A 113745-nucleotide genomic window follows, 5' to 3' on the forward strand; every position below is an offset into this window, starting at 1 on the left:
CGTTGTTCGCCGCGATCGTGGACAGCCGGTCGTGCGCCGTCTCGCTGAGCGGCTTGTCCTCGTCCCAGAGGAAGTACGCGTACGCGCGCTCGCGGCCACGGCCCACCCGGCCGCGCAGCTGGTGCAGCTGGCTGAGCCCGTACTTGTCCGCACGGTCGATGATGATCGTGTTGGCGTTGGAGATGTCCAGGCCCGTCTCGATGATGGTGGTCGAGACGAGCACGTCGAACTTGCGCTCCCAGAAGTCGACCACGACCTGCTCCAGCGCGTGCTCGTTCATCCGGCCGTGCGCGACCGCGATCCGGGCCTCCGGCACGAGCTCGGCCAGCTTGGCGGCCGTCGCCGAGATGGAGCCGACGCGATTGTGCACGAAGAACACCTGGCCCTCGCGCAGCAGCTCGCGCCGGATCGCGGCGGCGACCTGGCGCTCGGAGTACGGCCCGACGAAGGTGAGGATCGGGTGCCGGTCCTCCGGCGGGGTGGCGAGCGTCGACATCTCGCGGATGCCGGTGACCGCCATCTCCAGCGTGCGCGGGATGGGCGTGGCGCTCATCGCCAGGATGTCGACGTTGGTCTTGAGCTTCTTCAGCTGGTCCTTGTGCTCGACGCCGAAGCGCTGCTCCTCGTCGATGATCACGAGGCCGAGGTCCTTGAAGGTGACGCCGTCCGCGAGGATGCGGTGCGTGCCGATCACGACGTCCACCGTGCCGTCGGCCATGCCGCGCAGGGTCTCGCGCGCCTCCTTGTCGGACTGGAACCGGCTGAGCTGGCGCAAGTGGATCGGGAAGCCGGCGAACCGCTCCTGGAACGTCTCGGCGTGCTGCTTGACCAGCAGCGTCGTCGGGACGAGCATCGCGACCTGCTTGCCGTCCTGGACCGCCTTGAACGCCGCCCGGATCGCGATCTCGGTCTTGCCGAAGCCGACGTCGCCCGAGATGAGCCGGTCCATCGGGATCGGCCGCTCCATGTCGGCCTTCACCTCGTCGATGGTCTGGAGTTGGTCGTGGGTCTCCGCGAACGGGAAGGCCTCCTCCAGCTCGCGCTGCCACGGGGTGTCCGGCCCGAAGGCGTGGCCCTTGCTGGCCATCCGCGCCGAGTAGAGCTTGACGAGCTCCACGGCGATGTCGCGCACGGCACGACGGGCCTTGCCCTTGGCCGCCGACCAGTCGCTGCCGCCCATCTTGGACAGCTGCGGGGCCTCGCCGCCGACGTAGCGGGTGAGGAGGTCGAGCTGGTCGGTCGGGACGAACAGCTTGTCGCCAGGGTAGCCGCGCTTGGACGGTGCGTACTCCAGCACCAGGTACTCCCGCTTGGACTTCACCGCGTTGCGGCCGCCGCTGGAGACCTCCCGCTGCGTCAGCTCCACGAACTTGCCGATGCCGTGCGTCTCGTGCACGACGTAGTCCCCGGCTTGAGGGCCAGCGGATCGACGACGTTCTTGCGCCGGGTGGCGAGCTTCTTGACCTGGCGCGACTCGTAGCCGACGGAGCGGCCGTAGAACTCGCTCTCGCCGATCAGCGCGAGCTTCTCCTCCGGGAGCTCGAACCCGTGCTCCACGTTCGCGCGCAGCAGGTAGGCGACGCCGGGCTCCGGGCTCTCCGGGAACGAGTCCACCGGGCGCGCGGGCAGCTCGGCCTCCGACAGCACCTGCGCCGCGCGCTCGACCAGGCCGGCGCCCTCGGCGACGATGGCGACCCGCCAGCCTTCGCGCAGCCGCTGGGCGACGTGCTCGACGGCGCCGGTGACGTTGCCCGCGAAGCTGGGGACGGCCTCCGCGTCGACGCGCACCTGGAGGTACTCCTCGACCTCGCGCTCCAGCACGGGCGCGTCCGCCGCGTCGGCCTGGAAGCCGGAGAATGTCCACCAGGGATGATCCAGCGCGGGCTGCCCCGGCCGGCTGAACTTCACCGAGTCCTTGAGCTTCTGCAGGGTGAGGAAGTCGCCGGCGGCGAGGTCGATCAGGGCCGCGGCGCCCACGGTGGCGGCGCTCCAGGCGGCGGACAGGAACTCGCGGTTGGTCTCGGCGAGGCTCACCGCGCGGGAGGCGACGCGCTCGGGCGACAGCACGGCGACGGCCGCGCCGTCCGGGAGGTAGTGGGTGAGCGGGACGAGCCGGTCCACGAGTGCCGGGGCGAGCGACTCCATGCCCTCCACCGGGATGCCCTCGCCGATCTTGGCGAGCATCGCCGACAGGCTGGGGAACTCGTGCTCCATCTCCCGGGCGCGCTGGCGCACGCGCTCGCTGAGCAGCAGCTCACGGCTCGGCGGGAGGGTCACCGCGGGGATCGGCTCGGGCAGCGAGCGCTGGTCGGCCACCGAGAAGGCCCGGATCTGCTCGACTTCGTCGCCGAAGAAGTCGACGCGGTACGGGTGCTCGGCGGTCGGCGGGAACACGTCGAGGATGCCGCCCCGCACCGCGAACTCGCCGCGTCTGGTGACCATGTCCACGCGCGAGTAGGCGAAGTCGACGAGCCGGAGGGAGAGCGCGCCGAGGTCGAAGCCGCGGCCTCCCGCCGCGAGCTCGATGGTGCCGTAGTCGGTGAGGTTGTCGGCCAGCGGCTGGAGGGCGGCCCGCACCGAGGCGACGAGGACGAACGGGTGGGAGGCCTCGCCCGCCTGACGGGCGGCCGACCAGTCGGCGAGCCGGCGCAGGGCGAGGAGCCGCTTGCCGACGATCTCGGCGCTGGGGCTCAGGCGCTCGTGCGGCAGCGTCTCCCATGCCGGGAACTCCACGATCTCGGCGTCCGGGAGCACGCAGGGCAGCGCGGCGCGCACCGACTCGGACTCGCGGCCGGTCGCCGTGATGACGAGCACCGCCTCGGAGGAGCCCGCCGCGGCGCGCTTGCCGATGAGGCCGGCGAGGAGGGGCACCCGGAGGCCGTCGGTGAGCGAGAAGTCGGCGTCGCGACCCGCATAGGCCAGAGCGTCGGCGTACGTGGAGGCGCGCTGAAGCGCCGCGATCAAGCCCTGCAGTATCACTCGGGAGAGTCTACGCGGGGCTGCCGACAGCGCGATCGGGCACCGCGACGAGCTCACCGCGGTCGCCGAGGGTCGCCCAGCGCGCCGGCTCGACGGTCGCGGCGGCCGCGATCGCACCGGGGAATGACTGGGAGCTCAGCAGGAGGCCGGCGTGCGACGGGCGCAGCGCGTCCGGGGCCGTGAGGACCTCCAGAGCGGCGAACCCGTCCAGGTGCGCGACCCCCGCCTTCACGCAGGCCTCCTTCGCGGTCCACGCCAGCCGGAAGGCGCGCCCCGGGTCCGCGGCCGCAGCCACGACAGAGCGTTCGGGCGGCGTCAACGCGTCGGCGGGATTCACCTCGCCCTCCGCCTCGACATCCACGCCCAGGCGCGACGACGACGTCCCGGCGGCCACCCAGCCGGCGGCGTGCGACCAGCTCACGTGCCGGCCGGCGACCGGGAACGGGAGGCCGTGCTCGCCGCCGCAGACCTCGCAGCGCTGGCGCAGGTCGGCCGGCGCCGCACGAAGCAGGTGCGCGGCGAGCAGGCGGGCGGCAGTGAAGTCGTCCCGGTCCGCCTGGGAGCGCAGCCTCCGGAGCCGGGACTCCGCGGCGTCCCCGAGTGGTGCGGGCGGGACGACGGCCAGCACCTGCCGCGTCGATGCCACGACGACCGTGCTCTGCTCCATCCGCTCAGGCTAGCCGCGTCAGATCGAGCCGCGTCAGATCGAGCCGCGTCAGATCCAGCCGCGTCAGATCCAGCCCTCGAGGGCCTCCATGAACCCGTCGTGGTCGTCGCGGTTGATGACGTGGCCGCTGCCCTTCACCACGCGCACGTCGAAGCCGGTGTCGCGAAGGCGCTCGGCGATGTGCGGCTTCACCAGGTAGGAGTTGTCGGCCAGCATCACCAGCGACGGCACCGCCATGCGCTCGGGCGCGCGCATCACGCTCGGCACGAGCACGGCCGGGATGGCCGCGCGGTCGAACGACTTGAACGTCTCGACCTCGATCGCGACGTCGGCCGGGTCCCAGCGCGGGTTGCGCTTGGCGATGCGCGCGGCGGACTGCCGGGCGAGCGTCTTCAGGAAGGCCGGCGCCAGCATCCGCTGGAACCAGTTGGCGGCCGGGCAGGAGAAGGCGGGGTCGATGTAGACCGCGCGCTCCGGGTGCAGCCGGTCGACGGCGAGGCTCACGGTGAGACCGCCCAGCGAGTGGCCCATCACGAGCTCAGGCGCGTACGGGACGGTGTCGACGATGTCCTCCGCCATCAGCTCGGGGGTGTACTCGTCGGTGCGGGGGCTGTGGCCGTGACCGCGGAGGTCGACGGCGACCACGTGGTAGCCGCGCTCCGCGAGCACGGGGCCGACCCGACGCCAATTGCGCGAGTCCGACATGACGCCGTGGACGAGGACCGCGTACCGGTCTCCTGCGCCCCACTCGCGCGTATACAACTTCATGGTCTGCGACGGTACCGTGTCGCCCTGGGGCGCCGCCCCACGTCAGCTACGCTCTGGCTGAACGTCCGGCGTGAGTCGCCGGGGAGGGGGACCACAATGAGCTTTCAACCGCAGCCGGTCTACGGGCCGCCCGGGTACTACGCCGCGCCGCCGGCCCCGCCGCGGCCGCGGACGCTCGGCGCGTTCTCGATGGGCATCGCGCTCGGCGTCTTCGTGCTGTCGGTGGTGGCCTCGGTGTACATCGGGATGATCGCGGGACCGGTCACGCACAGTATCGCGAGCTCCTCGACAGGCGGCTCGTCGCACCTCTCGTCCGCGCAGATGGCCGCGTTCGCTCCGATCGGGATCGTGACGGCGGCGCAGCTGATCTTCGGGACGGTGCTCGGCATCCTCGCGCTCGTGCTGGGGATCGTGGCGGTCGCGACCAAGCGCGGTCGCGCGTTCGGCGTCGTCGGCATCGCCGTCGCGACCGCCGCGCCGGTCCTGTCGTTCATCGTCTACACCGCCACCATCGCCGCGAGCGCCCCGCACGCCTGACGCCGAGGGGCACGTAAACGCCCCGAAAACCGCGTTTAGGGGCGTTTACGTGCCCCTCGGCGGATGGGGCGCTCAGCGCTCGGTGTGGAAGTGGTTTTGGGCGGCGGTGAGGCCGTCGGTGGCGATGCGCTCGACCGCGTCGGCGGCGTCGCCGACCAGGATCGGGAGGTTCTTGCGCTCCTCCGCGCTGAAACCGGCGAGCACGTGGTCGGCGGCCGCACGGGAGCCGGGCGGCCTCCCGACGCCGACGCGCACCCGGGTGAAGTCGCCGGTGCCGGTCGCCGCGATGACGTCGCGCACGCCGTTGTGGCCGCCGTGGCCGCCGCCGAACTTCAGCTTGAGGGTGTCGAACGGGATGTCCAGCTCGTCCTGCACCACGATCAGGTGCGCGGGGTCGAGCGAGTAGAACCGCAGCAGCTGCGACACCGGGCCGCCGGACACGTTCATGAACGTGTTCGGCTTGGCCAGGATGAACCGCGGGCCGCCGGGGGCGAGACGCCCCTCGGCGACCGTGGCGTTCGTCTTGTGGGTCTTGAAGGTGAGACGGCCGCGCGACGCGAGCTCGTCCAGCACCAGCTGCCCCACGTTGTGACGCGTGGCCGCGTAGCCGGGCCCGGGGTTACCGAGCCCGACCACGAGCCAGGGGCCCTCTGAAGAGAGAGGACTGGCCATCGGGGGTGATTACTCCGCGGACTCTTCGGCGGCGGCCACCTCGGCAGCCTCCTCGGCGGCCTCGGCAGCAGCGGCTTCCTCCTCCTCGTCGGCGCGCGCAGCGGCCGGGACGACGACGTTGAGGATGAGCAGGTCCTCGTCCTCGGCGAGCACGGCGCCCGACGGGAGGGCGAAGTCCTTCGCGTGGTACTGGGTGCCCTCCTCGGCGTCGGTCACGTCGATGACGATGCGCTCGGGGATGTGGGTGGCCTCGACCTCGAGCTTGATGGTCGGGATGTCGAGCACCGCGATGGTGCCGGAGAACGGCTCGCCCTCGACGTGCACGGGGACCTCGACGGTCACCTTCTCGCCGCGGCGGACGATGATGAGGTCGAGGTGCTCGATGATCTGGAGCACCGGGTCCTTCTGGACGTCCTTCACCAGGGTGAGCTGGCTCGTGCCGTCGATGTCGAGGTCCAGGATGGCGTTGGCCTTGCGGAGCAGCAGGCCGACCTGGTGGGCCGGGACCGTGACGTGCACCGGGTCGGTTCCGTGGCCGTAGATGACCGCGGGGATCAGTCCCTTCGCGCGGATCTTGCGGGCAGCGCCCTTGCCGAAGCTGTCGCGGATCTCCGCGACGACCTTGTTGGACTCGTCAGCCATGATGTCTCCTCGCCGGCGGGGCCGGCTGTCAGGCGAGCCGGAGGGCTCGCAGTATGGGGGTGTCGACTCGAACGCATCGAGGTGCGCGAGGAAAGACTGCGTAGCCTGCTCCACCGCGTCGATAACGGATGCGCGAACGCATCCCTCGCCGAAGTTCAGTTGCCCAGTCTACCCGACAGCCGAGCGCACGTCGTCCACGATCGCGGTCACGAGGTCCTCCGGGGGTTCGGCGACGTCGAGCCGCACGCCGTCCTCCCCGGGCTGGAGCGGCTCCAGGGTCGCGAGCTGCGAGTCGAGCAGGGAGGCCGGCATGAAGTGCCCGGGCCGGATCATCCGCTCGGCGAGCAGGGCGCGGTCGCCGTCCAGCTCCGCGAAGTACGTGCCGGGCGCCTCCGACCGGATCAGGTCGCGGTACGTGCGCTTCAGCGCCGAGCACGCGACGACCATCCCGGCCGGGCCGGCGTCCGCGAGCGTGCGCCCGACCGCGCGCAGCCAGGGCTCGCGGTCGTCGTCGGTCAGCGGGATGCCCTGGCTCATCTTGGCGACGTTCGCGGCCGGGTGGAGGTCGTCGCCGTCCACGAACCCCGCGCCGAGCCCGTCGGCGACGAGTCTCCCGACCGTCGACTTGCCCGACCCGGACACGCCCATCACCACGACCCTCACGCCCACGCGCACTCCTTCCTCTCCTGCGATTCTCCCCCAGCCATCCGTTCCGGAGTTGTGTACGCGACACGCCGGTGCGCGGCGTACACGACTCCGGAATTCTTGGGGGGTTACCAGTCGTGCATGGAGCCGTCCAGGAGGCGGTTGACGGGGAGGTAGGCGGGCTCGTAGGGGAAGGAGTCGGCGACGAGGTCGTCGTAGTCGACGCCGATGCCGGGCTGGTCGCCGGGCTTCAGCATGCCGTCCTCGAACGTGTAGGTGGTCCGGAAGACCTCGTGGGTCGCCGGGCTGTGCTTCATGTACTCCTGGATGCCGAAGTTCGGGATCGCGATGCCGAGGTGGATGGCTGCGGCCAGGCCGACAGGGGACACGTCCGTGGGGCCGTGGACGCCGGACTTGATCTGGTAGACGGCGGCGTAGTCGAAGATGCGCCGCAGCCCGGTGATGCCGCCCGCGTGGGTGACTGGCGAGCGCACGTAGTCGATCAGCTGCTCCTCGAACAGCTCCCGGTAGTCCCAGATGGTGTTGAACACCTCGCCGATCGCCAGCGGCGTCGTGGTGTGCTCGCGGACGCGGCGCAGCACAGCCTGGTTCTCCGCCGGGGTGACGTCCTCCAGCCAGAACAGGTCGTAGGGCTCCAGCGACTTGCCGAGCTTCGCTGCCTGGATGGGCGTCAGCCGGTGGTGCGCGTCGTGCAGCAGCGGCAGCTCCGGACCGAACTCGTTCCGGACCGCCTCGAACACGGTCGGCGCGTGCCGGAGGTACGCGCGGGTGTCCCAGGACTCCTCCACCGGCACGGCGCTGCGCCGCGCCGGCTCGTAGTCGTAGCGGGCGTCGGAGCCGGTCCCGGCTCCCGCGGCGGCGTTCTTGCTCGACGCGACGCCGTACACCGACGGCAGCCCGGGGATGCCGGTCTGCACGCGCACGGCGCGGTAGCCCTCCTCCAGGTGCTCGTTGATCGAGTCGAACAGCTCGGGCAGCTCGGCGCCGGAGGCGTGGCCGTAGACGAGCAGACCCTCACGGCTGCGCCCGCCGAGCAACTGGTAGAGCGGGAGGCCGGCGACCTTGGCCTTGATGTCCCAGAGCGCCGTGTCGACCGCGGCGATGGAGGCCATCGTCACCGGTCCCCGCCGCCAGTACGCGCCGCGGTACAGGTACTGCCAGGTGTCCTCGATCGCGTGCGCGTCCCGCCCGATCAGCAGCGGCACGACGTGCTCGCTCAGATAGGCGGCGACCGCGAGCTCGCGCCCGTTCAGGGTCGCGTCGCCGAGACCCGTGTAGCCGTCCTCGGTCGTGATCCGCAGGGTCACGAAGTTGCGGCCGGGGCTGGAGACCAGGACGTCTGCAGCGGTGATTCTCATGCGTGTGCTCCTTGGTGCGTGGCTGGCTCGCTCGCGGCGATGCGCTCTGCGAGCGGTTCGGTCAGGTCGGTGAGGTCGGGGGCGAGCGCGGCCAGCACGGCGGCGGCGCGGTCGCGGGGGCTGCGCGCGTCGCGCAGGGCGGCGACCAGGTCGGCGGCTCCCGGGTCGCGGACGTCCGGTCCGGCGAGGTGGCGGCTCCACGCCGCGAGCACGCCCAGCTGGGCCGCACCGGGCTCGCGTCCGGCGGCGAGCCGGGCGCGCAGCGGGTCGAGGATGCGCGGGCCGAGCTTCTGCGAGCCGTCCGACGCGATCTGCGCCAGGCGGTGCTCGATGCGCGCGTTGCCGAAGCGCGCGCGCAGGGCGGCGAGCGCGTCGTCGACGGTGTCGGCGTCGAAGGGCAGCTCGGTGCGCTGCTCGCTCCAGAGCCGCTCCAGCTCGGCGGAGAGCGCGGGATCGGCGACCGCCTCGGCGACCGTGCTGAGCCCGGCGGCGAGGCCGTGATACGCGAGCAGCGAGTGCCCGGCGTTGAGGAGCCAGAGCTTGCGGCGCTCGTACGGGGCGATGTCGTCCACGAACCGCGCACCGGCGGCCTCCCAGGCCGGGCGGCCCGCAGGGAAGTCGCCCGCGAGCACCCACTCCGCGAACGGCTCGGTGACCACGGGCGCGGCGTCCGCGAGGCCGGTGAGCCGCCGCGCGGCCTCCCGGTCGGCGTCGGTGGTGGCGGGCGTGATGCGGTCGACCATCGAGGAGACGAAGGAGACCTCGGCGCGGATCCAGGCGTCCAGGGCGGAGCCGGGCTCGGCGAGGGCGAGCACCGCGTCCCGGATGACGGCGCCGTTGTCCGGGAGGTTGTCGCAGCTCACGACGGCGATGCCGCCCGCGCCCGCCTCGAACCGCGCCCGCAGGCCGTCGAGAACGCGCGCCGGGGCCGACGAACCCGGGCGGTAGCCGGCCTCCGTCACGGTGAGCGTCAGTACGCCGACCGCGGGATCGGCGAGGACGCGACGCCACGCTGCCGTGTCGGCGCCGTCGTGGACGCTGCTCAGCGCCTCCACGATGGTCGCGGCGTCGCCGTCCGGGCCGCGCTCGATGAGCGTGTAGACCGCGTCCTGGGCGGCGAGCACCCGCGCGGCGTCGGGGCTGCGGCCGGTGAAGGCGGCGATGCCCCAACCCTCTCCCTCCACGGCCTCGTTGGCCCGCTGCGTGTACCAGGCCTGGTGCGCGCGGTGGAACGCGCCCAGCCCGAGGTGCGCCACCCGCACGGGGTGGCGCACCTGACGGGCCGAGGCGATGGATGGGGCCACGTCGGCCGGGTGGGGCTGGGTCATGCCGGCACCGCGCTGCGCGTGCGCGCCTCCACGTCCCGGAGGTAGGCCAGATTGCCACGGGTACGCTCCTCGAGCGGAACCGCGGTGGAGAAGTCCTCGCAGGTCACCCACCCGTCATAGCCGAACTCGTGCAGCGCGCGGAAGTAGGCGTCAACGTCTCCCACGCCCTCGCGCAGCGGCGCCCAGTCGTGCCGCCAGCGCACGGTGCCGTCCGCCTCCGGCTCGCCCCGCAGCCACTGCACGTTCTTGACGTGCACGTGCGCGAGGTACGGGCCGAGGAGCTGGAGGGCGGAGAGCGTGCGCTCCTGGCCCTCGATCAGCAGGTTGCCGAGGTCGTGGATGACGCCGACCGCCTCCGGGTCGAGCCCGTCGAGCAGCCGGAGGGCGGCGGAGGCCGACGGCGTGATGGTCTCGTGGTGCAGCTCCACCAGGGCCTTCACGCCGAGCGACGAGGCGACCGAGGCCGCGCGCTCCATGTCCTGGCGCGCAGCGGCGAACAACTCGCGGTAGTCGCCGAGGTCGGAGCGCGGCATGGTGACGCGCACCTGGCGCGCGCCGAGCTCGGCGGTCGCGGCGAGCATCCGGTCGACGTTCGCGTGGTCGCCGCAGCCCGCGTAGCCGCCGATGCCGGAGAACTCCAGCCCGGCCTCCCGAGTCAGGCGGGCGATCTCGGGAAGAGACTCCTCCAGCCCGGTCAGCGGCCAGGTCGCACGGTTGCCCGCCCAGAAGCCCGGCTCGCCGGCCGGTTGCTGGTCGACCACGCGCCACTCGATGCCGTCCCAGCCTTGCGCCGCGATGGTGCGCGCGGCCTCCTCGGGCGTCCAGTCCGGTGTGGAGGCGGTGAAGACGGAGAACTTCATGCGCGCACCCCCGTCGTGACCTCGACGTCGTCGAGCGAGCCGTCCAGCACGTCGTCCAGCAGCACGGGGCGGCCGAGCGTGGCCGACAGGTACACGGAACGGACGACCGCGAGCGAGAGGAACGCGTCCGCGACGGTGACCCCGGGCGCACGGTGCCCGTGGATCGCGTCCACGATGTCGTCGTACTGGCGGAAGTGCCCGATCACGAACTGGTCGGGGCCGCGGTCGCCGCCGCGCAGGTCGCTCGCCGGCACGAGGTCCGCGGCGCGGTTGCCGTCGGTGTCGGCCGTGCCGAAGTATTCGAGCTGGTCGTCGTCGATGATCGCCGAGCCGCGGTCGCCGTGCACCTGCAGGCGCACCGAGAGGCCGGGGTAGGCGGCGGTCGTCGCGTGCAGCACCGCGAGCGCTCCCGACTCGAAGCGGATCGTCGCCACGGCGATGTCCTCGACCTCCACGCGCTCGTGGGCGAGGAGGGCGGTGCGCGCGTCGATCTCGACCGGCCGGCCGAGGAACCAGACGAGCAGGTCGACGGTGTGGACGCCCTGGTTCATCACCGCTCCCCCGCCGTCGAGCTCCCAGGTGCCGCGCCACTGCCCGGAGTCGTAGTACTCCTGGCTGCGCCACCAGGCGACGGAGGCGAGCCCGCTCGTGAGCCGGCCGAAGGCGCCGGAGTGGGCGGCCTCGGCGACGACCCGGGAGGCGGGGTCGAACCGGTGCTGGCTGATCACCGAGACGACCAGGCCGTCCTGCTCGGCGCGCTGCGACAACGCCAGGATCTCGCGGGCGCGGGGCAGCGAGACGTCGAGCGGTTTCTCGATCACGACGTGCTTACCGGCGGCGAGCGCCTCCTCCGCGAGGACGACGTGCAGGCCGCTCGGCGTGCAGATGACGACCACGTCCACCGGCGCTCCGGCGAGCGCGTCGGTCAGCGAGGCGAACTCGGCGACGCGGCCGGCGCCGTACTCGGAGACGAGCTGGTCGGCGAGCGCCGTCGCGGCCGCCGGGATCGCGTCGACCAGCGCCGACAGCGCCAGCCCGGGATGCCGGAGGATGGCTCGGGCGTGGTTCAGCCCGATGATGCCGCAGCCGACGATGGCCACGTTCAAGGTGGTGGGTTCCGTGCTCATGCGAGGGTGACTCCGATCTGGTCGGTGAGGCGGCGGAGGGCGCGGCCGGCGACGCCGAACGCCGCCGGTCCCGAGAAGCCGCCGAGAGCGTTGACGTCGGTGAGGTGGGGCTCCAGCGAGGCGAAGCCGGTGTAGCCGTCGTCGCGCAGCGCGGTGAGGGTCTCCAGCAGCTGGCCGTCGCCCTCCCCTGCCGGCGTGACTTCGCCCGTTCCCGCCAGCGCGTCCTTCACCTGCAGGTACTCCAGGTGCGGGCGCAGCAGCGCGTAGCCGTCGGTGAACGGGCCGGGCACGCCGACCTGGACGAAGTTGGCGCTGTCCCACGCCAGCTTCAGCGCGGGCGACCCGACCGACTCCACGATGTCGAGGCAGCGCTCGGGGGTGTCGCCGTAGATGTCCTTCTCGTTCTCGTGCAGCAGCACCACGCCGGCGGCCTCGGCCGCGTCGGCGAGCGCCCGCATGCGCGTCAGCACGGCGTCGCGGATGTCCTCCACCGGAACGCCCTCCGCGCGGTAGAAGGAGAACAGCCGGATGTAGCGCGCGTCGAGGCGCGTGGCCGCGGCGATCGCGCGCCCCAGCCGCTCGACCTCGTGCTCGACGGGCAGCGCCACGTCGACCTTGCCGATCGGCGACGCGATCGCCGAGACGCGCATCCCGCGCTCGGCGAGGATGCCCGCGAGCCGGTCGAGCTGCTCGTCATCGAGGTCGACGATGTTGACGCCCCACGCGCTGCGCACCTCGATGTGGTTGGCGCCCAGCGCCTGCAGGACCGCGATCTGCACGGCAGGGTCGGGGTCGATCTCGTCGCCGAAGCCGGATAGCGCCCAGGTGGGTCGGATTGTCTCAGTCACTCTCTCTCACTCACTCTTTCGTCCTCTTCTTCACTTAACCCCGCCCGCGGTCAGCCCGCCGACGAGGTAGCGCTGGAACACCAGGTACAGGGCGACGACCGGCACCGCGCAGATCAGCGACGCCGCCATCATCTGCCCGTAGAGCGGCAGGGCTCCACCCTCCTGCGCCACGGTGAACACCTGGAGCGCGACGGCCGCCGTGCGCGTGTCCGGGTTGGTCATCACCGAGGCGAACAGCACGTCGTTCCAGCCGAGCAGGAACGCGAAGATGCCGGAGACGACCACGCCCGGCCAGCTCAGCGGCAGCACGATCCTGGTCAGGATGCGCCACGACGACGCGCCGTCGATGCGCGCGGCCTCCTCCAGCTCGCGCGGCAGCCCGCGCAGGTAGGTCACCATGACCCAGGTCGAGAACGGCAGTGCGAACGTCAGGTAGGTGACGAACAGCGACCACCGCGTGCCGATGATCGGGATGCCGAGGGCGCTGGACGCCGAGGAGAACAGGACGAACACCGGCAGCAGCATGAGCGTGCCGGGGATCGACTGGAGGCCGAGCAGGCTGCGCAGGAACGTCAGCCGGCCGCGGAACGAGAACCGCACCAGCACGTACGCGGTCGCCACCGCGAGGAACGCGCACACGATCGCGACGCCTCCGGCGACGATCACGCTGTTCATCAGCCCGTTGCCGAGCGCGACCGTCGACCACACCTTGATGTAGTTGTCGGGGTTGAACGAGCTCGGGAAGAACTCGCCGCTCGCGACCCCGATGTCGGAGTTCACCGACGACAGCAGCACGTACACGATCGGCAGCAGGGCGACGCAGAGCAGGAGGGCGATGATGACCGCCTGCAGCGGACGCGGCAGCAGCCGGTAGACGTCTCCCGTGCCGCGGCGGCGCGCTGGCCGGACAGTGGTTGCGGAGGCGGTCATGCCGTCTTCTCCTTCCGGTCGTCGCCGGTGTCGAGGCGGACCGCCTTCAAGTAGATGAACAGCGGGATCGCGATGAGGATCAGCGAGAACACCGCCATCGCCGCGCTCAGCCCGAAGCGGAAGCTCTGGAAGCTGGTCACGTAGGTCAGCACGGGGAGGACGTTCACGTCCGCGGGAGCCGGCACCCCGAAGAGCACGAACGGCAGCGTGAAGCCGTTGATGTTGTGCAGCAGGGAGATGATCAGCGCCAGCGCGATCGGCCCGCGCAGGTGCGGCAGGATCACGTAGCGCAGCTTCGCCCACCAGCCGGCGCCGTCGAGCGCCGCGGCCTCGTGGACCTCGTTCTCGACCGACTGCAGGCCGGCGAGCACCAGCAGGTAGAAGAACGGCCAGGACGACCAGATCTGCACGCCGATCAGCGTCCAGTAGCTGAGCGGTCCGTTGAGCCAGAGCCCGGTGTGGATGCCGAGGTCGCCGAGGACGGTGTCCACGATCCCGTGCGGCTGCAGCATGGTGTGCCAGAACGTGCCGACGACGAAGCCGGGCAGCACGTACGGCACCAGGAACAGCGAGCGCACCAGCGCCCGGCCCCGGAACGCGTTCTGCGTCGCCAGCGCTGCGGCTACGCCGATCGGCAGGGTCACGACGGCCGCGATGACGGCGAAGGAGACGCTGATCCAGATCGACTGCAGCAGCGAGGAGGAGGTGATCGCCTCGATGTAGTTCCCGAGCCCGATGAACGGGGCGGAGACCCAGTCGCGCAGCGTGTACATGTCGAGGTCGAGCGTCGAGATGACGATCGCGAACACGAACGGGACGATGATGACCAGCAGCATGAGGACGCCGCCGGGCAGCAGCATCCAGAGCGGCCGGTTGCGCTGCTGCACGGTGCGGCGGCCCCGGCGGGGCGCCCCGCCCGCCCGCGGAGGGGTGGCCTCCGCGGCCGGACGGGCGGTCGCGGCCGGGGCCGCAGTGTCGGTGGACATGATCGGCCCGCTACTTCTTCGCCTTGTCCAGCGAGCCCTGCGCCGTCGACTGCGCTGTCTTCAGCAACTGCGACAGCTGGGAGCTGCTGACCGACCCGCTCGACAGGTTCGGGATCGACTGCACCACCACGTTGGTCAGCGCGAGCTGGGTGTCGCCCCAGGCGCCGCTGAACGGCGTCGCCACGGACTTGCCGATCGCGTCGACGATCGGCGCGATGATCGGGGTGGACTTCTGCAGGTCGTCGGCGGCCTTCGCGTTCGACGGCAGGTCGCCGAGGAGCTTGAACTCCTTGGTCTGCATGTCGGCGCGGGTCACCATGTTGATGTAGGCGAAGGCCAGGTCCTGGTTCTTCGAGTACGAGGCGACCACGAGGTTGTCACCCGAGACGATGCTCGCCGCCGCCTTGCCGCCGGACGGGTTGGACGTCTTGCCCGGCGTCACGGTCGGCATCAGCGCGTAGGCGTACTTGCCGGCGACGGCGGAGCTGTCCAGAGCCTCCATCGAGCTGGCCGACACCATCGGCAGGTACGCGGCCTTGCCCGCCGCGAACGCGGCGACGGCCTGCGGGTTCTTCCAGCCGACCGCGGCGGGGTCGACAGCCTTCTGCTCGGTGAGCCAGCCGAAGTAGGTCTCGTACGCCTTCTGGGTGATCGGGTCGTCGAGGCGCGCCTTGTTCGTCTTCAGGTCGAGGATCGGGTTGCCGCCCTGCTGGGACATCGCCCAGATGAACTTCCACGGGTCGTAGTTGTCGGCGTAGCCGACCGCGACACCGTACGTGCCGCCGGTGGTGAGCTTCTTGGCCTGGCTCGCGAAGTCGTCCCAGGTGGTGGCCGGCTTGTCGATGCCCGCGGCCTTCAAGAGGTCCTTGTTGTACGCCATCACGAACGGGCGCTGCGCGAGCGGCACCGCGATCTGGTTCTTGGCGTCCGGCCCCGACATCCCGAGCGAGGCGGGGACGAAGCGGTCGCGGCCGCCGACCTTGGCCCAGTCGGCGTCGGTGAGCTTGACGAACGCGCCCGTCGCGTAGGCGGTCGGCGTGAAGGTGGTGCCGAGGGCGTAGACGTCCGGGCCCTGCCCGGAGACGACCGAGGTCTGGATCCTGGTGAGCTCGTCGTTGGAGCTGGCGAAGGTGTCGAAGGCCAGGGTCGCCCCGGTCTCCTTCTTGAACTGGGCCTGGAGCTCCGAGAACCACTCCTTCTGCTGCTGCGGATAGAGCCCGCTCACCCCGGTGTAGACGGTGAGGGTGCGCCCTTTCCCGTCGACGGCCGTGGAGCTGGGGTTCGATCCGCCGCCGGAGGACGAGCATCCGGTGAGGGCGAGGCCGATGGCGGCCAGGCCGGCGACCGCGCCGAGCGCGAAACGTGATCTCATACGTGACTCTCCTTTGAGGACGGTTGATCTGGTGGATCTGTCCCCCGGACGAGGTGCGCACCGCGGGACTGCCGCCGAGCCTAGGCAGTCCGGCAATCGCACTGCAACCGATTGCCAAAAATTGCCATCGTGTGCTGTGATGGGCGCATGAGCCCTCAGCTTCGCGGGTATCCCGACGGCACGGACCGCCCGGCCACCCTCGCGGACGTGGCCGCCGCCAGCGGTGTCGCCACCTCGACCGCCTCCCGTGCGCTCGCCAATCCGGGCCGCGTCAACGCGATCACCCGCGAGCGCATCGAGCGGGCCGCCCGTGACCTCAACTACATCCCGAACTCGCAGGCCAGGGCCCTCACCAGCGGCCGGACCCGGTGCATCGCGGTGCTGGTCTCCGACGTCACGAACCCGTTCTACTTCGGCATCATCCGGGGCACGCAGCAGCAGCTCAAGGCCGCCGGCTACACGCAGCTCCTGGTCGACACGGAGGAGTCCGACGAGCTGGAGGACGGGATGCTGCACAAGCTGCGGCCGTCGTTCGACGGCGCGATCCTCGCGGCCTCCCGCCTGACCGACCGGCGGCTGACGGCGCTCGCGGCCGAGATGCCGGTCGTGGCGATCAATCGGCAGACCCGCGGGGTCGCGAACGTCTTCATCGACACCCCCAACGGCGTCGAGCAGGCGGTCGGGCACCTGGCGTCGCTCGGCCACCGCTCGATCGTCTACGCCTCGGGCCCGGAGACCTCCTGGTCGAACGAGCGCCGCTGGCGCGCGCTCGTGCACGCGGCGGAGCGCTACGACGTGGAGACCCTCCGGGTCGGCCCGTTCGCGCCGCGCCAGTACGCGGGGGCGGCGGCGGCGGACGCGGTGCTGCACGCCGGAGCCACGGCGTGCGTCGCCTTCAACGACCTCCTGGCGATCGGGATGCTGGCCCGCTTCCGCGAGCGCGGCGTCGACGTGCCCGGCGACGTCTCGCTCGTCGGCTGCGACGACATCTTCGGCGCCGACTTCTGCAACCCGCCGCTGACCACCCTGACCGCGCCGATCGAGCAGGCCGGCCGCACCGCGGTCGCCATGCTGCTCGCCCGGCTGGACGAGAGCGCCGCTCCGGTCAGCAGGCAGGCCGCGACGCTCCCCACGCACCTCACGGTCCGGGCCTCCACCGGGCCCGCGCCCGCTTCGCACCGCACGACGAAAGGACGCGGATGACCGCGCTCGCCCCGCACCCCGACCGACTCTTCCCCGCCGACCCCGCCGAGCGGGACCTGGCCAGGCGGCTGCACGCCGCCGTCGCCGACGCGCCGATCTACTCCCCGCACGGCCACGTGCCGGCGGCGATGCTGGCCGACGACGAGCCCTTCCCCGACCCGGCGGCGCTGCTGATCACGCCCGACCACTACGTGACGCGGATGCTGCATGCGGTGGGCGTCCCGCTCGGCGACCTCGGGCTCGCCCGCGACGGCGTACCCTCCCCGCCTCCGGCCGCGCGATCTGGCGCACCCTCTGCGAGCACTGGGACGTCTTCCTCGGCACCCCGGTGCGGTTCTGGTTCGAGTCCGAGTTCAGCGAGGTGTTCGGGCTCACCGAGCAGCCGTCCGCGCAGAACGCCGACGCGCTGTACGACCAGCTGGCCGCCACCCTGGCGTCGCCGGAGTTCCGCCCGCGCGCCCTGTTCGACCGGTTCCGGATCGCGGTGCTCGCGACCACGGACGATCCGGCGGATGATCTTGAGGCGCACGTGCGCCTCGCCGCGGACCCGACCTTCACTGGACGGGTCGTCCCGACCTTCCGCGCCGACCGGTACATGCATCCGGACGAGCCGGGCTGGGCCGGTCGACTCGACCGCCTGGCCACCCGCGCCGACGTCGACACGTCGAGCTACGCGGGGCTGCTGGAGGCGCTCCGCGTCCGCCGGGCCGCGTTCGCCGCCGCGGGCGGCACCGCCACCGACACCGGCGTGATCGACACGGGCAGCGAGCCGCTGGACGAGGCGGAGGCCTCCCGCATCCACCGAGCGGCCCTCGACGGCTCCCTCACCGCAGCGGAGGCGGTCGCGTACCGCCGCAATATGCTCTACCGGCTGGCCGAGATGGCGGCCGACGACGGCTTGGTCATGCAGCTCCACCCCGGCGTGCACCGCAACCACCACCGGCCGACCTTCGACGCGTACGGGCCGGACACCGGGCACGACCTCCCCGCGGTCGGCTCCTTCACCGAGCCGCTCACGCCGATCCTGCGCGACTTCGGCACGAACCCGACCTTCCGGCTGGTGCTGTTCACTGTGGACGAGACCACCTTCTCGCGAGAGATCGCGCCGCTCGCCGGGTTCTACCCGTCGGTGTACGCGGGCGCGCCGTGGTGGTTCCTGGACACCCCGGCGGCGATCCTCCGCTACCGGAGGGCGATCACCGACAGCGCGGGCTTCACCAAGACCAGCGGGTTCATCGACGACACCCGGGCCTTCTGCTCGATCCCCGCGCGGCACGACATGTCACGCCGGGTGGACGCCTCCTTCCTGGCGTCCCTCGTCGTCACGCACCAGCTCGCCGAGGAGGACGCGTTCGCCCTCGCGCACCGGCTGGTGGATGACATCCCGCGGGCGACGTTCCGGCTGGGCTGAGAGGCTCGTCACACAACGGATCACAGCGTGGCCGGACGGCTACGCTGGACGCAAACCATCTCAACGAAGGAGTCCTCCGTGCCCGAGAACCACGCACCGGCCAACATCGGAGTCGTCGGTCTGGCTGTGATGGGGTCGAACCTGGCCCGCAACCTCGCGTCGCGCGAGGGCAACACCGTCGCCGTCTTCAACCGGACCTACGCCCGCACCGAGGAGTTGGTGGACGCCCACCCCGAGGCCGGGTTCGTCTCCTCCGAGCAGATCGACGACTTCGTCGCGTCGCTCAGCAAGCCGCGCACCGCGATCATCATGGTCCAGGCCGGCCGCGGCACGGACGCCGTCATCGACCAGCTCGTGGAGCGGTTCGAGCCGGGCGACATCATCGTCGACGGCGGCAACGCGAACTTCCACGACACCATCGAGCGCGAGAAGCGCATCGCGCCGACCGGCATCCACTTCGTCGGCGCCGGCATCTCCGGCGGCGAGGAGGGCGCCCTCAACGGCCCCTCGATCATGCCGGGCGGCTCGGCCGAGTCGTACGAGACCCTGGGCCCGATCCTCGCGTCCATCGCCGCGGTCGCCGAGGGCGAGCCGTGCGTGACCCACGTCGGCACCGACGGCGCCGGGCACTTCGTGAAGATGATCCACAACGGCATCGAGTACGCGGACATGCAGCTCATCGCCGAGGCCTACGACCTGCTCCGCACGGTCGGCGGCCTGGAGCCCGCGCAGATCGCTGACGTGTTCTCCGAGTGGAACAAGGGCTACCTGGAGTCGTACCTGATCGAGATCACCGCCGAGGTGCTCCGCCAGGTGGACGCCGAGACCGGCCGCCCGTTCGTGGACATCGTCCTCGACCAGGCCGGCTCGAAGGGCACCGGCGTCTGGACCGTGCAGAACGCGCTCGACCTGGGCGTCCCGGTCGGCGGCATCGCCGAGGCCGTGTTCGCCCGCGCCGTGTCCTCCAAGCCCGCGCAGCGCGCCGCCGTGCAGGCGACCATCCAGTCGCGCCCCGAGGTGCAGAAGGCTGCCGACGTGGCCGCGTTCGCCGACGACGTGTCGAAGGCGCTCTACGCCTCCAAGGTCGTCGCGTACGCGCAGGGCTTCGACGCGATCATCGCCGGCGCCGAGAAGTACGGCTGGAACATCAACAAGGACAAGATCGCCAAGATCTGGCGCGGCGGCTGCATCATCCGCGCCCAGTTCCTCAACCGCATCGCGGACGCGTACGACGAGAACCCCGACATCGCCACCCTGCTGGAGGCGCCGTACTTCGCCGATGCCGTCCGCGAGGGCGAGGCCGCCTGGCGCCGCATCGTCGCCACCGCCGCGCTCTCCGGTGTCCCGGTGCCCGGCTTCGGCTCGGCGCTGTCGTACTACGACTCGCTCGCCTCCACCCACCTCCCGGCCGCGCTCGTGCAGGGCCAGCGCGACTTCTTCGGCGCGCACACCTACAAGCGCGTCGACAAGGTGGGCACCTTCCACACGCTGTGGTCGGGCGACCGCACCGAGATCGAGACCGAGGGCTCCTCGCACTAGGTCCCGGCGTCACTGAGGAAAGTGCTCCGAATCATCACGATTCGGGGCACTTTCTGTACTGCGGGGCGTCGGGCGAGGCAGACTCGTAGGCGTGACGTTCGAGGAGTATCCGGAGCTGGCGGAGTACGACCCGTCGGACCGTCCGCTGCGCGGGCGGAGGCGGACCATCGCGACGCGCGTGTTCGTGGTCGTGGCGCTCACGGCGCTGCTGCTCCCCGGCATCATGCTGACGATCAGCATCCAGACCGACACCGCGAACTACACGTGCGACGTCTACGCCCGGCACTACCAGCCGGACGCGGTGAGCTCGTCGGCCCGCTTCGAGCTGTTCGCGCCCGCCGGCCCGGGCTGGCAGTGCTACGCGCTGAACACCGAGGGCGACCCGACCTTCGTCGCCCCTCTCGGCCTCATCCCCTCCGCCCCACACGCTCTCCCCTGAACGCCGAAGGGCACGTAAACGCCCCTAAAACCCGCGCGTGTTTCAGGGGCGTTTACGTGCCCTTCGAGGGTGGGAACTCAGGCGGCGCCGTCGAACATGGAGGTCACCGAGCCGTCGGTGAAGACCTCGCGGATCGCGTTCGCCAGCAGCGGCGCGATCGGCAGCACAGTGAGGCCCTCCCAGCGCTTGTGCTGCGGCAGCGGCAGCGTGTCGGTGACCACGACCGAGTCGATGGCCTCCGACTGCAGCAGCTCGACGGCCGGGTCGCTGAACACGGCGTGGGTCGCCGCGACCACGACGCCGATCGCGCCGGCGGCCTTCAACGCCTCCGCGGCCTTCACGATCGTGCGGCCGGTGTCGATCAGGTCGTCGACCAGGAGGCAGACGCGGCCGCTCACCTCGCCGACGATCTCGTGCACCGAGACCTGGTTCGGCACCAGCGGGTCGCGGCGCTTGTGGATGATCGCCAGCGGCACTCCGAGCTTGTCGCTCCAGATGTCGGCGACGCGCACCCGGCCCATGTCGGGCGAGACGACCGTCAGCGTCGACGGGTCGAGCTCGCGCTGCATGTGCTCCAGGAGCACGGGCATGGCGAACAGGTGGTCGACCGGGCCGTCGAAGAAGCCCTGGATCTGGGCGGCGTGCAGGTCGATCGACATGATCCGATCGGCTCCGGCGGCCTTGAACAGATCCGCGACCAGGCGGGCCGAGATCGGCTCGCGGCCGCGGCCCTTCTTGTCCTGGCGGGCGTACGGGTAGAAGGGCGCGACGACGGTGATGCGCTTGGCGGAGGCGCGCTTCAGCGCGTCCACCATGATGAGCTGCTCCATGAGCCACTCGTTGATCGGGGAAGTGTGCGACTGGATCACGAAGGCGTCCGACCCGCGCACGCTCTCGTCGAAGCGCGCGTAGATCTCGCCGTTCGCGAAGGTGCGGGAGTCGGTGGGCACCAGCTCACTGCCGAGGTGCTCGGCGATCTGCTCAGCGAGCTCGGGATGCGCACGCCCCGAGATCAGAACGAGTCGTTTCTGGCCGCTGGCAGTGATCCCTGACACTTACTCTCCGCTCTCTTGCGCTGCCCCGCTCTGTTCAGCGGCGCGCGCGGCTTCGGTGCCCGGCCGCTTCTCCGCGACCCAGCCTTCGATGTTGCGCTGTGGCGCGACAGTGATGGCGAGCGCCCCAGCTGGAACGTCCTTCCGGACGACCGTTCCCGCACCGGTGTACGCTCCGTCACCCATCCTAACGGGCGCGACGAGCACCGTGTTCGTGCTGATCCGCACATGCGAGCCGATGGTCGTGCGGTGCTTGTTCACCCCGTCGTAGTTGGCGGTGATGACGCCCGCGCCGAGGTTGCCCTTCTCCCCCACCTCGGCGTCGCCGACGTAGTTGAAGTGGGCCAGCTTGGTACCGGCGCCGATGACCGCGTTCTTGGTCTCGGAGAACGTGCCGATCTTGCCGTTCGCGCCGAGGATCGTGCCGGGGCGGAGGTACGAGAACGGCCCGACCGTCGCGCCGTCGCCGATCACCGCGAGGGTGGCGTCGGTGCGCTTGACGGTGGCGCCGGCGCCGACCTCGGTGTCGACCAGCGTGGTGTCCGGACCGATCTCGGCGCCGGTGCGCACGACGGTCGCGCCGCGGAGCTGGGTGCCGGGGAGGATGGTGACGTCGGGCTCCAGGACGACCTTCACGTCGATCCAGGTGGTCGCCGGGTCCTGCACGGTGACGCCGGCGAGCTGCCAGGTGCGCACGACGAGCGCGTTGAGCCGGGCGGCCGCCTCGCTGAGCTGGGCGCGGTCGTTGATGCCCTCCACCAGCCACGACTCGGAGACCGGGAGCGCGTCGACGTCGAAGCCGGCCTCCCGCAGCAGCCCGATGACGTCGGTGATGTACTTCTCGCCCTGGGCGTTGTCGGTGGTCACGTTGGCGAGCATGTCGCGCAGCGCCGCTGCGCCGAAGACGTAGATGCCGGCGTTGATCTCGCCGATGGCGCGCTCGGCCTCGGTGGCGTCCTTGTGCTCCACGATCCGGTCGAGGTGGCCCTCCGGCGTGCGCACGATGCGGCCGTAGCCGGTGGCGTCGGCCGGGAACGACGACAGGATGGTCGCCGCCGCCCCGCCCGCGCGGTGCGCCGCGACCAGGCCGCGCAGCGTCTCGGCGTCGAGCAGCGGCACGTCGCCGTTGACCACGAGCACGTCGCCCGCGAAGCCCTCCGGCAGCGCGGCGACGGCCTGCTCGACCGCCCGGCCGGTGCCCGGCACCTCGTCCTGGTCGACGATGACCGCCTCGGGCAGGTCTGCCTCGATCACCTCGGCGAGCCGGTCGCGCTCGTGGCGCACGACGGCGACCACGGTGGCGGCGTCGAGCTCTCGGGCGGTCGCCAGCACGTGCCCGACGATCGGCAGGCCGCCGAGCGGGTGCAACAGCTTGGGAGTGGCGGACTTCATCCGCGTGCCCTGGCCGGCGGCGAGGACGACGATGGCGAGATTCTGATCGGTCATGATTCTCCCGGCGGGTTAGAGACAGAGGTCGGGTCGGAGACGTCGCTCCGCCTCCAGGACTCGAACCTGGACCTAACAGCTCCAAAGGCTGTCGTGCTGCCATTACACCAAGGCGGACCGCGCAACGCGCACACACAGTCTGCCAGACCCGGCGGATGCTGCCGCCGAGCGGAGGGCCTCGCCCAATAGCATGGAGGGATGGCGGAGGCACAGGACCCGGGGGCGCGCACGGGCGCACGCGACGAGGTCGACCGCATCGTCGGCGCCTGGCTGCGCGAGCGCCCCGACCTCGACTTCGCGCCGCTGCAGGTGCTCTCCCGCGTCGACCGGCTCTCCCGGCACCTCGACCGCGCCCGCCGCGGCGCGTTCGACCGCTCCGACCTCGACTCGTGGGAGTTCGACGTGCTCTCCGCGCTGCGCCGCGCCGGCTCGCCGTTCCAGCTCAGCCCCAAGTCGCTCCTCCAGCAGACCCTGGTGTCGTCCGGCACGATGACCAACCGCATCGACCGCCTCGTCGCCCGCGGACTGGTCGAGCGCCGCACCGACCCCAACGACGGCCGCGGCATCCTCGTGCAGATGACGACGCAGGGCCTGGCCCGCGTGGACGCCGCGATCACGCGACTGGTGGACGCCGAGGCCGACCTCCTGGAGGCGCTCTCCCCGGTCGAGCAGGAGCGGCTGGCCGGCCTGCTGCGCAAGCTCAGCCTCGGCTTCGACGCCGGAGCGTGACCGCCCGCGCTCATGGCGCAGGCTTCGCATCCTCTCAGGTGTCTGTTATCCCGCTCTCATAAACTCGTCGGCGATGAGACTTTCCCTGAAGCGCCTCCCCTCCCGAGTGAAGCGCGCAGCCCGCTTCGAGATCCACGCGCACTGGCGCCGGCAGCCCCTCGTCCTGGGCTCCGTCTTCTACGAGTCGTTCTCCGGCAACGGGATGCTGGACAACCCCGAGGCGCTGTTCCGCGAGCTCCTGGCCGCGCCCGACCTGAAGCACCTCACCCACATCTGGGCGCTGTCCGACCTGCACCAGTACCGCGCAGCCGTCGAGGAGTTCGCCGACGACCCGCGCGTGACGTTCGTGCGCTACGGCTCGGCCGCCTACTACCGGGCGCTCGCCACCAGCCAGTACCTCGTCAACAACGCGACGTTCCCGTACGACTTCTCCAAGCGGCCGGGGCAGGTCTACCTCAACACCTGGCACGGCACCCCGCTCAAGCGGATGGGCTACGACATCGACGGCGGCGCGCTCGCGACCGCGAACATCGTGCGCAACTTCGTCCAGGCCGACTACCTGCTGGCGGCCAACGAGTTCATGACCGACCAGATGTACCGCACCGGGTACAAGCTCGACGGCATCTACCGCGGCACCATCGTCGAGGAGGGCTACCCGCGCCTCGACCGGCAGTTCCTGGACGACGCCCAGCGGGAGGATGTGCGCCGCCGCCTGATCGCGTCCGGCATCCCGCTCGGCGACCGCGAGGTCATCCTGTACGCGCCGACCTGGAAGGGCCAGGTCTTCGGCCGGCCCGAGGACGACCTCGACGCGATGCTCTCCCACATCGCCCAGGTGGAGGAGCGCATCGACACCAGCCGGTACGCCGTGCTCGTGAAGACCCATCAGAGCGTGCACGCGCTGGCCGCCGACCGCCCCGAGCTGGCGCGGATGCTGGTGCCCAACGAGATCCCGACCAACCTCGTGCTCGGCGCCACCGACATCCTGGTGACCGACTACTCCAGCATCTTCTTCGACTTCCTCGGCACCGGACGGCCGATCCTGTTCTTCACCCCCGACCTCGCCGACTACGCCGGCACGCGCGGGCTGTACTTCGAGCCGGAGGAGTGGCCGGGCCCGGTGCTGATGTCGGCGGCCGAGCTGGGCGACGCCCTTGCGGCGGTGGCCGAGGACGGCGACCGGGTGCCCTCCGACTCGCGGGAGAAGTACCTGGCGATGCAGCGCCGGTTCACCCCGTACGACGACGGCTCGGCCGCCGGGCGCGTCGTGGACATCGTGTTCCGCGGCGTGCGCGAGGGCTACCGGCTGCGCACCTCGCTGGAGGACGACGGCCGCGAGAAGATCCTGCTGTACCTGGGCGGGATGCGCCCGAACGGCATCACGACCTCCGCGCTCAACCTGCTCAACAACCTGGACCACGAGCGCTACGACGTGTCGGCGTTCTTCGCGCAGAGCGGCTCGCAGGCGGCGATCGGGAAGCAGGAGCAGATCCACCCGGCGGTCCGCCAGTTCCCGCGGGTCGGCGGGATGAACGGCGCGAAGCTGCGCCACCTCGCCCGGCACCTCGACTTCCGCCGCGGGCGTACTGCGCAGCACGCCGAGACCGCCGCCCAGAACCAGCTCTGGGACGACGAGTGGTACCGCTGCTTCGGCGACAGCCGCTTCGACTACGTGGTCGACTTCTCCGGCTACGGGCCGTTCTGGGCGATCCTGCTGCTGCACTCCCCCGACGCGCAACGGGCGATCTGGCTGCACAACGACCTCGCCTCCGACGCGCACCGCGAGGTCAACGGCGAGAAGCGGATGCTGCACTCGCTCACCCAGCTCTTCACCCTGTACGCGCAGTACGACCACCTGGTGTCGGTCTCCCCCACGCTGTCCGACGTGAACCGGGCGTCGCTGGCGGAGTTCGCGCCGCCGGAGAAGTTCCTGTCGGCCCTCAACACCGTGGACGCCGAGCACATCCTGCAGAACGCGAAGGGTGACCTCCGCCGGGAGGCGTTCGACGAGGAGGCCGGCAGCGTCCCCGACTGGGCCGAGACCCTGCTCGCGCCGGCGGACGACGTCACCACCTTCGTCAACGTGGGACGGCTCTCGCCGGAGAAGAACCAGGAACGACTCATCCGCGCCTTCGCGCAGGTGCACGCCGAGAACCCGAAGACCCGGCTGGTCATCGTCGGCGCCGGCCCGCTCCAGGAGCACCTGGAGGCGGTCGTCGCCACGCTCGGCCTGCAGGGCTCGGTGTACCTGACCGGGATGCAGCGCAACCCGCACGCGATCATGGCGAAGACGGACTGCTTCGTGCTGTCGAGCGACTACGAGGGCCAGCCGATGGTCATCCTGGAGGCGCTCGTCCTCGACCTCCCGATCGTGACGGTCGAGTTCGCGTCGGCGAAGAACGCCCTCCCGGCAGGCACCGGCCTGGTCGTCCCGCAGTCGGTCGACGGCGTCGCGGACGGGATGCGCGCGTTCCTGCGCGGCGAGGTCCCGGCCCGCCCGTTCGACTGGGCGGCGTACAACCGCAAGGCGGTGGGCGAGTTCTATCGGGCGATCGGCGCGCAGCCGGTCGTGGCGGCGGCCGCGGAGGTGGAGGCGGCCGCGCCGTCTGCGGTGCCGCTGGACGCGCCGGGTCCCGCGACGGGTGCGGCACCCGAGGCGACGGAGGCCGCGGCGGCGGAGTAGCCTCCACCCCAGAATCGGGGCGGGCGCTCCCCGTCCGCCTGCTCCTAAGCACGCGGCCGGACTGCTGGGCGGGCTATTCGACTGGTCTCCCTGACGTTCAGGCGCGGGCGACGATGGCGGCGGTGTCCACCCCCGCCGGCAGCTCCCCGTAGAGGGACCCGCGATCCGGCCCGAGCCGTGCGGCGACGAAGGCGTCGGCGACCGCCGGGGGCGCGTGCCGGATGAGCAGCGACGCCTGCAGCGCCACCGCGAGCGCGGCGACCAGTGTGCGCGCCGACGACTCGTCCGCCTCCGCCACCGCGCGGCGCAGCCGGTCGTGGTGCGCGTCGTACACGGTGTGGATGCCCCGGGCCGTCGCGAGCTCGGCGTCGAACGCCGCCACGCTCGCCGGGTCGCGCCCGATGGCGCGCAGCACGTCCAGCGCGATGACGTTGCCCGAGCCCTCCCAGATCGCCATCACCGGCTGCTCCCGATAGCGCCGGGCCAGCGGGAACGCCTCGGTGTAGCCGTTGCCGCCAAGGCACTCCATCGCCTCGTAGGCATGGCCGGGACCGCGCTTGCAGACCCAGTACTTGCTCACCGCGGTGGCCAGCCGGCGGAACGCGACCTCGGCCTCCGGGGCGTCGTCGTCGTGCGCGCGGGCCAGCCGCAGCGCGACCGCTGTCGCCGCCTCCGACTCCAGCGCCAGGTCCGCGAGCACCGCCGTCATCGCGGGCTGTTCGACCAGGCGGCGGCCGAACGCGGCTCGGTGCCGGACGTGCCACGCCGCCTCCGCGACGGCCTGCCGCATCCCCGCGGCGCTGCCGAGCACGCAGTCGAGCCGGGTGCGGTTCACCATCTCCAGGATGGTGCGCACGCCGCGGCCCTCCTCGCCGAGGAGGTAGCCGACCGTGTCCGCGAACTCGATCTCGCTGGAGGCGTTCGACCGGTTGCCGAGCTTGTCCTTCAGGCGCTGGATCAGGAAGACGTTGCGGGTGCCGTCCTCCAGCACTCGAGGAACGACGAAGCAGCTCAGCCCGCCCGCCGTCTGCGCGAGCACCAGGAACGCGTCGGACATCGGCGCGGAGCAGAACCACTTGTGGCCGGTCAACAGCCAGCGCCCGTCGCCGTCGGCGAGCGCCCGCGTCGTGTTGGCGCGCACGTCGGAGCCGCCCTGCTTCTCGGTCATCGCCATCCCGAACAGCGCGGAGGCCTTGCCGGCCCCGAGCCGGCCGTCGTAGTCGCGGGACAGCAGCCGCGGCACCCACTCGGCCGCGAGCTCCGGAGAGGCGGCCAACGCCGGAACCGCCGCATGCGACATCGAGACCGGACAGGCGTGCCCCGGCTCGACCTGCGCGAACAGCATGAAGGTCGCGGCGCGCGCGACGTTCGCCCCGGGGCGCGGGTCGGCCCAGGCGGCCGTGTGCGCCCCGGCCGCGACGGCCTCCCGGATGATGCGGTGATAGCTCTCGTCGTACTCGACCTCGTCGATGCGGGCGCCCCACCGGTCGAAGGTCCGAAGCTGCGGCTCGCGGACGTTCGCCCGCTCGGCGTCGGCCTGGAACTCCGCAGAGCCGACCAGCCGGCCGACGGCGCCGAGGTCGGATACGGCCCAGTCGGCGTCGTACCGCTCGACGGCCTCCCGCAGCGGAAGGTTCGCGGCGAACTCGTCCAGGTCGACGCGCGGCGGGGATTGGTTGAGGACGGGGGCGGCGTGCTGATTCACGACGGCCTGATTCACGACGGTGTGGGTCGGCATGCGGCGAGTCTAATCCGGGGCTCCGGTCGCGATTACGCTGATCCGGGTGCACATCCCCACCATCCTCACCACCGACCGGCTCACCCTTCGCCCGTGGCGCGATGACGACGCGGGCTTCGCCTTCGACCTCTACTCGCGGTGGGAGGTGGCGCGGTTCCTCGGCCGCACCCCCGCCATCATGACCGAGCAGGCGGAGGCCGAGCGGCGGATCGCGCGGCTGCGGGCTCTGGAGGACGACCTGCGCGCGTTCCGCGTCGTGGAGCTGGCGGGCACGCCGGTCGGCACGGTGATGCTGCAGCCCATCCCGGCCTCCGGACCCGAGCCGCTGCGGCCGTCCGGGGACACCGAGATCGGCTGGCACTTCCACCCGGACCACTGGGGCCACGGCTACGCGGCGGAGTCGGCGCGCGCCCTGCTCGTGGCGGCGCTCGCGGACCTCCCGCGGGTGGTCGCGGTCACCTATCCCGAGAACGCGGCGTCGCAGCGTGTCTGCGAGCGGATCGGGATGCGCCGGCTCGGCCCGTCCGACGCGTATTACAACGTGCGGATGGAGTTGTTCGAGGCGTCGGCAACGGAGGAGATCCCGGCCGGGGTGGCAGGGATATCCTCCGTTGGCTGACTTCGGGACAGGTTTCGGAGTGGATGTCCTCCGTTAGCGACAGCGGCGCTCAGGCTTCCAGCTGCTCGCTCAGCTCCAGCCAGCGGGTCTCCTGGTCGGCGATCTCGCCCTCCAGGGCGCGCAGCTCGTCGGTGAGGCGGCCGAGACCGACGTAGTCGCTCTGGTCGTGGCGGGCGATCGACTCGTGGTGGGCGGCGACCTGGCCGGCCAGCTTCGTGAGGCGGCGGTCGATGGAGGCCAGCTCCTTCTCAGCCGTACGGAGGGCGGCGCCGGACAGCGCAGGGGCCGAAGCGGGCGCGGGCACCGCAGAGGCGGCCGCAGCGGGTGCGGCGCTCCGCTCGCGCCGCAGCCGCAGGTACTCGTCCACCCCGCCCGGCAGGTGCCGGAACGCCCCGTCCAGCACCGCGTACTGCTGGTCGGTCACCCGCTCCACCAGGTACCGGTCGTGCGACACCACCAGCAGCGTGCCCGGCCAGCCGTCGAGCAGGTCCTCCATCGCGGCGAGCATGTCGGTGTCGAGGTCGTTGGTCGGCTCGTCCAGGATGAGCACGTTCGGCTCGTCCAGCAGGATCAGCAGCAGCTGGAGTCTGCGTTTCTGCCCGCCGGAGAGGTCCTTGACCGGCGTGGACAGCTGCGCGTTGGTGAAGCCGAGGCGCTCCAGCATCTGGCCGGGCGAGACCTCCTTGCCGCCGGCGAGGTACGTCGTGCGCTTGTCGGCCACGACCGCGCTCACCCGGAGGTCGCGGACAGCCTCCAGCTCGTCGAGCTGCTGCGTGAGCGTCGCGATCTTGACCGTCTTGCCGCGCTTGACCCGGCCCGCGGTCGGCTCGACCGTGCCGGCGACGAGGCCGAGCAGCGTGGACTTGCCCGCGCCGTTGATCCCGAGGATGCCGGTGCGCTCGCCGGGCGCGATCCGCCACTCGACTCCGCGCAGAACGGTCTTCGGCGGGAACTCGACCGTGACGTCGATCAGGTCCACCACGTCCTTCCCGAGGCGGGCGGTGGCCAGCTTGGTGAGCTCGACGGTGTCGCGCGGGGCCGGCTCGTCGTCGATCAGGGCGGCGGCCGCGTCCATCCGGAACTTCGGCTTGGTGGAGCGCGCGGGCGCCCCGCGGCGGAGCCACGCCAGCTCCTTGCGCATCAGGTTCTGCCGCTTGGTCTCCGCGACCGCGGCCATCCGGTCGCGCTCGACGCGCTGCAGGATGTACGCCGCGTACCCGCCCTCGAACGGCTCCACGATGCCGTCGTGGACCTCCCAGGTCGCCGTCGACACCTCGTCCAGGAACCAGCGGTCGTGCGTCACCACCACGAGCGCGCCGGAGGCGGCCGGCCAGCGCCGCTTCAGGTGGGCGGCGAGCCAGGCGACGCCCTCGATGTCGAGGTGGTTGGTCGGCTCGTCCAGGAAGAGGATGTCGTGGTCGTGCACCAGGAGCGCGGCGAGCGCCACCCGGCGACGCTGGCCTCCCGAGAGCTCGCCGATCGTCGCCTCCCACGGGACATCGGAGACGAGCCCGGCCAGCACGTCGCGCACGCGCGGGTCGCCGGCCCAGGTGTGCTCGTCGCGGTCGCCCACGATGGCACGGCCGACGGTGAGCGCGTCCGGCAGCCGGTCGCGCTGGTCGAGCATCCCGACCGTCACGTCGCGGCGGCGGGTGACCCGTCCGGAGTCGGGCTCGATCCGCCCGGCGAGCAGCGAGAGGAGGGTGGACTTGCCGTCGCCGTTGCGGCCGACGACGCCGATGCGGTCGCCTTCGGAGACGCCCAGCGTCAGCGAGTCGAAGACGACCCTGGTCGGGTATTCGAGGTGCAGCGACTCGGCGCCGAGGAGATGAGCCATACGGTGTTCCAGCCTACCGTCGCGAGCGCCCGCTCCCCCACCTTGGGGGAAACCGACCGGACACACTGCTGTGGGATGATCGAGGGACCGGACCGCGCGTTCCCGACCCGCGCGGTCGATGGGGCTGACCGTGACCGACGAGCTGGCGATCGTACGCCCACTCTTCGGACGCGACCGGGCAAGGGAGACCATCCTGCTCGTCGCCCACCGCGCGATCGACCGCGGCGGCGCCGTGCTCGTGACCGGCGAGGCGGGGCTGGGCAAGACCTCCCTGCTCGCCGACATCGCCGAGCGGCTGGACGGCTGGACCGTGCTGCGGGTGAGTGCCGACTCGTTCGAGTCCGACCTCGCGTACGCGACCGTCGAGACCCTCGTGCGCGGGCTGACCGCGCTGCGCGGTGCGGATGACGCCACCATCCGCCCTCCGGCCCCGGAGGACGACGCCCTCACCGTCGGGAGGCTGCTCCTCGACGCGATCGACGGGCTGGCCGGGCCGGTGTGCCTCATCGTGGACGACGCGCAGTGGGTGGACGAGCCCTCCGCGCGGGCGCTGCGGTTCGTGGTGCGGCGGCTGTCCGACCGCGGTTTCCTGTTCACCGCGGCCTCGCGCCCGCAGCCGAACAGCGTGACCGCCCTGTTCGACGACCTCGCGGCGACCTCCGTCAACCACGCCCGCATCGACCTCACCCCGCTCACCGTCTCCAACACGCAGGAGCTCGCCGAGCACCTCCTGGGCCACGCCATCTCGCGTCGCACGGCGACCCGCCTCACCGAGGCGACCCAGGGCTCCCCGCTGCTGCTGAGCGTGCTGCTCGGTCAGCTCCGCGACACGTTCGAGCAGGCGCTGCATCCCGCGGGCTGGGATCTCCCCGACACCGCGATCATGCCGCTCGCGTCGGCCATCTCCGCCGCGCTGGAGGGCGCCGACCCGTCCGTGCGGACCGCCGCCGAGTTCGTCGCCGTGCTGCGCGACCCGCTGCCCGCGCCCGTCGTCGGCAGCATCGCCGCCCGGCTCGGCGTCAGGCTCGACGTCCCCGGCGCCGTGACGCGCGGGCTCGTCCTCGGCCGCACCCGCGACGGTGTGCTCTGGGTCGAGCCGGCACACGCGCTGCTCGCCGACGCGCTCGCCGCCGAGCTGAACGTGGAGCGCCGGGTCGCCATCCACCGGGTCGCCGCCGAGGTGCTGGACGGCCACCGCGCGCTCCGCCACCGGGTGGAGGCCGCCGACACCGCCGACCCGCTGCTGGTCGACGAGCTGCTCACCGCCGCGCTGGCCGCCGCCGACCAGGGCCACGCCGAGCAGGCGATGAGCTACGCGCGCTCGGCGATGCACCTGGCCACCGACGGCGAGCTGGAGCGCGCGCTGATCGAGCTGGGGCTGCTCGCGATGCGGTTCCGCCTGCACGAACAGATCCTGGAGCTGCGGCCGGCGATCGAGGCCATGGCGCCCTCGCCCACGCGCGACGCGGTGCTGCTGGAGCTGCGCACCCTCTCCCGCGACGTGCCCGGCGCCCTGGAGCTGGCCCTGAAGCTGGAAGCCGCGCCCGCGACCACGCCGGACGAGCGCGCGATCCGCACCCACGTCGCCGAGGCGATCCCGAAGGTGCTGATGGCGATGGGCGACTTCGCCGGCGTCCTCGACCACCTGGAGACCGCCCGCGTTCACATCGCGGAGTGCCCGCTGCCGGAGGAGGTCGCCGACCCGGCGCTGCGCTGGCTCGCCGAGCCCGACGAGCACCTGGTCCGGCTGCTCGGCTGGGCGCTCAACTCGGCCGCGCACGCGCGCCGGCCCGACCTGTTCGCGCCGCTCACGGCCGAGCTGGACGAGGTCCTGGCGCACCACGAGTCGCCCGCCGCCGTCGACGCGCTCGTCGCGCGCTCCCGGGTGTCCATCCTCGGCGGCGACGTCGAGCACGCCCGCGCCGACCTGGCCAGAGCGAACGAGCTCCTCCGCCGCTTCCCGTCGAGCTGGACCGCAGGGTTCGCCCGCACGATCTACGCGCACATCCTCTTCCTCGTCGGCGAGTGGGAGGAGTCGGTCACGCTGGCCGACGCCGCCGTGGCGCTCGCCCTGGACGAGACCGACCTGTCCGGCTGGCCGATCGCGCTCTGGACCTCCGCCCTGGTCCGCGCCGGACGCGGCGAGGCCGGCCCGGTGGGCGAGCGGCTGCGCTCGGCCGCGCGGGCCGACCCGCGGTTCATCGGCTCCTACGACGGCGACCTGCCGTTCCTCGCCAGGGCCGAGCTCGCCCGCGCGCTCGGCCGCCCGGAAGAGCAGCTCCAGGCGACCGTCGACGCCGAGGCCGCGGCGACGCGCGCCTCCACCCTCGGCTGGCTCACGTACCGCGTCGACGCGCTCGCGACGCTCGGCCGCGCGGCAGAGGCGCGCGCCGCCTACGAGCGCTGCGTCGCGCCCGGGCTGTGGCGGCCCTATTACGGCTCGCTGCGCTGGCTCGAAGGCCGGGTGCTGGAGGCAGAGGACCGGATCGCGGAGGCGGTGACCGCGTACCGGGAGGCCGCGCAGGAGTGCCGCTTCGCGTTCCCCGAGGCGGTCGCCGCGCTGGACGCCGGCCGGCTGCTCGCGGCGGACGCCGGCGAACGCGACGAGGCCGAGACCCACCTGGAGGCCGCCGCCGCGACCTTCCGGCGCCTCGGCGCCAGCAGCTACCTCGCCAGGGCCGCGCATCAGCTCGACACGCTGCGCTCATCCGTCAGCGGCCCGGCCGACGGCGAGCGCGGCGCCGACGGCGGGATCGGGGACCCGCTCGCCTCGCTCACGACACGCGAGCGCCAGGTGGCCCACGCGCTGGCCGCCGGCATGACCAACAAGGAGATCGCGGAGCGGCTGTACGTCTCGGTCACGACCGTCAACTTCCACGTGCGCAACATCCTCGCCAAGCTCGGGATGCGCTCCCGCCGCGAGCTGCGCTCGCTCGCCCTCCCCGCCGCAGGCCCGTCAGAAGCGACCGACCCGTCAAGAGTTGACGGTTTTGCGGTCCCCCACTATGAGGACACGCACCCCGCTCGCTAACGTGGTTCTCACCCGGGATGCCCGACCCGCACCCGCACGGATACGACTCAGATGAACGAATCGTCTCAACCCGACGTGCGCTGCGGATCGGGCGTCCTCGGGCTCCGGCGCCCGCCCGAACGCGCGCCTGTGCGCCTCACCAGCGCCGAGTACACCTGGATCGCCGGGATGTGGCCCGACATGGCCCGGCTTCCCAGGGTGCTCGGCGGGTCGGGTGCTCGGCGCGTCGGGTGCTCGGCGGGTCGGCGGCAGGCCGTGCCTCAGTCTCCGACGACCCGCGCCCCGTGCACGGGACCGGTCGCCCGCACCGCGCGGATGCGGGAAGCGCTCAGCGCGATCTGCAGTTCGAGCGCGTTGTCGAGGTCCGCCGTCAGGAACGCCACCGTCGGCCCGGAGCCGGACACGATGCCCGCGAGCGCGCCGTTCAGCTCGCCGAGCTCCAGCACCTCCGCGATGCTCGGGGCCAGGTGGATCGCCGGCGCCTGGAGGTCGTTCGTGAGCGCCTCGGCCAGCATCGCCGGGTCGCCCGCGCGCAGCGCCTGGAGGATCTCCGCATCCACGCTCGGGCTGCGCTCGGCGGGCGCGATGTCGCCGATGTGGCGCTGCCGGTGCCGGTCGAGCTCGCTGTAGACGGCGGGCGTGCTGAGCTCGCCCTCCGGCAGCGCGAGCACCCACTGGAACTGCCCGGTCGCCAGCGCCGGGCTGAGCCGGTCGCCGCGGCCGGTGCCGATCGCCGTACCGCCGACCATCGCGAAGGGGACGTCGGCGCCGAGCCGGGCGGCCAGGGCGAGCAGCTCCTCGCGGCCGAGCTCGGTGCCCCACAGCGCATCGCACGCGACCAGGGTCGCGGCGGCGTCGGCCGAGCCCCCGCCCATGCCGCCGGCGATCGGGACGTGCTTGTCGATCTCCAGCCGGACGCCGCCGGTGTGGCCGGTCTTCTTGGCCAGCAGCTTGGCGGCCTTGATGGCCAGGTTCGTGCCGTCGGTCGCCAGTCCGCTCGTGTCGACGCTCCCCGAGAAGCTGACCGAGAAGTCGTCGGCCCGGTATGCGCGGACGTCCTCGTACAGCGAGACGGCCTGGTAGGCGGTCGCGACGTCGTGGTAGCCGTCGTCGCGGACGGCGCCGACGCGCATGAAGACGTTGATCTTGCCCGGCGCACGCACATGCACGGCATCCACGTCCCACCCCGTACCAGCCTCGACCATGCCTCAAACCTACACACCGCGGGGCCGCTGCGAGGACCACGCGGATCAGGCGGTTTCGGCGAGTCTCACGAAGTCGTCGAGCTGGAGCTGCTCGCCCCGCAGCGAGGGGCTGATGCCGGCGGCCTCCAGCGCGGTCGCGGCGGAAGTGGGGTCGCCGAAGACGACGGAGAGCGACTGCCGGAGGGTCTTCCTGCGCTGCTGGAAGGCGGCGTCCACGAGAGCGAACGTGCGGCGGCGGAGGGCCTCGTCGCCGCGCGGCTCCGCACGACGGTCGAAGGCGACGAGCACCGAGTCCACGTTGGGAACCGGCCAGAAGATCTGCCGGCTGACGTTGCCCGCCGTGCGCCAGTCGCCGTACCAGGCTGCCTTGACGCTGGGCGCGCCGTAGACCTTGGAGCCGGGGCCGGCGGCGATGCGGTGGCCGACCTCCGCCTGCACCATGACGACGCCGGAGCGGAGGGTCGGGAAGGTCTCCAGGAAGTGCAGCAGCACGGGCACCGAGACGTTGTACGGCAGGTTGGCGACCAGCCGCGTCGGCTGCTCCGGCAGCTCCGTCACGGTGAGCGCGTCCTGGTGCACGACGGTCAGCCGCTCGGCGACAGAGGGCGCGAGCTGCTCGACCGTGACCGGGAGCTGGGCGGCGAGGCGGCGGTCGATCTCCACGGCGACGACGCGCGCGCCGGTCTCCAGGAGGCCGAGCGTGAGGGAGCCGAGACCGGGCCCGACTTCCACCACGACGTCACCCGCTTCCACCTCCGCCACCCGGACGATGCGGCGGACGGTGTTGCCGTCGATCACGAAGTTCTGGCCGAGCTTCTTGGTCGGGGTGACGTCGAGCAGCTCCGCGAGGTCGCGGATCTCGGCCGGGCCGAGCAGGCGCAGCTCGCTCACGCGATCGTCCCGATCGGACCCGACGGCGGCTGCCCGACCGGCTCGCTGTCCCAGCGGCCGTACACGAGCTCGGTGTTGGAGTTGACCTGGGCCGCGAGCGTGGAGGCGTCGGTCTCCAGATACTCGGCCATCGCCCGCAGCGTGTGCGGGATGAGGTACGGCGCGTTCGGCCGGCCGCGGTACGGCATCGGGGTGAGGAACGGCGCGTCGGTCTCGACCATGATCAGGTGGCGCGGCGCGGCCCGGAGCGCGGCCCGGAGGTTCGGCGCGTTCTTGAACGTGATGTTGCCCGCGAACGACAGGTACCAGCCGTTGTCCGCGCAGATCTCGGCCAGCTCCACGTCGCCGGAGAAGCAGTGGAAGACGGTGCGCTCGGGCGCGCCGACCCGTTTCAGCGTCGACACGACGGCGGCGTGCGCGTCCCGGTCGTGGATCTGCAGCGCGATGCCGTTCTGCTTCGCGATCTCGATGTGTGCCTCGAAGGACGCGAACTGCGCGTCGCGGCGCGGCCCGGCCTCCGTGCGGAAGAAGTCGAGCCCGGTCTCCCCGACGGCCCGCACGCGCGGCCGTCCGGCCAGCTCGGCGATGACCGCGAGGGCGTCGTCCAGCTCGCCCCGCTCGGCGTAGTCGGGAGCGTCGTTCGGGTGGAGGGCGACGGCGGCCAGCATGCGCGGCTCGATCGCCGCCATCTCCGCCGACCAGCGGGAGGTCTCCACGTCGTTGCCGACCTGGACGACCCCGCGCACGCCGACGCTGGAGGCGCGGTCGAGCTGCTCGCGGTAGTCCAACGGGTCGTTCCCGTCCGCGATCTCCAGATGCGTGTGATTGTCGTAGACGGGCACGACCAGCGCCTCCGGCAGCGGCGGGTACGCGAGGTCGCGACCGTCAGTGACGCGTCGCTGCCGGATGAACGCGGGGTCGGTCATGCCCCCTGCACCACGTCCGCCTCGATCCGCGGGAACAGCGCTTCGAGCCCGTTGACCTCGGTGCCGGCGGGGAGCTGCCCCCAGTCGCCGGCCTTCCGCAGCGGCTGCGCGTCCAGCGGGCCGAGCTCCGCCGTGACGCCGAGCGCGGTCCACAGCTTGGCCGTCGCCTTCGGGATCACCGGGGAGAGCAGCACCGCGAGCGCACGCAGGCCCTCCGCCGCCGTGTAGAGCACCGTCTGCAGGCGCTCGCGCTTGGCGTCGTCCTTCGCGAGCGACCACGGCTCCTGGATCGTGATGTAGCCGTTGAGCTCGTCCACCACCGTCCACACCGCGGCGAGCGCGTCGTGGATCGCGAGCGTGCTCATCGCGGCGTCGGCGTCGGCCGTGGCCTTCGCGACGACCTGCTGCACGTGGAGGTCGGCCTCCTCGTAGGTCGCCGCGGGCGGCACGACACCCTGGAAGTAGCGCGTGACCATCGCAACCACGCGCGACGCCAGGTTGCCGAAGCCGTTGGCGAGCTCGGCCTGGTAGCGCGCGGCGAGGTCCTCCCAGCTGAACGAGCCGTCCTGGCCGAAGTTGATCGCGCGCAGGAAGTAGTAGCGGAACGCGTCGGAGCCGAAGGTGTCGGTGATCTGGGTGGGCGCGATGCCGGTCAGCTTGGACTTGGACATCTTCTCGCCGCCCACGAGCAGCCAGCCGTGGCCGAACACGCGGTGCGGCACCTCCAGGCCCGCGGCCATCAGCATCGCGGGCCAGATGACGGCGTGGAAGCGGAGGATGTCCTTGCCGACCAGGTGCGTCGCCGGCCAGCGCCGCTCGAAGGTCGCGTCGTCCTGGCCGTAGCCGACCGCGGTCACATAGTTGAGGAGGGCGTCGAACCACACGTAGACGACGTGCGACTCGTCCCACGGCACCTTGATGCCCCAGTCGAAGCTCGACCGCGAGATGGACAGGTCGCTGAGCCCCTGCCGGACGAAGGACACGACCTCGTTGCGCGCCGACTCCGGCTGCACGAACTCCGGGCGGTCCTCGTAGAGGGCGAGCAGGCGGTCGGCGAAGTCGCTCATCCGGAAGAAGTAGTTCTTCTCCTGCAGCAGCTCCAGCGGCTTGGAGTGGATGGCGCAGACCTTCTGGCCCTCGTACTCCCCCGTGCCGTCCACGATCTCGCTCTGCGGCTTGAACTCCTCGCAGCCGACGCAGTAGAGCGCCTCGTACTCGCCCGCGTAGATGAAGCCGTCGTCGTACAGCTTCTGCAGGAACTTCTGCACGTTCTTCTCGTGCCGCTCGTCGGTGGTGCGGATGAAGTCGTCGTTGGCGATGTCGATGGTCTTCAGCAGCGGCAGCCACTCGTTCGTCACCAGCCGGTCGGCCCACTCCTTCGGGGTGGTGCCGTTGGCGGTCGCGGTGCGCAGGATCTTCTGCCCGTGCTCGTCGGTGCCGGTGAGCAGCCAGGTGTCGTCGCCGGCCTGACGGTGCCAGCGCGCGAGGACATCCGCGGCGACCTCCGTGTAGGCGTGCCCGATGTGCGGGACGTCGTTGACGTAGAAGATCGGCGTGGTGATGTAGAACGCGGAGCCGTCGGACATGCTGACCATCCTACGGCCGCGCGCACCCCTCCTCGCCCCGTATTACCACCGCCGCCGAGACGTGACTCGTTGCGGGAATCCGGCCCCGGATTCCCGCACCTACTCACGTCTCGCGGCCAGGGCGGCCTGGTAGAGGTCGCGGCGGGAGAGGCCGGTGAGCTCGGCGACCTCGGCGGCGGCCTCCTTGAGGCGGGCGCCGTCGGCGACGAGGGCCTGGACCTGGGCGAGCGCGGTGGCGGGGTCGGCCTCCCGGGCGGGGGCGCCCGCGACGACCACGACGATCTCGCCGCGCGCGCCGTCGGCCGCCCATTCGGCCAGCTCGGCGAGCGTTCCGCGGCGGACCTCCTCGTGCAGCTTGGTCAGCTCGCGGCACACCACCGCGCGGCGGTCGGCGCCGAAGACCTCCGCCAGGTCGGCGAGGGAGGCGCCGAGCCTGTTGGGCGACTCGAAGAACACCATCGTCCGCTGCTCGGCCGCGAGCGCGCGCAACGTCGACGTGCGCTCGCCGTGCTTGCGCGGCAGGAAGCCCTCGAACGTGAAGCGGTCGGTCGGCAGGCCGGAGACGGCGAGCGCCGTGAGCACCGCGCTCGGACCCGGCACGACGGTCACGCCGACGCCGGCGGCGGCAGCGGCCTCCACCAGCGGGAAGCCGGGGTCGGAGACCGTGGGCATCCCGGCGTCGGAGAGCACCACCACGTCCTGGTCGCGGGCCAGCTCCACCAGCTCGGCGGCGCGGTCGCGTTCGTTGTGCTCGTGCAAGGCGATCAACCGCGGCCGGTTCTCGACGCCGAGGCCCGCCAAGAGGCGCTGCGTGACGCGGGTGTCCTCGGCGGCGACCACCGTTGCGGAGCCCAGCAGCTCGACCAGGCGGGCGGAGGCGTCGCCGAGGTTTCCGATCGGCGTCGCGGCGAGGATGATCATGGGTCCAGTCTGTCAGGATGTCCTGGTGACCTCCCCCGACATCGCCGCGACGGGCGCCCGGCCGGCCGCGCACGCCGCGCCGGCCCGCACCGGCAGCCGGCTGGACGACTGGTGGGCGCGCGTCCTGCGCACACCGCAGCGGCTGCAGCTCTGGTACTGGGGCGCGCCGATCGCGGTCACCCTGCTCGCCGCAATCCTGCGGCTGTGGGACCTCGGCACCCCGCACGTGCTCGTCTTCGATGAGACCTTCTACGTCAAGGACGCCTGGAGCCTCCTCCACCTCGGCTACGAGGGGAGCTGGCCCGACAAGGCCGACCAGTCGTTCAACGCGGGCAACACGAACATCTTCGAGTCCTCCCCGTCGTTCGTCGCCCATCCGCCGCTCGGCAAGTGGATCATCGCGCTCGGGATGGCCGCGACGGGAGCGGGCAACTCGTTCGGCTGGAGGCTGTCGACCGCCGTCGTCGGCATCCTCGCGGTGCTGATCGTGTTCCTCATCGCCCGCGTGCTGTTCTCCTCCACGATCATCGCCACCATCGCGGGCTTCCTGTTCGCGATCGACGGGCACGCCATCGTGATGAGCCGCGTCGCGCTGCTCGACAACATCGTGATGTTCTTCGCGCTGCTCGCGTTCGGCTGTGTCCTCCTCGACCGGCGCTGGCACGCGAACCGGCTCGCCGCGAAGCTCCTCGCCGCCCGGCGGGCAGGGCGCGACCCTCGTGGGGACCCGTGCTCTGGTGGCGCCCGTGGCTGATCGCCGCCGGCATCCTGACCGGGCTCTGCGCGGGCGTGAAGTGGAGCGGCTTCTACTTCCTCGCGTTCTTCGCCGTCTACGTCGTGATCGTGGACATCGTCGCCCGGCGCCGGGAGGGCGTCGCCTTCTACATCAGCGGCGCCCTGCTCAAGCAGGCGCCCGCGACGTTCGTGCTGATGGTCCCGATCGCGTTCGTCTCGTACGTCGCCACCTGGACCGGGTGGCTCGTGACGAAGGGCGGCTACTACCGCGAGTGGGCGCAGTCGGTGCACACGCAGTGGACGGGCGGCCTCTCCTGGGTGCCGCTGTGGTTCCAGAACCTCTGGCACTACCAGTCGGAGATGTACAACTACAGCATCAACCTGCACGTGCCGCACCCGTACCAGGCCAACCCGCTCACGTGGCTGTTCATGATCCGGCCGACGAGCATGTACTACACCGGCAACGCGTACGGCCAGGCCGGCTGCACCGCGCCGGGAGGCTGCTCGGCGGCGATCACGTCGCTCGGCAACCCGATCATCTGGTGGGCGGCCGCCGCCGCGGTGTTCTACCTGGTCTACCGGCTCGCCCGCTACCGCGAGTGGCAGGTCGGGCTCATCCTCACCGGCCTCGCGGCGGGGTACCTGCCCTGGCTGCTCTACATCAACCGCACGATCTTCCAGTTCTATGCGATCGCGTTCGAGCCGTACACGATCCTGGCCCTCGCGGCGGTCATCGCGCTGGTGCTCGGCAAACGCACCGACCCGGAGCGGCGACGGCGCACGGGGATCGCCTGGACGGCGGTGTTCCTCGGTCTGGCGACCGTCGTGTCGGCGTTCTTCTGGCCGATCTGGACGGCGCAACAGGTGCCGTTCTGGTTCTGGCAGATCCACATGTGGCTGCCGAGCTGGGTCTGACCATTCTGCTCGGGCGGGGGCTGCCACTGTCGGCTCCCGGTGGTAGACCGAGCAGTATGGATGCCGAAGAGCCGCTGAACCTTGTCCCCCTTCCCGGAAGCGAACGGCCTGAACGGCCGGGCTTCCAGACGCACGGAGCCCTCGCTCCCGACACGCCCGTCGAGGCGACGCTGATCCTGCGCCGCCGGGCGCCGCTGCCCGACGACGCCTTCACGTCGCACCTGACCACGCAGGAGCTCGGCGACCGCTACGGCGCCTCGCCGGAGGACGTCCAGCTCGTGACCTCCACCCTCACGAGCCTCGGCGTGACGATCGACGAGGAGAACGCGGCCGAACGGCGTGTGCGCGTGTCCGGTCCGGTCTCCGTCCTCGCCCGCGTGTTCGGCACGGACCTCGCCGAGGCCCGGCCGGCCGACGCCGGGGCGGATGCCCCGAGCTTCCGGCAGCGCTCCGGCGGTCTGAGCATCCCGGCCCAGCTCGACGGCGTCGTGACCGCGGTGCTCGGGCTCGACGACCGCCCGCAGGCGCGCGCCCAGTTCCGGCTGACGCCGGCCGCCGCGGTGACCACCAGCTACACGCCGCCCCAGCTCGGGAAGGTCTACGACTTCCCCGCGGGCACGGACGGCAGCGGCCAGACCATCGCCATCATCGAGCTGGGCGGAGGCTACGTGCAGGCCGACCTCGACACCTACTTCGCCGGCCTCGGCATCCCCTCGCCGTCCGTGACCGCCGTCGGCGTGGACGGCGCCGCGAACGTCCCCGGCCAGGACCCCAACGGGGCGGACGGGGAGGTCATGCTCGACATCGAGGTGGCCGGCGCCCTCGCCCCCGGCGCCGCGCTGCTCGTGTACTTCGCGCCCAACACCGACGCGGGCTTCCTGGACGCCATCAGCACCGCCGCGCACGCGACCCCCACCCCCGCGGTGATCAGCGTGAGCTGGGGCCAGTCCGAGGACCAGTGGACCGCCCAGGCACGCAACGCCTTCGACCAGGCCCTCCAGGACGCCGCCGCCCTCGGCGTGACCACGACCGTTGCAGCGGGCGACGACGGCAGCACCGACCGCGTCGGCGACGGCAAGGCGCACGTCGACTTCCCGGCCTCCTCCCCGCACGCCCTCGCCTGCGGCGGCACACGGCTGGAGGCGGACCCGTCGACCGGCGCGGTCACCTCGGAGACGGTCTGGAACAACGGCGCGGGCAACGGTGCGACCGGCGGCGGTGTCAGCGACGTCTTCGCGCTGCCGTCGTGGCAGCAGAACGTCGGGGTGCCGCCTGCCCCCGCCGGGGGTCACGCGGGAGGCACTCCCAAGCCCCACAGCGGGACCCACGCAGGAGGCTCCGCGAAAAAGGGCGGCCGTGGGGTGCCCGACGTCTCGGCCGTGGCCGACCCGCAGACCGGCTACCAGGTGCGCGTCGACGGGAAGGACATGGTCATCGGCGGCACCAGCGCCGTCGCGCCGCTGTGGGCCGCGCTGATCGCCCGGCTGGCGCAGTCCACCGGGACCCGCTTCGGCCTGGTGCAGCCGAAACTGTACGACTCGATCCGAGCCGGACAGGTCGCCACCGGGTTCCGGGACATCACGTCCGGGAACAACGGCGCCTACACCGCGGGGTCCGGCTGGGATGCCTGCACCGGCCTCGGCGTCCCCGACGGCGCCCGCCTCCTGTCGGCTCTCTGACCCGCTCGCACGAACCATCTGACAGAACACGCCGCGTCGCCCGTCAGCCGGGCGGCGTGTTCTGTCAGGTAGATGCTTGGGATTCGCGAGCCGGCCGCCGCGGCCCGTGTCGGGAGCGCGTGCGCGGGGACGCAAGAATGGGGAGGTGACCTCACCCGCCACTCCGCCCGCACCCTCCCCCGCCCGCTCGGCTCTGGCGTGGCTGCCCGGCGTCGTCGCGGCGGGTCTCGCTGCGGCCGCGGCCTGGGGAATCCACTGGCTGGCGCCGGCGGTGCCGCTGCTCACGGCGGCGGTCGTGCTGGGGATCGTCGTGGGGCAGATCCCGGCCGCGCGCGGCGCCCTCGGCGGCGTGCTGGCCCCCGGCCTCGCGGTGAGCGCGAAGCGGCTGATGCGGATCGGCGTCGTACTGCTCGGCCTCAAGCTCAGCCTCGGCGACATCGCCGGGCTCGGCTGGGTCGCCATCCTGACGACCGTCGGGATCGTGGTGTTCAGCTTCGCCGGGACCTTCCTGATCGGCCGGCTCTTCCGCCTCCCGGGCCACCAGCCGCTGCTGATCGCGACCGGCTTCTCCATCTGCGGCGCGTCCGCGATCGGCGCGATGAGCGGTGTCGTGAAGCCGAAGGACGAGGAGGCCGCCACCCCGGTCGCGCTCGTCACCCTGTGCGGTACGCTCGCGATCTTCGTGCTGCCGCTGCTCTGGCATCCGCTGGGCCTCTCCGGCCTGCAGTTCGGTCACTGGGTCGGCGGCGGCGTCCACGACGTCGGCCAGGTGGTCGCGACGGCGCAGATCGCGGGCCCCGCCGCGCTGTCCGTGGCGATCGTCGTCAAGCTCACCCGCGTCCTCATGCTCGCCCCGACCGTGGCGATCGCGGCGATCGTCGAGCGCCGCCGCCGGGTGGAGGGCGACCCGAGCGTCAAGCGCCCTGCGGTCGTCCCACTGTTCGTCGCGGGCTTCATCGCCGCCGTGCTGATCCGCTCGTTCGTACCGCTCCCCGCCGCCGTGACCGACGGCGCCGACACGCTGCAGACGATCCTGCTCGCGATGGCACTCTTCGGCCTCGGAACCGCGGTCCGGCTGCGCACCCTCCTCGGAACGGGCTGGCGGGCGCTCGCGACGGGGCTGCTCTCGTGGGCCCTGATCGCGGCGCTGGCACTCGGCGCGGTGTGGGTGTCGGCTGCCTGAGCGATGATCCCGCGCGCTAGCGCACGAGCTTCAGCCCGACCACGCAACCGACCAGGCCGAGGATGAGCAGGAGCTTCACGATCGAGAAGCCGTCGCCGCCGAAGACCATCGCGTAGAGCACGGTGAGCGCTGCACCGATGCCCACCCAGACCGCGTAGGCCGTGCCGGTGGAGATCTCGCGCATCGCGTACGCGAGCCCGCCCATCGAGGCGAGCAGGCCGGCGACGAACACGACGGACGGCCAGAGGCGGGTGAACCCGGCGGACTTCCCGAGGGCCGTCGCCCAGACGGCTTCGAGCACGCCGGAGAGGATGAGGACGATCCACGACACGATGACGACTCCTTGGCCAGTCTTGTCGCGTGCCGGGTACTGAACCGTCGTCCGGGATCGCGGTGCTGCGATCTCCTCCAGGGTAGCGACGCAGCCTGAGCACGGGCGGTGCACGGCCGCCGCGCGGGACCGATTCGGATGACCGCGTGTTACGGCATCCGCCCGACCGGCTCCTGCGGCCTCGGGTAGCGTGGCGGCATGGCTGATCGCGAATATGGCTTCCGGACCCGTGCGATCCACGCGGGCAACATCCCCGACCCCGTGACCGGGGCGCGCGCATTGCCGATCTACCAGACCAGCGCGTTCGTGTTCGACGACACCGCGGACGCCGCCGCCCGCTTCGCCCTGCAGAAGTACGGCAACATCTACTCCCGGCTGGAGAATCCCACGGTCGCCGCGTTCGAGGAGCGCGTCGCGAGCCTGGAGGGCGGCATCGGCGCCGTCGCGACCGCGAGCGGGCTGAGCGCGCAGTACATCACCTTCGCGTCACTGGCCGGGGCCGGCGACCACATCGTGGCGTCCGCCAACCTCTACGGCGGCTCGATCACGCAGCTCGACGTGACGCTGCGCCGGTTCGGCGTGGACACGACGTTCGTGCAGAGCTCCGACCCGGCCGACTACGCGGCGGCGATCACCGACCGCACCAAGCTGGTGTTCGCCGAAACGATCGCCAACCCGTCCGGCGAGATCGCCGACATCGAGGGGCTGGCCGAGGTCGCCCACGCCGCCGGCGTCCCGCTGATCATCGACTCGACCATCGCCACGCCCTACCTGAACCGGCCGATCGAGTGGGGCGCGGACGTCGTCATCCACTCGGCGACGAAGTTCCTCGGCGGCCACGGCACGACCCTCGGCGGCGTCGTCGTGGAGAGCGGCCGCTTCGACTGGCACACGGAGAAGTTCCCGCTGTTCGGCCAGCCGGTGCCGTCGTACGGCGGACTGCAGTGGTCGGGCAACTTCGGCGAGTACGCCTTCCTCACCCGGCTGCGCGCCGAGCAGCTCCGCGACATCGGCCCGTCGCTCGCCCCGCACTCCGCGTTCCTGCTGGCGCAGGGCGTCGAGACGCTCCCCTACCGGATCCAGGCGCACGTCGACAACGCCCGCGCGGTCGCCGAGTGGCTCGACCAGGACCCCCGGATCGAGAAGGTCTTCTGGGCCGGCCTTCCTGAGCACCCGCATCACGGGCGCGCGCAGAAGTACCTCCCGAAGGGCCCGGGCAGCGTGTTCTCGTTCGTCGTGAAGGGCGGACGCGAGGTCGGCCAGCGCCTGATCGAGTCGGTGAACCTCGCGAGCCACCTCGCGAACATCGGCGACGCGAAGACACTCGTCATCCACCCCGCCTCCACGACGCACGCGCAGCTCACCGAGCAGCAGCTCTTCGACGCGGGCGTGCTCCCCGGCGTCGTGCGCATCAGCGTCGGCATCGAGGATGTGGACGACATCATCTACGATCTGGACCAGGCGCTCAGCGCAGCGGCGAAGGAGGCGGCAGCATGACGACCACGGCCGAAACGGACGCCACCACGACCGAGGTCCAGCTCGTCAACGGCCTGAGCTGCTCCTCCCGTCCGACTCGCCGCTGGCGAAGCTCCTGAAGTCGCAGCGCACCTGGACCGGCCCCGACGCCAAGGAGCGTCTCCGCATCCTTCGCGCCGCGAAGTCGGTGGCGATCGTCGGCGCGTCGGCGAACCCGGCGCGCTCCAGCTATTTCGTCGGGACGTACCTTCAGCAGTCGAGCGACTTCCGCGTGTACTTCGTGAACCCGAACGCCGACACGATCCTGGGGCAGAAGGCCTACCCGGATCTCGCGTCACTTCCCGAGGTGCCGGACATCGTGGACGTGTTCCGCCGCGCGAGCGACATCCCCAGCGTGATCGACGAGGCCGTGGCCGTCGGCGCGCCGACCGTCTGGGTGCAGCTCGGCATCTGGAACCAGGAGGCCGCCCAGTACGGTGAGTCCCTCGGCCTCACGGTCGTGATGGACCGCTGCATCAAGATCGAGCACGCCCGCTTCCACGGCGGACTTCACCTGCTCGGCTTCGACACCGGCCAGATCACCGCCCGCAAGACGCTGCGCTGAGCTATTCGCTGACCTATTCGTCGACGGCCTTCAGCCGACCTCCCTTCACCGCGGGCAGCGACTCCATCGCCCGCGTGAGCCGCTTGTCGGTCGTCACGAGCGGGGCCGTGAGCAGTTCGGACAGCGCGACGAACGTCGCGTCGAACCCGCTGAGGGTGCCCCGCAGATCCCACACCCGCTGCTCCACCGTCTCGAACGGCCACGGCTCGATGGGGAGCTCCAGGAGCTCGGCGTAGGCCATCGACGCCTCGGCGTCGCTCAGGTCGCCCCGCAGGCGCAGCTTGCGCAGGACGTTTGCCGCCTCGCCGAACATCAGATCGGGCGCGGCGAGGTCGCGGCCGCGCAGGCGCTCGGCCACGGCCCGGCCGTTCTCGCCGGGGTCGACGAGGAGGTCGATGACGGCGCACGTGTCGACGATGACCGTCTCCGGCAGACCGAAGTCGTGCGGGAACGGGTCGGCGGACGCCGCCGAGGGATGCGCGGCGAGGGCCGCCGTGCGTCGCACGGCGGCCGCCACCGCGGTCACTCGCGGCTCCGGGCGATCATGTCGGCCACGGCTTCGCGGTCGAGGGGCGGGAAGTGCTCCGCGCGGCGGCGGATGCTGTCGAGGACGTCGTCGACCGTGCGCTTGCCGGCGAGACGGGTGAGTTCATGCACGAGGTACTCCTGAAGTGATCGCCCCGAGCGCGCCGCACGCGCCGCGAGCTCGTCGCGGACCTCGTCCGGAACGGAGCGGATGGTGATTGAAATGGGCATGCATGCAGTTTAGCAGCGTGGGATGCATTGTGCAGGTGCCTTTCTGTCGGTGGATGTCATGGGTCCATCCTGAGCGGGCGGAGACGTGCGAAAACGGCCAGCGCGAAATCAGTGGAGAAGTCGCCAGGAGGCAGTTGCTGTGGAGGAGTTCGCGATCACGCCCGCGCCACGATGTGGAACACGTGCCAGTGCTTCGGCCCTTCGAACGACATCCCGCGCCGGTCGTCCTCGACCAGCCGCAGGACCTCCAGCCCGGTGAGCATGGCCTCCACCCCCGCTCGGTCGTGGAAGTTCATCCCCGGCCGCCCGAACCACTCGTCGTGCGGACCGAACAGCTCGCCCGCGAACACGCCGCCGGGCTCGATCGCGTCCCGGATGTCCGCCCACAGGTAGGGGAACCGCGTCGGGTCGCAGAACGGCAGCGCGAACCCGGCGTAGACGAGCTCGGCGCGCGGCAGCTCCCCGAGCGCCTCGAAGGTGGCGCAACGCGTCGACACGCGGCCGGAGGCCTCCGGGTCCAGCCCTGCACGCACCCGCTCGTCCACCGCCGGATCGGAGTCCACGGCGAGCACCTGCCAGCCGCGCTCGGCGAGGTCGCGCGTCTCGACCCCGTCGCCGCAGCCGAGGTCCACGGCGGTCCCCGCCGGCCCGTCCCACGCCGCGAGCGCCGACTCGAAGGTCGGCCGGACGCCGCGTCCGCCCTGCTTCTCGTAGAAGTGCGACCAGTCGAACGCCATGCCCGAAGCCTACGCGCGGCGCGGCACGGAACGCCCGGCCCTGGCTAAAATCGGCAAGTGGATTCCGCGCCCTCCCGCCCCCGTGTCGCCGTGCTCGGCCCGGTGCTCGTCGAGGACCGCACCGGCGCGCTCGCCGAGCCGTCCGGCACGCGCGGCAAGAGCCTCATCGTGGCGCTGGCGCTCGCCCCGGGCGGCCGCTCGGTCCCTGCGCTCGTCGACGACCTCTGGGACGACGCTCCCCCGCGGCAGGAGCGCGCGGCCCTGCAGACGCTGGTCTCCCGGGTGCGCACGAGCAGCGCCGACGGCATCCTGGAGTCCACGGCGAGCGGCTACGCGCTGGCCGTCGGTGCGCACGGCACCGACCTGGACCTCGCCGCGCACCACCTCGAACGGGCCCGCGGCGCTCTGGCCGCCGACGCGCACGGCGACGCGCTCCGCGAGGCGGACTCCGGCCTCGCGCTCTGGCGCGGCGAGCCGGGGCTGGAGCTGGCAGGCTCCCGCCTCGGCGAGGAGCTGGCGCGAACCGCCGCCGAGCTCCGCGCCGAGCTGCTCGTCGCCCGCGCCCGGGCCGCGCGCGAGAGCGGCGACTCCACGACAGCCCTCGCCGACCTCCACGAGCTGCTGCGCCTGCGCCCGCTGGACGAGTCCCTGCACGCCGAACGGATCCGCACCCTCGCCGACGCCGGCCGCCGCAGCGACGCCCTGCTCGCGTACGCCGACCTGACGGAGGCCCTGCGCGAACGCCTCGGCACGCGTCCCGGCGCGGAGCTGGTCGCCCTGAACGCCCGCCTGCTCGCCGAGGAGGACCAGCGCGAGGACGAGCGCGAGCCCGCCTCGCCGCGCCGGGTCCGGATCGGACTGCGCACCGCCCCGAACGCACTGGTCGGACGCGAGTACGACCTGGAGGCCGTGGAGGACCTGGTCGCCACCTCCCGCCTGACGACGATCCTCGGCGCCGGCGGCCTCGGCAAGACCCGGCTGGCCCACGAGGTCGGCCACCGCGCCATCCACACGCCCGCCGTCGTCCTGGTCGAGCTCGCCGGCGTGCGCACCGGAGCGGACGTCGAGCTGGCCTTCGCCACCACCCTCGGCATCCGGGAGGCCAGGACCGCCCGCCTCGCCGAGCCGGGAGCCCAGCTCGACCTGCGCTCGCGCATCCTCGGCCTGCTCTCCGAGCGCGAGACGCTCCTCATCGTCGACAATTGCGAGCACATCATCGACGCGGCCGCCGCCTATGTGGAGGACATCCTCTCGGCCACGCCGAGCGTGCGGGTGCTCGCCACGAGCCGCGCCCCGCTCGCGATCGGCGCCGAACGGGTCTACGCGCTCGGCCCGCTGCCCTCCGACGACGACGGCCCGGCGGTCGAGCTCTTCCGCGAGCGCGCCAGGGCCGCGCGTCCCGGCGTCGTGCTGCCGCCGGAGGCCGTGGCCCGGCTGTGCGCGCGGCTCGACGGCCTCCCGCTCGCCATCGAGCTGGCCGCCGCACGCACGCGCTCGCTGTCGGTCGAGGAGATCGAGCGGCGGCTCGGCAACCGTTTCGCGCTGCTGACCGGCGGCGAGCGCACCGCGCCGGAACGCCACCGCACCCTGTTCGCGGTGATCGACTGGAGCTGGAACCTGCTGGCGGCGTCGGAGCAGGCCCTGATGCGCCGGCTCTCGACCTTCCCCGACGGCTTCAGCGCCGAGGCGGCGGAGGCGGTCGCAGGAGCCGGAGCAGCGTCGGTGCTCGACGACCTCGACGCGCTCGTCGCCCAGTCGCTCGTGACCGTCTCGGAGGATCAGGACACCGGCATCCTGCGCTACCGCATGCTGGAGACCGTCCGCGAGTTCGGCGACCTGGAGCTGACCGCGGCCGCGGAGGCCGGCGACGTGCAGGCCGGAGTGGACGCCTGGGCGGTCGCGTTCGCGCGCGAGGCGATGGCCCACATGCACGGCCCGGACCAGGTGCCGACCTTCGCCCTCGTGACCGCCGAGCAGGACAACCTGGTCGCGGTGCTCCGCTCGGCGATCGACGGCGACCGGCCCGCGACGACGGCCGCGGTGTTCGCGGTGCTGGCGTACTACTGGTCGCTGCGCAGCACCCACACCGAGGTGCTGGGCTTCGGCGCCGCGGTGCTCGACGCGCTGGCCGGGTGGGAGCCGGAGGGCGACGACCGGGAAGCCGCGGCCGCCTGCTACGCGCTGATCGGCGGCACCTTCCTCTACGCGGGCCTGCGCACCGCCGTCCGCGCGATCTCGCGCCTGCGCCGGCTCCGCCGTGGCGCGCCCTTCGCCGACCCGCGGCTCGGCGCGATCGCGAGCCTGGTCCTCGCCGCCGGGCACGTGGAGCCCGGGATGCGCCTGCTCGCCGAGTTCAGCCGCTCGGCCGATCCCGAGCTCGCCGCCATGGGCAGCCTCCTGACGGCGCAACTCCAGGAGAACGCGGGCGAACTGGACGACGCGCTCGCGAGCGCGACACGGGCGCACGAGAAGGCGATCGAGGCGCAGGACACCTGGTCACGCGCGTCGGCCGCGCAGAGCCTGGCCCAGCTCCACAGCCAGCTCGCGCACCCGCACGAGGCGCTCGCCTGGGCCGCGAGCGCCCACGAAGGCCTCGCGACGCTGCGCGCAGCGGGCGACCTGCGCCAGCTCGATTGGCTGATCTCGGTCAACTCCATCTCCGCAGGCGACGTGGATCGCGGGCGCGCCCTGCTGGAGGACTACCTCCACGAGGAGGTCGACCGCACCGGCTTCGACTACGTCGACTACTACGGGATCGGCTTCGCCGGCATGGCGGAGATCGCGCTGGCGGAGGGTGACTACGCACGCGGCGTGCGCCTGTACGACGAGGCGATCGGCGTCTACACGGACGACACCGCCGCCGAGCGCGACGCGGTCGCGAACCCGTGGCTGACGATCCTGGGCGCTGCGCTGGTCGCCGCGCGGCTGCGGGCGCAGGAGGCCGGGATGCCGGACGGCGACCCGCTCACCGGCACCGAGACCGCGGAGGCGGTGCGCCGGCTGCGGGTGCGCGTCCTGGTGAACGCCCGGCTGAGCCCGTCGTACCTCGACAAGCCCGTGGTCGGCACCGGCCTCCTCGGCGTGGCGATCTGGATGCTCGACGCAGAGGTCGGCACGGCCCGCGGCGACGAGTGGGTCGACGCAGGGCTGGAGCTGTTCGCGCTCGCGGCACGCGCGAACTCGCGGCAGGACATCGAGAGCCTCCACCGGCCGGCGCTCGCGGAGCGGGTGCGGCGGACGTGGGGCGCGGAGCGGTTGGAGGCGGCGCAGGCTGCTGCGGCTGCGATCGGGCGGGATGCGGCCGCGGTCCGGGGGTTGGAGTTGTTGGCGGGCGTGCGGGTCTGACGCGCCGCTGCCGTGCGCGGAGCGGCCGCCGCATCCCTCCGCAGGATGCGACGGCCGCTGTCCGTGGACGGGAGGCTACGCCTTCCGCATGTACGCCCGCACGGTGAGCGGGGCGAACACCGCGACGATCACGGCCGCGCCGAGCAGCGCCCACCAGCCGTCGACGCCGAAGGTGCCGTTGTTGGCGAGGTCGCGGACCGCCGTCACCAGGTGCGAGACCGGGTTGATGTTGACGAACCACTGCAGCCACTGCGGGAGCGTGTTCACCGGCACGAACGCGTTCGAGAAGAACGTCAGCGGGAACAGCACCAGGAACGAGATGCCCTGCACCGACCCCGCCGTGCGCGCGATCACGCCGAAGAACGCGAAGATCCAGCTGATCGCCCAGGCGCAGACGATGACGAGGAGGCCGGCGAGGATCACGAAGCCGAGGCCCGCCGCCGGCCGGTAGCCCATGAAGAAGCCGGTCACGAAGGTGATCGTGGTCGCGATCGCGTAGCGCAGCGTGTCGGCGAGCAGCGCACCGGACAGCGGCGCGATCCGCGCGATCGGCATGGACTTGAACCGGTCGAACACGCCCTTGTCCATATCCTCCCGGAGCTGCACGCCGGTCACCACCGAGGTCGTGATGACGGTCTGGGCGAGGATGCCGGGGATGAGGTAGGGCAGGTAGCCCGAGACGCTGCCGGTGATCGCGCCGCCGAACAGCAGGGCGAACATGATCGTGAAGATGATCGGCTGCAGCGTCACGTCGAACAGCTGTTCCGGCGTCCGCTTGATCTTCAGGAGACCGCGGTGGGCCATCGTGACGGTGTTGGCCAGGGTCTGACGGAGGCTGACGTGGTTCTTCAGGTTCCGCTCGGCGGGCGGGGTGATGGTGGCGATGGCGGTCATGCCCGGACTCCTTCTGCTGCGGCGTCCTCGGTCTCGGCGTCCGCGGTCGTCTCTTCTTCTTCGACTCCATGGCCGGTCAGCGTGAGGAACACCTCGTCCAGCGTCGGCTTCTGCACCGACATCTCCTGGAGGTGGATGCCGGCCTCGCGGAACGTGACGAACAGGTCGGTGACGGCGTCGGCGTCGCGCATGGGCGCGGTGAGGCGGGAGCCTTCGGGCGAGACGACGGCCTCCACGCCGAGCACGGTGGAGATGGCGCGGCGGGCGTCCTCGATGTCGGCCGCGTCGGCCAGGCGCAGCTGGAGGGAGGACTCCCCCACCGACGCCTTCAGCTCGTCGGCGGTGCCCTCGGCGACCACGCGGCCGCGGTCGATGACCGCGATGCGGTCGGCGAGCTGGTCGGCCTCGTCCAGGTACTGCGTGGTGAGCAGGACGGTGGAGCCGGTGGAGACCAGGCGGCGGATGGTGTCCCACATCTGCGCGCGGGTCCGCGGGTCGAGACCCGTGGTCGGCTCGTCGAGGAAGATCAGCGGCGGCTGCGCGATGAGGCTGGCGGCGAGGTCGAGCCGCCGGCGCATGCCGCCGGAGAACTTCTTCAGCGGGCGCTTGGCCGCGTCGGACAGCCCGAACTCCTCCAGGAGCTCGGCGGTCTTGGCCTTCGCCTCCCGGCCGCTGAGCCCGAGCAGGCGCGCGAAGATCATGAGGTTCTCGTTGGCGGACAGGGTCTCGTCGACGGAGGCGAACTGGGCGGTCACGCCGAGGAGCTGGCGGACGATCTGCTGCTCCCTGCGGATGTCGTGCCCGAAGACGAAGGCGTCGCCGCCGTCCGGCCGGAGCAGGGTGGCGAGCATGGAGATGGTGGTGGTCTTCCCGGCGCCGTTGGGGCCGAGGACGCCGTAGACGGTGCCGGCGCGGACGTTCAGGTCGACGCCGTCGACCGCCCGGTTGTCGCCGAAGACCTTGACGAGCCCGTGGGCCTCGACGGCCCACTCGGTGCTGCGAGTCATGATGGTCCTTCCTGGTGAGGTGGATGAGTCGATCGTGGCGGAGGCCCCTTGCACGGCGCTTACCGGACGCTTACAGGCGCGCGCGGGCCGTGTAAGCGGGCGGCAGGATGCGGCAACAGGCCGAACCGTCAGGCCACGCTCCGCAGCGCCGCGACGACCGCGGGCCGGTCCACGCCCGCCAGGGTCAGCGCGCGCGGCACCGTGCCGAGCTCGAGTCCGAAGATCGCCGTGACGAGGTCGGCCTCCCCGGAGCGCTGGCGGCGGTGCGCCGACGCGACGCGGTGGGCACGGGTGAGCGCCTCCTTCGCCGACGCGCCCCAGCGCGGGCGGGCGACGCGGGGCGACGCGACAAGCCGCTCCTCCGGAGGCGGCGTGACGCCGGCGACGCGGAGGCTGGTCTCGCGTTCGGCGAGCAGTGCGGCCTCCAGGCCGGCGGGGTCGAGCCCGGCGGACGCGAGCACGTCGCGGACCGCTCCACTGCCGTCACGGGAGAGTGCGAGCAGCAGGTGCTCGGCCTCCACGAGGGTGGCGTTGCGGCGCTGGGCCTCGGTGACCGAGGCGATCACCACGGAGCGCAGGGCTTTGGAGAGCGGCTGGCCGGGGGCGTTGTTGGCGGTTCCGGGAGGGATGTCAGACATTTCGTCTCCTGAGGGCTACGCCTGCGGCGGCGACGCGGCGCAGGTGCTTCTTGTGCACGGCCTGGCGGGTGACGCCGAGCGCGTCGGCGATCTGCGTCCAGCTCCAGCCGTCGCGGAGGGCGTGCTCGACCTCCGCGTCTTCGAGACGGTCGGCGAGCTCACGGAGTGCGACGACGGCCGCGAGACCGTCGGCGACCCCGCCGAGCGGGTCCGGAGCCGGGGTGGGAGGGTTCATGAGAGCAACTTTAGTTGCTTAATCCGATTTGTCAACTCAAGTTGCTCTTTTTCGTGGCGCGTCGAGTGCGGGGCGAGCGTAGTCTGACCCGCATGGACATCGGCGTCGGAACGACCGTCTGGCTCGGGGACCGCCCGGGCGTCGTGGTGGAGGGACCGGACGAGGGAGGTCAGTTCCTCATCGAGTACACGCCCGTCGAGGGCGGCCTGGACACCGCCTGGTGCCCGCCGGGTGACGCCAGGGTGAGCGTTCGCGAAACCTGAGTTCTGCGCGGGATTTCTGCGCCAATGCGCACGTTCACGCGGGAATCCCGCACAATCTGCGACGTACACTGGAGAAGTGACTGCGTACGTCTCCGCCTTCGACCTGTTCTCGATCGGCATCGGGCCCTCGAGCTCGCACACCGTCGGACCGTTGCGGGCGGCGAAGGCGTTCGCCGACCGCCTCGTCGCGGACGGGATCGTGGAGCACGTCGACCAGGTCACCTGCACCCTCTACGGCTCCCTCGGCTCGACCGGGATCGGGCACGGCACGCCGGACGCGGTGGTCGCCGGCCTCCGCGGCAACGAGCCGGAGAACTGCCGGCCCGACGACGTCCGCGGCGCCTGGTCCGGGATCGGTGACGGCACCACCCTGCGGCTCGCGGGCGTGCACGACATCCCGCTCCGCAAGGACGACATCGACTTCGAGCCGCGGACGCGCCTCCCCGGCCACCCCAACGCGCTCACCCTGCGCGCGTGGGGCAGCAGCGCCGACGGCACACGCCAGCCGCTCCCCTCCTGGAGGAGACCTACTACTCGATCGGCGGCGGCTTCATCCGGCGGGACGGCGAGGAGGCCGAGCTCGCCGCACGTGCGGCGCACCCGCTGCCCTACGACTCGGCAGTGGAGTTGCTCGCGATCTGCGCGCGGCTCGACATCCCGATCTGCGAGGTCGCCCGGCGCAACGAGATCGCCCTGCACGGCGAGGACGCCACCGACGCGCGGCTCGACCTGATCTGGGAGGCGATGGCCGAGTGCGTCGCGCGCGGGCTGTCCGGCGACGGCACCCTCCCCGGCGGCCTCGGCGTCAAGCGCCGTGCGGCTGCGATGCGCGAGCACCTGGAGAGCGTCCAGGACGACCCGGGCCGCGCGACCTCGCTGGAATGGCTGCACGCCTTCGCGTTGGCGGTGAACGAGGAGAACGCCTCGGGAGGCCGCGTGGTCACCGCGCCGACGAACGGCGCCGCGGGGATCGTGCCGGCTGTCGCGCACTACTACCTGCGCTTCGTGCCGGGCGCGACGCTCGACGGCATCCGCAAGTACCTCCTGACCGCGACCGCGATCGGCTCGCTGTTCAAGGCGAACGCCTCCATCTCGGGCGCGGAGGGCGGCTGCCAGGCGGAGGTCGGCTCGGCGTGCGCGATGGCCGCGGGCGCACTCTGCGCGGTCCTCGGCGGGACGCCGACCCAGGTCGAGAACGCGGCCGAGATCGCGATGGAGCATCACCTCGGCCTCACCTGCGACCCGGTCGGCGGCCTCGTGCAGATCCCGTGCATCGAACGGAACGCGATCGCGTCCTCGACCGCGGTCTCCGCGGCGCGACTCGCCCTGCACGGCGACGGCTCGCACCTGGTCTCGCTGGACACGGTGATCGAGACGATGCGCCAGACCGGCCTGGACATGTCGACCAAATACAAGGAGACCAGCGAGGGCGGCCTGGCGGTCAACGTCATCGAGTGCTGAGGCGCACATTACAGCTGGTTGCGTGTCCCCTAGGCGACGTCCCCGGACTGCGCTGCCCGCGCATTACGCACGGTTGCGTGTCCCGTAGGGCGACGTCACCGGACTGCACTGCCCGCGCATTACGCACGGTTGCGTGTCCCGTAGGGCGACGTCGGAGGCTGCCGTTAGCGTGGTGCGCATGTCTCTCACGACCGCGCGTTCCGACGAGCCGACCGTCCCCGATTCCGCGACAGGCCCTGGCCGGGGTGAGGCCCGGGGCGCCGCGGTCGGCGCCGCGCTGGCCGGGCCGCTGGTGTCGACGCAGTGGCTCTGCGACCACCTCGGGTCGGACGGCCTCCTCGTGGTCGACGCCTCGGTCGTCGCGGTCAGCGGAGACGGCGGGCGTACGGAGTACGTCAGCGGGATCGGGCGGCACGGTGAGGGGCACATCCCCGGTGCGGTGTTCGCCGACCTGCTCGAGGGGTTCAGCGATCCGGCCGCACCGTTCGCGTTCACGCGGCCGGGCGCGGAGGCGTTCGCCGCGGCCGCGGCGGCACTGGGCGTGGACGCCGACACCACCGTCGTCGTCTACGACGGCGCGGTCGGGCAGTGGGCCGCGCGGCTGTGGTGGCTGTTCCGCTCGTTCGGACACGACCGGGTCGCGGTGCTCGACGGCGGCGTGACCAAGTGGCGCGAGGAGGGGCGTCCGCTCGACTCGGGGACCGTCGCGCCCCGGCCGGCCGGCCGCTTCCTCGCCGCCGAGCTGCCGGGGTTCTGGAGCGACCGCGGCGACGTGGAGGCGGTCCTCGCGGGCGACCGGAGCGGGACGCTGGTCTGCGGCGCCCCGCCGAAGGACTTCACCGCGCGGCACATCCCGGGCAGCGTGAGCGCGCCGGCCGTGCGGCTCGTCGACCGCGGGACCAACGCGTTCCTGCCGGCCGCGGGCCTGCGCGACCTGTTCGCCGACGTGCTCGCCTCCCCGACCCGATCGTCGCGTACTGCGGAGGCGGGATCGCGGCGGCGGCCGACGCCCTCGCTCTGGCGCTGCTCGGCCGGGACGACGTGACCGTCTACGACGGGTCGCTGAACGAGTGGGCGTCCGATCCGGCGGCGCCGCTCGCGAGCGTCTGAGCCGCGCGCGCGGCATTCCTGGGTTTTCGCCCGAACGGCGCATACACACCCGTATCGGGACGTAGGCTCGAAGCATGACCCTGATGGATATCCCGTTCCACACCATCGATGGAGCTCCGACCAGCCTCGCCGCCTTCTCGGGCAAGGTCATCCTCGTCGTCAACGTCGCCTCCCGCTGCGGCCTCAGCCCGCAGTACGAGAAGCTGGAGCAGCTGCAGGAGACCTACGGCGACCGCGGCTTCACGGTGGTCGGCTTCCCGAGCAACCAGTTCCTCCAGGAGCTCAGCTCGACCGAGGCGATCAAGGAGTACTGCTCCACGACGTGGGGCGTCACGTTCCCGATGATGGAGAAGGTGCGGCTGAACGGCCGCAATGCGCACCCGCTCTACAGCGAGCTGACCACGCACCCCGACATCGACGGCAAGGCCGGCAAGGTGAAGTGGAACTTCGAGAAGTTCGTCATCACGCCGGAGGGCGCGGTGCACCGGTTCCGGCCGCAGCTGGAGCCGGACGACCCGCGGATCGTCGGGCTCATCGAGGCGTCGCTGCCGGCGACGGTCTGAGCCGCGCGGTCACGCCCGGCGGAACCAGCGTCCGCCGACCCGCTCGGTGAGTCGCCAGTCCCCGGTCTCCGCGAGCGAGCCGAGGACGGCCACCGCGTGCTGGGCGACGCGCAGCGCGTCGTGGGGGCCGTCCGCGGTGAAACGCACGGTGATCCGCGCCTCCCGGCTGACGACGTCGACACTCGACGCCTCGACGGTCGTCAGCTCGGCCACCGCGGCGGCGGCAGCGGGCTCGATCTCGGTCGGGGCGACCTCCGGCCGCAGGAGGCCGACGGGGATGATCACACGAAACGAAGGCACGCGCCGAGCCTACGTCGGATACCAGAACCCCGGCGTACGCTGACCGGCGGGGAATCGGAAGGGGTGCGCGGATGCACACCGGATCACCGGACACACGAGAGCTCTACATCGTCCAGGACGTCGGATTGACCATCGACGAGCTGGAGGGCTTCGACAGGATGCTCGACGAGCGACGCCAGGGGGACGTCGCGGAGTCGCAGCGGCTCGCGGAGTCACTGGGCTCGCTGCTGTCGTCACGGTCGGAGTCGACCGCCGACGACGAGCACGACCCGGAGGGCCCGACGCTGAGCTCGGAGTGGAGCAGGCTGCACGCCCTCCGCGCGGAGACGGCGGCGGACATCGCGGCCGTGGACGCGGCACGCGAGCGCATCCGGCTGGGACGCTACGGCACGTGCGCGTCGTGCGGGCGCGCGATCGGCGTGCAGCGGCTGGAGGCCCGGCCGACGACCGAGCTGTGCATCGTGTGCGCGGTCGCCGCCGAGCGCTGAGCGCGCATCGCGGGTAGCCGAAGGGCACGTTGTTGTCACTTTGCGCGCGCGAAAGTGACAACAACGTGCCCCTCGCGCGTGGGTTGTGCGCGAGGCGAGGCCGCGGGCTAGCGGGCGGGGCGCGACGCGCGGTAGACGGCCTCGGTGCGGCTCGCTGCGCCGACCTTGCGGAGGATGCTGGAGACGTGGACGCTCGCGGTCTTGGCGGAGATGAACAGGACCTCGCCGATCTGCTTGTTGCTCAGGCCCTGCTCGATGAGGGCCAGGACCTGCTCCTCGCGTTCCGTGAGCGGGGCGCCGGGGCCGAGGGCGGCGGCACCACCGGCCGCGCGGGCGCCGCGGGACGAGATCAGGGCGGCGGCGGCCTCGGTGAGGAGTCCGAAGCCTGAGCGCTCGGCCTCGTCGCGGCCGGCGACGGCCAGGCGTTCCGCGGCGGGGCGGTCGCCGGCGGCGCGGGCGACCCGCGCGGCGCGCACGAGCGCGTACGGGTGCAGGTGGGCGGGGGCGAGCGGCGACGCGGCCGCCTCGACGGCGGACTCCCAGGCCACCCGGGCGCCGTCGAAGCGCTCGGCGGCGGACGGGTCCGTCGCCGCCGAATCAGCTGCGGCCGCCAGCGCGGTCGCGAGCTCGGCCCGGATCACCGGGCCCCAGGCGACGGCGGTCGGCCAGTCCTCGATGGCGGTGAGCGCGGCGTCCAGGCGGGCGGCTTCCTCGGCCACGTCGACCGGGGTGTCGCGCTCGGCGCGCTCCTGGGGGAGCGGAACGCGACATCCGCCAGGGCGCGCGCGGCCGCGGCCAGCACGGGGAGGTCGTAGGCGGGCAGCGGCCGGTGGGTCGAGGCGCGCACGGGCGCGGTGTGCTCCCAGGCGTCGAACGCGTCGCCGCGCGCGATCGCGACCTCGGCGGCGAGCCGGGCGACGCCGAGCTCGGACTGGACCTCCAGGTCGCCGAGCGTGCGCAGGCCGCTGTGCCAGCGGCGCAGCAGCGTCTCGGTCGTGTCGAGGTCGCCGCGCCAGAGCGTGATCCACAGCTTCATGCGCTGCAGGTGCGCGCGGAAGGTCGGCGGCGGGTCGAGGGCGAGCGCCGGTTCGAGCAGCGACTCCGCCCGGTCGAGCTCGCCGAGCGCGAGCAGCGGCTCCACGGTGTTGGAGGACAGGATGACGCCGGTGGAGCGCTCGATGCCCCGCGCGCGGGCCTCGCGGACGCCGACCTCGGCGAGCCGCACGGCCTCCGCGTAGCGGCCGAGGTTGTTCATGGCGTCGGACGCGTTGACCGCGTAGCGCAGCTCGGCGGCGGAGTCGTGCTCGGCCAGCCGCCCCGCCTCGTCCAGCTCGGCCAGCCCGCGCTCCACGGAGCCCTGGGACACCAGCGAGCTGCCGAGGATGTTGTGTGCGACCGAGCGGAGTGCGGGCGACCCGTCGCCGGCCTCCTCGATCGCCTGGGTCGCGACGGTGACCGCGTCGTCGAACCGGGCCGCGAGCATGTACCGGGCGGCCAGTTCGGCGAGCAGCTGGAGGCGGAGGCCGTCGCCCTCCGGCAGCGTGCCGGGCGGGACGACGTCGAGCGCGCTCTGCAGCAGCTCCTGGACGCCCATGCGGTTGAGGTTCTGGAGGTACTGCGCCTTGTCGCGCAGCAGTCGCGCCCGCCGGGCGGGAGGGAGGTCTTCCGCCGTCTCGAGCGCCATGTTGACGAGGGCGAGCGCGCGCTCGTTGTCGCCCGCGTTGCGCAGCGCCGACGCGGTGCGGGACAGCAGCTCCGTGCGGCCGCCGCCCTTCATCCACGGCTTGCTCAGCTCGTCGGCGTCCGGCACGCTGTCCCACAGCTCCAGGGCGCGGTCGCCCAGCGCCGCGGCGGTCATGTAGGCGTACGACATCCGCGCCTCGCTCATGGCCTCCAGTGAGGTGATGAACGCGCGCCGCAGGTCGTGCGCGGCGAGCCAGTGCGTGGAGAGCTGGGTCGCCGAGCGCTGCGGGCTGGCCTCCAGCGCCTCCGCGAACCGCATGTGGAACCGGCCGCGCTCCCCGGCAGCAGGTCGGCGTGGATCGCCTCGCGCACGAGAGCGTGCCGGAAGGTGTACTCCGTGGAGTCGGCCACCAGGACATTGGCGACCACGGCCTCCCGTGCCGCCGCGTCGAGCTGGTCGGGCGTGCCGTCGTAGACCGCGCTGAGCAGCTCGTGGTCGACGCAGACCCCGCCCGCGGAGACGAGGCGCAGCAGCCGCTGCGCCGGGTCGCTGAGCTTCTCGAACCGGGCGAGCAGCAGCTCGCGCAGCGTCTCGGGCAGGTCTTCGCCGGTCGCGAGCCCGTCGATGCCGATCAGCTCCTCGACGAAGAACGGGACGCCCTCGCTCATCATGTAGACGCGATCGACCGTCGCGGCGTCGGGCTCGCAGCCGAGCAGGTGCTCGATGAGCGCCTCCACCTGACCGCGGCCGAGCCTGGCCAGCTCCCAGCGCGTGACGCGGCGGGTGCGCTCCAGCTCGGCGAGGTAGGCGCGCAGCGGGTGGCCGCGCGTGATCTCGTCGGTGCGGTAGCTCAGCAGGACGAGGATGTGGCCGCGCTCGGCCATCCGGACGATGAACCGGAGCAGTTCGAGCGTCGCCGTGTCGGCCCAGTGAAGGTCCTCCACCGCCAGGACGAGCGGACGGTCGGCGGACAGCGTCTCGAACAGGACCGTGACGAGCTCGTACAGCCGCTCGGCCCCGGTGCGCGCCGGCACCGCGGAGTCGTCGGCCAGCTCCGGCAGCAGCACGGAGAGCACGCCCGCGCCGTGGCCGGCGGCCTCCAGCACCGCGTCGAGCCCGCGCAGCTCGATGAGCCGGCGCAGGATGGCCGCGAACGGCGCGTACGGAGCCCCGTCGTTGCCGAGGTCGACGCACCGGCCGAGCAGCACCGTCGCGGACCCCTCGGCCTCCGCCAGGAACTCGGCGAGCAGCCGCGTCTTGCCGATGCCCGCCTCCCCGCCGATCACGACCGCGCGCAGACCACCGTCGCGACGAACCCCGTCGAGCTCGTCGCGCAGTGCCACGAGATCGGACTCGCGCCCGATCATCGTGGGGCTGGAGGCCGGTGATCGCATGGCCTCATCGTGCCACGGACCACCGACATCCGAACCCCCGTCCTGCCACGCTTCGCCCACGGCAGAACGGTGGTCATCGCCCGGCGTGGGCGAGCTCCCGCCGCTCCTCGTTCGCGGCCTCGGGAACCGCCCCCGCGGCGTGCGCAGCAGCCTCGGAAGCGGTCGCAGCCGGCGCCGCGACCGGCACGGCCTCGGCCTCCGTGACCGCCGGCGCCGCATGCCGCGGGCGGCGCCCGGCCGCCCGCTCCGCCCGGCGCTCCGCCCGCTCCTCGCGGAGGCGGCGCACCAGCTCCCGGTCGTGCTCGGCCCGCTGGGCATCCCCCGCGTACACCCGCGTGGCCACGAACTCGTCGGACAGCATCATGATCCCCACACCCTTCGTCGAACTGCTTTCGTCGATGACCTCAGACTCGTCGCTAAGGACCCCCTCCCACATCGGGAAGATGCCCTATTCCGGCGTGCGTAGGACTCAGATGGAGGCGGCGGACGCCTCAGGCGCGGGACTCGACACCGCGCGAGGCCGGGGGCAAGCTGGCGGCATGGCAACGGTCAACGAGCTCCAACCGCCTTACCGGGTCGGCTACATCGTCGGCAGCATCTCATCGGGGTCCATCAACCGCCGGCTCTCGACGGCCCTCCTGAAGCTGGCGCCGGAGGAGCTGGTCTTCACCGACATCGGGATCGCGGACCTGCCGCTCTACAGCCGCGACTACGACGGGGACTTCCCGGAGGTCGTCCGCGACTTCAAGGCGGCGATCGCGGCGCAGCAGGCGCTGCTGTTCATCACGCCCGAGTACAACCGCTCCATCCCCGGCGCGCTGAAGAACGCGATCGACTGGGCGAGCCGCCCGCACGGCGAGAACGTGATCGCGCGCAAGGCCACGGCCGTGATCGGCGCCTCCACCGGCCCGATCGGCACGGCGGTGGCGCAGCAGCAGCTCCGCAGTGTGCTGAGCTTCCTCCAGGCGCCGCAGATGAACGCCCCGGAGGCCTACATCCAGCTCAAGCCGGGGCTGATCGAGGACGACGGGACGGTCACCAACGAGGCGACGGAGGCGCTGCTCCGCCGGTTCATGGTGTCGTTCTTCGAGTACATCGAGCGGGTGCTGACGGTCGTCCCCGGCCCGCGCTGACCGACGCAGAGGGCCGCGACACGCCGTCACGCGAAGGCGATGGCGGCGTGTCGCGACCCCGCTGCGGGCGCGGACGGGTCAGCGACCGCCTTCGCGCTTGCGGTGCCGCTGGGCGACGGCTTGGGGGCCGTAGGGGTACACCTCCGTGCGCGGGGCGCTCGCGTCGTCGAGCCGGTAGAGGTGATCGTCGTCCAGCTCCAGGTCGGCGGCCGCGAGGTTGTCGTCCAGCTGCTCGATCGTGCGCGCGCCGAGGATCACGCTCGACACCGCAGGACGGTCGACGAGCCAGGCGAGGGCCACCTGCGACATGCTCGCGCCGGTCTCCTCGGCGACCGCCTGCACCGCGTCGATGACCTCCCACGTGTGCGGGTCGGCGTTGCGGGCGTCGAAGGCCTCCATCCCGCGCTTCGGGTTCTCGCCGAGCCGCGTCGCACCGGTGGGCGCCTGGTCGCGGCGGTACTTGCCGCTCAGCCAGCCGCCGGCCAGCGGCGACCAGGGCAGGAGGCCGATCCCGCAGTCCAGCGCGGCCGGGACGATCTCGTGCTCGATGCCGCGCACCAGGAGGCTGTACTGCGGCTGCAGCGTCACCGGCGCGACGAAGCCGTAGGCGTCCGCGACGGCGACGGCCTTGGTGAGCTGCCAGCCGAGGTAGTTCGAGAAGCCGTAGTAGCCGATCTTGCCCGCTGTCACCGCGTCGTCCAGGAAGCGCAGCGTCTCCTCCAGCGGCGTGAGGTAGTCCCAGGCGTGCATCTGGTAGAGGTCGATGTGGTCGACGTCGAGCCGGCGCAGCGAGTCGTCCAGGGCCCTGCGCAGGTGGGTGCGGGACAGGCCGAGGTCGTTGGAGCCCTCCCCATCGGGAAGCGCGCCTTGGTGGCGATGACGAGCCGGTCGCGGGCGCCGTGCTTGCGGGAGAGCCAGCGGCCGATGATCGACTCCGACGTCCCCGCGCTGTACACGTCGGCGGTGTCGATCAGGGTGCCGCCCGCCTCGACGTAGCGGTCCAGGATGGCGTGGGAGGTCGGCTCGTCGGCCTCCGCTCCGAAGGTCATCGTGCCGAGGGCGAAGGCGGACACGATGGTGCCGCTGTTTCCGAGGGTCCTGAGGTCCATGCCCCCGACGCTATCCTCGTCGCGGCTTATCGCCTACCGTTTGCCGATGTGAAGCTGTTGATGCTGTCCGACACCCACGTCCCCCTCCGGGCGAAGACGCTCCCGCCGCAGGTGCTGGCCGGGGTGGAGGCGGCGGACGTCGTCCTGCACGCCGGCGACTGGGTGGACGAGGCGACGCTCGACCTGCTGGAGGAGCGGTCGCGGCGACTGATCGGGGTGTGGGGCAACAACGACGGTCCCGGCCTGCGGCGGCGGCTGCCGGAGGTCGCGCGGTTCGAGCTGGGCGGGCTCCGGTTCGCGATGGTGCACGAGACCGGGCCGGCGAAGGGGCGCGAGGATCGCTGCGAGCGCGACTTCCCGGAGGCGGACGTGCTGGTGTTCGGGCACTCGCACATCCCGTGGGACACGGTCGCGCCAGGAGGGCTGCGGCTCCTGAACCCGGGCTCCCCCACCGACCGCCGCCGCCAGCCGGCGTGCACGTACCTGACCGCGACCGTCGCCGACGCCCGCCTCACCGATGTGCGCCTCGTCGCCCTCCCGCCGCGTTAGGCAGGGAGCAGCAGCAGCCCGTCCGTGACCAGCGCGCGCACCGTCGGGAGGAGGTCGGCGCGCAGAGCGTCCTCGTCCACTTCCAGGAGTTGCGCGAGCGCGCCGACGATCGCGGCGACGCTGAGCTCGCCGTCGCACGCGCCGACCAACGCCGCCAGTCCGGTGTCCGCCCCGACCACGCGCCCGAAACCGCCGCCCTGGCGCAGCAGGATCGCCGTGGGCGAGTCTTCGCCGGGCCACAGGTGCCGTTCCTCCGTCACGTCGCCCGCGACCGTGAGCCGCAGCGCGCCGAAGGCGTCGTCGTCCAGCTCCGACTGCGCGTCGTGGGCGGCCAGGCACTCGCCCAAATGGATGCCGAGCCCGGCCTGGTTCGTGCCCAAAGCTCCGTGCATCCGCTCGAACCGGCGCAGCGTCGGCACGCCCTCCGCACGCCGCAGCAGCACGTAGCCGAAGCCGACCTCCCGCACTCCGCGCTCCTCGAAGTCGTCCAGCCAGGCGCCCAGCAGCGTGTCGAACGTCGGTCCCGGGCGGGTGCCGCCGTCGCGGATCCAGGTCTCGGCGTACTGGGCGGCGTCCTCGGTGTCGCGCTCGATCACCCACGCGTCGAGGGGCTGCGCAGAGTCGTTCACCCAGCCGCGCACGCGCTCCAGGGCGTCGGCGGTGTCGTGGTACTCCCAGTTGCCGAGGAGCTGCGCCACGCCTCCCGGGTTCAGGTGGGCGCCGCAGCCGGCGATGAAGGCCGCGACCAGGCTGTCGCCGACCATCCCCCGTCGCGGTACTCGTAGGCGGGCACGCCTTCGGTCCGCGGCGTGATCACGAACGGCGGGTTCGAGACGATATGGTCGAACGCCTCCCCCGCGACCGGCTCGAACAGGCTCCCGAGCCGGAACTCGATGCCCTCCACGCCGTTCAGCTCGGCGTTGAGCGCGGCGAGCCGGAGCGCGCGCTCGGAGATGTCCGTCGCCACGACGCGCTCGGCGTGCCGCGAGGCGTGCAGGGCCTGGATGCCGCAGCCGGTGCCGAGGTCGAGCGCCGAGCGCACCGGGCGCTGGAGCATCAGGCCGCTGAGCGTCATCGAGGCGCCGCCGACGCCGAGCACGTGGTCCTCGGGGAGTGCGCCGCCCAGAGCGAGCTCGCCGAGATCGGAGACGATCCACCACTCCGCGGGGCCGAGGGCATCGACGAACGCGTACGGGCGGAGGTCGATGGCGGGGGCGATCGCGTCGGAGGCGTCGGCCCGCAGGAGCCCCAGCTCCACGGCGCCGTCGAGGCCCAGGGCAGGCAGGGCCGCCGCCGCAGCGGACCGGTCGACCGGCCGGCCGAGCACGAACAGCGCGGCGAGCGTCCCCAGCGTGCCGGCGTCGCGCCGCGCGAGGGCCCGCTCGGCCGGGACCCGCTGCCCGCGGTGCAGCGCCTCCGCGGCCTCCTCGCCCCAGAGCGCGGTCAGGCCGTCGACGGTGAAGCCGGCGGCGGCGAGGTCGGAGCGGAGGGCGGCGATGGAGGTCACACGCCCATTCAATCAGGGCCAGAATGGGCGGCGTGAGCCAGGAACAGACGACGATCCGCCGGCGGGCGGTCGTGACCGGGATGGTGCAGGGCGTCGGCTTCCGCTGGAGCGCGCGCGAGGAGGCGCACCGGCTGGGCGTGGCCGGCTGGGCGCGAAACCGCTCCGACGGCAGCGTGGAGGTCGAAGTGGAGGGTGACGCCGCAAGCGTGGACCGCATGCTCGACTGGCTGCGCGCCGGGCCGCCCGGGAGCGCGGTGGACGAGGTGCGGGTGACGGACGCCGTGCCGGACGGCGACGACGCGTTCCGCATCCGGCAGTCGGACTGAGCCGCCACCCCTGACTTCTGCGCCGCACCCGGGCACAATAGGCACATGACCCGCGCGACGCTGCTGACCATCACCGTGCCCACCGGAGAGCCCGCCGACGGCGACCCGGGCTTCGCCCTCGCCGACTTCGACGCCGCGCAGGTGCGGATCACCGACCTCGGCGTCACCCGCGGCGACGGCGTCTTCGAGACCATCGCCGTCATCGACGGCCACCCGCAGGCGCTCGGCCCGCACCTCATGCGGCTCGCGCACTCCGCCGAGCTCCTCGACCTCCCCGAGCCCGCCGAGCACGTCTGGCACGAGGCGGTGCTCGCCGGCGTCGCGGACTACCAGTCGCGCAACGGCGCGGGCGGCGAGCTGTTCGCCAAGCTGATCTACACGCGCGGCGTGGAGGGCACCGGCCGGCCGAGCGGCTGGATCTTCGTGGACCAGGGCGAGGACTTCACGCAGCAGCGCCTCGGCCTCACGGTGGTCACGCTCGACCGCGGCCTTCGGCACGACGTGGCCGAGACCTCCCCGTGGCTGCTCGCGGGCGCCAAGAGCCTGTCGTACGCCGTGAACCGCGCGGCCCAGCGGGAGGCGGCGCGCCGCGGCGCGGACGACGTGATCTTCATCAGCTCGGACGGCTACGCGCTGGAGGGCCCGACCTCCAACGTGATCGTGCTCGCGGACGGTGTGGTCCGCACGCCGCAGACCGACCAGGGCATCCTCGCCGGCACCACGCAGGCCGCGGTCTTCGCGTTCTTCGCCGAGCGCGGCTACCCGACCGAGTACCGCCACATCACGGCGGAGGAGCTGGCGGCGGCCGACGCGCTGTGGCTGGTCTCCAGCGTCCGCCAAGCCGGCCCGATCACCCACCTCGACGGCCGGGAGTACCCCGTCGACGCCGCCCTCACCGCCGACCTGAACCGGTACCTCCTCTCCCGCACCCACTGACCTCGCCCGCCTCGCGCGTCGCGAACGGAGGAGTCCCGGCCCCCGCACGCCCGGAACTCCGCCGTTGACTGTTCCGGCCCGGCGTGTCGGCCCGCACATCCTCCGTTGGCTGCAGAGCCGGGGGCGGGCGGGCCGTTGGTGGGGGGCAGAGCGGAGGCAGGGTGGGAGGATGTTCACCCCCGCGTAGACGTCCCGTTACACCCCGATTCGCGGAGGCCGCGTTCGGCGTTTAGGCTGTACGACACCGTACCGGCGCCGACGCCGGGACCGCCGCTATGGGGAACAGAGGCGCAGTGAAGGAGGGCGATGTGGAGCAGGTTCCGAGAAGCATCGAAGTGCTGCGCCAGCAGGCGCGTGATGAGCTCTCCGCCATCATCGAGCATCGCTGCCGTGCCGGCGAGGACCCCTGGCACTTCATCCCCGACCTGCCGAGCGTCGACGAGCAGGTGGTCATCTCGCTGCGCGCCGGAGCCATCGAGGAGTTCGACCTCGCCGAGGAGCAGTCGAGGGCGCACCACCCCGCCGCGGGCCGCGACACCTACACCCGGTTCGAGTTCGGCGTGCTGCGCCGGATCGCCCTGGAGCACCCCGAACTGAGCGAAGCGGTCTGGGGGATGCTCGACAAGGTCGAGCGCGCGTAGTAGACCAGGCGGCATGGGGATCGTCACTGCCGATATCGCTGTCTCGCTCGACGGATTCGCCGCCGGGCCCAACCAATCGCTGGAGAACCCGCTCGGCGAGCGCGGGGTGGAGCGGCTGCACACCTGGATGTTCGAGTACGCCGACGCGCACGTCGAGGAGATCGCCGCGATCACCGCGGCGGGCGCCTACGTGATGGGCCGCAACATGTTCGGCCCGGTGCGCGGCGACTGGCCCGCCGAGGGCGACACGTTCGGCGACTGGCGCGGCTGGTGGGGCGACGATCCGCCGTACCACGCGCCGGTCTTCGTGCTGACGCACTACGAGCACGCGCCGATCCGGATGGAAGGCGGGACGACCTTCGAGTTCGTCACCGACGGCATCCACGCGGCGACCGACCTGGCGCGAGAAGCCGCCGGGGATGCCGACGTCGCGATCGCGGGCGGCGCCGAGACGCTCAACCAGGCGCTCTGGGCGGGCATCGTGGACGAGCTGCGGCTGCACGTGGCGCCGCTCACACTCGGCGCGGGCGAGCGGGTCTTCGACCGGGTGCCCTCCCTGCAGCTGGAGCTGCTGCGGTCGCGGGTGACGCCGGAGGTCGCGCACCTGACGTACCGCGTGGTGCGCTGACGCTGTGTGGTGCGCTGAGGCCGCTCAAAGCCCGGCGGGCGACGTGACCGGGAGCCGGCAGACGAAGTCGCGGCACAGGTAGGCGGTCGGGAGGCCGTCGCGCGTGCCGCGCGCGGCGAACAGCTCGAAGCCCGCCGCCGCCAGCGCCTCACCCTGGGGTGCGTCCACCAGGGCGACCAGGTCGGCGGGATGGCGGCGGGCAGCAGCGGTCAGACCTTCGGGATCGTCCGGAGTCCCCTCCGCGGGCTCGCTCACGACGACGAGCTGCTGCGGCTCGCCCTCCAGCCGAGTCATCAGTGCCAGCGCGGCGCCGAACGCGCTCGGGACGGCGCCGGCCGGGCCGGCCACGAGCCGCATCGCCTCGCGGGCGGCGCGCTCGTAGCGTCGGCTCGCCGTCATCAGGAACAGCGTGTGCGCCGCCGCGGCCGTCGCGGTGAGGCCGGACGGGTACGCGCCCTCCGACGGGTCGACGCGCACCGCGAGGCCGGTCGATCTCAGCAGCGGGTCGCCGCCGCCGGGGACGCCGAACGGGCAGTCGCCGCCGTCGACCGCCCCCAGGCACAGGTCCACCAGCTCCCGGGCGATGACCGCCGCCTCCACGTCGCCGCTCGCCAGCGCCAGCTCCAGCAGTCCGCCCGCGAGCCCGCCGTAGTCCTCCAGCGTCGCCACCGCGTCCGACACCTGCCCGTCGACCGACGCGCGCCCGAGCGTGCCGTCCGGCCGCCGGTGCGTGTCGATCACCGCGCGGGCTGCCTCCCCCGCCGCGGCGATCCAGGCGGGCCGGTTCAGGATGCGCCCCGCGCGGGCGAGCGCGCCGATGGCGAAGCCGTTCCAGCCGGTGAGCACCTTCTCGTCCAGCGCGGGCGGCGTGAGCGTCGCGCGCTCGGCCGGCGGCACACGGTAGTAGCCGCCCTCCACCCGGGCGCCGTCGATCACGCTCTCGGAGTCCTGCGCCGAGGCGAACGCGCCGCCGGGCCTCCGCAGCACGCCGAGCAGGAAGGCGGCGACGCCGTCGGCCGTGCGCTCCGCCCACTCCTCGCCGGTCTGCGCCCACGCCGTGGCGTACGCGTCCAGGAGCTGGGCGTTGTCGTACAGCATCCGCTCGTAGTGCGGGTCGCTCCAGTCGCGCCGGGTGGCGTAGCGGAAGAAGCCGCCGTCGACCGGGTCGCGCAGCGGGAGTCCGCCATCCGGCGCAGGGTGCGGGGCGCGAGCTCGCGCCCGGCCGGCCGCTCCAGCAGGAAACCGAGCACCGGCGCGACGGGGAACTTGGGCGCGCCGCCGAACCCGCCGAACTGTGGGTCCTCCGTCTCGGCCAGCGCGTCGACGGCGGCGTCGAGGGCGCGGCCGTCCGGCAGCTCGGAGGCCGTGGTGGCGCGTGCGGCGGCCGCGGCGAGCGCCTCCCCGACCTTGCCCGCGTCGGCCTCGACCTCGGCGCGGCGCTCCCTCCAGGCGTCCGCGACCGCGTCCAGGATCTGCGTGAACGAGGGTCGGCCTCCCGACGCGACCGGCGGGAAGTAGGTGCCCGCGAAGAACGCCCGCCCCGACGAGGTCGCGAAGACGGTCAGCGGCCAGCCGAGGCCTTCGGTGAACGCGCTCGCGGCCGACAGGTAGGCTGCGTCGACGTCGGGATGCTCCTCCCGGTCGACCTTGATCGACACGAACCGCTCGTTCATGAGCGCGGCGACCGCGGGGTCGCTGAAGCTCTCGCGCGCCATCACGTGGCACCAGTGGCAGGTCGCGTAGCCGATCGAGACGATGACCGGCACGTCGCGGCGGCGCGCCTCGGCGAAGGCCTCCGGCCCCCACGGGAACCAGTCCACCGGATTCTCCGCGTGCGCGCGCAGGTAGGGACTGATCGCGCCCGCCAGCCGGTTCGTCATGCGCTCACCCTACGACCCCCGCGCCGGTCGGAGCGCGCGGCCGGGCTTGCTATCGTGGACGATATGGTTGCACACGCAAATACTCCGCTCCTGACCCTGAACAACGGCACCACCATCCCGCAGCTCGGCTTCGGCGTCTTCAAGGTCGACCCGGCCGAGACGACCCGCATCGTCACCGACGCGCTGGAGGTCGGCTACCGCCACATCGACACCGCCGCCATCTACGGCAACGAGGAGGGCGTGGGCGCCGCGATCGCCTCCTCCGGCATCCCGCGCGACGAGCTGTTCGTCACGACCAAGCTCTGGAACGACCGGCAGACCGACGCGCAGGCCGCCTTCGACGAGTCGCTCGCCAAGCTCGGCCTCGACTACGTCGACCTCTACCTCATCCACTGGCCGACCCCGGAGAAGGACACCTTCGTGGAGGCCTGGAAGTCGCTGGAGGCGATCTACGCCACCGGCCGCGCCAAGGCCATCGGCGTCTCCAACTTCCTCGTCCCGCACCTGGAGAAGCTGCTCGCGAACACCGAGATCGTGCCGGCCGTCAACCAGATCGAGCTGCACCCGGCGCACCAGCAGCCGGAGGTCACCGCGTTCGCCCGCGAGCACGGCATCCACATCGAGGCGTGGGGCCCGCTCGGCCAGGGCAAGTACCCGCTGTTCGACGCCCCGGAGGTCGCCGGCCCGGCCGCCGCGCACGGCAAGACCCCGGCGCAGGTCGTCATCCGCTGGCACCTGCAGACCGGGAACATCGTGTTCCCGAAGTCGAACCGCCGCGAGCGGATGGCGGAGAACTTCGACGTCTTCGACTTCGAGCTGACCGCCGACGAGGTCGCCGCGATCACGGCCATGGAGCGCGAGGGCCGCGTGAGCGCGCACCCGAACGAGGTCAACTGACGCCTCAGGATACCCGCGGGCGCGGAGGCCGGCTCTCCGCGCCCGCGCCCATCGCGGCTAGGCTCGCACCGTGAGAATCACGACGATCACGGGGAAGGTCATCTACGTCGTTGGCGTCTTCGGCCTGATCCTGGCGCTCAACTTCTTCATCATCGACCGCCTCGTCAACGCGGCGCTCGACGTGCTGGTCGTCGCGGTGCTCAACGTGGCCTACGTGATCGTCGGCGCCCGCATCTTCCGCGGCGAGGGCGAGAACCGCGAGGACCCGCGGCCCTGGTGGCGGGCGACCGCGCGCCCGGCGGCGGGGTTCTGGCTCGGCGGCATCCTCGCGATCCTGGCCTTCATCTCCTGCGTCGGCGCGCTCGCGAGCAAGCCGGAGAACTCGTTCGTGCCCGCGGTCGCGTGCATCAGCTACGCGCTGCTCGCGGCGTTCTACCTGAACTCCTCCTACCGACTGCGGTTGCTCGACACTGCGCCGTAGCGCTCAGGCGACCGGCGTCTGCTCCTCGAAGCGGGCGACCAGCTCGCGCTTGAGCACCTTGCCGCTCGGACCGAGCGGGAGGACCTCCAGGATCTCCACCCGCCGCGGGTACTTGTACGCCGCCACGCGCTCCTGCGCGAACACGACCAGCTCCTCCCCCGTCGCCTCGGAGCCCGGCATCAGCGTGACCGCCGCCATGATCTCCTGGCCGTGCGTCTCGTGCGCGACGCCGAACACCGCCACGAGCGCGACGGACGGATGCGTGGAGAGCGCCTCCTCCACCTCCCGCGGGTACACGTTGTAGCCGTTGCGGACGATCATGTCCTTCTTGCGGTCCACGATCGTGATGTAGTCGTCGTCGCTCTTGGTGCCGAGGTCGCCGGTGCGGAACCAGCCGTCCACGACCGCCTCCGCGTTGGCCTCCGGGAGGTTGAGGTAGCCCTTCATCAGGTTGTGGCCGCGGACCACGATCTCGCCCAGCTCGCCGCGCGGCAGCAGCCGGATCGCGTCGTCCACCTCCGGGTCGGCGATCTCCACGTCCACGCCCCAGATCGGCTGACCGACGGTTCCGACCCGGGTGGGACGGCCGCGGTGGTTGAACGACGCGACGGGCGAGGTCTCGGTGAGGCCGTAGCCCTCGTGAACGTCGATGCCGTAGACCTCCTTCATCCGCTCGATGACGGCGACGGGGATGGCCGCGCCGCCGCTCATGCCGTAGCGCAGCGGGCGACGCTCCGGGTTGGTCTTCGCGGCCTCCAGCAGTGCGATGTACATGGTCGGCACGCCGGTCATGATCGTGCAGGCGTGCGCGTTGAGCAGCTGCAGCGCGGTCGCACCGTCGAACTTCGGCACCAGGACCACCGCGGCCCCTGCGCGGAAGCCCATGTTCATGACACAGGTCTGCCCGAAGGTGTGGAAGAGCGGGAGGCAGCCGAGGACGCGGTCCGTCGGCTCGAAGTCGAGGGTGCCGGCGAGCAGCACGTTGACCTGCTCCACCAGGGAGAAGTGGCAGCCTTCCGCGCCCTTCGGCTTACCGGTCGTGCCGCTCGTGTAGAGGATGGTCGCGGTGTCCACCGGGTCGCGCGGCACGTACGTGTCGATCGGCTCGGCGCCGGCCGCGGCGTCCTCCAGCCGCGGGAACGGAAGCTGCTCGACCATGTCGTCCGGCACCAGCACCGAGAGGGTGCCGACTCCGGCGAGCGCCGCGCCCTTCGCGCCCTCGGCCAGCAGCGGCGCCGCGCAGATCAGCAGCGTCGAACCGGAGTCCCGCAGCACGTAGTCGATCTCGGCCGCCTTGAGCAGCGCGTGGATGGGGACGACGACCGCGCCGAGGGCCAGCACGGCGTAGTAGGCGCGCGGGAAGTCGGGCACGTTCGGGATCATCAGCGCCACCCTGTCCCCCGGCCCGACGCCGAGGTCGCGCAGGGCTCCCGCGTAGCGGCGGGTCTGATCCCAGAGGTCGCGGTAGGCGATCTCCTGGCCGTTGAAGATCAACGCCACGTTGTCGGGCATCCGGTGCGCGGTCTCGGCCAGGATGCTGGCGACGGACATGGTGGCGTAGCCGTGGGGCATGGCGGGGCTCCTTCGTCGACGGTGACGTGACCCGGTCGGGTTGAGGGAAACCTACGTCACGCCGCACGCGCCCACAATGCCCAGTTCGCGCCCCTCCCCGGCGCCCGGGCCCCGCCGAGGGGCACCTCGTTGTCACTTTCGGCGTCCGGAAGTGACAACGACGTGCCCTTCGATGGCGGGATGGAGGGCGCGGGAGGTCAGGCGCCGAGGATGCTGCGGAGCGCGGCCGTGTAGTCCTCGAACGCGCGGCGGCCGGTCGTGGTCAGCGCGAGGTAGGTGACCGGGACGCGGCCGCGGTGCGTCTTCTCGACCTCCACGTAGCCGGCGTCCTCCAGCTTGCGCAGGTGCGTCGCCAGGTTGCCCGCGGTGAGGTCGAGCAGTTCCTGGAGGCGCGGGAACGACATGCTGCCGCCGTCGGGGACCGTCGCCAGGGTCGCCGTGATCTTGAGCCGTGCCGCGGCGTGGATGACCGGGTCGAGTTCGTCCACGCCGGTCACCGCCGAGGGCTCGCGGTGCCCAGCGTGCGGAGCGTGACGATCGCGCCCGCCCCGAAGATCGCGCCGCCCGCGACGGCCATCAGCAGCAGGTTCGGCCCGAGGCCCAGGAACGGCGCCACCGCGCCCACCGCCAGCAAGGCGAGTCCGAGCACGAGCTGCAGCCGGTCGTGCCACAGCGCGGCGCCGGCGAGGTAGAGGGTGCCGCACATCAGGGCGTACGCGCTCGGGAAGTACAGCCCGGCGAAGTCGCCCGCGAGGCCCTGTGCGATCATCCCGATGCCGAGCAGCGCGAACGCCACCGAGCACACGGTCCAGGAGACGCCGTAGACCGCGCCGGCGAACTGCGAGTCGCCGCGCACGCCCCGGCCGATTCGCGAGCCGATCACCGCGGAGGCGACGATCGAGCCGGCGATCAGCACGCCGAAGACGACGCCGCCGGCGACCGGCTCGAACACGCCGAGCTGCGCCAGGTAGAGGGCCAGGAAGCCGACCAGCCAGGCCACGGCCCACACGGTGTACAGCCAGACGACGGGGATGCGGTAGTCCCGGCTGACACGGCGTTGCTGGCCGTCGATGAGGTCCAGCATCTCCCGCGCGTCGCCGGGCGTGTTCTCGTTCATGCGTACTTTGTAACACAAAGTACTCTGCGCGCACAAGAGTTTTGCGAAGCAGTGGGCGCACTCCGAACGGATAGACTGGAGGGCTCATGTCCGCACCGGTCACCCTCCCCCGCATCGTGTTCCCGCCCGAGCTGCCCGTCAGCCAGAAGCGGGACGACATCGCGCGCGCGATCCGCGACAACCAGGTCGTGATCGTGGCCGGCGAGACCGGCTCGGGCAAGACCACGCAGCTCCCGAAGATCTGCCTCGAACTCGGCCGGGAGAGCATCGGCCACACCCAGCCGCGCCGGCTCGCGGCGCGCACGATCGCCGAGCGCATCGCGGACGAGCTGGGCCAGAGCGTCGGCGAGCTCGTCGGCTACCAGGTGCGCTTCACCGACCGGGTGTCCGCGGCGACCCGGATCAAGCTGATGACCGACGGCATCCTGCTCAACGAGATCCACCGCGACCGGCTGCTGCGCGCCTACGACACGATCATCATCGACGAGGCGCACGAGCGCAGCCTCAACATCGACTTCCTGCTCGGCTACCTGCGCGAGCTGCTGCCGAAGCGCCCCGACCTCAAGGTGATCATCACCTCTGCCACCATCGACCCGGAGAGCTTCGCCGCGCACTTCGCCGCCGCGGACGGCACGCCCGCCCCGATCGTGGAGGTCTCCGGCCGCACCTACCCGGTGGAGCTGCGCTACCGGCCCCTGGTCGCCGAGGCGCTGGAGTCCGACGAGGACGACCCGGACCCGGTCCCCGCGGCCGACCGCGACTACCTCCAGGGCATCAACGACGCCCTCGACGAGCTGGCCCGCGAGGCGGCGGGCGACGTGCTCGTGTTCCTCTCCGGCGAGAACGAGATCCGGGACGCCGCCGACGCGATCCGCGGCCGCAACCTCCCGGGCACCGAGGTGCTGCCGCTCTACGGGAGGCTTTCGTCGGCCGAGCAGCACCGCGTCTTCCAGCCGTCCACCATGCCCGGCGTCCGGCGGCGCGTCGTTCTCGCGACCAACGTGGCCGAGACCAGCCTCACCGTCCCCGGCATCAAGTACGTCGTGGACGCCGGCACCGCACGGATCAGCCGCTACTCCACGCGCGCCAAGGTGCAGCGACTCCCGATCGAGGCGATCTCCCAGGCGAGCGCCAACCAGCGGTCCGGCCGGTCGGGGCGCACCAGCGACGGCATCGCGATCCGGCTGTACTCGCAGGAAGACTTCGAGAAGCGGCCGGAGTACACCGAGCCGGAGATCCTGCGCACCAACCTCGCGGCCGTCATCTTGCAGATGATCTCGCTCGGGCTCGGCGACATCGCGGCGTTCCCGTTCCTCACGCCGCCGGACTCGCGCGGCATCAAGGACGGCCTGGACCTGCTGGCCGAACTGGGCGCGACCCGCACCTCCACCCGCTCCGGCGGAATCGAGCTGACCAAGGTCGGGAGCCAACTCGCCCGGCTCCCCATCGATCCGCGCTTCGCCCGCATGGTCGTGGAGTCCAAGCGGCACAACACCTCCCGGGAGGTCATGGCGATCGTCGCCGGCCTCACCATCCAGGACGTCCGCGAGCGCCCGGTGGAGAAGCGCGGCAGCGCGGACGAGAAGCACGCGCGCTTCGTGGACCCGACCAGCGACTTCCTCACCCTGCTGAACCTCTGGAACTACCTGGAGGAGCAGCAGCGCGAGCTATCCTCCAGCGCGTTCCGGAGGCTGTGCAAGGCCGAATACCTCAACTTCCTGCGCGTGCGCGAGTGGCAGGACGTCTACCGGCAGCTGCGCCAGCTCGCACGCCCGCTGGAGCTGACCATCGGCGAGCCGTCGATCAACCCGGACGGCATCCACCGCTCGCTGCTGGCCGGGCTGCTGTCGCACATCGGGCTCAAGGATGTGCGCCAGAGTCCATCGGCGGGTTCGGGCGGCAACAAGGGCTCGGCGCGCGGCCAGCGCCAGTCCGAGTACCTGGGCGCGCGGCAGGCGCGGTTCGTGATCTTCCCCGGCTCGGCGCTGGCCAAGAAGCAGCCGAACGCGATCATGTCTGCGGAGCTCGTGGAGACCTCCCGGCTGTTCGCGCGCATGAACGCCGCGATCGACCCCGCCTGGGCCGAGCCGATCGCGGGCGACCTCTGCAAACGGCAGTACAGCGAGCCGCACTGGGAGAAGAGCCAGGGCGCCGTCGTCGCCTACGAGCGCGTCACGCTGTACGGCGTCCCGATCATCCCGCGCCGCCGCGTGCAGTACGCGCGCATCGACCCTGAGCTGTCCCGCGAGCTGTTCATCCGGCACGCGCTCGTGGACGGCGAATGGGACTCGCGGCAGGCGTTCGACCGCGCCAACCGCAAGCTGCTGGCCGAGCTGCGCGAGCTGGAGGAGCGCACCCGCCGCCGCGACATCCTCAACGACGACGAGGCGGTTTTCGAGTTCTACGACGCGCGCATCCCGGCCGATGTGGTGTCCACGCGCTCCTTCGAGGGCTGGTGGAAGAAGGCCAGGAACGAGACGCCCGACCTCCTGACGATGACTCCGCAGGCGCTGCTCGAGGACGACGCGGCCGGGATCGACGAGGAGGCCTTCCCGCCGGTGTGGCGACAGGGCGACCAGCGCCTCACCCTCCGCTACCGCTTCGAGCCGGGCGCGGAGGACGACGGCGTGACCGTGCAGGTGCCGCTGCCGCTGCTCGCCGGACTGGTGCCGGACGGCTTCGACTGGCAGGTTCCCGGACTCCGCCAGGACCTCGTGACGGCCATGATCAAGTCGCTGCCGAAGGCGATCCGCCGCCAGGTCGTCCCCGCCGCCGATTGGGCGAAGCGCCTGCTCGGCGAGCTGTCCGGCGCGGCCGGGATGGACGCCCACGACGGACGCCGCCCCGCGGCCTCCCTCGCCGACACGCTCGCCGCCACCATCTCGCGGCAGACGGGCTCGCGCGTCACGGGCGCGGACTTCGACCTGGAGCGGCTGCCCGCCCACCTGCGGCCGACCTTCCAGGTGCTCGGCGAGCGCGGCCGCCCGCTCGCGAGCGGCAAGGACCTGATGGCGCTGCAGGAGCGACTGCGCTCGCGCGCCAGAGACTCGGTCGCCCGCGTCGCGGAGGCGCGCACGCCCGACGCGATCGAGCGCACCGGCCTCACCACGTGGGACCTGGACGAGCTCCCCCGCCACCTCGACACGACGCAGAAGGGCCCGGGCGGTACGGTCAACACCATCCGCGCCTACCCCGCGCTGGTGGACGACGGCGCGAGCGTCAGCATCCGGCTGATGTCGACACCGACCGAGCAGGCCCGCGCGCTGCCCGGCGGCGTCCGGAGGCTGCTGCTGGCGAGCATCCCGTCGCCGGTGGCGTACGTGCAGCAGCATCTGACCGCCAACGAGAAGCTGACGCTGGCGGCGAGCCCGTACCCGAACACCAAGGCGCTGTTCGACGACTGCCTGCTCGCGGTGATCGACTCGGTGCTGTACCGGATGAAGCCGGACGGCCAGCTCTTCATGCGCGCCGAGTTCGAGGCGGTCCGCGACCGGGTGTCCGGGGTCGTGATGGACTCGATGTTCGAGACGGTCGCGCTCGTCACGCGGACCCTGACCGCCGCGCGGGCGGCCGAGAAGGCGATCGGCGGGACGACGGCGCTGGCGTACCTGCCGTCGCTCAACGACGCGAAGACGCAGCTCGCCGGGCTCGTCTATCCCGGGTTCGTCTCGGCGACCGGCCTGGACCAGCTCAGGCACCTCCCCCGCTACCTGAACGGGATCACCCAACGCATGCAGGCGCTGCCGACGAACCCCGGCCGCGACCGCGCCTGGCAGACCCAGGTGGAGACGGCGACCGCGCTCTACACGGAGGCCGGCGGCCGCATCCCGCCCGCAGCGCACGCGCCCGAGAACCTGGTGCACGCGCGCTGGATGCTGGAGGAGTTCCGCGTCTCCCTGTTCGCCCAGTCCCTCGGCACCGCCGAGACCGTGTCGCTCCAACGCATCCGCAAAGTCCTCGCGGGCTGACCCCCGACGCAATCCAGTTCCTGAGTTGTGTACGCAACACGCCGGCGAGAGGCGTACACAACTCGGGAATTGATGGCTGGGGGGCTACACGGGGAGGTGGAAGCCGCCGTTGGAGTGGAGGAGCTGGCCGGTGATCCAGCCGCCGGACGGCGACAGGAGGAACGCGACCAGGTCGGCGGTGTCCTGCGGGCGGCCGAGGCGGCCGAGGGCGGTCTCGGCGGCGAGGGTTTCGGCGAGGTCGGGGGTCATCCAGCCGGTGTCGATCGGGCCCGGGTTGATGAGGTTGGCGGTGATGCCGAGGTGGGCGAGCTCCACGGCGGCCGCGATCACGATGCGGTCGAGAGCGCCCTTGCTCGCACCGTACGGGAGGTTGTGCGCGGTGTGGTCGCTGGTGAGCGCGACGATGCGGCCGGAGCCGTGCTCGCCCGAGAACTGCTGGGCGAAGGCCGCGATCAGCAGCCAGGTGCCGCGGGTGTTCACCGCGAAATGCCGGTCGAAGGCCTCCACGCTGGTGTCCAGCAGGCCGCTGTCGACCGAGTGCGCGTGGCTGGCGACGAGTGCCTGGATCGGCCCGAGGCCGGCGCGGACCCGCTCGATCGCGCGCGCGGGCGCCTCGGGGTGGGAGAGGTCGACGGCGACCGGAAGCGCCCGGGCGCCGAGGGCGCGCAGCTCGTCCGCGAACGCGTCGTGGCCGCGCTCCTCGGCGCCCCACGGCATCGACGCGTCGTAGTCGTCCCAGAACGCGAACGCCACATCCCAGCCGAGCGACGCCAGGTTGCGGGCGATCGCCGCGCCGATCGAGTTCGGCCGGCTCGCGCCGGTGATGAAGACGACGGGACGGGAAGAGCGGGCGTCGTGGTCCATCCGACGATTGTGTCAGACGGTCACGTCGCCCGCTCCGGGATCCGTTCCGGCTACAGCACCTTCGACAGGAAGGCCTGCGTGCGCTGGTGCTGCGGGTTCGCGAGCACCTCGCGCGGGTCGCCGGACTCCACGACAACGCCGCCGTCCATGAAGACCAGCTCGTCCGCGACCTCGCGGGCGAAGCCCATCTCGTGGGTGACGACGACCATCGTCATGCCGGAGGCCGCCAGGCCCTTCATGACGTCGAGCACTTCGCCGACCAGCTCGGGGTCGAGCGCGGACGTCGGCTCGTCGAACAGCATCAGCTTCGGGTCCATCGCCAGCGCGCGGGCGATGGCCACGCGCTGCTGCTGGCCCCCGGAGAGCTGCGACGGGTAGTGGTCGCCCTTGTCCGCGAGGCCGACGCGCACGAGCAGCTCGTTCGCTCGCTCCACGGCCCGCGCCTTCGGCAGTCCCTTGACCCGGATCGGCGCCTCGATGATGTTCTCCAGCGCCGTCATGTGCGGGAACAGGTTGAAGCGCTGGAACACCATGCCGATCTCGCGGCGCTGGCGCGAGGCCTCCTTGGGCTTCAGCTCGTAGAGCTTGTCGCCGTGCTGCCGGTAGCCGACCACCTGGCCGTCGACCGACAGCCGGCCGGCGTCCACGCGCTCCAGGTGGTTGATGCAGCGCAGGAAGGTGGACTTGCCCGAGCCGGACGGGCCGATGATGCAGAGCACCTCGCCCGGCCGCACGGACAGCGAGATGGACTTGAGCACCTCGTTCGAGCCGAAGCTCTTGGAGACGCCCTCGGCCAGGACCATCGGCGTCACGCCGGCCCGCGCGGTGGTGTCCCGTTGCGTCGCGTCGCTCATCCCTTGCCTCCCAGGTTGTTGCCGTCGGGTGCGCCGGCAGCCGGAAGCGCGCCCGTGGCGAGCGCCGGCTCCTTGTTGTCGGGCCGGCGCATGTTGACGCCGCGCGAGAACCGCTTCTCGAGGAAGTACTGGCCCACCATCAGGATCGAGGTGAACAGCAGGTACCACAGCGAGGCGACGATCAGCAGCGGGATCGGCGTGTAGGTGACCGCGGAGATGTCGCGCGCGACACCGTAGAGGTCGGTGGTGAGCGGGATCGCCGCGACCAGCGAGGTGGTCTTCAGCATCGAGATGACCTCGTTGCCGGTCGGCGGGATGATCACGCGCATGGCCTGCGGGATGACGATGCGCGTCATCGTCTGCCACCACGACATGCCGAGGGCCGTCGCGGCCTCCTCCTGGCCGCTGTCGACCGAGAGGAGCCCGGCGCGCACGATCTCCGCCATGTACGCGGCCTCGTTGAGCGCGAGGCCCACGATCGCGATGATGAACGCGTTCTGCATGAAGCCGAGGTCGAGCGTCACGCCCATCTGCGTCCACGGCACGCCGAGGAAGATGTGCGGGTAGATCAGCGAGAACAGGCCCCAGAACACGAGCTGCACATACACCGGGGTGCCGCGGAATACCCAGAGGTAGAGCCAGGCGACGGACTTGACCACCGGGTTCGGCGAGAGCCGCATCACGGCCAGCACAAGGCCCAGGATGACGCCGATCACCATCGAGTAGATCGTCAGCTGGAGGGTCACGAGCGCAGCAGCACTGATGCGCTTGTCGAAGACGTACTTGCCGACGTACTGCCAGCCGTAGGCGGAGCGCTGCGAGGCGTCGACGATGAACCAGACGAACAGCAGGATGAGCACGACCGCGAACACGATCCGCCACGGGTGGCGGAGCTTGATCGCCTTGATCGGCTCGGACGGCGGGGCGCCGGCCGGCGACGGGACTGCTCCCGTCGCCGGACCGGCCGGGTTGCCCTGTGACATGGTCAGCTCTTCGAGGCTGCGTTGAGGTCGGCCTTGGTGACGCTGCCGTCGGCCACGCCCCACTTGTCGAGGATCTTCTTGTAGGTGCCGTCGTCGATCAGCGCCTGGATGGTCTTCTGCAGCACCGGCGTCAGGTCGGAGTTCTTGGCGACCGGGATGCCGTAGGGCGCGACGTCGAAGGTCTTGCCCGCGGCCTGGAGCTTGCCGCTCGACTTGGACACCGCGTACAGCGTGACGGGCGAGTCGGCGCTGAGGGCGTCGGCCTTGCCGAGGATGACCGCGTTGGTGGCGTCGTCCTGGTTGTCGTAGCGCAGCGCCTGGATGGCGGGCTTGCCCTTGTCGGTGCAGGCCTTCGACTTGGCGGGGACCTCGTCGGTGTCCTCGTAGGTGGTCGACTGGACGGCGACCTTCAGGCCGCAGGCGTTGTCCGGGTCGACGTTCTTGCCCTTGGCGGACGCCCATAGGATGCCGGCGTTGTAGTAGTTGACGAAGTCGACCTGCTTCTCGCGCTCCACCGTGTCGGTGAACGAGGACATCCCGAAGTCGTCCTTGCCTCCGGTGATGCTCGGGATGATGTTGTCGAACTTGGCGATCGCGTAATTGATCTTGAGACCGAGCTTCTGGCCGATCGCGTTGGTGAAGTCGACCTCCCAGCCCGCGGGGTTGCCGTTGTCGTCCTTGTACTCGTTCGGCGGGTACGTGTCGTCCATGCCGACGGTGAGGACACCGGCGGACTTGATCTTCGACGGGACGCTGTTGGCCAGGGTGTCGTCCTTCTTCACGTCGAACGCGGCGCTCGACGCTGAGCCGCTCGACGAGGGGGTGGAGTTGTCGACACAGCCGGACAGCGCGAGCGCTGCCACGGCGGCGAGGGCGGCCACGGGGGCCACGGAACGGATGCGCATGATGGTAGTTGTCCTTCTTCCTGGGGCAGGGTGTGCAGGGAGGGGTAAGGGGAGAATACCCTAGGCTCCACGCGTTATACGCATACTAAATCGCGCGTGAAACGCCAGTTTTCCTGCAAGTTTCGCAGAGATTTCGTCTTTCTTTGCGTGATTCCGTTGTTTGCGACCCCCGGTGACATCGAATGCGCGCGGCGCGCCCGGCCGCGCTAGTGTCGGGCTGTGATCCAACCGCAATCCGGCCTCGCCGCGACGGCTCGCGTGGTCGTCACCCGCCCCGACGATCCGCTCGCCGCACCGCTGGTCGAGGAGCTCTCCCGCGAGTACGACGAACGCTACGGATTCAACGACGGCATCCCCTCCTCGGCGGAGCTGTCGCGCTATCCCGCTGAGCGCTTCACGGCGGAGGAGGGCGGCACCTTCCTGCTGCTCGTGGACGCGGACGGCACCCCGGTCGCGGGCGGCGCGTTCATGCGCGAGGACGACGCCACCGTCGAGGTGAAGCGGGTCTGGACGCACTCCGGGTTCCGCCGGCAGGGACTCGCCCGCCGGGTGATGAGCGAGCTGGAGGCGGAGGCCGCCCGCCGCGGGATCGCGTCCATCGTGCTGACCACCGGCGCCCGCCAGCCCGAGGCGGTCGCCCTCTACATCTCGCTCGGCTACTCGCCGCTGTTCGACCTCGACGGCGACTGGGAAGCGGTCTCATACCTCGGTTTCCGCAAGGACCTCTAGAGGCGCGATTCGTGCCGAATGTGGAGAATGGCGGGGCCAAACGCGACATTCGGCACGAATGCGGGGAATCGCGTGTGGCGCGATTCGTGCCGAATGTAGGGAATCGCGGCGCGGAACGCGACATTCGGCACGAATGTGTTGGGCGTCAGCCGACGAGGAGGTGCTCGGTCGCGCGCACGAGCGCGTCGGCGGACTGCGGCGCGCCGAGGGCGGCGGTGAGCGCCGCCGCGAGCGGAGCGCTGCCCGCGCCGGTGGGCGTCGCGTCGAGGACGCCGAGGAGGTCGGCGGCGTGCAGGGCCTCGATCGCCAGCACCTCTCCGGTCAGCGCGAGCGAGCGCTGCAGGAGGCGGAGCGCGAGGGGCGCGTAGGTGGCGTGGTCCTCCACCCCCGAGAGCGTCGAGCTGCCGAGGGTCGCGGGCGCAGCGAGCTGGCGCACCTCGGCGACGGCGTCGGCCGCCGCGTAGAGCAGGAGGCCGGGGACGCGCGTGCGGCCGTCACGCCGGTGGGGCGCGAGCGCGAGCGACAGCGCGGCGCTGCGGCGCTCCGATGCCTCCGCGACATGCGCGAGCGCCACCCGCAGGTTCTCCAGCGCGAGCGCCAGCGGCAGCGCCTGGAAGTTGCCGCCGGAGATCAGGCGGCCGCTCGGGACGTCGGCCACCGGGTTCTCCGAGCGCGCGGCGAGCTCCACCTCCAGCTCGGTGCGGAGCCGGGCGACGGCCTCCCGCAGCGCGCCGTGGAGTTGCGGCGCCGTGCGGAAGGCGAGCGGGTCCTGGACGCTGACCGCGCGGTCCGGCGCCTCCAGGGCGCTCCCCGCCAGTGCAGCTCTGATCGCCCGGGCGGACGCGCGCTGGCCCTCGCCTCCGCGCGCGTCGGCCACGGCCTCCGCGTACGGGCTGAGGTTGCCCGCGGGCCCGTGGGCGGCGACGGCCTCCAGCGACAGCGCGACGACCAGGTCGGACGCCTCGGCGAGCTGCTGGGCGGCGACGGCGGCGAGCGACCCGACGCCGACACTGAGCGCGTTGGCGCTGAGGGCGGCGAGCGCCTCGTGCGGTGCGAGCTCGATCGGGCGGAGGCCGGCGTCCGCGAGGGCGACCTCGGCCGCAACCGATCCTCCGTCGCGCAGAACCGTGCCGGTGCCGATGACCACGGCGGCCACCTCCGCCAGCGCCGTCAGGTCGGCCGCCCCCACCGAGCCGCGCGACGGGATGCGCGGCGTCACGCCCGCGTTGAGCAGCGCCGCGTACGCGTCCGCGAGCTCGGGCCGCACCCCCGCTCCCCGCGCGTGAAGCCGGCGAGCCGGGCGGCGACCACCGCGCGCGCCTCGGTCTCGGTGAGCGGCTCGCCGACGCCGCCGCGGTGGTTCGCGATGGTGCGGCGCTGGAAGGCCGCCAGCTCGCCGGCCTCCACCGCGTCGTCCCGTCCGGCGCCGAGCCGGCGGTTCAGCCCGTAGACCGGCTCGCCCGACTCGATCGCGCGGTCGACCACCGCGCGGGAGGCCGCGAGCGTCGCCCGGGCGTCGGCATCGAGCTCGACCGGAGCGCCCTCCGCGACCGCCACGATGTCGGAGACGGTCGGAGGCTGCGCGCCGAACCGGACGGTGCCCATCTAGAAGTCGGCCAGGTTCTGGCGCAGGCCGCGGTCGCCCAGCTCGGTGCGGAGCAGGCCGCGCTGCCGCAGGGCGGGCACCAGCGGGTCGAGCGTGCGGTGGACGTGGGCCGGGTGCACCTGGCCGGTGAAGAGGAACCCGTCGCCGCCGACGGCCTCCCCCAGCTCACCCAGGTGGTCGGCGACCTCGTCGGCCGTTCCGATGATCGCGAGGCCGTCCTTCTTCGCGCGCGTCTGCAGGATCTCGCGCAGCGTGGAGCCCGCCGGAGCCGACGAGACGAAGTTGTCGAGCGTGCCGCGGTTGCTGTTCGTGGTGACATCCGGCAGCGGAGCGTCGAGGTCGAAGGTCTTGAAGTCCACACCGGTCAGGTAGCTGATCGACTGGAGCTGCTCGTCGATCGTGGCCTGCGTGAGCTCGGCGCGCGCGGCGCGGACGCTCGCGGTCTCCTCGGCGTTGGCGGTCAGGATGGGCTGGACGACGAACAGCACCTTCACGGCGTCTGCCGGGCGGCCGTGCTGCACGGCGACCTCGCGGATGCTGTCGCGGTACTCGCGCATCCGCTCGGGGGTGGAGGCCAGCGCCAGCACCACGTCCGAGTTCTTGCCGGCGAAGTCGCGGCCGCGGCCGGACGCGCCCGCCTGCACCATGACGGGGTCCTCGGCCGCCGGCGCGGTGTTGAGCGGACCACGGACGCGGAAGAAGCGGCCCTCGTGGTCGATGGTGTGCACCTTGCGGTAGTCGGCGAAGACGCCGCCCGCGACGTCCTCCACGATCGCGTCCGGCTCCCAACTCCGCCAGAGCTTGCGTACGACCTCCACCCACTCGTCGGCGCGGTCGTAGCGGAGGTCGTGCTCGACCTGCTTGTCGAGGCCGTAGTTCTGCGCGGCCAGGTCGGAGCCGCTGGTCACCACGTTGAAGCCCAGCCGGCCTCCGGCGAAGTGCTGCAGCGTGCTCAGCAGGCGCGCGGCGGTGAACGGCTCGTAGAAGCTCGCGCTCAGGGTCGGCACGACGCCGAGCCGGGAGGTCGCCCCGAGCAGGTACGGCACCAGCGGCAGCGGGTCGTGCTTGGGGACGAAACGCGCGGCGGCGAGGTTCACCTCGGCCGAGCCGCCGTAGGTGTCGGGCACGGCCACGCCGTCCTCGATGATGAAGAGGTCGAAGCCGGCGCCCTCGAAGGCGCGCGCGGCGTCCTGGTAGATCGGCGGCTGCTTCCAGTCGTAGCCGACGCCGTAACTGGGGTCGCCCCAGCCCTGGACGCCGAAGCCCGCACCGAGGAACCAGCCGAAGTGGAGGAGTGCCATGCGTTCCCTGCTGTCAGTGGCCGGAGGACCGGCCGAGTCTTTGGTGGCGGCCGCGTGCCGCGGTGTCAGTCGACGCCGACGCCCGCGGCGGTCAGCCAGTCCGCGTCGTACGCCTTGGTCAGGTAGTTGGTGCCGCCGTCCGGGGCGATCGCCACGATGACCGATCCGGGCCGCGCCTCCCGCGCCACTCGGAGGGCCGCCGCGACGGCCAGCGCCGACGACGGTCCGAGCAGCAGCGCCTCCTCGGCGGCGAGCCGGCGGAGCGTGCGGTAGACCACACCATCCTCGACCGTGTGCACCTCGTCCACCACCCCCGGGTCGAAGGTCTGCGGCCAGAACTCGCGCGGCCACGCCGTCCCGACGCCGTCGACCAGGATGCGGCCGGCGGCTCCCCCGTCGTAGGTCGAGCCGGCCGGGTTGGCGCCGTGCACCTCGACGGCGCCGCCGCTGACCTCCTTGAGGTAGCGCCCGGTGCCGCTCACGGTGCCGCCGGTGCCGATGGCGGCCACGAAATGCGTCACCCGACCTGCGGTCTGCCGCCAGATCTCCGGCCCGGTCCCTCGGTAGTGCGCCTCGGGGTTGGCGGTGTTCGCGAACTGGGCAGGGCGCCAGGAGCCGGGGGTCTCGGCGGCGATCCGGTCGGCGACGGCGCGAGGGTTGGCGGGGTCGTCGGGCCCGGCCTCCCAGTCGGCCTCCACCAGGCGGGCGCCGTAGGCGGCGAGGACCTTGCGCTTCTCGTCGGAGATGTCGGAGGCGTGCACGATGACGACCGGATGACCAGTGAGTCGGCCGATCAGCGCCAGGCCGATCCCGGTGTTGCCGCTGGTGGCCTCCACGATCGTGCCGCCGGGGGCGAGCGCGCCGGCCGCCTCCGCGGTGCGGATCATGTTGAGCGCGATGCGGTCCTTGGACGAGCCTCCAGGGTTGCGGCCCTCCAGCTTGACCAGGACCCGCACGTCGAGCCCGGACGGGAGCGCGTGCAGCTCGACGATCGGGGTGTTGCCGATGAGCGCCGCCGCCGAGTCGCACACCTCGCCCAGCGGGAGGTTCCCGGGGGCGGAGGAGGGGATCAGGTCGAGCGCGGTCATGGAGGAACGATAGGCCCGTGCGCTGCGAAGCGCACGGGCTGTTTCGACGTATTACACGGCGCCCACCGCGACCGGACGGGCCGGATCGTTGGACCAGGCGGAGAACGAGCCGGGATACAGCGCCGGGATCGGCAGGCCCGCGGCCTCCATCGCCAGGGCGGCGTGAGCGGCGGTGACGCCCGAGCCGCAGTACACGCCGACCTTCGCCTGCGCGTCGACACCGAGCGCGGCGAAGCGCTCGGCGAGCGCCTCCGGCGGCAGCAGACGGCCGTCGACGCCGATGGTGTCCGCCGTGGGTGCGCTCACGGCACCGGGGATGTGGCCGGCGCGCGGATCGACCGGCTCGACCTCACCACGGAAGCGCTCTCCCGCGCGCACGTCGAGCAGCACTCCCTGGGCGGCCACCGCGGCGGCGGCATCGGCGTCGAGCACCGGCAACTGTCCGTATTCAAGATGGACGTCGCCGGGCGCGACCACCGACTCCCCGGGCTCCAGCGCTCCGCCTGCGGCGACCCAGGCGGCCAGGCCGCCGTCGAGGACGCGCACGTTGTCGAAGCCCGCGTGTCGCAGCAGCCACCAGGCCCGGGCCGCGGAGGTGCCGGAGACATCGTCGTAGACGACCGCCGCGTCACCGTCACTGAGCCCCCAGCTCCGCGCGGCGGCCTGGAGGTCGGCGATCGGCGGCAACGGGTGCCGGCCGTCGGTCGGGAGGCCGTGGCCGGCGAGCTCGGTGTCGAGGTCGACATAGACCGCCGACGGGATGTGCCCCTTCGCGAACTCGTCCCGTCCGGGAGGGCCGCCGAGCTTCCAGCGCACGTCGAGCACCCGCAGGGACGACCGTCGCCGGCCGGCACGGCTCCACAGGGTCTCGGACCCGAGAGCGGCATCCAGCGCGGCGGCGGTGATCAGAGGATTCATCCCCCGATTCTCGCAGACCGTTGCGTGGAACGAAGAGTGAGTGTACAGTCACTCACATGACACGAACGCTCTCCACTGCCGAGGACCGCCGCGAAGCCGTCCTCTCCAGCGCGATCGCCGTCTTCGCCCGCAGCGGCTACCTGGGCACGCCGATCGCCGCCGTCGCGGCCGACGCCGACATCTCGCCCGCCTACGTCTTCAAGCTGTTCCCCGGCAAGGAGAGCCTGTTCGTCGCGGCGCTCGACCGCTGCTTCGAACTCATCGAGGCAGCACTGGAGCACGGTGCGGCGAGCGCCGGCGACGCCACGCCCGACGAGCTGCTCGACGCGATGGGCGCGGCCTACGCCGACCTGATCGCCGATCGCAGCCTCCTCATGCTCCAGGTGCACGCCCAGTCCGCTACGAGCGTTCCGGAGATCCGGGAGGCGCTGCAGCGCGGGCTCGCCCGCGTCACCCGCTTCGCGACCACACGCACCGGCGCGGAGCCGGCGGCCGTCCAGCGCTTCATCGCATTCGGCCAGCTCTGCCACCTCATCGTCACCGCCGGCCTGGAGGACCTGCCCGACGCCTGGGCGGAGACCCTCACTCGCGGCATCCGCCATCCCTGACCACCATCCCGCCTCCACAACCGGCCGGGCGACTCAGCCCGGTTGTTCCATCCCCAAAGAGTGACTGACTGATCACTCACACATCGAAGGAGCACGTCATGTCCACCGAGCTGTCCACCGGCGCCACTCGCGCCGAGACCACAACCGCATCGCGCAGCACCCACCGCTGGTGGGCGCTCGCCGTCCTCGCCCTCGCCCAGTTCCTGGTGGTGCTGGACGCCTCCATCGTCAACATCGCGCTTCCGAGCGTCGGGATCGCCCTCGGCCTCGACACCACCGCGCTCGCGTGGGTGATCACAGCGTATGTACTGCCGTTCGGAGGACTGCTGCTCCTGGGCGGACGACTCGCCGATCGCTTCGGCCACCGCCGGGTGTTCCTCATCGGCGCCGCCGGCTTCACCGCCGCCTCGCTGCTCGCCGGGCTGTCGGTCGGCGGCGGCATGCTGCTGGCGGCCCGCGCCGTGCAGGGCGGCTTCGCAGCGCTCCTCGCCCCGGCCTCCCTCGCCCTGCTCACACAGTTGTTCCCCGACGCCGAGGCGCGAGGCAAGGCCCTCGGCGTCTGGGGGGCCGTCGCCGGCATGGGCAGCGCCGCCGGGGTGCTGCTGGGCGGGGTGCTGACGGCCGCGTTCGGCTGGCCGGCCGTGTTCTTCGTGAACGTGCCGGTCGGGATCGTCGTGCTGATCGTGCTGCCGCGACTGGTCGGCCGCGACCCGCGCGGAGCCGCCGAGCGCATGGATGCCGCCGGTGCCGCCACCGCGACCCTCGGCCTCGCCGCCGTCGTCGCAGCCCTGACCGAAGGCAGCGCACTCGGCTGGGGCCACCCGCTCGTGCTCGGACTCGCCGCGGCCGGGGTCGCGCTGCTCGCTGCATTCGTCCTGATCGAGCGTCGCGCGGCACACCCGCTCGTGCCGTTCCGCTTCTTCCGCAACCGGGATGCCGCCGCCGGCGACCTGGTGATGCTCCTCGTCGGCGGTGCGACCGTTGCGTTGTTCTTCGCCCTGTCGGTGTACCTCCAGGAGGTCCTGCGACTGGACGCCCTGGCCGCGGGTACGAGCCAGCTCCCGCTCGCGCTCGCTCTGGTCGGCGTGGCCGGAGTCGTGCCCGTCGTCGTCGCCCGGATCGGCCTGCGACCGACGCTGACCGCTTCGCTCCTGGTTCTGGCCGCCGGGGTGGTCTGGTTCGCGGTGGCCGCACCGACGGGTCTGCTGACCGGGTTCATCCTCCCCAGCGTCGTGATCGGCGCCGGGCTCGGCGCAGCGTTCGTGACGACCACCCAGCTCGCTGTCCGCGGTGTGGCCGATCGGGAGTCCGGGTTGGCGAGCGGACTGGTCAACACCAGTCAGCAGATCGGCGGTGCACTCGGACTGGCCGGCCTCGGCAGCGCCGCGGCGGCCCGGACCGCGGCCCTCCTCGCGCAGGGGCAGCCGTCCGCGGATGCGACGGGGGAGGCTTCCAGCTGCTCTTCGCGGGAGTCGCCGTGCTCGCCGTGGTCGCCGCGACGGTCACCGTCGTCGTGCGCGACCGACGCCGCCTCTGATCAGTCGCGACGCGCACGCGCGAGGGGCGGCTCCGGTCAGACCGGAGCCGCCCTCGACGGATGTAACGCTTCGAACTCAGTGTCCGCTCGACGCCTTCGCGTTCGACTCGTACGAGGTGTTGGTCGACTCGAAGAAGTTGACCAGCTCGAGCGTGTCGTTGGCGGTCGCCATCCACTTGGCCGGGTTGGAGACCTTGTACTCGGCCTCGAAGCCCAGCTCCTCCAGGCGGCGGTCGGCCAGGTAGCGGACGTACTGGTTGATGTAGTTGGCGTTCAGGCCCAGGATGCCGCCGGGCAGGAGGTCGCGGTTGTACTGCTCCTCCATCTCCACGGCGTCCAGGATCATCTGGCGGATCTCGTTCGCGAACTCCGGCGTCTGCAGGTCGGGGTTCTCCTCCAGCACCGTCAGGATGAGGTTGATGCCGAACTTGAGGTGCAGCGACTCGTCGCGCACCACCCAGTCGATCAGCGAGCCGAAGTTGCGCAGCAGGTTCCGCTGGCGGAACGACAGCGCCACCATGAAGCCCGAGTAGAACCAGATGCCCTCGAGGATCACGTTGTAGGCCACGAGGTTGCGGATGAAGTCCTGCTTGCCCTCGGTCGTCGTGATGTCGAGCGTCTGCTCGGTCATCCGCTTGATGAAGCCGACCTCGAACTCCTCCTTGCGCGCCATCGATGGGATGTCGACGTGCGAGTTGTAGGCCTGCTCGCGGTCGATCGGGAACGTCTCCAGGACGTACTCGAACGACATGCAGTGGTTCGCCTCCTCCCACATCTGCTTGGCGAGGTAGAGGTGCGCCTCGGCCGCGTTGATGTAGGGGTAGACGCCGAAGGCCAGCGCCTTGTTCACCAGGAGCTCGTTCGGGTTGAAGTAGCTCATCAGGAAGGTGACCGCGTGACGCTCCTCGTCGGTCATCCGCTTGAAGTCGGCGATGTCCTCGCCGAGCTGGATCTCGTTGGGGAACCAGGTGTTCGCGACGGCCTGGTCGTAGAGGTCCATCGCCCACTTGTACTTCACCGGCTTGAGGAGGAGGCCCTCCTCGATTCCCGTTCCCAGGATGCCCATGTTCGTCTCTTCTCTATCTGTGTCTCGGGCTTACTGGCAGGACTCGCACTGGAGGTCGTCCATCGGGTCGACGGGGACGTAGTACTCCTCGATCTTGGTGCTGTTCATTACTTCTCACCGCCAGCCGGGGTGTTGGAGGTCAGGCCGCCGAAGCCGAACCCGCGACGGGCGGGAGCCGCCGCAGGTGCGGTCTCGGTGACGGCCGGAGCGGCCGGAGCGCCGGCGCCAACCGTGGCGAACCCGGTGCGGGCCCCCGAGATCTCCTCGGCCTTGTTGACCTTGACGGTCGACTGCTCGGCCTGGTGACGCGGCTTCATGTGCAGGTAGTAGGTCGTCTTGACGCCCTTCTCCCACGCGGCGTAGTAGATGTCCATCATGTCGCCGAGGTCGCGCGTCTCCAGGTACATGTTGCGGCTGATCGCCTGGTCGATCCACTTCTGGGCGCGGGCTGCCACCTCGATGAAGGCGTACGGCGAGAGCTGGAAGCTGGTCTTGAACGTGGCCTTGACCTCGTCCGGGATCGCTGCGATGCCCTGGATGTCGCCCTGCGAGCGCAGGATCGCCTCGCGGACGTCCTGCCAGATGCCGCGCTCCTGCAGCGTCTCGACCAGGTTGCGGTTGACCTCCAGGAACTTGCCCGAGGAGGTCGACCGGCTGAAGATCTGCGAGAACTGCGGGTCGAAGCCCGGCGTGGTGCCGGCGACGAGGCCGATGGAGGCCGTGGGCGCGATGGCCATCAGGGTGGCGTTGCGCATGCCGCCCTTGACCTTCTCGCGCAGGCGGTCCCAGTCGAGGCGGATGGTGCGGTCGACCGTGATCGGGATGCCGCGGTCGGCCTCCGTCAGCGCGATCGAGTCGTACGGCACCAGGCCCTTGGACCAGCGCGAGCCCTCGAAGTTCGGGTAGGCGCCGCGCTCCTGCGCCAGGTCGGCGCTCTCGTCGATGGCCGCGTACGAGACGTGCTCCATGATCTCGTCGATCAGGGCGTACGCCTCCTCGCTCTCGTAGCTGAAGCCGAGGCGCTCGACGATGTCGGTGAAGCCCATCACGCCGAGGCCGATCGCGCGGTTCTGCTGGTTCGAGAAGTCGGCCTCGTCCACGCTCGACACCGTGATGTCGATCAGGTTGTCGAGCTGGCGGACGGCCTGGCGGGCGCTCGCCTCGATGCGCTCCCAGTCCATCTTGCCGTCGATGAGGTGACGCGACAGGTTGATGGAGGCCAGGTTGCAGACGGAGACGTTGTCGCGGTCCTGCGGCAGCGTGATCTCGGTGCAGAGGTTGGAGAGGTGGATCGTGCCCGTGTTGTTGTTGAGGGCGCGGTTGTTGATGGTGTCCTTCCAGGTCAGCCACGGGTGGCTGGTGGTCTGCAGGCTCATCAGGATGTCCTTGAACTGCGAGCGCGCGCTGATCTTCTTGAACATGCGCAGCTCACCGGCCTCGGCCTTGGCCACGTACTCCGCGTAGCGCTCCGAGAAGGCCTTGCCGTACAGCTCGTTGAGGTCGGCGACCTCCAGCGGGTCGAAGAGGTACCAGTCCTCGTCGTTCTGGACGCGCTTCATGAACTCGTCGCTGATCCACACCGCGGTGTTGGCGGTGCGGGTGCGGCGGTACGGGTCGCCGGAGTTCTGGCGGAGGTCCAGGAACTCCGGGAAGTCCATGTGCCAGTTCTCCATGTAGAAGCACAGCGCGCCGAACTTCTTGCCGCCCCGGCTCACCGCGCGCAGCACCGAGTCGATCGTGTGCATGAACGGGATCGGGCCGGTGGAGGTGGTGTTGTTGGAGCGGATGGGCGAGCCCTGGGCGCGCAGCTTGGTGACCGCGAGGCCGATGCCGCCGGTGCCCTTGGTGAGCCACATGACGTCGCGGACCGACTTGGCGATGTGCTCGATGTCGTCCTGCATCTCCATGACGAAGCAGTTGGAGAGCTGCGGGTAGGCGGTGCCCGCGTTGACGAGCGTGGAGCCGGCGGCCAGGTACTCCAGGTTGGACATCTTGTCGTAGAACGCGAGCGCGTGCGCGGTCGGGTCGGCCTCGTTGAGGGAGAGGCCCATCGCGATGCGCATCCAGAAGTACTGCGGCACTTCGAGGGAGTCGCCGTTGCGCGCCTTGATGCCGTAGCGGTTGTTGAGGGTGACGACGCCGATGTACTTGAGCAGCTCGTCGCGCGACGGGTCGAGGAATCCCGCGAGACGGTCGAGGTCGAAGAGGGTCGTGAAGCGGGAGTCGAGGAGGGTCTCGGCGACGCCGCGCTCGATGTAGCCGCGGAAGTGGGAGGTGTGCAGCTCGGTGAGCTCGTCGAGGGTCTCGTAGTCGCCGAGGACGCGCTTGTAGATCGTCTTGAGGAGGAGGCGTGCGGCGACGGTGTCGAACGCCGGGTCGTCCTTGACGTTCTGGAGGGCGACCTGGATGACCGCCTCGTCCAGCTGCTGGGTGGTGATCCCGTCGAACAGGGTCAGCTCCAGCTCGCTCGCGATCTGGGTCACCCAGGTGATGTTCTCGTCCAGACCGGCGGCCGCGTGCTCGATGGCCAGGTTGATCTTGTTGGCGTCGTACGGCTCGCGCTCGCCGTTCCGCTTCACAACTGTGATAGCCACTATCTCTCCCTCTGATTACCTCAACGGTGCCGCTCCGGTGAGCGGCGAAGTCCCTGCGGCAGGCCTGGCGGGACGCCCCGAAAGCCCCGTCCGGGAGCCCCGGGAGCCGATCGGGCCCCTGTCGCGTCCACCACTATATAGCCGGGTACCGACATTTCCATGCCCCCATATCTAGTGGGCGTGTCATCCACAGGTGTGTAGAAGTTATGCACATTTCCACACCCCCTCGAACGGGTTTCACGACCCTTCCGCGACGGGGCCGGACCGATAGAGTGAGAAGACTGTGAGCAGCTACTCGAGCCTTCTGAAGACGCCAGGCGTCGCGCGGATCATCGCCGCGCAGCTGACCGCGCGCTTCCCGTTCGGGATGCTCTCGCTGGCGTTCCTGCTGCACATCGAGCGCATCCACCACTCCTACGGCGCGGCCGGGCTCGTGCTCGGCGCGATGAGCATCGGGCAGGCCATCGCGGGCCCGATGACCAGCCGGCTGATGGGCGTGCTCGGGATGCGCACGGTGCTGTGGACGACGCTCGCGCTGTGCTCGGCCGCCGTCGCCGCGATCGGGGTCTTCGTGATGCCCATCCCGCTGACGATGGCCGTGGCCTTCTTCGCCGGGCTCAGCATGCCGCCCATCCAGCCGGCCGTGCGGACGATCTATCCCAAGATGGTCAACTCCCGGCAGCTCACCCCGCTGTTCTCGCTCGACGCGTCCGCCCAGGAGATCATCTGGATCGCGGGCCCGGTCGCGATCACGTTCGTGTCGACCCAGATCGGCACCGTCGAGGGCGTCCTGATGTCGGTGGCGATCATGCTGCTCGGCGGGGCGTGGTTCATCTCGTCGCCCGAGGTCGGCCGGGTGCGCATCCCGCGCAGCAAGCGGCGGTTCGGCGTGGTGCTGGCGCGGCCTCCCGTGCTGCTGGCGACCGTGGTCGGCTTCCTGCTGATCGGGTCGTGCGCGGCGGTGGAGGCCGGGGTCGTGGCGAACTTCGGCGAGGGCTCGCCGTTCGCCGGCATCGTGCTGGCGATCTGGTCGCTCGGCTCGCTGGTCGGCGGCCTCGCTTTCGGGCACATCCCGATCGGGCCGTGGGCGACGGCGCGACGGATGCTCATCGTTTTCGTCGGCGTCGTCATCTCCACGTTCATGCTGTGGTCGTGGTGGGGGCTCTCGCTGTCGCTGATCATCGCGGGCCTCGGCATCGCGCCCGCGCTGGCCGTGCTGTTCGCGATCGTGTCGGCGAGCGTCAAGTTCTCCGACACGGCGGAGGCCTACGGCTGGGTCGGCACCGGCCAGCTCATCGGCGCGGCGCTCGGCTCCGCGCTCGCGGGCTTCCTGATCGACGCGCACGGGCCGGTCGGCGCGTTCTGGGTGGCGGGCGCGTTCGCGCTCGTCGGCTTCCTCGTGCCCGCCCTCGCCTGGCGCGTCCACCCCGACCTCCGCGGCCGCGACGCCTCCCCCATCCCCGACACCGAGCCCGTCCCCGTCCAGCCCTCCTAGCCCCCGACCCTCTTCGCCGAAGGGCACGTTGTTGTCACTTTTGCGTCCGAAAAGTGACAACAACACGCCCCTCGGTGGCCTGGGCTGTGGATAACTCGGGAGGGTGGGTAGGTCGCGTGGCAGGGTGGCGGGATGACGCGACGCATCGACCCTCTTCCTCGGCCGCTTCAGAGCGGGCCGTTCTCAACGCGAACCGCGCTCGACGCCGGAGTGGGAGCTCGACGACTGCGCAGGAGCGATCTCGTCCGTCCCATCCGAGGCTTTCGCATAGCCAAGGCCGACGATGGATTGGTGTCCCGGTGTCGCACATATGCAGCGCATCGCGGGACCGACTTCGCGTTCAGCCACACCACCGCGGCACTCCTTTACGGGATACCGCTTCCGCGGGTCGACCCGACCATCCACGTGAGCGTCCGCGCTCCCGGTCGAGCTCCGACGATCGCGGGGTTCGCCGGTCACAAGCTCGGCCGGTGGGAGATCCGCATGGTCGCGGACCTGCCTGTCACCACACCGGAACAGACCTGGCTGGACCTCGCCCAACTCCTCCATCGGGATGCGCTGGTCGCCGCGGGAGACTTCCTCGTCGGCGGATCGGAGCCGCTCACGAATCGGCTTGAGCTGGCGCACGCAGCCGCCGCTGCGGCCGGGCGCCGGGGCGTCGCGCGAGCACGCGAAGCGATCGAACTGGTCCGGGCGGGAGCCGAATCCCCTGGCGAGACCCGGCTCAGGCTCCTTCTCCACGAAGCGGGCCTACCGTCGCCCCTGCTCAATCACGAACTGCGGACGGCGGAGGGCGCCTTCGTCGCGCGCGTCGATTTCGCCTTCATTGCCAAGCGCGTCGCCCTGGAATACGAGGGCGATATCCATCGCGTAGACCAGGTGACCTGGCGCAAGGACCTCCGCCGCCGTGAACGCGTCGAGGACCTCGGCTGGCGGATGGTGCGCGTGACCGCGGACGACATCGCCGCCCCCACCGAGCTCCTCCGCCGCCTCCGCCACCTCCTCGCGTGAACCCATCCCGCGAGGGGCACGTTGTTGTCACTTTCGCGCACGAAAAGTGACAACAACGTGCCCCTCGGCGGAAGAGCTACCAGCGGGGGTGGGTGGTGGGGCGGAAGTGCGCGTCGTAGAGGGCGCGGACGGAGTCCGCGAAGCCGGCGGGGAGCGCGACGCGCGCCGCGGCGGCGTTCGCGCGGGCCTGCTCGGGCGAGCGCGCGCCGGGGATCACCGTGCTCACGCCGTCCTGCGCGACGATCCACGCGAGCGCAGCCTGGGCGGGCGTCGCGCCCTCCGGGGCCAGCGCGGCGAACTCGCGCGCGGCGCGCACGCCCTCCGCGTAGTCGACGCCCGAGAAGGTCTCCCCCACGTCGAACGCCTCGCCGTGGCGGTTGTAGCTGCGGTGGTCGTCGGCGGCGAACTCCGTGGTCTCGGAGTAGCGGCCGCCCAGGAGGCCGGAGGCCAGCGGCACGCGCGCGATGATCCCGACCCCGGCCTCCCGCGCCGCCGGCAGCACCTCGTCGAGCGGCTTCAGTCGGAAGGCGTTGAGGATGATCTGCACGGTGGCCGTGCCCGGCCGCGCGATGGCCTCCAGGGCCTCGGCGCAGGTCTCGACGCTGACGCCGTAGTTCGCGATCGCGCCCTCCTCGACCAGCGTGTCGAGTGCGTCGTAGACGGCGGCGTTCGAGAACACCGGAGTGGGCGGGCAGTGCAGCTGGACGAGGTCGAGCGTGTCCATCCCGAGGTTGCTTCGGGAGCGGTCCGTCCACTCGCGGAACTTCGCGAGCGTGAAGTTGGCCGGGTCCTGCGCCTCGCGGCGGCCCATCTTGGTCGCGACGGTCAGCGGGAGGTCGGGATGGGAGGCGCGGTAACGGCCGATGAGCTGCTCGCTGCGGCCGTCGCCGTAGACGTCGGCGGTGTCGAAGAAGGTGACTCCGGCCTCCGTCGCCGCGTCGAGGACGGCGAACGCGTCGGCCTCGGTGACCTCGCCCCAGTCGGCGCCGAGCTGCCAGGTGCCGAGACCGATGACCGAGACGTCGCGTCCGGTCCGTCCAAGGGTTCGATTCTCCATGCCCTCCACCCTATTCGCCCGACCATCGACGCCGAGGGGCGCGTCGTTGTCGCTTTCGCGGGCGAAAAGTGACAACGACGTGCCCCTCGGGGAGGTGGGCTGGGTTAGCGCAGCGCGCTAGGCGGCGGCCTCGGTGACCTCCTGGTTGCGGAAGTGGCCCGCGAGCATCCCGACCACGCCGACGGCGGCCCAGACGACCAGCACCAGCCACGGGAACAACGCGTCCGCGGACGGGAAGTACGACAGGTCGCGCAGCAGCGTGACGGAGGCGCCCGGCACGAACCACTGCCCGATCGCGCCCCACGGCCCGACCAGGAACTGCAGCGGCTGGGCCGCGGCCGACAGCGGGTTGCCGACCAGCACGGTCAGCACGGCGCCGATCGCGATGCCGACCCGGCCGAACAGCGCGTTCATCCCGACCACGAACGCCGCGATCGCGAACATCGCCAGTCCGACGGCCAGCGCGTTGACCCAGAAGTCGCCCTGCAGGATGCCGAACCAGCCCTGCAGGATGCCGGTCACCGCCAGTCCGCCGGCCACACCGTAGAGCGCGACGGCGCCCAGGCGGCGCCAGCTCCCGGCGACGAGCAGCGAGATGAGCACACCGCCGAGCATGCCTCCCAGCACGAGCGGGAACGACGACGCGGCCAGCCCGAGCCCGCGCGCGTCGGTCGGGGCGAGCGGGACGACATCGGTCACCTTCACCGTGATGGCGGGCGCTTTCGTGCCGGCCGGCGCGTGGCCGGAGGCGATGGCCTGCTGCACGGCGGCCTGCGCCTGCGCGTTGGCGGCCGTCTGGATGTTGGCGGCGACCTGGTTCATGATCTGCGCGACCGCAGCGCCGTTGGCCGAGGCGGTCAGCACCTCCGGGCTCGCGCCGAGGACGATCGCGCCGTAGACGTCGCGCTTCTGGATCGCCTCGACGGCCGCCTGCCGGTCGCTCAGGCTCGTGATCGCGAACGCGCCGCTGGCCTCCTTGTCGAGCTGCTTCTCCACCGCGCTGACCTGCGCGGACGGCCCGGCGACGGCGATCGGGAGGTCCTTGACCGTGGAGGTCACGGTCGGCCACAGGAAGGCGAGCAGGATGACGACGACGATGGCCGCCGCCCCCACGGCGAGCGCGAGGGCCCGGGCCCAGGGCGTGTGGACGACGGCGGGACGCGTGGTCCCCTCCTGGCGCAGGGTGATCTGGTCGACGCCGGGATCGGTGCTGGTGCTCATGGCGGCCTCCATTCAATAAAAACGAATGCTCGTTCTTTATAATCGGCAGTTCGACCGCTATTGTCAAGAACGAACGTTCTTTTTCGAGCCGCGAGGAGGCCCGGGATGCCGAAGGTCACCGAGGAGTACCGCGTCGCGCGACGCCACGAGATCGCCCAGGCCGCGCTCCGCTGCTTCGCGCGCAACGGCTTCGCCGCCACCTCGATGGCCGACATCATCGCCGAGTCCGGCCTGTCGGCCGGCGCGATCTACGGGCACTTCACCAGCAAGGACGAGCTGATGGAGCTGACGGCGTCGGAGATCCTCGACGCGCGCTTCCTGGAGGTCGCCGAAGCACGGGCGCAGCAGCCCCTCCCCGCCCCCGGCGAGATCGTCCGCCTGCTCGTCACCGGCCTGATGACGCACATCGTGGACATCCAGCTCCTCGTGCAGGTCTGGGGCCAGGTGCCGATCAACCCGCGGCTGAAGCAGATGTCGTCCGAGATCGGCGCCCGGATCCGCGCCATGTTCACCGGCTACCTGACCGACTGGCACGCCCAGACCCTCCGCCTCGACGAGGCGCACGCACTCGCGGAGCGGCAGGCGCCCGTCTACATGGGGCTCGTGCAGGGCTACGTCACCCAGACCGTGCTGTTCGACGGCTTCGACGGGGAGGGCTACCTCGACGCGGTCGAGTCGATGTCCCTGGCCGGCTGACCCGCGTCGCAGGCCGCCGCGACGACGCGCGCGAGCCGCTTGCGGATGAGGTGGTCGTTGGCCTCCACCCGGTGCATCGTCACGTGCCGCATGGCCTCGATCACCGTGAGGCTTCCCGGCGCGATGAAGGCGTCCATCGTGCCGTAGACGACCTCCACCGGCACACGGACGCGCGCCAGATCGCCGACGACCGTCTGCCGTTCGACGCAGTTCTGCAGGGACAGCACGAACGGGCGCCAGCTCTTCTCCGTGATCTCGAAGACGTTCTTGATCGGCAGCAGCCGCGCGAGGATGGCAGCGTTGCGGAGGGTGAACTCCTTGTTGTTCCGCAGGAACTCGTACGCGCGCAGGTAGGCGCTCACCCGCGTGCGCACGCGACGGTCGCCGATCTCGGTGGGCGACGGGTATACGGGCGGCCCGACGAGCACCAGCCGGCTGAGCGCCCCGGGATGCTCGGCGGCCCAGCGCGCGACGATGAGGCTGCCGAGCGAGTGGCCGACGAGCACGAACGGCTCGCGCAGCTTCAGCGAGCGCAACGTGCGGTCGAGTGCGGCCACGTGCTCGTCCATCGTGTACTGCGCGTCCTCCGGCGCCGGCGAGCGGCCGAAGCCGAGGATGTCGATCGAGATGGCGCGGTGCCGCGGCTCCAGCAGCGGCACGAGGTTCTGGAACGTCACAGACGACGACGCGATGCCGTGCACGAGCACGACCACCGGCCCCTCCCCCACGTCGGAGGCGATGTGCAGCAGCGGCACGCGGCGCAGTCCGAGGCCGCGGCGCAGCCGTTCGAAGAGGCCGTCGCTCATCGGGACGGCCACCACGGCGGCGCGAGCCGTTCGAGCAGCGCGAGCAGCGCCTCCACATCCCGCGGCCCCGGCCGGGTGAGCCAGACCTCGATCGCGCCGATGATGCCGTCCGCCAGGTAGCGCTCGATCGCCCGGCGCTCCAGTTCGTCGGCGGCGGGGACGCTCACGCTGTGCTGGGCGAGCAGCAGCTCGATGGAGCCCTGGAAGTGGTCGCTGAGCATGGCGTGCAGGCCGGCCTCCGCGCCCTCCGCTCCGAGGCCGCGGCGGTAGACGGCGTCGTGCTCGTCGAGGTGCTGGAGGACCGCGCGCGTGACCCCGCTGATCGCCGTCGCGGCGTCGTCGGGTGCGACGTCCACGAGGTAGGCGGCGCGCAGCTCGTCGAGCTGGGCGCGCAGCACGCGCTGCAGCAGAGCGGCGGGCGAGGCGGCGTACTCGTACACGGTCGACCGGTGCACGCCGGCGGCGGAGGCCAGGCCGGAGACGGTCACCTCGGTGATCGGCCGGTCCGCCGCGAGGGCGAGCACGGCGGCGCCCAGCCGCGCCAGCGTCTTCTCCTGGCGCGGATCGAGGCGCGTCCGCTCGGGCGCCGGCGCCGCGGCGGCGGCCGTGTTCGCTCGGAGCGCATCCGGCCGCGGGCCGTTCGGCCTGTCTGTGTCCACTCTCTGATCGTACAATCGGAGTTATCCGACAGGTGTCGGATATCTGGAAGGAGAACAATTCATGGCTCAGTACGATGTCGCCGGCCGGTCCGCGATCGTCACCGGCGGTGGCTCGGGCATCGGACGCGCGGTGGCGCTGACCCTCGCGGCCAGCGGCGCCGCGGTCCTGGTCACCGATCTGAACGAGGAGCACGCGAAGGCCGTCGTCGCCGAGATCGAGGCATCCGGCGGAACCGCCGCCGCACTCGCCGGCGACGTGACCGACCCGGCGTTCGCCACGGCGAGCGTCGAGGCCGCGAACGCCCTCGCACCGCTGAAGATCGCGGTGAACAACGCCGGAATCGGCGGGGAGGCCGCCCCGGTCGCCGACTACTCGCTGGACAGCTGGCGGAAGGTCATCGAGGTGAACCTCAACGCGGTGCTGTACTCGATGCAGCCGCAGCTCACCGCGATGGCCGCGAACGGCGGCGGCGCGATCGTCAACATGGCGTCCATCCTCGGCAGCGTCGGCTTCGCGAACTCGTCCGCCTACGTCACCGCCAAGCACGGCCTCCTCGGCCTCACCCAGAACGCGGCGCTGGAGTACGCCGGCCAGAACGTGCGCGTCGTCGCGGTCGGCCCCGGCTTCATCCAGACCCCGCTGGTGGAGGCCAACCTGACCGCCGAGGCGCTGCAGTTCCTGGAGGGCAAGCACGCCCTCGGCCGCCTCGGGCAGCCCGAGGAGGTCGCGGCCCTCGTCGCCTTCCTCGCCTCCGACGCCGCGTCGTTCATCACCGGCAGCTACCACCTGGTCGACGGCGGCTACACCGCCCAGTAACCAGCCTCCCGGCTCCGTCGAGGGGCACGTTAACGCCCTTGAAACCGCGTTTTAGGGGCGTTTACGTGCCCCTCGGCGTCGGGAGACATAGTGTGTGGAGGGTGAGTGACGTCGAGCAGGAGCTGTTGAGCGACGAGCGGCTGGAGCGGTTCCGCTCGCGGGCCGCCGAGTACGACGCGGAGAACCGGTTCTTCACCGAGGACTTCGCGGAGCTGGCCGACGACGGCTATCTGAAAGCCCTGGTCCCGGTCGAGTTCGGCGGCCTGGGGCTGACGCTGGAGCAGACCGCGCGGCTCCAGGTCCGGCTCGCGGGCGCCGCGCCCGCCACCGCCCTCGCGGTCAACATGCACCTGGTCTGGACCGGCGTCGCCAAGACCCTGCGCGACCGCGGCGACGACGCGCTGGAGTTCCTGCTCCGCGAGGCCGGCGCCGGCGAGGTGTTCGCCTTCGGGCTGAGCGAGGCCGGCAACGACCTCGTGCTGTTCGGGTCGACCACCGAGGCCCGGCCGGAGGCGGATGGCTCCTACCGCTACTACGGCACCAAGATCTTCACATCCCTCTCCCCGCCTGGACGCGCCTCGGCACGATGGGCCTCGACACGGCGAGCGCCGACGCCCCGAAGATCGTGTACGGCTTCGTGGAGCGCACCGGCGGCGGCTTCGAGATCCGCGAGGACTGGGACACGATCGGGATGCGGGCGACGCAGAGCAGCACCACCGTGCTCGACGGCGCGCTCGCCCCGGCGGACCGCGTGGTGCGCCGCCTCGACCCCGGCCCCAACCCCGACCCGCTCGTCTTCGCCATCTTCGCGAACTTCGAGCTGCTGCTCGCGGCCGTCTACACCGGCATCGGCGCCCGGGCGCTGGAGCTCGCCGTGGCCTCCGCGCACCGCAGGAAGAGCCTGAAGAACGACGGCCGCAGCTACGCGAACGACCCCGACATCCGCTGGCGCGTCGCCTCCGCCGCGATCGACCAGGACGCGCTGCTCCCCCAGCTGGACGCGATCACCCGCGACGTCGACACCCTCGCCGACCACGGCGCGCAGTGGTTCCCGAAGCTGGTCGGGATGAAGATCCGCGCCACCGAGACGGCCCGCCGGGTGGTCGATCAGGCCATCCGGGTCTCCGGAGGCTCGACCTTCTTCGCCGGCAGCGAGCTCGGCCGGCTGTACCGCGACGTGCTCGCGGGCATCTTCCACCCGTCCGACGCCGAGTCCGCGCACAGCACCGTCGCGAACGCCTGGCTCGGCCCGATCGAGGAGTGACCGCCATGCAGCAGCTCACCCCGCAGCACTTCGCCGACCGGCTGGCCCGCGGCGCTGCGCAGGCGAGGGAGGCCGGACTCGACGCCCTCCTGGTCGCCCCCGGTCCCGACCTCGTCTACTTCGCCGACTACCTCCCGCCGGCGACCGAGCGGCTGACCATGCTGGTGATCCCGACCGAGGGCGAGCCGACGATGATCGTGCCCGTGCTGGAGCACGACAGCGCCGCCGCGACACGGTCCGCCGGCGCGATCCGCTTGATCACCTGGGCCGACGGCGAGGACGAGCACGCGCCACTGGTCGACCAGCTCTGGTCGGGAGGCCGCTACGCCGTCTCCGACTCGGCCTGGGCACTGCACCTGCTGGCACTGCAGCACGAGCTCCCGGATGTGCGCTTCGCCGCGTTCTCGACCGCCCTGCCGATGCTGCGCGCGGTGAAGGGCCCGGACGAGATCGACCGCCTCGCCGCCGCCGGGGCCGCCGCCGACGCGACCTTCGAGGACATCCTCACCGTGGCCTTCGCCGGCCGCCGCGAGAACGAGGTCGCCGCGGACCTGGACCGCCTGCTGCGCGCGCACGGCCACTCCCAGGTGGACTTCACGATCGTCGGCTCCGGGCCGAACGGTGCGAACCCGCACCACGAGGCGGGCGAGCGCGTCATCCGGGAGGGCGACATGGTGGTGCTCGACTTCGGCGGCCTGATGGACGGCTACGGCTCGGACACCACCCGCACCGTCCACGTCGGCGAGCCGACCGACGAGGAGCACGAGGTCTTCGAGGTGGTCAAGCGCGCGCAGCAGGCCGCGTTCGAGGCGGTCGCGGTCGGCGTGCCGCTGCAGGAGATCGACCGCACCGCCCGCGCGGTGATCCGGGACGCCGGCTACGGCGAGTTCTTCGTCCACCGCGTCGGCCACGGCATCGGCACCACCACGCACGAGCCGCCGTACCTGGTGGAGGGCGAGGAGCAGCCGATCGTCGCCGGGATGTGCTTCTCGATCGAGCCCGGCATCTACCTGCCGGGGAGGTTCGGCCTGCGCATCGAGGACATCGTGGTCGCCACCGACGACGGCGCGCACCGGCTGAACAACACCAGCCGCGAGCTCCACATCGTCCGGTGAGCGTGCCCACGGCCCGCACGGGCGACACGGAGGGCGCCGACAGCCGGCGCCCGGAGACCGAGCGCGCCGACACCGAACGCGGCGACACCGAGCGCTTGGCGGCCGAGCGTGCCGCGGCCGAGCGCCGCGACGCCGAGCGCCGCCGGGCGCTGCGCAGCATGAAGGCCCTCGCGACCAGCCTGCTCGCGGTCGCCGCCGTGATCTTCGCCGTCTCGTTCGCGCTCCAGGACCGCTACCCCTGGCTCGGCTTCGTGCGTGCGGCCGCGGAGGGCGCGATGGTCGGCGCGCTCGCGGACTGGTTCGCCGTGACGGCGCTGTTCAAACATCCGCTGGGCCTGCGCATCCCGCACACCGCGATCATCCCGACCCGCAAGGACGAGATCGGCGAGACGCTCGGCGAGTTCGTGGAGACCGAGTTCCTGTCCGACGACGTGGTCGCGACCCGGCTGGCGGCGTACGATGTGGCCGGCGCCGCCGCCCACTGGCTGACCGAGCAGGGCAACGCGCGCCGGGTGGTGGACGAGGCCTCCGGCGCCGTGGTCGGCTTCTTCGGCCTGCTGGACGACGACCGCATGCGCGAGGCCGTGGAGGCGGTCGTCCGTACGCACGTGATCGAGCCGGAGTGGGCGCCCCCGATCGGCCGCCTCGGCGTGCGCATCCTCAGCTCCGGAGGCCACCACGCCGCCGTCGACCTGCTGCTCGACCGGTTCGACGATTGGCTGGTCATCCACCCGGACGCTCTGGCGAACCTGGTCTCCGGCCGGCTCCCGTCGTGGCTGCCGTCCTTCGTGGACAAGCTGGTGGACGAGCGCGTGTACCAGGAGCTGCGCCGCTTCATCGCCGACGTGCGCCACGACCCCGCGCACCGCGCCCGTCGGGCGTTCGACGGCTACCTCGCCGAGCTCGCCGACCGCCTGCAGCACGACCCTGAGACGATCGCCGGGCTGGAGGCCGCGAAGGCCCGCGCGTTCGACGACCCGCGCATCCGCGAACTGGCCGCACAGGCCTGGGCGGCGGCGCGTTCGGCGGCTGTGGACGCTCTCAGCGACCCGGACAGCGAACTCCGCCGCCGGATGTCCGCGGCCCTCGCCGACGCCGCAGGCCGCGTCGTCGCCGACCCGGAGCTGCGGGCCTCCCTCAACCAGCGCATCTCCGGCGCGGCCGGCCACCTGGTGTCGACCTACCGGCACGACATCGCGAGCGTCATCACCGAGACCGTGCGCGGCTGGGACCCGGCGGAGACGACCGACAAGATCGAGACCCAGGTGGGGCGTGATCTGCAGTTCATCCGGATCAACGGGACGGTGGTCGGCGCGCTGGCGGGGTTGGCGATCTACACGATCGCGACGTTGATCTCCTCGGCGTTCTGAGTTCTACGCCCGCCGCAGCGCGCGCCGCCGCGCGAATGGCATCGCGAGGATCCGCCACCCCACCAGGAACACGCCGAGCACCACGAACGCCACCGCGATGAACGCCGGCTCCACGCCCTGACCCGCCGAGGTGCGGATGAGCATCCCCAGCGCGACCGTCATCAGCCAGACCGGGACACCCGGCCAGATCAGCGCGAGCGGGCGGCGCCAGGCCCAGGTGACGAACCAGCCGGCGACGAGGCCGATGAAGAACGGCCAGTAGGTGCTGAGCACCCCGGAGGCGGAGGCCGCCTCGCCGTGGCTGCGGCGCCCGACGAGCACGAACACGAGGATCAGCACGGCGTCGATCACGAACGCCACGGCCGCTGTCCTCCAGGATTTCACGCGTCGATGCTACGATGCCGCGCCCGAGCGTTCGCTGGGTGCGACCCGTGCGGCGGCTTCAATAGACTGGCCGCGTCCAGCCCCCGCAGCCGAGGAGCAGCCGTGCCCAATTCCGACTTCCTGGCCCAGCCGTCGCTGCCCCGTCCGGAGGTCGGCGCCGACGACGCCGCGACCGTCGCCGAGCACGCCTTCGGGCTCACCGGGCGGATCACCGAGCTGGGCAGCAACCAGGACCGCAACTTCCTCGTCGACACCGGGACGCACCGTTACGTGCTCAAGATCGCCAACCCGGTCTTCGCGGTCGAGGAGCTGCACGCCCAGAACGCGGCGCTCGCGCTGCTGGCCGGAGCCGAGGCGCGGATCCCGGCCGTGCTCGCCGCCCGCGACGGCGAGGAGGTCGTCGCCGTCGAGGTGCGCGGGCGGACCCTCCATGCGCGGGTGCTGAGCTTCCTCGACGGCGAGCCGCTGACCGACGTCGAGCGCCTGAGCGCCGAGCAGCTGCGCACCCTCGGCCGGCTCTCCGGGAGCATCGCGGCTGGACTCGCCGGGCTGCGGCATGCCGGGCTCGCCCGCACCACCCAGTGGGACGCGCGGATCGGCGGCGACGTCGTCGCGCTGCTCGCCGACCACGTCCTCCAGCCGGCCAAGCGGCTGGCCGTCGTGGCAGCGGCGGAGGCCGCGCTCGCCGCGCTGGAGCCGCTGCGACGGCGGCTGCGGGTGCAGGCCATCCACGGCGACGTGACGGACGACAACATCGTGCTGGGCGCGGACGGCCCCGGCGTCATCGACTTCGGCGACGTCGCGGACGGCTGGCTGGTCGCCGAGCTCGCGGCGACCGTGACGAGCGCCCTCCACCACCAGCCGGAGGACCCGCTGGCCGTGCTGGACGTGATCGAGGCGTTCCACGCGGAGGCGCCGCTGGACGACGCCGACCTCGCCGCGCTCTGGCCGCTCGTCGTGCTGCGGGGCGCCGTCCTCGTGGTCAGCGGCGAGCAGCAGGTCGTCCTCGACGGGGACAACGCCTACGCCGACGAGAACCGCGCGCACGAGTGGGTCGCGTTCGATGTGGCGCGGCGGCTGCCGTTCGCGGAGGTGGAGGCCGCGATCCGGGCCCGACTGGCGCAGGGCGACAGCCAGCCTGATGCGCCGGCTCTCGGCCGCCTCATCGCACTCGACAGCACCGACGCCCACCTCGCCGACCTCTCCGTCACCGGCCACGACCTGGACGAGGGCCGCTGGCAGCGCGCGGGCTTCGAGGACGCCGTGCTGGGGCGGCTCTGCCGGGAGAACGGCCACGCGCTCACCCGCTACGCCGAAGCCCGGCTCACCCGCGCGCGCCTCGACCGCACCGAGCCGTCGCCGACGATCGCGCTCGGCGTCACGCTCGACGCGCCGGCCGGCACCGTCGTGCACGCGCCGTTCGCCGGCGAACTGCGGCTCGTGGAGGGCGCCTGGCTGCTGCAAGGCGACGCGATCGGCCTCTGGCTGGACGGGCTGTCCCGCCCGCTGACCACGACCGCCGTCGACCGGGGCGAGGTGATCGGCAGCGCCGTGCGCCTGAGCGCGCAGCTCAGCCGCGTGCCCGGCTGGCGGCCTCCCGCGTTCGTCACGCCCGCTCTGCCGACGGCGGTCTGGCGCGCGGTCTCCCCCGACCCCTCCGACCTGTTCGGCGTCGACCTCGCCGCGGCAGCCTCCGACCCGGCCGACGTGCTGTCGCGCCGCGACTCGTCGTTCGCGCGCGTGCAGGAGCACTACTTCGCCGAGCCTCCGCTGATCGAGCGCGGCTGGCGGCACCACCTGTTCGACACGCGCGCGCAGAGCTACCTGGACATGGTCAACAACGTGACGCAGATCGGGCACGCGCACCCGCGGCTCGTGCGCACGGTCCGCGACCAGTGGGCGCTGCTGAACACGAACTCCCGCTTCCACTACGAGGAGCTCTCCCGGTTCACCGAGCGGCTGGCGGAGGTCGCGCCGGACGGGCTCGACACGGTCTTCCTCGTCAACAGCGGCAGCGAGGCGGTCGACCTCGCCCTCCGGCTGGCGCAGGTGCACACCGGCCGCCGGACGATCCTCGCCGTGACGGAGGCGTACCACGGCTGGACGGTCGGAGCCGACGCCGTGTCGTCGTCGCTGGGTGACAACCCGCGCGCGCTGGAGACCCGGCCCGACTGGGTGGAGCTGATCGCGTCGCCGAACGTCTTCCACGGCCGCCACCGCGGGCTCGCCTCCGGGCCGGAGTACCTGGCCGAGCTGGACCAGCAGCTCGCCGCGCTCGACGCAGCAGGGACGGGCATCGCGGGCTTCATCGCGGAGCCGGTGTTCGGCAACGCGGGCGGCCTCATGCTCCCCGACGGCTACCTCGCCGGCGTCTACGAGCGGGTGCGCGCCCGCGGCGGCGTCTGCGTCGCGGACGAGGTGCAGGTCGGCTACGGCCGGCTCGGGCACTACTTCTGGGGCTCGGCGCAGCAGGGCGTCGTCCCCGACGTCATCACGGTGGCGAAGGCGATGGGCAACGGGCACCCGCTCGGCGCGGTCATCACGCGACGGGAGATCGCCGAGTCGTTCGCGGCGGAGGGATCGTTCTTCTCGTCGGCCGGCGGCAGCCCGGTCAGCTCGGTCGTGGGTCTGACGGTGCTCGACGTGATGCGCGACGAGCGGCTGCAGGAGAACGCGGCCGAGGTGGGCGACCACCTGGCGGCGCGACTGCGCGCGCTCGGGGAGCGGCATCCCCTCGTCGGCGCGGTGCACGGGATGGGGCTCTACCTCGGCGTCGAGCTGGTGCGCGACCGGGCGACGCTGGAGCCGGCGACCGCCGAGGCCGCGCTGGTGTGCGAGCGGATGCTGCGGGAGGGCGCAATCGTGCAGCCCACCGGCGACGGCAAGAACGTGCTGAAGATCAAGCCGCCGCTGTGCATCACGCGCGAGAGCGCCGACCGGTTCGTGGACGCGCTGGACCTGGTGCTGGCGACGATCTAGTCGCGCTCTCACACCCCTGGCCGTCCTCCCGCTCGCCTTGACTAGTACCCCTCCTGGGTATAAAGTCGTCCTCGTTGAGATACCCCCTCTGGGTATACGTGAAGCGGAGGATGAGCCATGACGACCACGACGTTCCAGGTGACCGGGATGACCTGCGAGCACTGCGAGCGCGCGGTGACCGAGGAGGTGACCTCGATCGCCGCGGTGACGGGCGTCGGCGTCTCCGCCGCGACCGGCGTGCTGACCGTCGAGTCCGTCTCCCCGTCGACGACGCCGCCGTGCTCGCCGCCGTCGAGGAGGCCGGGTACAGCGCGGTCCGCGCCTGATGTCCGCGACCGGCGCCGCGGACGCCCAGCCGCGGCTGGAGCTGCTGATCGGCGGGATGACGTGCGCCTCCTGCGCGGCCCGGGTCGAGAAGAAGCTCAACAAGCTGGACGGCGTCGAGGCCAGCGTCAACTACGCCACCGAGAAGGCGACCGTGTTCGCGCCCGCGGGGTACGACACCGCGGTGCTGGTCGCACAGGTGGAGAGCGCGGGGTACACGGCGGCGGTTCCGGCTCCTCCCGCGGGCCCCGACGAGCGTGGAGCCGACCCCGAGCTCGCCTCGCTCCGCCGGCGGCTGATCGTGAGCGCGGCCCTCGGCCTGCCTGTCGTGCTGCTCTCGATGATCCCGGCGCTCCAGTTCCCGGCGTGGCAGTGGGTCGCGCTCACGCTGGCGACGCCGGTCGTCGTGTGGGGCGCCTGGCCGTTCCACCGAGCCGTCGCCGTCAACCTCCGGCACGGCGCGGCCACGATGGACACGCTGGTGTCGCTCGGCGTCACGGCGGCGTTCGCGTGGTCGGTGTACGCGCTGCTGTTCGGCGGCGCGGGCGCGCCCGGCATGACGGGCGCGGACCTCTATCTGGAGGTCGCCGCGGGCGTCACGGTCTTCGTGCTCGCCGGCCGCTACCTGGAGAAGCGCTCCAAGCGTCAGGCGGGGGCGGCGCTGCGGGCGTTGCTGGAGTCCGGCGCGAAGGAGGCGTCGGTGCTGCGCGACGGCGACGGCGTTGACGCGCCCCGCGAGGAGCGCATCCCGGTCGAGCGCCTGGTCGTCGGCGACGTGTTCGTGGTGCGCCCCGGCGAGCGGATCGCCGCGGACGGCGTCGTGACCGACGGCTCCGGCGCGGTCGACGCGTCGATGCTCACCGGCGAGTCGGTCCCGGTGGAGGTCGGCCCCGGCGACAGCGTCGCGGGCGGGACGGTCAACGCCGGCGGGCGCCTTCTCGTGCGCGCGACCACGGTCGGCGCCGACACGAAGCTCGCGCAGATCGCACGCCTGGTGGAGGACGCCCAGTCGGGCAAGGCCGCGGCGCAACGCCTGGCCGACCGGATCAGCGGCGTCCTCGTCCCGGTGGTGATCGGGATCGCGCTCATCACCCTCGTGGCCTGGTTGCTGCTCGGCGCGCCCGTGGAGGCGGCCTTCACCGCGGCGGTGGCGGTGCTCATCATCGCGTGCCCCTGCGCGCTCGGACTCGCGACCCCGACCGCGCTGCTGGTCGGCACCGGACGCGGGGCGCAGCTCGGCATCCTGATCACGGGGCCGGAGGTGCTGGAGGCGACACGGCGGGTGGACACCGTGCTGCTGGACAAGACCGGGACGGTGACCACGGGCCGGATGACGCTGGTGGACGTCGTGGCCGAGGACGGCGACCGCGGGGCGCTGCGCCGCGCGGGCGCCGTGGAGGACGCGTCCGAGCACCCGATCGCACGCGCGATCGCCGACGCGGCCAGGGACGCCGGACCGCTCGCGCCGGTGACGGCCTTCCGCAGCGACGGCGGCCTCGGCGTCTCGGGAACGGTCGACGGCGAGCGCGTCGTCGTCGGACGCGAGTCGTTCGTGGCCGCGGCGGGGATGCCGCTCGCCCCCGCCCTCCAGCGGGCCGTCGCCGACGCGGAGGCCTCCGGCGTGACCGCCGTCGTCGTGGGCTGGGGCGACCGCGCCCAGGCCGTGCTCACGCTGGCGGACGCCGTTGCCCCGCACAGCGCGGAGGCCGTCCGCCGGCTGACGCGGCTCGGCCTGACGCCGGTGCTGCTCACCGGCGACAACGAGACGGTTGCGCGCCGGGTCGCGCACGAGGTCGGGATCGCGGAGGTGATCGCCGGCGTCCTCCCTGCGGAGAAGGCGGCGGTGGTCCGGCGCCTGCAGTCGGAGGGCCGGCGAGTGGCGATGGTCGGCGACGGGGTCAACGACGCGGCGCCGCTCGCGGCGGCCGACCTCGGGCTGGCGATGGGGACGGGGACGGACGCCGCCATCCAGGCCGCCGACCTCACGCTGGTGCGCGGCGACCTGACCGCCGCCGCTGACGCGGTGCGGCTGTCCCGGCGTACGCTGGCGACCATCCGCGGCAACCTGTTCTGGGCGTTCGCGTACAACCTCGCGGCGCTGCCGCTGGCGGCGTTCGGCCTGCTGAACCCGATGATCGCGGGCGCCGCGATGGCGTTCTCGAGCGTCTTCGTCGTGACCAACAGCCTGCGGCTGCGTACATTCCGCTCCGAGGGCGGGACCGAGGATCGGAGGAGATCGTGAGCCAGACCGACCACACCGGGCACGGGCAGACCGGGCACGCCCAGGCTTCGCACGAACACGCCGAGCACATGGACCACGCCCAGGCGATGCACGACCACGCCGAGCACGCGGGCCAGTCTCCGGCGCCGCACGACCACGACCACTCCGGCCACGACCACTCCGCACACGACCACTCCGGCCACGTCGACGCCTTCCGCCGCCTGTTCTGGATCAACCTCGTCATCGCCGTCCCGGTCGTCGTCTTCTCGCCGATGTTCGCCATGATCCTCGGCTACCCCTCCCCGACGCCGCCTGGGTCGCGTGGGTCTCCCCGTGCTCGGCACCGTCATGTTCGTCTGGGGCGGCCGCCCGTTCCTGACCGGCGCCGTCTCCGAGCTGCGGGCGCGCCAGCCCGGGATGATGCTGCTCATCGCGCTCGCCATCACCGTCGCGTTCGTCGCGTCGTGGGGCGCGGCCCTCGGCCTCCTCGACCACCAGCTCGACTTCTGGTGGGAGCTCGCCCTCCTCATCGTCATCATGCTGCTCGGTCACTGGATCGAGATGCGCTCGCTCGCCCAGACCACCTCCGCCCTCGACTCGCTGGCCGCCCTGCTGCCCGACGAGGCCGAGAAGCTGGCGGGCGACGGCACGGTCGTCGTCTCCCCCGCCGACCTCGCCGTGGACGACCTCGTGCTGGTGCGCCCGGGAGGGCGCGTCCCGGCCGACGGGCGGGTGGAGTCCGGTGCGGCGCAGGTGGACGAGTCCATGATCACCGGCGAGTCGCGTCCCGTCTCGCGGGGCGAGGGCGACCCCGTCATCGCGGGGACCGTCGCGACCGACTCGGCGCTGCGCGTGCGGGTCACCGCGGTGGGCGACGACACCGCGCTGGCGGGCATCCGGCGACTCGTCGCCGACGCGCAGAACTCGTCCTCCCGCGCGCAGCGGATCGCCGACCGCGCCGCGGGCTGGCTGTTCTGGTTCGCGCTCGGCTCCGCGGCGATCACCGCCGTGGTGTGGACGGCGATCGGCCTCCCCGACGACGCGGTCGTCCGCGCCATCACCGTGCTCGTGATCGCCTGCCCGCACGCGCTCGGCCTCGCCATCCCGCTCGTCGTCTCGATCGCGACCGAGCGCGCGGCCCGCGGCGGCGTCCTCGTGAAGGACCGCCTGGCGCTGGAGACCATGCGCACGGTCGACACGGTCCTGTTCGACAAGACCGGGACGCTGACCAAGGGCGAGCCTGCCGTCACGGGCGTGGACACGGACGGCGACGACGACCGCGTGCTCGCCCTCGCGGCCGCCGCGGAGTCCGACTCCGAGCACCCGCTCGCCCGCGCGATCGTGTCCGCCGCCTCCGCTCGCGGCCTCGCTGCGCCCGCGGCCGGAGACTTCACCGTCTCCCCAGCGGTCGGTGTCGCGGCCACGGTGGAGGGCCAGCGGGTGGAGGTCGGCGGCCCCGCGCTCCTGGAGCTGCGCGGCGCCGCCGAGCGGCCGATCGCCGCGACCTGGCGGGAGGAGGGCGCGATCATCCTGCACGTCCTGGTCGACGGGCGAACGGTCGGGGCTCTCCGCCTGGCCGACGAGGTCCGCGAGGAGTCGCGGCAGGCCGTGGCGGCGCTGAGGGAGCAGGACATCCAGGTCGTCATGATCACCGGCGATGCGGAGGCCGTCGCCGCGTCGGTCGCCCGCGAGCTGGGCATCGACCGGTGGTTCGCCGGCGTCAGGCCCGAGGACAAGGAGTCGACCGTCGCCGGCCTCCAGGCCGAGGGCCGTACCGTCGCGATGGTCGGCGACGGCGTCAACGACGCACCCGCGCTGGCGCGAGCGGACGTCGGCATCGCGATCGGCGCCGGCACGGACGTCGCGATCGCCTCCGCCGGCGTCATCCTGGCCAGCGACGACCCGCGCTCGGTGCTGTCGGTGATCCGGCTGTCGAAGGCGAGCTACCGCAAGATGACGCAGAACCTGTGGTGGGCAGCTGGCTACAACCTGATCTCCGTCCCGCTCGCGGCGGGCGTCCTGGCGCCGATCGGGTTCGTGCTGCCGATGTCGGTCGGGGCGATCCTGATGTCGCTGTCGACCATCGTCGTGGCGCTGAACGCGCAGCTCCTCCGCCGCCTCGACCTCCGGCCCGACGCACTCTGACTCCGCCGAAGGGCACGTAAGCGCCCCTAAAACCGCGTCTTAGGGGCGTTTACGTGCCCCTCGGCTCGTGGGCGGGGCGGAGTGCGTCCGCCGCCGCGCGCGTGATCGCCGCCGCGACCGCGTCGAGCGCCGCCGAGTGCAGCGACCACTGCTGCCAGTACAGCGGCACGTCCACCGCGCCTCCCGGGTCCAGCACCACCAGCCGGCCGTCGGCCACGAGCGGGTCGGCCTGCAGGTCGGGCACCATCCCCCACCCCAGCCCGAGCACCGCGGCGCCGACGAACTCCGTGGACGCCGGGACGAAGTGCCGCGGCGGACGCGCGCCCGGCGCCAGCGCGGCCACGTAGCGGTCCTGGAGGGCGTCCTTGCGGTTGTAGACCAGCATCGGCGCGACCGCAGCCCGCTCCGCCGTCCAGCCGTCCGGGCACCAGCGCTCCACGAACGCCGGGCTGGCGAGCGGGCGGTAGCGCATCGCCCCCAGCGCGGTGACCGTGCACCCCTGCACCGGCTCCGGGTCGGAGCCGATCGCTGCCATGGCGGTCCCGTCGCGCAGGCGGTCGATGGTGTGCTCCTGGTCGTCGAGCACTATGTCGAACAGCGCGCCCGACACAGTCGCGAGCCCGGGCAGCACCCACGTCGCGAGGGAGTCCGCGTTGACGACCAGCGGGATCGGGGTCGCCGCCGCACCGTCGCCGCCCTCCAGCTCGGCCGCCGCCTCCGCCTCCAGCAACGCGACCTGGCGGGACAAGCGCAGCAGGACGGCGCCGGCCTCCGTGGCCTGAATGGGCTTGCTGCGCCGCACGAGCACCCGTCCGCTCTGCTCCTCCAGCGACTTGATCCGCTGGCTCACCGCGGAGGGCGTGATGTGGAGGGCCGCTGCGGCGCGGTCGAAGGTGCCGTGGTCGATCACCGCGGCCAGCGTGCGGAGTTGATCGGTCGAGGCATCCATCGACAGCAATGCTAATGGTTCGTAAGGAAATCAAGCTGTACTGATGGCGCGCAGTTCCCTATCGTCGAATGGTGCTCTCCGTCTACCTCACCGGCCTCGGTTCGGCCGCCGCCCTCATCGTCGCCATCGGCGCGCAGAACGCGTTCGTCCTCCGGCAGGGCCTCCGCCGCGAGCACGTGCTCGCCGTGGTCGCGATCTGCGTCGCGAGCGACGCGCTGCTGATCGCGGCGGGCGTCGCCGGGATCGGGACGCTGGTGAAGGCTGCCCCGCTCGCCCTGCAGGTCGTGCGCTGGGCCGGGTTCGCGTTCCTGGTCGGCTACGCGGTGTTCGCCGCCGTGCGCGCCGTCCGCCCGAGCACGCTGACGGCCGCGACCTCGGGAGGCGGAACGCTCGCCGCGGCGATCGGCACCTGCCTGGCGATCACCTGGCTGAACCCGCACGTGTACCTCGACACGGTGCTCCTCCTCGGGTCGCTGTCGGCGACGCACGGCGACCCGGGCCGCTGGGTGTTCGGCGCGGGAGCGGCGACGGCGAGCCTGCTCTGGTTCCTGCTGCTGGGCTTCGGGGCACGGGTGGCGGCGCCGGTGTTCGCGCGGCCGGTGGCCTGGCGCGTGCTGGACGCGGGGATCGCGGTGCTGATG

92 protein-coding genes, 1 tRNA gene, 12 pseudogenes and 1 riboswitch (2 of these 106 cut by a window edge) are annotated in these 113745 nt (G+C 72.0%); of the genes and pseudogenes, 46 read left to right on the plus strand and 59 right to left on the minus strand.

Features of this window, described 5'->3' with window-relative positions:
- The 3 genes and pseudogenes from mfd to ACQ86L_RS05720 all read right to left on the minus strand — a co-directional run.
- A pseudogene (gene mfd, locus ACQ86L_RS05710) lies at positions 1–2979 on the minus strand (transcription-repair coupling factor); it reaches 656 nt to the left of the window's first position.
- A gap of 10 nt (positions 2980–2989) precedes the next feature.
- Complete coding sequence (locus ACQ86L_RS05715) at positions 2990–3646, minus strand: 4'-phosphopantetheinyl transferase family protein (RefSeq protein WP_434318041.1); 657 nt, start codon at positions 3644–3646, stop codon at positions 2990–2992.
- Between the two features lie 63 nt (positions 3647–3709).
- The gene (locus ACQ86L_RS05720; protein WP_434318042.1) at positions 3710–4414 is read right to left on the minus strand and encodes an alpha/beta fold hydrolase; all 705 of its coding nucleotides are present in this window, start codon (positions 4412–4414) and stop codon (positions 3710–3712) included.
- 96 nt (positions 4415–4510) lie between these two features.
- On the opposite strand from ACQ86L_RS05720, the gene ACQ86L_RS05725 reads away from it, so the two are divergent.
- Complete coding sequence (locus ACQ86L_RS05725) at positions 4511–4951, plus strand: hypothetical protein (protein WP_434318043.1); 441 nt, start codon at positions 4511–4513, stop codon at positions 4949–4951.
- 72 nt (positions 4952–5023) lie between these two features.
- On the opposite strand, the gene pth is transcribed toward ACQ86L_RS05725, so the two are convergent.
- The 11 genes from pth to ACQ86L_RS05780 all read right to left on the minus strand — a co-directional run bounded on the left by pth (position 5024) and on the right by ACQ86L_RS05780 (position 15740).
- Positions 5024–5623, minus strand: a complete 600-nt coding sequence (gene pth / locus ACQ86L_RS05730; RefSeq protein WP_434318044.1) for an aminoacyl-tRNA hydrolase — start codon at positions 5621–5623, stop codon at positions 5024–5026.
- 9 nt (positions 5624–5632) lie between these two features.
- Positions 5633–6265 carry a 50S ribosomal protein L25/general stress protein Ctc gene (locus ACQ86L_RS05735; RefSeq protein WP_434318045.1) on the minus strand — a complete coding sequence of 211 codons (633 nt, stop codon included), beginning with the start codon at positions 6263–6265 and terminating at the stop codon, positions 5633–5635.
- Positions 6266–6433: 168 nt separating this feature from the next.
- Complete coding sequence (locus tag ACQ86L_RS05740) at positions 6434–6934, minus strand: gluconokinase (RefSeq protein ID WP_434318046.1); 501 nt, start codon at positions 6932–6934, stop codon at positions 6434–6436.
- A gap of 104 nt (positions 6935–7038) precedes the next feature.
- Positions 7039–8289, minus strand: a complete 1251-nt coding sequence (gene manD / locus ACQ86L_RS05745; RefSeq protein ID WP_434318047.1) for a D-mannonate dehydratase ManD — start codon at positions 8287–8289, stop codon at positions 7039–7041.
- Positions 8286–9617 (minus strand): mannitol dehydrogenase family protein, encoded by a 1332-nt coding sequence (locus ACQ86L_RS05750; RefSeq protein WP_434318048.1) that lies wholly within the window; start codon positions 9615–9617, stop codon positions 8286–8288. The genes manD and ACQ86L_RS05750 overlap by 4 nt, the downstream gene beginning before the upstream one ends.
- On the minus strand, positions 9614–10477 hold the full coding sequence (locus ACQ86L_RS05755; RefSeq protein ID WP_434318049.1) for a sugar phosphate isomerase/epimerase family protein: 864 nt from the start codon (positions 10475–10477) through the stop codon (positions 9614–9616). The genes ACQ86L_RS05750 and ACQ86L_RS05755 overlap by 4 nt, the downstream gene beginning before the upstream one ends.
- On the minus strand, positions 10474–11604 hold the full coding sequence (locus ACQ86L_RS05760) for a Gfo/Idh/MocA family protein (RefSeq protein ID WP_434318050.1): 1131 nt from the start codon (positions 11602–11604) through the stop codon (positions 10474–10476). The genes ACQ86L_RS05755 and ACQ86L_RS05760 overlap by 4 nt, the downstream gene beginning before the upstream one ends.
- The gene (locus tag ACQ86L_RS05765) at positions 11601–12452 is read right to left on the minus strand and encodes a sugar phosphate isomerase/epimerase family protein (RefSeq protein ID WP_434318051.1); all 852 of its coding nucleotides are present in this window, start codon (positions 12450–12452) and stop codon (positions 11601–11603) included. Before ACQ86L_RS05765 ends, ACQ86L_RS05760 begins: the two co-directional genes overlap by 4 nt.
- Positions 12453–12482: 30 nt before the next feature.
- Positions 12483–13382, minus strand: coding sequence for a carbohydrate ABC transporter permease (locus tag ACQ86L_RS05770; RefSeq protein WP_434318052.1), 900 nt, complete (start codon positions 13380–13382; stop codon positions 12483–12485).
- On the minus strand, positions 13379–14368 hold the full coding sequence (locus tag ACQ86L_RS05775; RefSeq protein ID WP_434318053.1) for a carbohydrate ABC transporter permease: 990 nt from the start codon (positions 14366–14368) through the stop codon (positions 13379–13381). The genes ACQ86L_RS05770 and ACQ86L_RS05775 overlap by 4 nt, the downstream gene beginning before the upstream one ends.
- A 10-nt stretch (positions 14369–14378) precedes the next feature.
- The gene (locus ACQ86L_RS05780; RefSeq protein WP_434318054.1) at positions 14379–15740 is read right to left on the minus strand and encodes an ABC transporter substrate-binding protein; all 1362 of its coding nucleotides are present in this window, start codon (positions 15738–15740) and stop codon (positions 14379–14381) included.
- 147 nt (positions 15741–15887) lie between these two features.
- On the opposite strand from ACQ86L_RS05780, the gene ACQ86L_RS05785 reads away from it, so the two are divergent.
- The 4 genes and pseudogenes from ACQ86L_RS05785 to ACQ86L_RS05800 all read left to right on the plus strand — a co-directional run bounded on the left by ACQ86L_RS05785 (position 15888) and on the right by ACQ86L_RS05800 (position 20332).
- Positions 15888–16943, plus strand: a complete 1056-nt coding sequence (locus ACQ86L_RS05785) for a LacI family DNA-binding transcriptional regulator (protein WP_434318055.1) — start codon at positions 15888–15890, stop codon at positions 16941–16943.
- Positions 16940–18354 (plus strand): annotated as a pseudogene (gene uxaC / locus ACQ86L_RS05790) (glucuronate isomerase). The gene ACQ86L_RS05785 and the pseudogene uxaC overlap by 4 nt, the downstream one beginning before the upstream one ends.
- Positions 18355–18432: 78 nt before the next feature.
- On the plus strand, positions 18433–19893 hold the full coding sequence (gndA, locus tag ACQ86L_RS05795; RefSeq protein WP_434318056.1) for an NADP-dependent phosphogluconate dehydrogenase: 1461 nt from the start codon (positions 18433–18435) through the stop codon (positions 19891–19893).
- A 91-nt stretch (positions 19894–19984) separates the two neighbouring features.
- Positions 19985–20332, plus strand: coding sequence for a hypothetical protein (locus ACQ86L_RS05800; protein ID WP_434318057.1), 348 nt, complete (start codon positions 19985–19987; stop codon positions 20330–20332).
- Between the two features lie 77 nt (positions 20333–20409).
- Here the strand turns inward: ACQ86L_RS05800 and ACQ86L_RS05805 are convergent, their stop codons facing one another.
- The 3 genes from ACQ86L_RS05805 to ACQ86L_RS05815 all read right to left on the minus strand — a co-directional run bounded on the left by ACQ86L_RS05805 (position 20410) and on the right by ACQ86L_RS05815 (position 22947).
- The gene (locus ACQ86L_RS05805) at positions 20410–21387 is read right to left on the minus strand and encodes a ribose-phosphate diphosphokinase (RefSeq protein WP_434318058.1); all 978 of its coding nucleotides are present in this window, start codon (positions 21385–21387) and stop codon (positions 20410–20412) included.
- Complete coding sequence (glmU, locus tag ACQ86L_RS05810) at positions 21388–22830, minus strand: bifunctional UDP-N-acetylglucosamine diphosphorylase/glucosamine-1-phosphate N-acetyltransferase GlmU (RefSeq protein ID WP_434318059.1); 1443 nt, start codon at positions 22828–22830, stop codon at positions 21388–21390.
- A gap of 45 nt (positions 22831–22875) precedes the next feature.
- Positions 22876–22947 (minus strand) — tRNA-Gln (locus ACQ86L_RS05815).
- 81 nt (positions 22948–23028) lie between these two features.
- On the opposite strand from ACQ86L_RS05815, the gene ACQ86L_RS05820 reads away from it, so the two are divergent.
- Together ACQ86L_RS05820 and ACQ86L_RS05825 are read left to right on the plus strand one after the other, a co-directional pair.
- Entirely contained in the window at positions 23029–23559 is a 531-nt protein-coding gene (locus ACQ86L_RS05820; protein ID WP_370054251.1) for a MarR family winged helix-turn-helix transcriptional regulator, read from the plus strand.
- Between the two features lie 73 nt (positions 23560–23632).
- A complete protein-coding gene (locus ACQ86L_RS05825; RefSeq protein ID WP_434318060.1) occupies positions 23633–26242 on the plus strand; it encodes a CDP-glycerol glycerophosphotransferase family protein in 2610 nt (869 codons plus the stop codon).
- Positions 26243–26339: 97 nt separating this feature from the next.
- Here the strand turns inward: ACQ86L_RS05825 and ACQ86L_RS05830 are convergent, their stop codons facing one another.
- Positions 26340–27980, minus strand: coding sequence for an acyl-CoA dehydrogenase family protein (locus ACQ86L_RS05830; RefSeq protein ID WP_434318061.1), 1641 nt, complete (start codon positions 27978–27980; stop codon positions 26340–26342).
- A gap of 46 nt (positions 27981–28026) precedes the next feature.
- Between ACQ86L_RS05830 and ACQ86L_RS05835 the strand changes: the two genes are divergently transcribed.
- Complete coding sequence (locus tag ACQ86L_RS05835) at positions 28027–28599, plus strand: GNAT family N-acetyltransferase (RefSeq protein ID WP_434318062.1); 573 nt, start codon at positions 28027–28029, stop codon at positions 28597–28599.
- Positions 28600–28648: 49 nt separating this feature from the next.
- On the opposite strand, the gene ACQ86L_RS05840 is transcribed toward ACQ86L_RS05835, so the two are convergent.
- Positions 28649–30436 carry an ABC-F family ATP-binding cassette domain-containing protein gene (locus tag ACQ86L_RS05840; RefSeq protein WP_434318063.1) on the minus strand — a complete coding sequence of 596 codons (1788 nt, stop codon included), beginning with the start codon at positions 30434–30436 and terminating at the stop codon, positions 28649–28651.
- A 130-nt stretch (positions 30437–30566) separates the two neighbouring features.
- Between ACQ86L_RS05840 and ACQ86L_RS05845 the strand changes: the two genes are divergently transcribed.
- Complete coding sequence (locus ACQ86L_RS05845; protein WP_434318064.1) at positions 30567–33467, plus strand: helix-turn-helix transcriptional regulator; 2901 nt, start codon at positions 30567–30569, stop codon at positions 33465–33467.
- A gap of 260 nt (positions 33468–33727) precedes the next feature.
- Here the strand turns inward: ACQ86L_RS05845 and ACQ86L_RS05850 are convergent, their stop codons facing one another.
- From ACQ86L_RS05850 to rsmI, 5 genes are all read right to left on the minus strand, one after another.
- Entirely contained in the window at positions 33728–34672 is a 945-nt protein-coding gene (locus ACQ86L_RS05850) for a 4-(cytidine 5'-diphospho)-2-C-methyl-D-erythritol kinase (protein ID WP_434318065.1), read from the minus strand.
- Positions 34673–34717: 45 nt separating this feature from the next.
- Positions 34718–35563 (minus strand): 16S rRNA (adenine(1518)-N(6)/adenine(1519)-N(6))-dimethyltransferase RsmA, encoded by an 846-nt coding sequence (gene rsmA, locus ACQ86L_RS05855; RefSeq protein WP_434318066.1) that lies wholly within the window; start codon positions 35561–35563, stop codon positions 34718–34720.
- Positions 35560–36489 carry a TatD family hydrolase gene (locus tag ACQ86L_RS05860; RefSeq protein WP_434318067.1) on the minus strand — a complete coding sequence of 310 codons (930 nt, stop codon included), beginning with the start codon at positions 36487–36489 and terminating at the stop codon, positions 35560–35562. The genes rsmA and ACQ86L_RS05860 overlap by 4 nt, the downstream gene beginning before the upstream one ends.
- Positions 36486–38075, minus strand: coding sequence for a methionine--tRNA ligase (gene metG / locus ACQ86L_RS05865; RefSeq protein ID WP_434318068.1), 1590 nt, complete (start codon positions 38073–38075; stop codon positions 36486–36488). Before metG ends, ACQ86L_RS05860 begins: the two co-directional genes overlap by 4 nt.
- 99 nt (positions 38076–38174) lie before the next feature.
- Complete coding sequence (rsmI, locus tag ACQ86L_RS05870; RefSeq protein ID WP_434318069.1) at positions 38175–38996, minus strand: 16S rRNA (cytidine(1402)-2'-O)-methyltransferase; 822 nt, start codon at positions 38994–38996, stop codon at positions 38175–38177.
- Between the two features lie 25 nt (positions 38997–39021).
- On the opposite strand from rsmI, the gene ACQ86L_RS05875 reads away from it, so the two are divergent.
- The 4 genes from ACQ86L_RS05875 to ACQ86L_RS05890 all read left to right on the plus strand — a co-directional run bounded on the left by ACQ86L_RS05875 (position 39022) and on the right by ACQ86L_RS05890 (position 43508).
- Positions 39022–39750 carry a phospholipid carrier-dependent glycosyltransferase gene (locus ACQ86L_RS05875; protein WP_434318070.1) on the plus strand — a complete coding sequence of 243 codons (729 nt, stop codon included), beginning with the start codon at positions 39022–39024 and terminating at the stop codon, positions 39748–39750.
- On the plus strand, positions 39726–40646 hold the full coding sequence (locus ACQ86L_RS05880; protein ID WP_434318071.1) for a hypothetical protein: 921 nt from the start codon (positions 39726–39728) through the stop codon (positions 40644–40646). Before ACQ86L_RS05875 ends, ACQ86L_RS05880 begins: the two co-directional genes overlap by 25 nt.
- A 56-nt stretch (positions 40647–40702) precedes the next feature.
- Entirely contained in the window at positions 40703–42325 is a 1623-nt protein-coding gene (locus tag ACQ86L_RS05885) for a S53 family peptidase (RefSeq protein WP_434318072.1), read from the plus strand.
- Between the two features lie 145 nt (positions 42326–42470).
- Complete coding sequence (locus tag ACQ86L_RS05890) at positions 42471–43508, plus strand: YeiH family protein (RefSeq protein WP_434318073.1); 1038 nt, start codon at positions 42471–42473, stop codon at positions 43506–43508.
- A gap of 16 nt (positions 43509–43524) precedes the next feature.
- On the opposite strand, the gene ACQ86L_RS05895 is transcribed toward ACQ86L_RS05890, so the two are convergent.
- Positions 43525–43839, minus strand: a complete 315-nt coding sequence (locus tag ACQ86L_RS05895) for a DMT family transporter (RefSeq protein ID WP_434318074.1) — start codon at positions 43837–43839, stop codon at positions 43525–43527.
- Positions 43840–43850: 11 nt separating this feature from the next.
- A riboswitch (guanidine-III (ykkC-III) riboswitch) is annotated at positions 43851–43915 on the minus strand.
- A 122-nt stretch (positions 43916–44037) separates the two neighbouring features.
- On the opposite strand from ACQ86L_RS05895, the gene ACQ86L_RS05900 reads away from it, so the two are divergent.
- Positions 44038–45336 (plus strand): O-acetylhomoserine aminocarboxypropyltransferase/cysteine synthase family protein, encoded by a 1299-nt coding sequence (locus ACQ86L_RS05900; protein WP_434318075.1) that lies wholly within the window; start codon positions 44038–44040, stop codon positions 45334–45336.
- Positions 45333–45919, plus strand: a pseudogene (locus tag ACQ86L_RS05905) (CoA-binding protein). The gene ACQ86L_RS05900 and the pseudogene ACQ86L_RS05905 overlap by 4 nt, the downstream one beginning before the upstream one ends.
- A 13-nt stretch (positions 45920–45932) precedes the next feature.
- Here the strand turns inward: ACQ86L_RS05905 and ACQ86L_RS05910 are convergent.
- The 3 genes from ACQ86L_RS05910 to ACQ86L_RS05920 form a co-directional block, all read right to left on the minus strand.
- Positions 45933–46445 (minus strand): type II toxin-antitoxin system VapC family toxin, encoded by a 513-nt coding sequence (locus ACQ86L_RS05910; RefSeq protein WP_434318076.1) that lies wholly within the window; start codon positions 46443–46445, stop codon positions 45933–45935.
- Entirely contained in the window at positions 46442–46675 is a 234-nt protein-coding gene (locus ACQ86L_RS05915) for a FitA-like ribbon-helix-helix domain-containing protein (RefSeq protein WP_345834400.1), read from the minus strand. The genes ACQ86L_RS05910 and ACQ86L_RS05915 overlap by 4 nt, the downstream gene beginning before the upstream one ends.
- 155 nt (positions 46676–46830) lie before the next feature.
- Positions 46831–47412, minus strand: a complete 582-nt coding sequence (locus ACQ86L_RS05920; RefSeq protein ID WP_345834399.1) for a class I SAM-dependent methyltransferase — start codon at positions 47410–47412, stop codon at positions 46831–46833.
- 57 nt (positions 47413–47469) lie between these two features.
- On the opposite strand from ACQ86L_RS05920, the gene ACQ86L_RS05925 reads away from it, so the two are divergent.
- Complete coding sequence (locus tag ACQ86L_RS05925) at positions 47470–50757, plus strand: ATP-binding protein (RefSeq protein WP_434318077.1); 3288 nt, start codon at positions 47470–47472, stop codon at positions 50755–50757.
- 75 nt (positions 50758–50832) lie between these two features.
- Here ACQ86L_RS05925 and ACQ86L_RS05930 read toward each other — a convergent pair whose 3' ends face one another.
- The 4 genes from ACQ86L_RS05930 to ACQ86L_RS05945 form a co-directional block, all read right to left on the minus strand.
- Positions 50833–51651, minus strand: coding sequence for an ABC transporter permease (locus ACQ86L_RS05930; protein WP_434318078.1), 819 nt, complete (start codon positions 51649–51651; stop codon positions 50833–50835).
- Positions 51648–52658, minus strand: coding sequence for an ATP-binding cassette domain-containing protein (locus tag ACQ86L_RS05935; protein ID WP_434318079.1), 1011 nt, complete (start codon positions 52656–52658; stop codon positions 51648–51650). Before ACQ86L_RS05935 ends, ACQ86L_RS05930 begins: the two co-directional genes overlap by 4 nt.
- A gap of 128 nt (positions 52659–52786) precedes the next feature.
- Positions 52787–53296 (minus strand): Clp protease N-terminal domain-containing protein, encoded by a 510-nt coding sequence (locus ACQ86L_RS05940; protein ID WP_434318080.1) that lies wholly within the window; start codon positions 53294–53296, stop codon positions 52787–52789.
- The gene (locus tag ACQ86L_RS05945) at positions 53289–53531 is read right to left on the minus strand and encodes a helix-turn-helix domain-containing protein (RefSeq protein WP_345834394.1); all 243 of its coding nucleotides are present in this window, start codon (positions 53529–53531) and stop codon (positions 53289–53291) included. The genes ACQ86L_RS05940 and ACQ86L_RS05945 overlap by 8 nt, the downstream gene beginning before the upstream one ends.
- Before the next feature lie 92 nt (positions 53532–53623).
- Here ACQ86L_RS05945 and ACQ86L_RS05950 point away from each other — a divergent pair, with 92 nt between their 5' ends.
- From ACQ86L_RS05950 to ACQ86L_RS05970, 5 genes and pseudogenes are all read left to right on the plus strand, one after another.
- Entirely contained in the window at positions 53624–53794 is a 171-nt protein-coding gene (locus ACQ86L_RS05950) for a hypothetical protein (RefSeq protein WP_434318081.1), read from the plus strand.
- A 76-nt stretch (positions 53795–53870) separates the two neighbouring features.
- Positions 53871–55255: pseudogene (locus ACQ86L_RS05955) on the plus strand (L-serine ammonia-lyase).
- A gap of 178 nt (positions 55256–55433) precedes the next feature.
- A complete protein-coding gene (locus ACQ86L_RS05960) occupies positions 55434–56300 on the plus strand; it encodes a sulfurtransferase (RefSeq protein WP_434318082.1) in 867 nt (288 codons plus the stop codon).
- Positions 56246–56365 carry a hypothetical protein gene (locus ACQ86L_RS05965; protein ID WP_434318850.1) on the plus strand — a complete coding sequence of 40 codons (120 nt, stop codon included), beginning with the start codon at positions 56246–56248 and terminating at the stop codon, positions 56363–56365. Before ACQ86L_RS05960 ends, ACQ86L_RS05965 begins: the two co-directional genes overlap by 55 nt.
- Positions 56366–56439: 74 nt before the next feature.
- A complete protein-coding gene (locus ACQ86L_RS05970) occupies positions 56440–56928 on the plus strand; it encodes a glutathione peroxidase (protein ID WP_345834390.1) in 489 nt (162 codons plus the stop codon).
- Between the two features lie 9 nt (positions 56929–56937).
- Here the strand turns inward: ACQ86L_RS05970 and ACQ86L_RS05975 are convergent, their stop codons facing one another.
- Positions 56938–57228 carry a hypothetical protein gene (locus ACQ86L_RS05975; protein WP_434318083.1) on the minus strand — a complete coding sequence of 97 codons (291 nt, stop codon included), beginning with the start codon at positions 57226–57228 and terminating at the stop codon, positions 56938–56940.
- Between the two features lie 71 nt (positions 57229–57299).
- On the opposite strand from ACQ86L_RS05975, the gene ACQ86L_RS05980 reads away from it, so the two are divergent.
- The gene (locus ACQ86L_RS05980) at positions 57300–57716 is read left to right on the plus strand and encodes a TraR/DksA family transcriptional regulator (RefSeq protein WP_345834388.1); all 417 of its coding nucleotides are present in this window, start codon (positions 57300–57302) and stop codon (positions 57714–57716) included.
- Positions 57717–57823: 107 nt separating this feature from the next.
- On the opposite strand, the gene ACQ86L_RS05985 is transcribed toward ACQ86L_RS05980, so the two are convergent.
- The 4 genes from ACQ86L_RS05985 to ACQ86L_RS06000 form a co-directional block, all read right to left on the minus strand.
- Entirely contained in the window at positions 57824–58435 is a 612-nt protein-coding gene (locus ACQ86L_RS05985; RefSeq protein ID WP_434318084.1) for a helix-turn-helix domain-containing protein, read from the minus strand.
- On the minus strand, positions 58354–59718 hold the full coding sequence (locus tag ACQ86L_RS05990) for a tetratricopeptide repeat protein (RefSeq protein ID WP_434318085.1): 1365 nt from the start codon (positions 59716–59718) through the stop codon (positions 58354–58356). Before ACQ86L_RS05990 ends, ACQ86L_RS05985 begins: the two co-directional genes overlap by 82 nt.
- The gene (locus ACQ86L_RS05995) at positions 59601–60794 is read right to left on the minus strand and encodes an ATP-binding protein (protein ID WP_434318086.1); all 1194 of its coding nucleotides are present in this window, start codon (positions 60792–60794) and stop codon (positions 59601–59603) included. Before ACQ86L_RS05995 ends, ACQ86L_RS05990 begins: the two co-directional genes overlap by 118 nt.
- Positions 60795–60867: 73 nt before the next feature.
- Positions 60868–61158, minus strand: a complete 291-nt coding sequence (locus ACQ86L_RS06000; RefSeq protein ID WP_434318087.1) for a hypothetical protein — start codon at positions 61156–61158, stop codon at positions 60868–60870.
- A gap of 175 nt (positions 61159–61333) precedes the next feature.
- Here ACQ86L_RS06000 and ACQ86L_RS06005 point away from each other — a divergent pair, with 175 nt between their 5' ends.
- A complete protein-coding gene (locus tag ACQ86L_RS06005) occupies positions 61334–61927 on the plus strand; it encodes an NADPH-dependent FMN reductase (protein ID WP_434318088.1) in 594 nt (197 codons plus the stop codon).
- Between the two features lie 78 nt (positions 61928–62005).
- Here ACQ86L_RS06005 and ACQ86L_RS06010 read toward each other — a convergent pair.
- Positions 62006–63036 (minus strand): annotated as a pseudogene (locus tag ACQ86L_RS06010) (aldo/keto reductase).
- A 60-nt stretch (positions 63037–63096) separates the two neighbouring features.
- Between ACQ86L_RS06010 and ACQ86L_RS06015 the strand changes: the two are divergent.
- A complete protein-coding gene (locus tag ACQ86L_RS06015) occupies positions 63097–63585 on the plus strand; it encodes a metallophosphoesterase family protein (RefSeq protein ID WP_434318851.1) in 489 nt (162 codons plus the stop codon).
- Here ACQ86L_RS06015 and ACQ86L_RS06020 read toward each other — a convergent pair.
- Positions 63582–65104 (minus strand): annotated as a pseudogene (locus ACQ86L_RS06020) (DUF7059 domain-containing protein). The gene ACQ86L_RS06015 and the pseudogene ACQ86L_RS06020 sit on opposite strands and share 4 nt — an antisense overlap.
- 20 nt (positions 65105–65124) lie before the next feature.
- Between ACQ86L_RS06020 and ACQ86L_RS06025 the strand changes: the two are divergent.
- The 4 genes from ACQ86L_RS06025 (at position 65125) to ACQ86L_RS06040 (ending at position 67623) form a co-directional block, all read left to right on the plus strand.
- Complete coding sequence (locus tag ACQ86L_RS06025) at positions 65125–65418, plus strand: acylphosphatase (protein WP_434318089.1); 294 nt, start codon at positions 65125–65127, stop codon at positions 65416–65418.
- A gap of 45 nt (positions 65419–65463) precedes the next feature.
- Positions 65464–66354 (plus strand): aminodeoxychorismate lyase, encoded by an 891-nt coding sequence (locus ACQ86L_RS06030; RefSeq protein WP_434318090.1) that lies wholly within the window; start codon positions 65464–65466, stop codon positions 66352–66354.
- A 308-nt stretch (positions 66355–66662) separates the two neighbouring features.
- Positions 66663–66995 (plus strand): hypothetical protein, encoded by a 333-nt coding sequence (locus ACQ86L_RS06035; protein WP_434318091.1) that lies wholly within the window; start codon positions 66663–66665, stop codon positions 66993–66995.
- Between the two features lie 13 nt (positions 66996–67008).
- A complete protein-coding gene (locus ACQ86L_RS06040; protein ID WP_434318092.1) occupies positions 67009–67623 on the plus strand; it encodes a dihydrofolate reductase family protein in 615 nt (204 codons plus the stop codon).
- Positions 67624–67647: 24 nt separating this feature from the next.
- On the opposite strand, the pseudogene ACQ86L_RS06045 reads toward ACQ86L_RS06040, so the two are convergent.
- Positions 67648–69503: pseudogene (locus ACQ86L_RS06045) on the minus strand (thioredoxin domain-containing protein).
- 63 nt (positions 69504–69566) lie between these two features.
- On the opposite strand from ACQ86L_RS06045, the gene ACQ86L_RS06050 reads away from it, so the two are divergent.
- Positions 69567–70400, plus strand: a complete 834-nt coding sequence (locus tag ACQ86L_RS06050) for an aldo/keto reductase (protein WP_434318093.1) — start codon at positions 69567–69569, stop codon at positions 70398–70400.
- Positions 70401–70470: 70 nt separating this feature from the next.
- Complete coding sequence (locus ACQ86L_RS06055; protein WP_434318094.1) at positions 70471–70881, plus strand: hypothetical protein; 411 nt, start codon at positions 70471–70473, stop codon at positions 70879–70881.
- 3 nt (positions 70882–70884) lie between these two features.
- On the opposite strand, the gene ACQ86L_RS06060 is transcribed toward ACQ86L_RS06055, so the two are convergent.
- From ACQ86L_RS06060 to ACQ86L_RS06070, 3 genes are all read right to left on the minus strand, one after another.
- Entirely contained in the window at positions 70885–72453 is a 1569-nt protein-coding gene (locus ACQ86L_RS06060) for a long-chain-fatty-acid--CoA ligase (protein WP_434318095.1), read from the minus strand.
- Positions 72454–72650: 197 nt separating this feature from the next.
- Positions 72651–72941 (minus strand): transcriptional regulator, encoded by a 291-nt coding sequence (locus ACQ86L_RS06065; RefSeq protein WP_434318096.1) that lies wholly within the window; start codon positions 72939–72941, stop codon positions 72651–72653.
- Positions 72942–72946: 5 nt separating this feature from the next.
- Positions 72947–73570, minus strand: a complete 624-nt coding sequence (locus ACQ86L_RS06070) for a hypothetical protein (RefSeq protein ID WP_434318097.1) — start codon at positions 73568–73570, stop codon at positions 72947–72949.
- Positions 73571–73656: 86 nt separating this feature from the next.
- Between ACQ86L_RS06070 and hrpA the strand changes: the two genes are divergently transcribed.
- The gene (gene hrpA / locus ACQ86L_RS06075; RefSeq protein WP_434318098.1) at positions 73657–77538 is read left to right on the plus strand and encodes an ATP-dependent RNA helicase HrpA; all 3882 of its coding nucleotides are present in this window, start codon (positions 73657–73659) and stop codon (positions 77536–77538) included.
- Positions 77539–77622: 84 nt separating this feature from the next.
- Here hrpA and ACQ86L_RS06080 read toward each other — a convergent pair whose 3' ends face one another.
- From ACQ86L_RS06080 to ACQ86L_RS06095, 4 genes are read right to left on the minus strand one after another with little or no spacing between them, the layout of a single operon-like run.
- Complete coding sequence (locus ACQ86L_RS06080) at positions 77623–78402, minus strand: SDR family oxidoreductase (RefSeq protein ID WP_434318099.1); 780 nt, start codon at positions 78400–78402, stop codon at positions 77623–77625.
- A 50-nt stretch (positions 78403–78452) separates the two neighbouring features.
- The gene (locus tag ACQ86L_RS06085) at positions 78453–79256 is read right to left on the minus strand and encodes an amino acid ABC transporter ATP-binding protein (protein ID WP_434318100.1); all 804 of its coding nucleotides are present in this window, start codon (positions 79254–79256) and stop codon (positions 78453–78455) included.
- Positions 79253–80239, minus strand: coding sequence for an amino acid ABC transporter permease (locus tag ACQ86L_RS06090; RefSeq protein WP_434318101.1), 987 nt, complete (start codon positions 80237–80239; stop codon positions 79253–79255). The genes ACQ86L_RS06085 and ACQ86L_RS06090 overlap by 4 nt, the downstream gene beginning before the upstream one ends.
- Before the next feature lie 2 nt (positions 80240–80241).
- Positions 80242–81144, minus strand: a complete 903-nt coding sequence (locus ACQ86L_RS06095; RefSeq protein ID WP_434318102.1) for an ABC transporter substrate-binding protein — start codon at positions 81142–81144, stop codon at positions 80242–80244.
- A gap of 219 nt (positions 81145–81363) precedes the next feature.
- Here ACQ86L_RS06095 and ACQ86L_RS06100 point away from each other — a divergent pair, with 219 nt between their 5' ends.
- On the plus strand, positions 81364–81873 hold the full coding sequence (locus ACQ86L_RS06100) for a GNAT family N-acetyltransferase (RefSeq protein WP_434318103.1): 510 nt from the start codon (positions 81364–81366) through the stop codon (positions 81871–81873).
- A 145-nt stretch (positions 81874–82018) separates the two neighbouring features.
- Here the strand turns inward: ACQ86L_RS06100 and ACQ86L_RS06105 are convergent.
- The 4 genes and pseudogenes from ACQ86L_RS06105 to ACQ86L_RS06120 all read right to left on the minus strand — a co-directional run bounded on the left by ACQ86L_RS06105 (position 82019) and on the right by ACQ86L_RS06120 (position 86786).
- A pseudogene (locus ACQ86L_RS06105) lies at positions 82019–83478 on the minus strand (aromatic amino acid lyase).
- Positions 83479–84780 carry an NtaA/DmoA family FMN-dependent monooxygenase gene (locus ACQ86L_RS06110; protein ID WP_434318104.1) on the minus strand — a complete coding sequence of 434 codons (1302 nt, stop codon included), beginning with the start codon at positions 84778–84780 and terminating at the stop codon, positions 83479–83481. It lies immediately after the preceding pseudogene.
- Between the two features lie 65 nt (positions 84781–84845).
- Complete coding sequence (locus ACQ86L_RS06115) at positions 84846–85868, minus strand: PLP-dependent cysteine synthase family protein (RefSeq protein ID WP_434318105.1); 1023 nt, start codon at positions 85866–85868, stop codon at positions 84846–84848.
- A gap of 51 nt (positions 85869–85919) precedes the next feature.
- Positions 85920–86786 (minus strand): sulfurtransferase, encoded by an 867-nt coding sequence (locus ACQ86L_RS06120; protein WP_434318106.1) that lies wholly within the window; start codon positions 86784–86786, stop codon positions 85920–85922.
- Between the two features lie 56 nt (positions 86787–86842).
- Here ACQ86L_RS06120 and ACQ86L_RS06125 point away from each other — a divergent pair, with 56 nt between their 5' ends.
- Complete coding sequence (locus ACQ86L_RS06125) at positions 86843–87394, plus strand: TetR/AcrR family transcriptional regulator (protein WP_434318107.1); 552 nt, start codon at positions 86843–86845, stop codon at positions 87392–87394.
- A gap of 98 nt (positions 87395–87492) precedes the next feature.
- Positions 87493–88707, plus strand: a pseudogene (locus tag ACQ86L_RS06130) (MFS transporter); the annotation flags it as partial.
- A 300-nt stretch (positions 88708–89007) separates the two neighbouring features.
- On the opposite strand, the gene ACQ86L_RS06135 reads toward ACQ86L_RS06130, so the two are convergent.
- On the minus strand, positions 89008–89997 hold the full coding sequence (locus ACQ86L_RS06135; protein ID WP_370054308.1) for a ribonucleotide-diphosphate reductase subunit beta: 990 nt from the start codon (positions 89995–89997) through the stop codon (positions 89008–89010).
- Between the two features lie 107 nt (positions 89998–90104).
- Positions 90105–92591, minus strand: a complete 2487-nt coding sequence (locus ACQ86L_RS06140) for a ribonucleoside-diphosphate reductase subunit alpha (RefSeq protein WP_434318108.1) — start codon at positions 92589–92591, stop codon at positions 90105–90107.
- 283 nt (positions 92592–92874) lie between these two features.
- On the opposite strand from ACQ86L_RS06140, the gene ACQ86L_RS06145 reads away from it, so the two are divergent.
- Entirely contained in the window at positions 92875–94086 is a 1212-nt protein-coding gene (locus ACQ86L_RS06145) for an MFS transporter (RefSeq protein ID WP_434318109.1), read from the plus strand.
- Between the two features lie 483 nt (positions 94087–94569).
- Positions 94570–95097, plus strand: a complete 528-nt coding sequence (locus tag ACQ86L_RS06150) for a hypothetical protein (protein ID WP_434318110.1) — start codon at positions 94570–94572, stop codon at positions 95095–95097.
- A 76-nt stretch (positions 95098–95173) separates the two neighbouring features.
- On the opposite strand, the gene ACQ86L_RS06155 is transcribed toward ACQ86L_RS06150, so the two are convergent.
- Both ACQ86L_RS06155 and ACQ86L_RS06160 read right to left on the minus strand, forming a co-directional pair.
- Positions 95174–96154 (minus strand): aldo/keto reductase, encoded by a 981-nt coding sequence (locus ACQ86L_RS06155; protein ID WP_434318111.1) that lies wholly within the window; start codon positions 96152–96154, stop codon positions 95174–95176.
- A gap of 117 nt (positions 96155–96271) precedes the next feature.
- Positions 96272–97375 carry an ABC transporter permease gene (locus tag ACQ86L_RS06160; protein ID WP_434318112.1) on the minus strand — a complete coding sequence of 368 codons (1104 nt, stop codon included), beginning with the start codon at positions 97373–97375 and terminating at the stop codon, positions 96272–96274.
- Positions 97376–97480: 105 nt separating this feature from the next.
- On the opposite strand from ACQ86L_RS06160, the gene ACQ86L_RS06165 reads away from it, so the two are divergent.
- A complete protein-coding gene (locus ACQ86L_RS06165; protein WP_434318113.1) occupies positions 97481–98071 on the plus strand; it encodes a TetR/AcrR family transcriptional regulator in 591 nt (196 codons plus the stop codon).
- Here the strand turns inward: ACQ86L_RS06165 and ACQ86L_RS06170 are convergent.
- Positions 98032–98877, minus strand: coding sequence for an alpha/beta fold hydrolase (locus tag ACQ86L_RS06170; RefSeq protein ID WP_434318114.1), 846 nt, complete (start codon positions 98875–98877; stop codon positions 98032–98034). The two genes, ACQ86L_RS06165 and ACQ86L_RS06170, sit on opposite strands and share 40 nt — an antisense overlap.
- A complete protein-coding gene (locus tag ACQ86L_RS06175) occupies positions 98874–99536 on the minus strand; it encodes a TetR/AcrR family transcriptional regulator (RefSeq protein WP_434318115.1) in 663 nt (220 codons plus the stop codon). The genes ACQ86L_RS06170 and ACQ86L_RS06175 overlap by 4 nt, the downstream gene beginning before the upstream one ends.
- A 61-nt stretch (positions 99537–99597) precedes the next feature.
- Between ACQ86L_RS06175 and ACQ86L_RS06180 the strand changes: the two genes are divergently transcribed.
- The 4 genes and pseudogenes from ACQ86L_RS06180 to ACQ86L_RS06195 all read left to right on the plus strand — a co-directional run bounded on the left by ACQ86L_RS06180 (position 99598) and on the right by ACQ86L_RS06195 (position 104102).
- Positions 99598–100353: an SDR family NAD(P)-dependent oxidoreductase gene (locus ACQ86L_RS06180; protein WP_434318116.1), complete on the plus strand. Its 756-nt coding sequence runs from the start codon at positions 99598–99600 to the stop codon at positions 100351–100353.
- Between the two features lie 101 nt (positions 100354–100454).
- A pseudogene (locus ACQ86L_RS06185) lies at positions 100455–101617 on the plus strand (acyl-CoA dehydrogenase family protein).
- Between the two features lie 5 nt (positions 101618–101622).
- Positions 101623–102732, plus strand: coding sequence for an aminopeptidase P family protein (locus ACQ86L_RS06190; protein WP_434318117.1), 1110 nt, complete (start codon positions 101623–101625; stop codon positions 102730–102732).
- A complete protein-coding gene (locus ACQ86L_RS06195) occupies positions 102729–104102 on the plus strand; it encodes a DUF445 domain-containing protein (protein WP_434318118.1) in 1374 nt (457 codons plus the stop codon). Before ACQ86L_RS06190 ends, ACQ86L_RS06195 begins: the two co-directional genes overlap by 4 nt.
- Before the next feature lie 3 nt (positions 104103–104105).
- On the opposite strand, the gene ACQ86L_RS06200 is transcribed toward ACQ86L_RS06195, so the two are convergent.
- Positions 104106–104486: a DUF3054 domain-containing protein gene (locus ACQ86L_RS06200; RefSeq protein ID WP_434318119.1), complete on the minus strand. Its 381-nt coding sequence runs from the start codon at positions 104484–104486 to the stop codon at positions 104106–104108.
- A 102-nt stretch (positions 104487–104588) separates the two neighbouring features.
- On the opposite strand from ACQ86L_RS06200, the gene ACQ86L_RS06205 reads away from it, so the two are divergent.
- The 4 genes and pseudogenes from ACQ86L_RS06205 (at position 104589) to ACQ86L_RS06220 (ending at position 112155) form a co-directional block, all read left to right on the plus strand.
- Positions 104589–107465, plus strand: a complete 2877-nt coding sequence (locus ACQ86L_RS06205) for an aminotransferase (protein ID WP_434318120.1) — start codon at positions 104589–104591, stop codon at positions 107463–107465.
- A gap of 117 nt (positions 107466–107582) precedes the next feature.
- Positions 107583–107791 (plus strand): annotated as a pseudogene (locus ACQ86L_RS06210) (heavy-metal-associated domain-containing protein).
- Positions 107791–110031 (plus strand): heavy metal translocating P-type ATPase, encoded by a 2241-nt coding sequence (locus ACQ86L_RS06215; protein ID WP_434318121.1) that lies wholly within the window; start codon positions 107791–107793, stop codon positions 110029–110031. Before ACQ86L_RS06210 ends, ACQ86L_RS06215 begins: the two are co-directional and overlap by 1 nt.
- A 68-nt stretch (positions 110032–110099) precedes the next feature.
- Positions 110100–112155, plus strand: a pseudogene (locus ACQ86L_RS06220) (heavy metal translocating P-type ATPase).
- Between the two features lie 49 nt (positions 112156–112204).
- On the opposite strand, the gene ACQ86L_RS06225 reads toward ACQ86L_RS06220, so the two are convergent.
- Positions 112205–113104 (minus strand): LysR family transcriptional regulator ArgP, encoded by a 900-nt coding sequence (locus ACQ86L_RS06225; RefSeq protein ID WP_434318122.1) that lies wholly within the window; start codon positions 113102–113104, stop codon positions 112205–112207.
- 68 nt (positions 113105–113172) lie between these two features.
- On the opposite strand from ACQ86L_RS06225, the gene ACQ86L_RS06230 reads away from it, so the two are divergent.
- Positions 113173–113745, plus strand: the 5' portion of a protein-coding gene (locus ACQ86L_RS06230; RefSeq protein WP_434318123.1) for a LysE/ArgO family amino acid transporter. It continues 30 nt past the right edge of the window; the window shows 573 of its 603 coding nt (coding positions 1–573); its start codon is at positions 113173–113175; its stop codon lies beyond the right edge, outside the window.

The organism is Leifsonia sp. P73, assembly GCF_051059105.1.
Lineage (GTDB): Bacteria > Actinomycetota > Actinomycetes > Actinomycetales > Microbacteriaceae > Leifsonia.

Coding starts and splice junctions, on each gene's coding strand:
- ACQ86L_RS05715 (WP_434318041.1), bottom strand. CDS start 3,646: ATGGAGCAGAGCACGGTCGTCGTGGCATCGACGCGGCAGGTGCTGGCC.
- ACQ86L_RS05720 (WP_434318042.1), bottom strand. CDS start 4,414: ATGAAGTTGTATACGCGCGAGTGGGGCGCAGGAGACCGGTACGCGGTC.
- ACQ86L_RS05725 (WP_434318043.1), top strand. CDS start 4,511: ATGAGCTTTCAACCGCAGCCGGTCTACGGGCCGCCCGGGTACTACGCC.
- pth (WP_434318044.1), bottom strand. CDS start 5,623: ATGGCCAGTCCTCTCTCTTCAGAGGGCCCCTGGCTCGTGGTCGGGCTC.
- ACQ86L_RS05735 (WP_434318045.1), bottom strand. CDS start 6,265: ATGGCTGACGAGTCCAACAAGGTCGTCGCGGAGATCCGCGACAGCTTC.
- manD (WP_434318047.1), bottom strand. CDS start 8,289: ATGAGAATCACCGCTGCAGACGTCCTGGTCTCCAGCCCCGGCCGCAAC.
- ACQ86L_RS05750 (WP_434318048.1), bottom strand. CDS start 9,617: ATGACCCAGCCCCACCCGGCCGACGTGGCCCCATCCATCGCCTCGGCC.
- ACQ86L_RS05755 (WP_434318049.1), bottom strand. CDS start 10,477: ATGAAGTTCTCCGTCTTCACCGCCTCCACACCGGACTGGACGCCCGAG.
- ACQ86L_RS05760 (WP_434318050.1), bottom strand. CDS start 11,604: ATGAGCACGGAACCCACCACCTTGAACGTGGCCATCGTCGGCTGCGGC.
- ACQ86L_RS05770 (WP_434318052.1), bottom strand. CDS start 13,382: ATGACCGCCTCCGCAACCACTGTCCGGCCAGCGCGCCGCCGCGGCACG.
- ACQ86L_RS05775 (WP_434318053.1), bottom strand. CDS start 14,368: ATGTCCACCGACACTGCGGCCCCGGCCGCGACCGCCCGTCCGGCCGCG.
- ACQ86L_RS05780 (WP_434318054.1), bottom strand. CDS start 15,740: ATGAGATCACGTTTCGCGCTCGGCGCGGTCGCCGGCCTGGCCGCCATC.
- ACQ86L_RS05785 (WP_434318055.1), top strand. CDS start 15,888: ATGAGCCCTCAGCTTCGCGGGTATCCCGACGGCACGGACCGCCCGGCC.
- glmU (WP_434318059.1), bottom strand. CDS start 22,830: ATGACCGATCAGAATCTCGCCATCGTCGTCCTCGCCGCCGGCCAGGGC.
- ACQ86L_RS05820 (WP_370054251.1), top strand. CDS start 23,029: ATGGCGGAGGCACAGGACCCGGGGGCGCGCACGGGCGCACGCGACGAG.
- ACQ86L_RS05825 (WP_434318060.1), top strand. CDS start 23,633: ATGAGACTTTCCCTGAAGCGCCTCCCCTCCCGAGTGAAGCGCGCAGCC.
- ACQ86L_RS05830 (WP_434318061.1), bottom strand. CDS start 27,980: ATGCCGACCCACACCGTCGTGAATCAGGCCGTCGTGAATCAGCACGCC.
- ACQ86L_RS05840 (WP_434318063.1), bottom strand. CDS start 30,436: ATGGCTCATCTCCTCGGCGCCGAGTCGCTGCACCTCGAATACCCGACC.
- ACQ86L_RS05850 (WP_434318065.1), bottom strand. CDS start 34,672: ATGGTCGAGGCTGGTACGGGGTGGGACGTGGATGCCGTGCATGTGCGT.
- ACQ86L_RS05860 (WP_434318067.1), bottom strand. CDS start 36,489: ATGACCGACCCCGCGTTCATCCGGCAGCGACGCGTCACTGACGGTCGC.
- metG (WP_434318068.1), bottom strand. CDS start 38,075: ATGTCCGACGGCTCCGCGTTCTACATCACCACGCCGATCTTCTACGTC.
- rsmI (WP_434318069.1), bottom strand. CDS start 38,996: ATGATCATCCTCGCCGCGACGCCGATCGGAAACCTCGGCGACGCCTCC.
- ACQ86L_RS05885 (WP_434318072.1), top strand. CDS start 40,703: ATGGATGCCGAAGAGCCGCTGAACCTTGTCCCCCTTCCCGGAAGCGAA.
- ACQ86L_RS05900 (WP_434318075.1), top strand. CDS start 44,038: ATGGCTGATCGCGAATATGGCTTCCGGACCCGTGCGATCCACGCGGGC.
- ACQ86L_RS05915 (WP_345834400.1), bottom strand. CDS start 46,675: ATGCCCATTTCAATCACCATCCGCTCCGTTCCGGACGAGGTCCGCGAC.
- ACQ86L_RS05920 (WP_345834399.1), bottom strand. CDS start 47,412: ATGGCGTTCGACTGGTCGCACTTCTACGAGAAGCAGGGCGGACGCGGC.
- ACQ86L_RS05930 (WP_434318078.1), bottom strand. CDS start 51,651: ATGACCGCCATCGCCACCATCACCCCGCCCGCCGAGCGGAACCTGAAG.
- ACQ86L_RS05935 (WP_434318079.1), bottom strand. CDS start 52,658: ATGACTCGCAGCACCGAGTGGGCCGTCGAGGCCCACGGGCTCGTCAAG.
- ACQ86L_RS05940 (WP_434318080.1), bottom strand. CDS start 53,296: ATGTCTGACATCCCTCCCGGAACCGCCAACAACGCCCCCGGCCAGCCG.
- ACQ86L_RS05945 (WP_345834394.1), bottom strand. CDS start 53,531: ATGAACCCTCCCACCCCGGCTCCGGACCCGCTCGGCGGGGTCGCCGAC.
- ACQ86L_RS05950 (WP_434318081.1), top strand. CDS start 53,624: ATGGACATCGGCGTCGGAACGACCGTCTGGCTCGGGGACCGCCCGGGC.
- ACQ86L_RS05960 (WP_434318082.1), top strand. CDS start 55,434: ATGTCTCTCACGACCGCGCGTTCCGACGAGCCGACCGTCCCCGATTCC.
- ACQ86L_RS05970 (WP_345834390.1), top strand. CDS start 56,440: ATGACCCTGATGGATATCCCGTTCCACACCATCGATGGAGCTCCGACC.
- ACQ86L_RS05980 (WP_345834388.1), top strand. CDS start 57,300: ATGCACACCGGATCACCGGACACACGAGAGCTCTACATCGTCCAGGAC.
- ACQ86L_RS05990 (WP_434318085.1), bottom strand. CDS start 59,718: ATGCGGTTCGCGGAGGCGCTGGAGGCCAGCCCGCAGCGCTCGGCGACC.
- ACQ86L_RS05995 (WP_434318086.1), bottom strand. CDS start 60,794: ATGCGATCACCGGCCTCCAGCCCCACGATGATCGGGCGCGAGTCCGAT.
- ACQ86L_RS06000 (WP_434318087.1), bottom strand. CDS start 61,158: ATGATGCTGTCCGACGAGTTCGTGGCCACGCGGGTGTACGCGGGGGAT.
- ACQ86L_RS06005 (WP_434318088.1), top strand. CDS start 61,334: ATGGCAACGGTCAACGAGCTCCAACCGCCTTACCGGGTCGGCTACATC.
- ACQ86L_RS06015 (WP_434318851.1), top strand. CDS start 63,097: ATGCTGTCCGACACCCACGTCCCCCTCCGGGCGAAGACGCTCCCGCCG.
- ACQ86L_RS06030 (WP_434318090.1), top strand. CDS start 65,464: ATGACCCGCGCGACGCTGCTGACCATCACCGTGCCCACCGGAGAGCCC.
- ACQ86L_RS06040 (WP_434318092.1), top strand. CDS start 67,009: ATGGGGATCGTCACTGCCGATATCGCTGTCTCGCTCGACGGATTCGCC.
- ACQ86L_RS06050 (WP_434318093.1), top strand. CDS start 69,567: ATGGTTGCACACGCAAATACTCCGCTCCTGACCCTGAACAACGGCACC.
- ACQ86L_RS06060 (WP_434318095.1), bottom strand. CDS start 72,453: ATGCCCCACGGCTACGCCACCATGTCCGTCGCCAGCATCCTGGCCGAG.
- ACQ86L_RS06070 (WP_434318097.1), bottom strand. CDS start 73,570: ATGAACGAGAACACGCCCGGCGACGCGCGGGAGATGCTGGACCTCATC.
- hrpA (WP_434318098.1), top strand. CDS start 73,657: ATGTCCGCACCGGTCACCCTCCCCCGCATCGTGTTCCCGCCCGAGCTG.
- ACQ86L_RS06080 (WP_434318099.1), bottom strand. CDS start 78,402: ATGGACCACGACGCCCGCTCTTCCCGTCCCGTCGTCTTCATCACCGGC.
- ACQ86L_RS06085 (WP_434318100.1), bottom strand. CDS start 79,256: ATGAGCGACGCGACGCAACGGGACACCACCGCGCGGGCCGGCGTGACG.
- ACQ86L_RS06090 (WP_434318101.1), bottom strand. CDS start 80,239: ATGTCACAGGGCAACCCGGCCGGTCCGGCGACGGGAGCAGTCCCGTCG.
- ACQ86L_RS06095 (WP_434318102.1), bottom strand. CDS start 81,144: ATGCGCATCCGTTCCGTGGCCCCCGTGGCCGCCCTCGCCGCCGTGGCA.
- ACQ86L_RS06110 (WP_434318104.1), bottom strand. CDS start 84,780: ATGGCACTCCTCCACTTCGGCTGGTTCCTCGGTGCGGGCTTCGGCGTC.
- ACQ86L_RS06115 (WP_434318105.1), bottom strand. CDS start 85,868: ATGACCGCGCTCGACCTGATCCCCTCCTCCGCCCCCGGGAACCTCCCG.
- ACQ86L_RS06120 (WP_434318106.1), bottom strand. CDS start 86,786: ATGAATCCTCTGATCACCGCCGCCGCGCTGGATGCCGCTCTCGGGTCC.
- ACQ86L_RS06125 (WP_434318107.1), top strand. CDS start 86,843: ATGACACGAACGCTCTCCACTGCCGAGGACCGCCGCGAAGCCGTCCTC.
- ACQ86L_RS06135 (WP_370054308.1), bottom strand. CDS start 89,997: ATGGGCATCCTGGGAACGGGAATCGAGGAGGGCCTCCTCCTCAAGCCG.
- ACQ86L_RS06150 (WP_434318110.1), top strand. CDS start 94,570: ATGGTCGCGGACCTGCCTGTCACCACACCGGAACAGACCTGGCTGGAC.
- ACQ86L_RS06155 (WP_434318111.1), bottom strand. CDS start 96,154: ATGGAGAATCGAACCCTTGGACGGACCGGACGCGACGTCTCGGTCATC.
- ACQ86L_RS06160 (WP_434318112.1), bottom strand. CDS start 97,375: ATGAGCACCAGCACCGATCCCGGCGTCGACCAGATCACCCTGCGCCAG.
- ACQ86L_RS06165 (WP_434318113.1), top strand. CDS start 97,481: ATGCCGAAGGTCACCGAGGAGTACCGCGTCGCGCGACGCCACGAGATC.
- ACQ86L_RS06170 (WP_434318114.1), bottom strand. CDS start 98,877: ATGAGCGACGGCCTCTTCGAACGGCTGCGCCGCGGCCTCGGACTGCGC.
- ACQ86L_RS06180 (WP_434318116.1), top strand. CDS start 99,598: ATGGCTCAGTACGATGTCGCCGGCCGGTCCGCGATCGTCACCGGCGGT.
- ACQ86L_RS06190 (WP_434318117.1), top strand. CDS start 101,623: ATGCAGCAGCTCACCCCGCAGCACTTCGCCGACCGGCTGGCCCGCGGC.
- ACQ86L_RS06215 (WP_434318121.1), top strand. CDS start 107,791: ATGTCCGCGACCGGCGCCGCGGACGCCCAGCCGCGGCTGGAGCTGCTG.
- ACQ86L_RS06225 (WP_434318122.1), bottom strand. CDS start 113,104: ATGGATGCCTCGACCGATCAACTCCGCACGCTGGCCGCGGTGATCGAC.